This is a genomic window from Streptomyces sp. SL06 (genome assembly GCF_058244745.1).
Window position 1 is genome coordinate 56,759 of record NZ_JBSYOT010000002.1, and the last position, 114,448, is coordinate 171,206.

93 protein-coding genes and 7 pseudogenes (2 of these 100 cut by a window edge) are annotated in these 114,448 nt (G+C 72.2%); 58 read left to right on the top strand and 42 right to left on the bottom strand.

Annotated elements, in window-relative coordinates:
- The 5 genes from AC4IHM_RS00625 to rhaS all read left to right on the top strand — a co-directional run.
- Window positions 1–960, top strand: the 3' portion of a protein-coding gene (locus AC4IHM_RS00625; protein WP_490865105.1) for a CaiB/BaiF CoA transferase family protein. The gene continues 222 nt to the left of window position 1, outside the view; the window shows 960 of its 1,182 coding nt (coding positions 223–1,182); the start codon falls outside the window, past its left edge; the stop codon is at window positions 958–960.
- A gap of 160 nt (window positions 961–1,120) precedes the next feature.
- On the top strand, window positions 1,121–1,942 hold the full coding sequence (locus tag AC4IHM_RS00630) for a citryl-CoA lyase (protein WP_490865106.1): 822 nt from the start codon (window positions 1,121–1,123) through the stop codon (window positions 1,940–1,942).
- Window positions 1,943–2,005: 63 nt separating this feature from the next.
- A complete protein-coding gene (locus tag AC4IHM_RS00635) occupies window positions 2,006–2,869 on the top strand; it encodes a DODA-type extradiol aromatic ring-opening family dioxygenase (RefSeq protein WP_490865107.1) in 864 nt (287 codons plus the stop codon).
- On the top strand, window positions 2,866–3,225 hold the full coding sequence (locus AC4IHM_RS00640) for a hypothetical protein (RefSeq protein WP_490865108.1): 360 nt from the start codon (window positions 2,866–2,868) through the stop codon (window positions 3,223–3,225). Before AC4IHM_RS00635 ends, AC4IHM_RS00640 begins: the two co-directional genes overlap by 4 nt.
- Before the next feature lie 271 nt (window positions 3,226–3,496).
- Window positions 3,497–4,576 carry a rhamnose ABC transporter substrate-binding protein gene (rhaS, locus tag AC4IHM_RS00645; protein WP_490865109.1) on the top strand — a complete coding sequence of 360 codons (1,080 nt, stop codon included), beginning with the start codon at window positions 3,497–3,499 and terminating at the stop codon, window positions 4,574–4,576.
- On the opposite strand, the gene AC4IHM_RS00650 is transcribed toward rhaS, so the two are convergent.
- Both AC4IHM_RS00650 and AC4IHM_RS00655 read right to left on the bottom strand, forming a co-directional pair.
- Complete coding sequence (locus AC4IHM_RS00650; RefSeq protein ID WP_490865110.1) at window positions 4,564–5,625, bottom strand: MASE1 domain-containing protein; 1,062 nt, start codon at window positions 5,623–5,625, stop codon at window positions 4,564–4,566. The two genes, rhaS and AC4IHM_RS00650, sit on opposite strands and share 13 nt — an antisense overlap.
- A 50-nt stretch (window positions 5,626–5,675) precedes the next feature.
- On the bottom strand, window positions 5,676–6,506 hold the full coding sequence (locus AC4IHM_RS00655; protein WP_490865111.1) for a PP2C family protein-serine/threonine phosphatase: 831 nt from the start codon (window positions 6,504–6,506) through the stop codon (window positions 5,676–5,678).
- 204 nt (window positions 6,507–6,710) lie between these two features.
- Here AC4IHM_RS00655 and AC4IHM_RS00660 point away from each other — a divergent pair, with 204 nt between their 5' ends.
- From AC4IHM_RS00660 to AC4IHM_RS00695, 8 genes and pseudogenes are all read left to right on the top strand, one after another.
- Window positions 6,711–7,712, top strand: a complete 1,002-nt coding sequence (locus AC4IHM_RS00660; RefSeq protein WP_490865112.1) for an NAD-dependent protein deacetylase — start codon at window positions 6,711–6,713, stop codon at window positions 7,710–7,712.
- A 23-nt stretch (window positions 7,713–7,735) separates the two neighbouring features.
- Window positions 7,736–9,026, top strand: a pseudogene (locus AC4IHM_RS00665) (ABC transporter substrate-binding protein).
- A 49-nt stretch (window positions 9,027–9,075) separates the two neighbouring features.
- On the top strand, window positions 9,076–10,017 hold the full coding sequence (locus tag AC4IHM_RS00670) for a carbohydrate ABC transporter permease (protein WP_490865113.1): 942 nt from the start codon (window positions 9,076–9,078) through the stop codon (window positions 10,015–10,017).
- A gap of 14 nt (window positions 10,018–10,031) precedes the next feature.
- Window positions 10,032–10,859: a carbohydrate ABC transporter permease gene (locus AC4IHM_RS00675; RefSeq protein ID WP_490865114.1), complete on the top strand. Its 828-nt coding sequence runs from the start codon at window positions 10,032–10,034 to the stop codon at window positions 10,857–10,859.
- Window positions 10,856–11,908: a LacI family DNA-binding transcriptional regulator gene (locus AC4IHM_RS00680; protein ID WP_490865115.1), complete on the top strand. Its 1,053-nt coding sequence runs from the start codon at window positions 10,856–10,858 to the stop codon at window positions 11,906–11,908. The genes AC4IHM_RS00675 and AC4IHM_RS00680 overlap by 4 nt, the downstream gene beginning before the upstream one ends.
- Window positions 11,909–11,975: 67 nt before the next feature.
- Complete coding sequence (locus AC4IHM_RS00685) at window positions 11,976–13,910, top strand: cellulase family glycosylhydrolase (protein ID WP_490865116.1); 1,935 nt, start codon at window positions 11,976–11,978, stop codon at window positions 13,908–13,910.
- Window positions 13,907–16,195 (top strand): glycoside hydrolase family 3 N-terminal domain-containing protein, encoded by a 2,289-nt coding sequence (locus tag AC4IHM_RS00690; protein WP_490865117.1) that lies wholly within the window; start codon window positions 13,907–13,909, stop codon window positions 16,193–16,195. The genes AC4IHM_RS00685 and AC4IHM_RS00690 overlap by 4 nt, the downstream gene beginning before the upstream one ends.
- Window positions 16,196–16,210: 15 nt before the next feature.
- Complete coding sequence (locus tag AC4IHM_RS00695) at window positions 16,211–17,032, top strand: siderophore-interacting protein (RefSeq protein WP_490865118.1); 822 nt, start codon at window positions 16,211–16,213, stop codon at window positions 17,030–17,032.
- A gap of 80 nt (window positions 17,033–17,112) precedes the next feature.
- Here AC4IHM_RS00695 and AC4IHM_RS00700 read toward each other — a convergent pair whose 3' ends face one another.
- From AC4IHM_RS00700 to AC4IHM_RS00720, 5 genes are all read right to left on the bottom strand, one after another.
- Complete coding sequence (locus AC4IHM_RS00700) at window positions 17,113–17,352, bottom strand: helix-turn-helix domain-containing protein (RefSeq protein ID WP_490870727.1); 240 nt, start codon at window positions 17,350–17,352, stop codon at window positions 17,113–17,115.
- A gap of 9 nt (window positions 17,353–17,361) precedes the next feature.
- Window positions 17,362–17,565: a hypothetical protein gene (locus AC4IHM_RS00705; protein WP_490865119.1), complete on the bottom strand. Its 204-nt coding sequence runs from the start codon at window positions 17,563–17,565 to the stop codon at window positions 17,362–17,364.
- A 491-nt stretch (window positions 17,566–18,056) separates the two neighbouring features.
- On the bottom strand, window positions 18,057–19,256 hold the full coding sequence (gene tgmC, locus AC4IHM_RS00710; RefSeq protein ID WP_490865120.1) for an ATP-grasp peptide maturase system methyltransferase: 1,200 nt from the start codon (window positions 19,254–19,256) through the stop codon (window positions 18,057–18,059).
- A complete protein-coding gene (tgmB, locus tag AC4IHM_RS00715) occupies window positions 19,253–20,233 on the bottom strand; it encodes an ATP-grasp ribosomal peptide maturase (protein WP_490865121.1) in 981 nt (326 codons plus the stop codon). Before tgmB ends, tgmC begins: the two co-directional genes overlap by 4 nt.
- Window positions 20,234–20,236: 3 nt before the next feature.
- Window positions 20,237–20,509 carry a putative ATP-grasp-modified RiPP gene (locus tag AC4IHM_RS00720; RefSeq protein WP_490865122.1) on the bottom strand — a complete coding sequence of 91 codons (273 nt, stop codon included), beginning with the start codon at window positions 20,507–20,509 and terminating at the stop codon, window positions 20,237–20,239.
- Between the two features lie 157 nt (window positions 20,510–20,666).
- On the opposite strand from AC4IHM_RS00720, the gene AC4IHM_RS00725 reads away from it, so the two are divergent.
- Window positions 20,667–22,037 carry an NsdA family TPR-like regulatory protein gene (locus AC4IHM_RS00725; RefSeq protein WP_490865123.1) on the top strand — a complete coding sequence of 457 codons (1,371 nt, stop codon included), beginning with the start codon at window positions 20,667–20,669 and terminating at the stop codon, window positions 22,035–22,037.
- 12 nt (window positions 22,038–22,049) lie between these two features.
- Complete coding sequence (locus tag AC4IHM_RS00730) at window positions 22,050–22,334, top strand: DUF6087 family protein (protein WP_490865124.1); 285 nt, start codon at window positions 22,050–22,052, stop codon at window positions 22,332–22,334.
- A gap of 45 nt (window positions 22,335–22,379) precedes the next feature.
- Here the strand turns inward: AC4IHM_RS00730 and AC4IHM_RS00735 are convergent, their stop codons facing one another.
- Entirely contained in the window at window positions 22,380–22,796 is a 417-nt protein-coding gene (locus AC4IHM_RS00735) for a hypothetical protein (protein WP_490865125.1), read from the bottom strand.
- Window positions 22,793–25,054: an integrase gene (locus AC4IHM_RS00740; RefSeq protein WP_490865126.1), complete on the bottom strand. Its 2,262-nt coding sequence runs from the start codon at window positions 25,052–25,054 to the stop codon at window positions 22,793–22,795. The genes AC4IHM_RS00735 and AC4IHM_RS00740 overlap by 4 nt, the downstream gene beginning before the upstream one ends.
- A 555-nt stretch (window positions 25,055–25,609) precedes the next feature.
- Between AC4IHM_RS00740 and AC4IHM_RS00745 the strand changes: the two genes are divergently transcribed.
- Both AC4IHM_RS00745 and AC4IHM_RS00750 read left to right on the top strand, forming a co-directional pair.
- Entirely contained in the window at window positions 25,610–26,455 is an 846-nt protein-coding gene (locus AC4IHM_RS00745) for a helix-turn-helix domain-containing protein (RefSeq protein WP_490865127.1), read from the top strand.
- Entirely contained in the window at window positions 26,452–26,697 is a 246-nt protein-coding gene (locus AC4IHM_RS00750) for a DUF397 domain-containing protein (protein ID WP_490865128.1), read from the top strand. The genes AC4IHM_RS00745 and AC4IHM_RS00750 overlap by 4 nt, the downstream gene beginning before the upstream one ends.
- Before the next feature lie 233 nt (window positions 26,698–26,930).
- Here the strand turns inward: AC4IHM_RS00750 and AC4IHM_RS00755 are convergent, their stop codons facing one another.
- Window positions 26,931–28,175 (bottom strand): sulfite oxidase, encoded by a 1,245-nt coding sequence (locus tag AC4IHM_RS00755; RefSeq protein ID WP_490865129.1) that lies wholly within the window; start codon window positions 28,173–28,175, stop codon window positions 26,931–26,933.
- 419 nt (window positions 28,176–28,594) lie between these two features.
- Between AC4IHM_RS00755 and AC4IHM_RS00760 the strand changes: the two genes are divergently transcribed.
- The 5 genes from AC4IHM_RS00760 (at window position 28,595) to AC4IHM_RS00780 (ending at window position 34,269) form a co-directional block, all read left to right on the top strand.
- A complete protein-coding gene (locus tag AC4IHM_RS00760) occupies window positions 28,595–28,687 on the top strand; it encodes an Ms4533A family Cys-rich leader peptide (RefSeq protein WP_490865130.1) in 93 nt (30 codons plus the stop codon).
- 231 nt (window positions 28,688–28,918) lie between these two features.
- Window positions 28,919–30,646, top strand: a complete 1,728-nt coding sequence (locus AC4IHM_RS00765; protein WP_490865131.1) for an ABC transporter substrate-binding protein — start codon at window positions 28,919–28,921, stop codon at window positions 30,644–30,646.
- A 4-nt stretch (window positions 30,647–30,650) separates the two neighbouring features.
- Window positions 30,651–31,649: an ABC transporter permease gene (locus tag AC4IHM_RS00770; protein WP_490865132.1), complete on the top strand. Its 999-nt coding sequence runs from the start codon at window positions 30,651–30,653 to the stop codon at window positions 31,647–31,649.
- A gap of 5 nt (window positions 31,650–31,654) precedes the next feature.
- Window positions 31,655–32,653: an ABC transporter permease gene (locus AC4IHM_RS00775; protein WP_490870728.1), complete on the top strand. Its 999-nt coding sequence runs from the start codon at window positions 31,655–31,657 to the stop codon at window positions 32,651–32,653.
- Window positions 32,650–34,269 (top strand): dipeptide ABC transporter ATP-binding protein, encoded by a 1,620-nt coding sequence (locus AC4IHM_RS00780; RefSeq protein ID WP_490865133.1) that lies wholly within the window; start codon window positions 32,650–32,652, stop codon window positions 34,267–34,269. The genes AC4IHM_RS00775 and AC4IHM_RS00780 overlap by 4 nt, the downstream gene beginning before the upstream one ends.
- Here the strand turns inward: AC4IHM_RS00780 and AC4IHM_RS00785 are convergent.
- From AC4IHM_RS00785 to AC4IHM_RS00795, 3 genes are all read right to left on the bottom strand, one after another.
- On the bottom strand, window positions 34,155–34,766 hold the full coding sequence (locus AC4IHM_RS00785) for a helix-turn-helix domain-containing protein (protein WP_490865134.1): 612 nt from the start codon (window positions 34,764–34,766) through the stop codon (window positions 34,155–34,157). The two genes, AC4IHM_RS00780 and AC4IHM_RS00785, sit on opposite strands and share 115 nt — an antisense overlap.
- Window positions 34,767–34,800: 34 nt before the next feature.
- Complete coding sequence (locus tag AC4IHM_RS00790; protein WP_490865135.1) at window positions 34,801–35,880, bottom strand: MDR family NADP-dependent oxidoreductase; 1,080 nt, start codon at window positions 35,878–35,880, stop codon at window positions 34,801–34,803.
- A gap of 124 nt (window positions 35,881–36,004) precedes the next feature.
- Window positions 36,005–36,394, bottom strand: a complete 390-nt coding sequence (locus tag AC4IHM_RS00795; protein WP_490865136.1) for a MerR family transcriptional regulator — start codon at window positions 36,392–36,394, stop codon at window positions 36,005–36,007.
- A 117-nt stretch (window positions 36,395–36,511) separates the two neighbouring features.
- On the opposite strand from AC4IHM_RS00795, the gene AC4IHM_RS00800 reads away from it, so the two are divergent.
- The 3 genes from AC4IHM_RS00800 (at window position 36,512) to AC4IHM_RS00810 (ending at window position 39,623) form a co-directional block, all read left to right on the top strand.
- Complete coding sequence (locus AC4IHM_RS00800) at window positions 36,512–37,492, top strand: alpha/beta hydrolase family protein (protein ID WP_490865137.1); 981 nt, start codon at window positions 36,512–36,514, stop codon at window positions 37,490–37,492.
- 88 nt (window positions 37,493–37,580) lie between these two features.
- A complete protein-coding gene (locus AC4IHM_RS00805) occupies window positions 37,581–38,507 on the top strand; it encodes an ion transporter (RefSeq protein ID WP_490865138.1) in 927 nt (308 codons plus the stop codon).
- A gap of 39 nt (window positions 38,508–38,546) precedes the next feature.
- Window positions 38,547–39,623, top strand: coding sequence for a P1 family peptidase (locus AC4IHM_RS00810; RefSeq protein ID WP_490865139.1), 1,077 nt, complete (start codon window positions 38,547–38,549; stop codon window positions 39,621–39,623).
- Here the strand turns inward: AC4IHM_RS00810 and AC4IHM_RS00815 are convergent.
- Window positions 39,595–40,614, bottom strand: a complete 1,020-nt coding sequence (locus AC4IHM_RS00815; RefSeq protein ID WP_490865140.1) for a ferritin-like domain-containing protein — start codon at window positions 40,612–40,614, stop codon at window positions 39,595–39,597. The genes AC4IHM_RS00810 and AC4IHM_RS00815 overlap by 29 nt on opposite strands.
- A gap of 562 nt (window positions 40,615–41,176) precedes the next feature.
- Here AC4IHM_RS00815 and AC4IHM_RS00820 point away from each other — a divergent pair.
- Window positions 41,177–41,695 carry a lytic polysaccharide monooxygenase auxiliary activity family 9 protein gene (locus AC4IHM_RS00820; protein ID WP_490865141.1) on the top strand — a complete coding sequence of 173 codons (519 nt, stop codon included), beginning with the start codon at window positions 41,177–41,179 and terminating at the stop codon, window positions 41,693–41,695.
- Between the two features lie 113 nt (window positions 41,696–41,808).
- Entirely contained in the window at window positions 41,809–42,543 is a 735-nt protein-coding gene (locus AC4IHM_RS00825; protein ID WP_490865142.1) for a chitinase, read from the top strand.
- A 115-nt stretch (window positions 42,544–42,658) separates the two neighbouring features.
- Here AC4IHM_RS00825 and AC4IHM_RS00830 read toward each other — a convergent pair whose 3' ends face one another.
- Window positions 42,659–43,807, bottom strand: coding sequence for an FAD-dependent oxidoreductase (locus tag AC4IHM_RS00830; protein WP_490865143.1), 1,149 nt, complete (start codon window positions 43,805–43,807; stop codon window positions 42,659–42,661).
- A 101-nt stretch (window positions 43,808–43,908) separates the two neighbouring features.
- Between AC4IHM_RS00830 and AC4IHM_RS00835 the strand changes: the two are divergent.
- A pseudogene (locus AC4IHM_RS00835) lies at window positions 43,909–44,527 on the top strand (TetR/AcrR family transcriptional regulator).
- A 78-nt stretch (window positions 44,528–44,605) separates the two neighbouring features.
- On the opposite strand, the pseudogene AC4IHM_RS00840 reads toward AC4IHM_RS00835, so the two are convergent.
- Window positions 44,606–45,830 (bottom strand): annotated as a pseudogene (locus AC4IHM_RS00840) (FAD-dependent monooxygenase).
- A gap of 171 nt (window positions 45,831–46,001) precedes the next feature.
- On the opposite strand from AC4IHM_RS00840, the gene AC4IHM_RS00845 reads away from it, so the two are divergent.
- The 3 genes from AC4IHM_RS00845 (at window position 46,002) to AC4IHM_RS00855 (ending at window position 53,289) form a co-directional block, all read left to right on the top strand.
- Window positions 46,002–46,520, top strand: a complete 519-nt coding sequence (locus AC4IHM_RS00845; protein WP_490865144.1) for a MarR family winged helix-turn-helix transcriptional regulator — start codon at window positions 46,002–46,004, stop codon at window positions 46,518–46,520.
- A 175-nt stretch (window positions 46,521–46,695) separates the two neighbouring features.
- Window positions 46,696–49,995, top strand: a complete 3,300-nt coding sequence (locus tag AC4IHM_RS00850; RefSeq protein WP_490865145.1) for a family 78 glycoside hydrolase catalytic domain — start codon at window positions 46,696–46,698, stop codon at window positions 49,993–49,995.
- A gap of 81 nt (window positions 49,996–50,076) precedes the next feature.
- The gene (locus AC4IHM_RS00855; protein ID WP_490865146.1) at window positions 50,077–53,289 is read left to right on the top strand and encodes an alpha-L-rhamnosidase; all 3,213 of its coding nucleotides are present in this window, start codon (window positions 50,077–50,079) and stop codon (window positions 53,287–53,289) included.
- A 79-nt stretch (window positions 53,290–53,368) separates the two neighbouring features.
- Here AC4IHM_RS00855 and AC4IHM_RS00860 read toward each other — a convergent pair whose 3' ends face one another.
- Window positions 53,369–54,733: a lysine N(6)-hydroxylase/L-ornithine N(5)-oxygenase family protein gene (locus AC4IHM_RS00860; protein ID WP_490865147.1), complete on the bottom strand. Its 1,365-nt coding sequence runs from the start codon at window positions 54,731–54,733 to the stop codon at window positions 53,369–53,371.
- Window positions 54,734–54,970: 237 nt separating this feature from the next.
- Between AC4IHM_RS00860 and AC4IHM_RS00865 the strand changes: the two genes are divergently transcribed.
- A complete protein-coding gene (locus tag AC4IHM_RS00865; protein WP_490865148.1) occupies window positions 54,971–55,918 on the top strand; it encodes a methionyl-tRNA formyltransferase in 948 nt (315 codons plus the stop codon).
- 92 nt (window positions 55,919–56,010) lie between these two features.
- Here AC4IHM_RS00865 and AC4IHM_RS00870 read toward each other — a convergent pair whose 3' ends face one another.
- Window positions 56,011–56,253 carry a DUF5302 domain-containing protein gene (locus AC4IHM_RS00870; protein ID WP_490865149.1) on the bottom strand — a complete coding sequence of 81 codons (243 nt, stop codon included), beginning with the start codon at window positions 56,251–56,253 and terminating at the stop codon, window positions 56,011–56,013.
- Between the two features lie 82 nt (window positions 56,254–56,335).
- Entirely contained in the window at window positions 56,336–58,201 is a 1,866-nt protein-coding gene (locus AC4IHM_RS00875) for a CocE/NonD family hydrolase (protein ID WP_490865150.1), read from the bottom strand.
- Window positions 58,202–58,605: 404 nt separating this feature from the next.
- On the opposite strand from AC4IHM_RS00875, the gene AC4IHM_RS00880 reads away from it, so the two are divergent.
- The 8 genes from AC4IHM_RS00880 (at window position 58,606) to AC4IHM_RS00915 (ending at window position 69,323) form a co-directional block, all read left to right on the top strand.
- The gene (locus AC4IHM_RS00880; RefSeq protein ID WP_490865151.1) at window positions 58,606–59,043 is read left to right on the top strand and encodes a PGPGW domain-containing protein; all 438 of its coding nucleotides are present in this window, start codon (window positions 58,606–58,608) and stop codon (window positions 59,041–59,043) included.
- 179 nt (window positions 59,044–59,222) lie between these two features.
- The gene (locus tag AC4IHM_RS00885) at window positions 59,223–60,587 is read left to right on the top strand and encodes a DEAD/DEAH box helicase (protein ID WP_490865152.1); all 1,365 of its coding nucleotides are present in this window, start codon (window positions 59,223–59,225) and stop codon (window positions 60,585–60,587) included.
- Window positions 60,588–60,762: 175 nt separating this feature from the next.
- The gene (locus AC4IHM_RS00890; protein WP_490865153.1) at window positions 60,763–63,774 is read left to right on the top strand and encodes a 3-keto-alpha-glucoside-1,2-lyase-like domain-containing protein; all 3,012 of its coding nucleotides are present in this window, start codon (window positions 60,763–60,765) and stop codon (window positions 63,772–63,774) included.
- A 158-nt stretch (window positions 63,775–63,932) separates the two neighbouring features.
- Complete coding sequence (locus AC4IHM_RS00895) at window positions 63,933–64,778, top strand: MIP/aquaporin family protein (protein WP_490865154.1); 846 nt, start codon at window positions 63,933–63,935, stop codon at window positions 64,776–64,778.
- Window positions 64,779–64,803: 25 nt separating this feature from the next.
- Entirely contained in the window at window positions 64,804–66,327 is a 1,524-nt protein-coding gene (gene glpK / locus AC4IHM_RS00900; RefSeq protein WP_490865155.1) for a glycerol kinase GlpK, read from the top strand.
- 336 nt (window positions 66,328–66,663) lie between these two features.
- Window positions 66,664–67,122: a Crp/Fnr family transcriptional regulator gene (locus AC4IHM_RS00905; protein ID WP_490865156.1), complete on the top strand. Its 459-nt coding sequence runs from the start codon at window positions 66,664–66,666 to the stop codon at window positions 67,120–67,122.
- A gap of 258 nt (window positions 67,123–67,380) precedes the next feature.
- Window positions 67,381–67,848 (top strand): pyridoxamine 5'-phosphate oxidase family protein, encoded by a 468-nt coding sequence (locus tag AC4IHM_RS00910; RefSeq protein WP_490865157.1) that lies wholly within the window; start codon window positions 67,381–67,383, stop codon window positions 67,846–67,848.
- A 263-nt stretch (window positions 67,849–68,111) separates the two neighbouring features.
- On the top strand, window positions 68,112–69,323 hold the full coding sequence (locus AC4IHM_RS00915; protein WP_490865158.1) for a globin domain-containing protein: 1,212 nt from the start codon (window positions 68,112–68,114) through the stop codon (window positions 69,321–69,323).
- 38 nt (window positions 69,324–69,361) lie between these two features.
- Here AC4IHM_RS00915 and AC4IHM_RS00920 read toward each other — a convergent pair whose 3' ends face one another.
- A complete protein-coding gene (locus tag AC4IHM_RS00920) occupies window positions 69,362–70,339 on the bottom strand; it encodes an Acg family FMN-binding oxidoreductase (protein WP_490865159.1) in 978 nt (325 codons plus the stop codon).
- A 1,041-nt stretch (window positions 70,340–71,380) separates the two neighbouring features.
- Here AC4IHM_RS00920 and AC4IHM_RS00925 point away from each other — a divergent pair.
- Window positions 71,381–72,222, top strand: a pseudogene (locus AC4IHM_RS00925) (alpha/beta fold hydrolase).
- Between the two features lie 108 nt (window positions 72,223–72,330).
- Here the strand turns inward: AC4IHM_RS00925 and AC4IHM_RS00930 are convergent.
- Window positions 72,331–72,534 carry a cold-shock protein gene (locus AC4IHM_RS00930; RefSeq protein ID WP_019330262.1) on the bottom strand — a complete coding sequence of 68 codons (204 nt, stop codon included), beginning with the start codon at window positions 72,532–72,534 and terminating at the stop codon, window positions 72,331–72,333.
- 423 nt (window positions 72,535–72,957) lie between these two features.
- Here AC4IHM_RS00930 and AC4IHM_RS00935 point away from each other — a divergent pair, with 423 nt between their 5' ends.
- Window positions 72,958–73,722, top strand: coding sequence for a hypothetical protein (locus AC4IHM_RS00935; RefSeq protein WP_490865160.1), 765 nt, complete (start codon window positions 72,958–72,960; stop codon window positions 73,720–73,722).
- Window positions 73,723–73,868: 146 nt separating this feature from the next.
- Here the strand turns inward: AC4IHM_RS00935 and AC4IHM_RS00940 are convergent, their stop codons facing one another.
- Window positions 73,869–74,090, bottom strand: coding sequence for a hypothetical protein (locus AC4IHM_RS00940; protein ID WP_490865161.1), 222 nt, complete (start codon window positions 74,088–74,090; stop codon window positions 73,869–73,871).
- A 373-nt stretch (window positions 74,091–74,463) separates the two neighbouring features.
- On the opposite strand from AC4IHM_RS00940, the gene AC4IHM_RS00945 reads away from it, so the two are divergent.
- The 8 genes from AC4IHM_RS00945 to AC4IHM_RS00980 all read left to right on the top strand — a co-directional run bounded on the left by AC4IHM_RS00945 (window position 74,464) and on the right by AC4IHM_RS00980 (window position 83,883).
- Window positions 74,464–75,285 (top strand): endo alpha-1,4 polygalactosaminidase, encoded by an 822-nt coding sequence (locus AC4IHM_RS00945; protein ID WP_490865162.1) that lies wholly within the window; start codon window positions 74,464–74,466, stop codon window positions 75,283–75,285.
- A 40-nt stretch (window positions 75,286–75,325) separates the two neighbouring features.
- Window positions 75,326–76,654: an ABC transporter substrate-binding protein gene (locus AC4IHM_RS00950; RefSeq protein WP_490865163.1), complete on the top strand. Its 1,329-nt coding sequence runs from the start codon at window positions 75,326–75,328 to the stop codon at window positions 76,652–76,654.
- A 14-nt stretch (window positions 76,655–76,668) separates the two neighbouring features.
- Window positions 76,669–77,619, top strand: a complete 951-nt coding sequence (locus AC4IHM_RS00955; protein ID WP_490865164.1) for a carbohydrate ABC transporter permease — start codon at window positions 76,669–76,671, stop codon at window positions 77,617–77,619.
- The gene (locus AC4IHM_RS00960) at window positions 77,616–78,506 is read left to right on the top strand and encodes a carbohydrate ABC transporter permease (RefSeq protein ID WP_490865165.1); all 891 of its coding nucleotides are present in this window, start codon (window positions 77,616–77,618) and stop codon (window positions 78,504–78,506) included. The genes AC4IHM_RS00955 and AC4IHM_RS00960 overlap by 4 nt, the downstream gene beginning before the upstream one ends.
- A 42-nt stretch (window positions 78,507–78,548) precedes the next feature.
- Window positions 78,549–79,505 (top strand): carbohydrate kinase family protein, encoded by a 957-nt coding sequence (locus tag AC4IHM_RS00965; protein ID WP_490865166.1) that lies wholly within the window; start codon window positions 78,549–78,551, stop codon window positions 79,503–79,505.
- Window positions 79,502–80,827 (top strand): alpha-glucosidase/alpha-galactosidase, encoded by a 1,326-nt coding sequence (locus AC4IHM_RS00970; protein ID WP_490865167.1) that lies wholly within the window; start codon window positions 79,502–79,504, stop codon window positions 80,825–80,827. The genes AC4IHM_RS00965 and AC4IHM_RS00970 overlap by 4 nt, the downstream gene beginning before the upstream one ends.
- A 298-nt stretch (window positions 80,828–81,125) precedes the next feature.
- Window positions 81,126–82,295, top strand: a complete 1,170-nt coding sequence (locus AC4IHM_RS00975; RefSeq protein ID WP_490865168.1) for a M23 family metallopeptidase — start codon at window positions 81,126–81,128, stop codon at window positions 82,293–82,295.
- Window positions 82,296–82,350: 55 nt separating this feature from the next.
- A complete protein-coding gene (locus tag AC4IHM_RS00980) occupies window positions 82,351–83,883 on the top strand; it encodes a CYTH and CHAD domain-containing protein (RefSeq protein ID WP_490865169.1) in 1,533 nt (510 codons plus the stop codon).
- Window positions 83,884–83,937: 54 nt separating this feature from the next.
- Here AC4IHM_RS00980 and ppk2 read toward each other — a convergent pair whose 3' ends face one another.
- Window positions 83,938–84,963 carry a polyphosphate kinase 2 gene (gene ppk2, locus AC4IHM_RS00985; RefSeq protein ID WP_490865170.1) on the bottom strand — a complete coding sequence of 342 codons (1,026 nt, stop codon included), beginning with the start codon at window positions 84,961–84,963 and terminating at the stop codon, window positions 83,938–83,940.
- Between the two features lie 20 nt (window positions 84,964–84,983).
- Window positions 84,984–85,433 carry a hypothetical protein gene (locus tag AC4IHM_RS00990; protein WP_490865171.1) on the bottom strand — a complete coding sequence of 150 codons (450 nt, stop codon included), beginning with the start codon at window positions 85,431–85,433 and terminating at the stop codon, window positions 84,984–84,986.
- Window positions 85,434–85,787: 354 nt separating this feature from the next.
- Between AC4IHM_RS00990 and AC4IHM_RS00995 the strand changes: the two genes are divergently transcribed.
- Both AC4IHM_RS00995 and AC4IHM_RS01000 read left to right on the top strand, forming a co-directional pair.
- Window positions 85,788–87,968: a pectate lyase-like domain-containing protein gene (locus AC4IHM_RS00995; protein ID WP_490865172.1), complete on the top strand. Its 2,181-nt coding sequence runs from the start codon at window positions 85,788–85,790 to the stop codon at window positions 87,966–87,968.
- A 158-nt stretch (window positions 87,969–88,126) separates the two neighbouring features.
- Entirely contained in the window at window positions 88,127–88,450 is a 324-nt protein-coding gene (locus AC4IHM_RS01000) for an antibiotic biosynthesis monooxygenase family protein (protein WP_490865173.1), read from the top strand.
- A gap of 14 nt (window positions 88,451–88,464) precedes the next feature.
- Here AC4IHM_RS01000 and AC4IHM_RS01005 read toward each other — a convergent pair whose 3' ends face one another.
- Together AC4IHM_RS01005 and AC4IHM_RS01010 are read right to left on the bottom strand one after the other, a co-directional pair.
- Window positions 88,465–91,839 (bottom strand): pyruvate carboxylase, encoded by a 3,375-nt coding sequence (locus tag AC4IHM_RS01005; protein ID WP_490865174.1) that lies wholly within the window; start codon window positions 91,837–91,839, stop codon window positions 88,465–88,467.
- A gap of 105 nt (window positions 91,840–91,944) precedes the next feature.
- Complete coding sequence (locus AC4IHM_RS01010) at window positions 91,945–92,262, bottom strand: hypothetical protein (protein ID WP_490865175.1); 318 nt, start codon at window positions 92,260–92,262, stop codon at window positions 91,945–91,947.
- Between the two features lie 263 nt (window positions 92,263–92,525).
- Here AC4IHM_RS01010 and AC4IHM_RS01015 point away from each other — a divergent pair, with 263 nt between their 5' ends.
- Window positions 92,526–93,413 carry a CAP domain-containing protein gene (locus tag AC4IHM_RS01015; protein WP_490865176.1) on the top strand — a complete coding sequence of 296 codons (888 nt, stop codon included), beginning with the start codon at window positions 92,526–92,528 and terminating at the stop codon, window positions 93,411–93,413.
- Window positions 93,414–93,421: 8 nt separating this feature from the next.
- Here AC4IHM_RS01015 and AC4IHM_RS01020 read toward each other — a convergent pair whose 3' ends face one another.
- From AC4IHM_RS01020 to AC4IHM_RS01030, 3 genes are read right to left on the bottom strand one after another with little or no spacing between them, the layout of a single operon-like run.
- Window positions 93,422–94,744 (bottom strand): sensor histidine kinase, encoded by a 1,323-nt coding sequence (locus tag AC4IHM_RS01020; protein WP_490865177.1) that lies wholly within the window; start codon window positions 94,742–94,744, stop codon window positions 93,422–93,424.
- Window positions 94,741–95,430, bottom strand: coding sequence for a response regulator transcription factor (locus AC4IHM_RS01025; RefSeq protein WP_490865178.1), 690 nt, complete (start codon window positions 95,428–95,430; stop codon window positions 94,741–94,743). Before AC4IHM_RS01025 ends, AC4IHM_RS01020 begins: the two co-directional genes overlap by 4 nt.
- A 53-nt stretch (window positions 95,431–95,483) precedes the next feature.
- Window positions 95,484–95,990, bottom strand: a complete 507-nt coding sequence (locus AC4IHM_RS01030) for a hypothetical protein (RefSeq protein ID WP_490865179.1) — start codon at window positions 95,988–95,990, stop codon at window positions 95,484–95,486.
- 262 nt (window positions 95,991–96,252) lie between these two features.
- Between AC4IHM_RS01030 and AC4IHM_RS01035 the strand changes: the two are divergent.
- Window positions 96,253–96,697, top strand: a pseudogene (locus AC4IHM_RS01035) (MerR family transcriptional regulator); the annotation flags it as partial.
- On the opposite strand, the gene AC4IHM_RS01040 reads toward AC4IHM_RS01035, so the two are convergent.
- The 4 genes and pseudogenes from AC4IHM_RS01040 to AC4IHM_RS01055 form a co-directional block, all read right to left on the bottom strand.
- The gene (locus AC4IHM_RS01040) at window positions 96,616–96,900 is read right to left on the bottom strand and encodes a hypothetical protein (RefSeq protein WP_490865180.1); all 285 of its coding nucleotides are present in this window, start codon (window positions 96,898–96,900) and stop codon (window positions 96,616–96,618) included. The pseudogene AC4IHM_RS01035 and the gene AC4IHM_RS01040 sit on opposite strands and share 82 nt — an antisense overlap.
- 58 nt (window positions 96,901–96,958) lie before the next feature.
- Window positions 96,959–97,966, bottom strand: coding sequence for a phosphotransferase (locus AC4IHM_RS01045; protein ID WP_490865181.1), 1,008 nt, complete (start codon window positions 97,964–97,966; stop codon window positions 96,959–96,961).
- 82 nt (window positions 97,967–98,048) lie between these two features.
- A pseudogene (gene katG, locus AC4IHM_RS01050) lies at window positions 98,049–100,281 on the bottom strand (catalase/peroxidase HPI).
- 25 nt (window positions 100,282–100,306) lie between these two features.
- Window positions 100,307–100,768: a Fur family transcriptional regulator gene (locus AC4IHM_RS01055; RefSeq protein WP_490865182.1), complete on the bottom strand. Its 462-nt coding sequence runs from the start codon at window positions 100,766–100,768 to the stop codon at window positions 100,307–100,309.
- A 229-nt stretch (window positions 100,769–100,997) separates the two neighbouring features.
- On the opposite strand from AC4IHM_RS01055, the gene AC4IHM_RS01060 reads away from it, so the two are divergent.
- Window positions 100,998–102,098 (top strand): DUF475 domain-containing protein, encoded by a 1,101-nt coding sequence (locus AC4IHM_RS01060; RefSeq protein ID WP_490865183.1) that lies wholly within the window; start codon window positions 100,998–101,000, stop codon window positions 102,096–102,098.
- 12 nt (window positions 102,099–102,110) lie between these two features.
- On the opposite strand, the gene AC4IHM_RS01065 is transcribed toward AC4IHM_RS01060, so the two are convergent.
- Window positions 102,111–103,544, bottom strand: a complete 1,434-nt coding sequence (locus AC4IHM_RS01065; protein ID WP_490865184.1) for a WGR domain-containing protein — start codon at window positions 103,542–103,544, stop codon at window positions 102,111–102,113.
- A 294-nt stretch (window positions 103,545–103,838) separates the two neighbouring features.
- Here AC4IHM_RS01065 and AC4IHM_RS01070 point away from each other — a divergent pair, with 294 nt between their 5' ends.
- Window positions 103,839–105,044: a S8 family peptidase gene (locus AC4IHM_RS01070; RefSeq protein ID WP_490865185.1), complete on the top strand. Its 1,206-nt coding sequence runs from the start codon at window positions 103,839–103,841 to the stop codon at window positions 105,042–105,044.
- Window positions 105,045–105,125: 81 nt separating this feature from the next.
- Here the strand turns inward: AC4IHM_RS01070 and AC4IHM_RS01075 are convergent, their stop codons facing one another.
- The 3 genes from AC4IHM_RS01075 to AC4IHM_RS01085 form a co-directional block, all read right to left on the bottom strand.
- Complete coding sequence (locus AC4IHM_RS01075) at window positions 105,126–106,199, bottom strand: polyprenyl synthetase family protein (RefSeq protein ID WP_490865186.1); 1,074 nt, start codon at window positions 106,197–106,199, stop codon at window positions 105,126–105,128.
- A gap of 110 nt (window positions 106,200–106,309) precedes the next feature.
- Window positions 106,310–106,474 carry a 50S ribosomal protein L33 gene (gene rpmG, locus AC4IHM_RS01080; RefSeq protein ID WP_490865187.1) on the bottom strand — a complete coding sequence of 55 codons (165 nt, stop codon included), beginning with the start codon at window positions 106,472–106,474 and terminating at the stop codon, window positions 106,310–106,312.
- A 188-nt stretch (window positions 106,475–106,662) separates the two neighbouring features.
- Window positions 106,663–108,075 (bottom strand): FAD-dependent monooxygenase, encoded by a 1,413-nt coding sequence (locus tag AC4IHM_RS01085; RefSeq protein ID WP_490870729.1) that lies wholly within the window; start codon window positions 108,073–108,075, stop codon window positions 106,663–106,665.
- 65 nt (window positions 108,076–108,140) lie between these two features.
- Between AC4IHM_RS01085 and AC4IHM_RS01090 the strand changes: the two genes are divergently transcribed.
- Both AC4IHM_RS01090 and AC4IHM_RS01095 read left to right on the top strand, forming a co-directional pair.
- Window positions 108,141–108,773, top strand: a complete 633-nt coding sequence (locus AC4IHM_RS01090) for a TetR/AcrR family transcriptional regulator C-terminal domain-containing protein (RefSeq protein WP_490865188.1) — start codon at window positions 108,141–108,143, stop codon at window positions 108,771–108,773.
- 76 nt (window positions 108,774–108,849) lie between these two features.
- A complete protein-coding gene (locus tag AC4IHM_RS01095; protein ID WP_490865189.1) occupies window positions 108,850–110,076 on the top strand; it encodes a cytochrome P450 in 1,227 nt (408 codons plus the stop codon).
- 16 nt (window positions 110,077–110,092) lie between these two features.
- On the opposite strand, the gene AC4IHM_RS01100 is transcribed toward AC4IHM_RS01095, so the two are convergent.
- From AC4IHM_RS01100 to AC4IHM_RS01120, 5 genes and pseudogenes are all read right to left on the bottom strand, one after another.
- Entirely contained in the window at window positions 110,093–111,355 is a 1,263-nt protein-coding gene (locus tag AC4IHM_RS01100; protein ID WP_490865190.1) for a cytochrome P450, read from the bottom strand.
- The gene (locus AC4IHM_RS01105) at window positions 111,352–112,020 is read right to left on the bottom strand and encodes a GTP-binding protein (protein WP_490865191.1); all 669 of its coding nucleotides are present in this window, start codon (window positions 112,018–112,020) and stop codon (window positions 111,352–111,354) included. Before AC4IHM_RS01105 ends, AC4IHM_RS01100 begins: the two co-directional genes overlap by 4 nt.
- Window positions 112,001–112,357 (bottom strand): DUF742 domain-containing protein, encoded by a 357-nt coding sequence (locus AC4IHM_RS01110; RefSeq protein WP_490865192.1) that lies wholly within the window; start codon window positions 112,355–112,357, stop codon window positions 112,001–112,003. The genes AC4IHM_RS01105 and AC4IHM_RS01110 overlap by 20 nt, the downstream gene beginning before the upstream one ends.
- Window positions 112,354–112,773, bottom strand: a complete 420-nt coding sequence (locus AC4IHM_RS01115; protein WP_385955326.1) for a roadblock/LC7 domain-containing protein — start codon at window positions 112,771–112,773, stop codon at window positions 112,354–112,356. Before AC4IHM_RS01115 ends, AC4IHM_RS01110 begins: the two co-directional genes overlap by 4 nt.
- Window positions 112,774–112,888: 115 nt before the next feature.
- Window positions 112,889–114,448: pseudogene (locus AC4IHM_RS01120) on the bottom strand (sensor histidine kinase) (it continues 172 nt past the right edge of the window).

A 114,448-nucleotide genomic window follows, 5' to 3' on the forward strand; every position in this document is an offset into this window, starting at 1 on the left:
AACCGCAACAAGCGCTCGCTGGCCCTGGACCTCGATGACGACGCCGACGCCGCGCTGGCACGCGAACTGGCCGCACGCGCCGATGTCGTGATCGAGAACTTCAAGCCGGGCGGACTGGCCCGGTTCGGCCTGGACCACACCGCCGTCCAGGAAGCCAACCCGGGCGTCGTCTACGCCTCGATCAGCGGGTTCGGTTCCCAGGCCGACCCCTCGCTGCCGGGCTACGACCTGATGGTCCAGGCGATCTCCGGTCTGATGAGCCTGACCGGGGACCCGGACGGACCGCCCTACCGGGCCGGCATCTCGGTCTTCGACGTGATGACCGGGATGCACGCCGCGATCGGCATCCTGGCGGCGCTGCACCACCGCGACCTGACCGGCGCCGGCCAGCACCTGGAGGTCAATCTGCTCTCGTCGGCCCTGTCCGGCCTGGTCAACCACTCCAGCGCCCAGGTGGCCGGCGGCGAGGTCCCGCACCGGATGGGCAACGCACACCCGAGCCTGTTCCCCTACGAGCCCCTGCCCGTCGCCGACGGCGAACTCGTCGTCATCGCCGGCAACGACGGCCAGTTCGCGAAACTGTGCGAGGTGCTCGGGCTCCCCCACCTTCCGGCCGACCCGCGCTTCGCCCGCAACCAGGACCGCACCGCCCACCGCGACCAGCTCCGCCCGCTGCTCGTGGAGCGGCTGGCGACCCGCACCAAGAAGGACCTCTTCCACGAACTGCTCGCCTCGGGCGTCCCCTGCGCGCCCATCAACACCGTCGCCGAGGGCGTCGCGTTCGCCGAGGAGGTGGGGCTCGCCCCGGTGGCCATGACCGGCGAGGGCGACGCGGCGGTGCCTACCGTGCGCCATCCGATCGCGTTCTCGGCCACTCCGCCGCGCCACGAACTGCCGCCGCCCGGCCTGGACGCCGACGGCGCCGCTCTGCGCGCCTGGCTCACCGGCCCACGCGGCTGAACCGCACCACTGAACCGCATCGCTGAACCGCACGGCTGAACCGCACGGCACAAGCACGGCCGAACCACGCGACCCGATCGCGCGGCCGGACGGCGGCCCGATCGCGCGACCTGCGCTCCGGGCTCCGGCGAGCCGCCGCCACCGACGAGGAGCAGCACCCATGCAGCAACCGGCGAACGACCCGACGCCGCGCTACCCCACGTCGCTCGGCACCTCCGACGCCGACACGATCAGCCTGCTCGGGCACGACCTGGCCGGCGAACTCATGGGCCGGGTCGGCTTCGGTGAACTCGCCCTGTGGCTGGTCACCCAGCGGCGTCCGGACCCGGGCGAGGTCCGGGTCTTCGAGGCCGTGCTCGTCGCGCTGGCCGATCACGGCTTCACCCCGACCGCGATCACCGCCCGGCTCACCTATCTGTCCGCCCCCGACTCGGTGCAGGGGGCGCTCGCGGCCGGGCTCCTCGGTGGCGGCTCCCGCTTCCTCGGCGTGACCGAGGACTGCGGCGGCTTCCTGCACGAGGCCGTGGCCGCGGACCCCGAGCGCCTGCCCGACGACGCCGACGAGGCGGGCTGGGACCGGCTGGCCCTGGAGACGGTGCGGGCGGCCCGTGCGCGAGGGCGGCTGGTCCCGGGACTCGGGCACCCCGTCCACAAGGTCTCGGACCCGCGCACCCCCGTACTGCTCCAAATCGCCGAGGAGAACGGCCACAAGGGCCCTCACCTGCGGCTCTTCGAAGCGATCGGCCGGGTGCATCCGCAGGTGCTCGGCCGCGCCCTTCCGCTCAACGGCGCCGGCGTGTGCGGCGCGGCCCTGGCCGACCTCGGTCTTCCCGTCGGCCTGCTGCGCGGCTTCGCGCTGCTGGCCCGGACGGCCGGCCTCCTCGGGCACCTCGCCGAGGAACAGCGTTCGCCCGTGGGCATGGACGTCTACCTCTCCGTCGACCGCAACGCCCGGTACGTCGCCCCGCCCGGGAGCGACTGACAGGGCCGGGCCCGGCAGCGGCGGAGCACCACCCCGACCCGTGCATCCGACGAGGGAATCACCATGGCAGAGCTGGTGGCGGTCATCGCCTCGACCCATCACCCCTTCTACTACCGGGCCAGCACGGCCGTCGGCGAGGACCGGCCGCCGTTCGCCGACGCCTGGGTGGCCAAGATCGAGCGGTTCCGCCAGACCCTGACCCGGGCCCGCCCCGACGTGCTGGTGATGGTCGGGTCCGACCACTTCCACCAGCTCTGGCTGGACAACATGCCGCAGTTCCTGGTCGGCAAGGCGCCCTTCTACGACGCCAACTTCTACAACGAGGAGCGCGAGTTCGGCCTGCCGCGCATGCTCCTCGAAGGGCACGAGGAACTCTCCGCCCATGTGCTGCGCCAGGGCCTGGACGCGGGATTCGACCTGGCCTTCAGCAACGAGCTGCGGATCGACCACTCGATCACCTGCCCGATCATCACGCTGCGGCCCGAGGCCGACCTGCCGATCGTGCCCGTCTACACCAATATCTTCGCTCCCCCGCTGCCGCGGCCGAAGCGGTTCGTCCAACTGGGCCGCGCCATCCGCGAGATCATCGAGGGCTGGCCCTGCGACCAGCGCGTCGCGGTCATCGGCACCGGTCACCTCTCCCTCGAACTGGGCGGTCCGCGTCAGTTCGGGGACCACGGTCCCGACCCCGAGTTCGACCGCAGGGCCGTCGAGTGGATCGCGAGCGGCGACATCGAGGGCTGCCTGTCCGAGGTCACTCTCGACAGCCTCCACGGTCCCGGCAACGCCACCCACGGGTTCATGGACTTCATGCTGATGATGGGCGTCGCGGGCGAGGGGGCCGAGGCCGACCACGTGGACACCCTCGACCTGTTCCACACCATGGAGGCCTACTTCACCTGGTATCCGAAGGGAGCCGACGCATGAGCAAGTACCTGGTGAACAAGTTCCTGTACACCGTCGACCGCGACCCCGAACTGGTGGAGCGCTACCGGGAGAACCCGCGCTCCACCGTCGCCTGGTGGGAGGCGACCAGGGCCAACGCCCTGCTCAACTGCGTCGGCGGGGAGGCCTCGACCTGGCTGGTGTTCGAGGACGCCGAACGCGAGGCACTCGCGACCCACGACCACCCCGCCCTCTTCGCGCTGGGTGCCCATCCCTTCCTCACGCTCACCTTGTTCATCGCCATGTTCGAGCGCGACCACCCGGGTCTCGGCTACCAGAAGCGGTACGCCGAGGGGCTGGCGCACTTCGGCCTCCCCTACCCGGACATCGCGACTTGAGCACCGTCCCGGTACCCCGGAGCGGGCCCCGGGACACCGGGATGACCAGGCCTGATCTGCCCCAGGGTCAACAACTCTTGCCCGGAAGCCCATTGACCACGGGGCGGTTCTTGCCTAACGTCCGGGACAAGCCTGACTGAACCCTTTCACAGCCCAGCCTTGACGCCCAGGCGGCCCACGCGACCGCTACGCATCCGCAAGACCGTCAGGGCTGACCGCGCACGGTGGACGGTTCTTCGGTTGCCGCACGTCGACTCACCGAAAGAAGCACATGCACAGAACCTCCTCACGCCGCGCCACCGCGCTCCTCGCCGCCGTCTCCTCCCTCAGTCTGCTCACGGCGGCGTGCGGCGACACGGACACCTCTGCGGACGGCGACGCCGTGACGAACGCCAAGAACGCCGAAGCCTCCCCCAACGCGCCCACCAGACAGGGGATGACCGTCGGTTTCCTGCCCAAGCAGGTCAACACCCCCTACTTCTCGGTGGCGGACAAGGGCGGCGAGCAGGCCGTCAAGCAGCTCGGCTCGACCTTCAAGGAAGTGGGCACGGAGCAGGGCAGCGACGCGGCCGGCCAGATCTCCCACATCAACGCGCTCACCCAGGAGAAGGTCGACGCGATCGCCGTCTCCGCGCTGGACCCCGACGCGCTGTGCGACGCCCTCCAGGAGGCCATGGATCAGGGCATCAAGGTCGTCACCTTCGACTCGGACACCAAGCCGGACTGCCGCTACGCCTTCGTCTCCCCGGCGAGTTCCGAGGACATCGCCGTACGGCAGCTCGAACTGCTCGGCGACCAGATCGACTACAAGGGCGACATCGCGATCCTGTCCGCCGCGAAGACGGCCACGAACCAGAACGCCTGGATCAGCAGCATCAAGAAGGAACTCGGAGACCCGCGGTACAAGAAGATGCGGCTCGTCGAGATCGCCTACGGCGACGACGAGGAGCAGAAGTCGTACGACGAGGCCGCCAGGCTCCTCAGTGAGCACCCGGGCCTGAAGGGGATCATCTCCCCCACCACCAACGGGATCAAGGCGGCCGCGAAGTACCTCTCGCAGTCGAAGTACAAGGGCGAGGTGAAACTGACCGGCCTCGGCGCCCCCAACGACATGCGCCCGTACATCAAGGACGGCACGGTGGACGCGTTCCTGCTGTGGGACCCGGCCAAGCTCGGCGAGCTGGCCGCCCACGCCGCGGTGGCCCTGGCCTCCGGGCAGATCACCGGCAGGGAGGGGCAGATGTTCCTGGCCGGGGACATGGGCTGGTACCAGCTCAGCGAGGACGGTGTCATCACCCTGGGCGAGCCGACGGTCTTCGACGCCGACAACATCGACGACTACGACTTCTGACCCTCCGGACCGGGAGACGTCCGGCGGGGTGCCGACGGCGACGGCACCCCGTCGCCCGGCTCCCCGGACGTCTCCGCCGGATGATCGCGGGGCAGCGGACCCCCGGCGTTGAGGTGCTCCAGGGCCTCGACCAGCTCGTTGCACACCCGTTGAACCGACCGTTTGGTGTTGATCTGTTCGCCGATCACCGCGGACAGCAGGAGCGCGGTCAGTCCCAGGGTTCCGTTGAACGCCTGGAGTTTCATCATCGTCTCGAGGTCGGTCAGGTGCTCGAAGGAGCCGGCCCCCTGCCGGGCCGCGACGGTGGCCGTCACCGAGGCGAACAGGGCGCACAGCACGCCGCCCGCCAACTGGAAGCGCAGCGCGGCCCAGATCAGCAGCGGATACACCAGGAACAGCAGGCTGAACGGGCTGTAGGTGATCAGCGGTACCAGGACGCACACGACGAGGGCGATGCCCACGGCCTCGGCCCAGCGCCAGGACGGGGGCGCTCGGCGGGCGCGGTACAGCAGGAGCAGCAGGGGAGCCACGAGGACGACGCCCATCGCGTCGCCGACCCACCACGCCAGCCAGACGAGCCAGAGGTCGTCGACGGCGAGCGGGTCGGTCAGGAAGAGGATGCCGACGCCCGTTCCGGAACTGATCAGCATGGCGGCAAGCGCCCCCAGGAACACGAGGGCCATGCCGTCGCGCAGCCGGCTCAGGTTCACCCGGAACCCCACCGCGCGCAGCATCAGGAAGGCGCAGACGGGGGCCAGGGTGTTGCCGGCCACGATGCCGAGGGTCGACAGCCGGGGCGACGAGAGGGAGCCGACGACCAGCAGGGCGCCGACCGCGATGCCGGGCACGCACCGCAGGCCGAACAGCAGCAGACAGGCCACCGCGACGCCGGTGGGGGGCCAGATGGGAGTGACCACCACCCCGACGGCGGTCAGCTGCTCCGCCAGCCCCAGTCGTCCCGCCACGTAGTAGCCGACGGCGACGAGCAGCGTCTCGCAGGCAAGGGCGACCGGTCGCGGCCATGCACGGATACGCACCACAGCAGCCATCAGACACCGGCACCGCCGCGGCGGCGAGGTGAGAGGCGCCCCGTCCCGCCCTACGGCGTAACGAGACATCCGTCATGGCCCACGACGAGCACGGCGGCGTCGTCCTCGTGGCCGATCGTCTCGGCGTTCTCGAGCACGGCCGCCGCGAGCGTCTGCGCGTCGGTGCCCGCGGCGGCGGCGAGGCCGGCCAGCCGGACGACCCTTCCGAGCCCGTCGTCGACGCTCAGGGAGGGGCCCTCCACCACTCCGTCGGTGACCAGGACCAGCACCGCGCCGGCGGCGAGCCGGTAACGGGTCACCGGATACTCGGCTCCCCCCAGGATGCCCAGCGGCGGTCCGCCCTCGTCCTCGCAGACCTCCGCGCTGCCGTCCGCCTTGGCCCGGACGCTGGGCACGTGGCCGGCCCGCGCGCTCTCCAGGACGCCGGTGGCCGGGTCGAGGCGCAGGAACGTGCAGGTGGCGAAGAGGTTCTTGTTCAGGGAGACGAGGAGTTCGTTCGTGCGGGCGAGCAGGTCGCCGGGCTCGCTCGTCACGGAGGCCAGTGCCCGCAGACCGACGCGGACCTGCCCCATGAAGGCCGCCGCGTCGACGGCGTGGCCCTGGACGTCTCCGACGGAGAGGCCGACGCGGCCGTCGGGGAGCCGGAACGCGTCGTACCAGTCGCCGCCCACATTGAGCCCGGCGTACGCGGGCGAGTAGCAGGCGGCGAGGTGGAAGCCGGGGATCGCGGGCAGGTCGGCGGGGAGCATGTCGCGTTGCAGGGCGATCGCCAGCTCCACCTGGGAGCGTCGCAGCTCGGCCAGCTCACGCGTCTGCGTGGTCAGCGACTCCAGCCGGGCCACCAGCTCCTCGCCGTCAGGTGCGGCACGCTTGCGGAACATCGACCACTCCCGGGCCGGGCCGCCTCCTTACGGGCGTACCGTGCGGTTCGGTGTGTCTCTCGCAGGTGGAGCCTCTCGGCGTCCCGGACAGTGCAAGTCTGTCACCCGGCCCCGAGAAGGGCATGTCGGAGCCGTCCGCGGTGCCCGGGGCGGGCGGCGGCCCCGGCGCTCGGCGGACGGCCGCCCGTTCCGTACCCTGGCGGCATGCGCATGCGGCCCACTCTGAGCTGGACTCCCGCCGAGGACCTGCCACCGGGCACCACGGATCCGGGGCCTGTCGTCGACGCGCTCGGGGCGGGCGGGGTCCTGGTGCTCAGCGGGGCGGGCATCTCCACGGAGTCCGGCATTCCCGACTACCGGGGCGAGGGCGGCAGCCTGAGCCGGCACACCCCGATGACCTACCAGGAGTTCACCGCCGACGCCGGGGCCCGGCGGCGGTACTGGGCCCGCAGCCACCTGGGCTGGCGCACCTTCGGCCGGGCGCGTCCCAACGCCGGGCACCGGTCGGTGGCCGCGTTCGGGCGGCACGGGCTGCTCACGGGGGTGATCACGCAGAACGTCGACGGGCTGCACCAGGCGGCCGGCAGCGCGGGCGTCGTGGAACTGCACGGAAGCCTGGCCCGGGTCGTCTGCCTGTCCTGCGGCGCGCTCGGTCCGCGCCGTGAACTGGCCCGGCGGCTGGCGGAGGCCAACCCGGGATTCGCGCCGGTGGCCACCGGAATCAACCCGGACGGTGACGCCGACCTCACCGACGAACAGGTCGGGGACTTCCGCGTGGTGCCCTGCGCGGTCTGCGGCGGCGTCCTCAAACCGGACGTGGTGTTCTTCGGCGAGGCCGTTCCGCCGGGGCGTGTCGAGCACTGCCGCGGGCTGGTCCGCGAGGCGTCGTCGCTGCTGGTCCTCGGGTCCTCGCTGACGGTGATGTCCGGGCTGCGGTTCGTCCGTCAGGCGGCGGAGGCCGGAAAGCCGGTGCTGATCGTCAATCAGGACCCGACCCGCGGCGACCGGCAGGCCCTCACCCGGGTCGCGCTCCCGCTGGGAGGGGCCCTCACCACCGTGGCCGGGCTGCTCGGGCATCCCCGTCGACGACGGCGTCACGGCCTGAGCGAGGTCGCGGAATTCCTCCGCGTCACCCCCTTGACCGCGCTCGCCGCACTCCATATGGTCCTCGCACCTCACGAGGTACATCGATTAACCAATCGTTAACCGCTTGGTTGGAGACCACCCCTGTGCGCTCATCGCTGACTCGGCGCGGGCTTCTCGCCGCCGGTTCCGGCCTGGCTGCGGCCACCGCCCTGCCCGCTCTGTCCGGCTGTTCGTCGTTGGCGTCGGCGGACTCCGATCCGGACACCCTCGTCGTCCACACCCAGCTCGGCACGACCGCGCCGGGCTCCCCCACCTATCTCGCGGCCGTCGACCGCTTCCACCGGGAGCATCCCGGGATCAAGGTCAAGAACCTCGTCAACGGCGACGACCTCGGCCAGGTCTACGAGACCTCCCGGCTGGCCCGCAAGGAGGCCGACGTCGTGATGGTCAACCTCTACGACAAGACGCTGGCCTGGACGGATGTCGGCGCGACCGTCGAACGTCGGGCCCTACCTCGACGACTGGGGGCTGCGCGGGCGCGTGCTGCCCGCCGCGCTGTCCGCGTGGACCGACGACGAGGGCCGGGTCCGGGCCTTTCCCTACTTCGCCACGAACTGGCCGGTCGCCTACAACCGCGCCCTGCTCGACCGGGCCGGCGTCGACGAGATCCCCACCACGGGGGACCAGCTCACGGCCGCGGCACGCAAGCTCCGCGCCAGGGGAATCGCCCCCGTGACGGTGGGCGGCAACGACTGGACCGGCCAGAAGCTGCTGGCGCAGATCATCCAGACGTTCCTGACCCAGGAGGAGGCCCGGCACGTCTACTCCACAGGGGACTTCTCCGGGCGCGGCGCACGCCTGGGCATCGAGTACTTCACCCACCTGCGGGACTCCGGAGTCTTCGCGGACAAGGCCCAGGGGCTCACGTCGGACTCGATGACCACGCAGTTCAACACCCAGGACGCGGCGATCCAGTCGGCGATGTCCTCGGCCCTGGCCAAGGTGCCGGAGAAGGTGGCCCGGCACACCGAGGTCGGCGGCTGGCCGCTGGCCGACGGGGCGGTGCACGACGCCCCCACCGTCATCCGCGCCTACACCCTCATCGGCTTCTGGATCAGCCCCAACGGCGTCCGCAAGATCGAGCACGTCGAGAAGTTCCTGCGCTTCATGTACCGGCCCGAGACGGTGGCCCGGTTCGTGACGGAGAGCGGCCGGGACATGGCCCTGCGCACGGACGCCGTCAGCACCGACTTCCCGCTGGTCGGCGCGGCGCAGCGGCTCGGCTCCGAGGTGAGCCAGGTCCTGCTGCCCGACGTGTACGTTCCGCCGGCCGCCGCGCAGGCGCTGATCACCGCGACCAGCACGTCGTTCACCCGGGGCACGAGCGCGGCCCGCGTGCGCGCCGCCCTCGAATCCGCGTACCGGTCCGCATGAGCCGCCCGGTCCCCTTCGTTTCCGCCACCCGTACTCCGGGAGTCACCGCATGACGACGCTCACGACGACGCCGGACGGCAGCGCGGCCCGTCCCTCCGCCCCGCTCCCCTCCCCCGCTTCCACCCGGCGCGGACCCCGGCAGGGCGGTACCGTCCTCGCGGTGCCTGCCCTGGTGTGGTACCTGGTCTTCATGGTCGGGCCGCTGCTCGCCATCTTCGTGATCGCGGCCCTGCACTGGCCGGGCATGCTCCAGCCGGTGTCCTTCGCGGGCCTCGACAACATCCGGACCGTGCTGGACGACCCGGTGTTCTGGGACGCGACCCGCAACACCGCCGTCCAACTGGCCGTCGCGCTGCCCGTGATGATCGCGTGCGCCTACATGCTCGGGTACTACGTGGCCCAGCAGCCACCCGGGCACCGGGTCGTCCGGTACCTGCTCTTCATCCCGGGGCTGATCTCGACGCCCGCGAAGGCGATGGTCTTCTACGCGGCGCTGTCCCCGGACGGCCTGGTCAACGGCGGCCTGGAGGGCATCGGCCTGGGCTCCCTCACCGACGCCTGGCTGGCCTCGCCGTCGACGGCCCTGGCCTGTCTGATCGCCCTGGACATCTGGAGCGGCATCGGCTTCACCGCCGTACTGTTCGCCGCCCGGCTGGGCAGTGTGCCGGACGAACTCGGTGAGGCCGCCCAGCTGGACGGGGCGGGGCACTGGCGGACCATGTGGTCGGTCCACTTCCCGGTGATCCGCGACTACGTCGGCGTGGTGACGATGCTCCAGTTCCTGTGGACGCTGTTCGGCTCCGCCCAGAACGTGCTGCTGCTCACGCAGGGCGGTCCCGGCACGTCGTCCACCACGCTGTCGTTCCTGGTCTACCAGAAGGCGTTCATCGCCGCCGACCTCGGCTACAGCCAGAGCGTCGGGGTCCTCCTCTTCCTCGCCGGGCTCGTCGGCCTCCTGACGATCCGCCGCGTCTTTCGCCAGAACTACTGATCGGAGCAGCACTCATGAAGCTCGGCAAGCGCTGGCTCCCGGCCCACATCCTGGTGTGGACGTACGCGGTGCTGCTCGTCGTCCCGCTCTACTACTTCCTCGCCTCGGCGTTCAAGACCAACGACGAGATCTTCGCGCATCCCTTCGCCCCGCCGACCTCGCTCGGCCTGCACAACTTCCGCACCGCCTTCGACAGCGCCGACCTCGGGCTCGCGGTGGTCAACTCCACGCTGGTGACGGTGTTCTCGCTGACGCTCACCCTGCTGCTGGCCATTCCGGCGGCGTTCGCCCTGGCGCGCTCGACCGGACGCCTGGCGGGGATCGTCGAGAAGGTCTTCTCCCTGGGCTTCCTGATCCCGACGTTCGCCGCGCTGTTCCCCACCTTCCTGCTGGCGGCGGCCACCGGGCTGTTCCACACCCGGACGTTCATGGTGCTGTTCCTGCCGGCGACGGCGCTGCCGCTGTCGGTCGTGATCCTGGTGCAGTTCATGCGGACCATCCCGCCGGAGATGGAGGAGGCCGCCCGGCTGGACGGGGCGTCCACCTTCGCGGTGCTGCGGCACGTCTACACGCCCATGTGCCTGCCGGGCATCGCCACCGTGCTGCTGCTGAACTTCCTGACCTTCTGGAACGAGTACCTGTACTCGCTGGTCATCATCGGCCCGGACCCGGCGCAGCGCACGGTCCAGGTGGCGCTGCCCACACTCAAGTCGATCACCGGCACGGACTACGGCGTGCTGACGGCGGGCACGGTCCTGACCCTGGTACCGGTGTGGATCGTCTACACGGTGCTCCAGAAGCGCATGCAGCAGGCCCTGGTCAGCGGGGCGGTGAAGATGTGAGCGTCCCCACCGGGCGCGCGGGCCGGCGGCCCACGATCAAGGCGGTCGCGGCGGCGGCCGGCGTGTCGACGGCCGCCGTCTCGCAGGCCTTCAACAACAAGGGCCGGCTCTCCGAGGAGACCCGCCGCCGGATCCTGGACGCCGCGCTGGAACTGGGCTGGTCCCCCAGCGCCCCGGCGGCGGCCCTGCGCAACGCCCGTACCCGCAGCCTGGCCCTCGTGGTGCGGCGCCCCACGGACGTGCTGGGCTCCGACCCGCACTTCAGCGAACTGATCACGGGCATAGAGGGCGAACTGGCGCCCCGCGGCTACGGTCTGCTGCTGCACCTGGTCAGCGCGCACCGCGAGGAGAACGCGCTGTACGAACGGCTCGCGGCCGAGGGGCGGGTGGACGGCGCCGTGCTCACCGACGCCCGCGACGACGACGCGAGGCCCGCCCTGCTGGCACGCCTCGGGCTGCCGGCCGTACTGCTCGGCTCGCCCGACGACACGGCCGTCGTGCCGCGCATCGGGCTGCGCGACCAGGGAGCGGGGATCGCCGAGGCCGTCGCGCATCTGCTGAGCCTCGGCCACCGGCGCGTCGCCTACGTCAGCGGACCGCCCGAACTCCAGCACACCCGGGTGCGCCGGGCGGCCTTCGAGGAGGCCCTGCGCGCGGCCGGGCTGCGCCCGTTCGCGGTCCTGCCCACCGACTTCAGCGAGCGGCGTGCCGTCGGCGCCACCGAGGCGCTCCTCGGCGCCGCCGACCGGCCCACCGCGATCGTGTACGCCAACGACTCGATGGCGGTCTGCGGTATCGGCACCGCGCAGCGCGCCGCGCTGTCCGTGCCCCGGGACCTGTCCGTCGTCGGCTACGACAACCTGCCGCTGGGCAGTTGGCTGCATCCCCGGCTGACCACGGTCGACCAGCAGGTGCAGCGGGTCGGCGCGGCCGCGGCGCGCATGCTGCTGGCCCTGTGCGGCGAGGAGGTCGAGGAGAGCGCCCTCACCGGACGGCCGCGCCTGGTCGTCCGCGAGTCCACCGGGCCCGTACCGACCGCCCCCGGCTGACCCCGCACGGCCGCGGTGCGCCGCGGCCGCGTACCACCCGCAACCCCCACACCACCCGAGAAGGACCATGCGACGCCACAGCGCCCAGCTCACCCACCAGCCCGACGTCCTGCCCTGGCTCGGCGCCAACTTCTGGTCCCGCACCGGCGGTCCGCTGATGTGGCGGGACTACGATCCCAAGACCGTCCGCGCCGAACTGCGCGTGCTCGGCGACCACGGCCTCAACATGACCCGGTCGTTCTTCTACTGGCCCGACTTCCACCCGGAGCCCGACCGTATCGACGAGGAACTGTGCGCGCGCTTCGAGGACTTCCTCGACGCACATGTGGAGAACGGCATGGGGACCGTGCCCACGTTCATCGTCGGCCACATGTCCGGCGAGAACTGGGACCCGGCCTGGCGCGGCGGCCGCGACCTGTACGAGGACGTGTGGATGGTCGGCCGCCAGGCGTGGTTCGTCTCCCGCATGGCGCGCCGTTTCAAGGACCACCCGGCCGTCACGGGCTGGCTGATCACCAACGAGATGCCCGGGTACGGGCGGATCTACCAGGTGGACCCGCCGTCCTGCGACGTGGTGACCGCGTGGGCCCAGGCCATGTGCAACGCGGTGCGCGCGACGGGCGCGACGCAGCCGGTGTCGCTCGGCGACGGGGCGTGGGGCATCGAGGTGACGGGCCGCGACAACGGGTTCTCGCTGCGGGAGACGGCCGAGTACGTCGACTTCGTGGGCCCGCACGTGTACCGCTCCGACACGGACCGGCCGCGGCAGCACTACCGCGCGGCCTTCGAGTGCGAACTGGCCGCGGTGACCGGGCAGCCGGTGGTCCTGGAGGAGTTCGGGCTGTCCACCGACACCGTCTCGGCGGCCAACGCGGGCGTCTTCTACCGCCAGACCCTGCACAACTCGCTGCTGGGCGGGGCCACCGGCTGGATCGCCTGGAACAACACCGACTACGACGACCTGTGGGACCGGTCCCCCTACGACCACCACCCCTTCGAGATGCACTTCGGCATCACCGACTCCACCGGCGCGCCCAAGGAGCCGCTGCGTGAACTGGCCGCCTTCGCCGAGGTGCTGAAGGCGGTGGACTTCCCGCGCTGCTCCCGTGCGGACGCCGACGCGGCCCTGGTGGTGCCCGCGTTCCTCGAACGCGGCTACCCCTACAGCCGGCCCGCCGACCGGCCGCTCATCTTCACCTCCCTGCACCAGGGTTACGTCACCGCGCGCGCCGCCGACCTGCCGGTGGCGCTCACCCGCGAGGCCGACGGGCTGCCGGGCGAGGCGGCGCTGTACCTGTTGCCCGCCACCCGGCAGCTGACCACCCGCACCCGCAGGGAGCTGGCCCGCCGGGCCGCCGAGGGCGCCACCGTGTACCTGTCGTTCTGCTCCGGCGAGCACCCGGCCACCCGCGGCCCCTGGTTCGACGACCTCGACGGACTGTTCGGGGTCGAGCTGCAGTTGTCGTACGGCGTGGCCGAGCCGATCGAGGACGACGTGCTGGAGATGACGTTCACCGAGGACTTCGGCGATCTGCGCGCCGGTGAGGTGCTGCGCGTTCCGGTCGCCGGGAACGAGGACAGCCGGGCCTACCTGCCCGTCGTTGCCCGCGCGGGCCGTGTCGTGGCGGTCGACGCCCACGGCCGGCCGGCCCTGGTGGTGCACGAGAGCGGGGCGGGGCGCACGGTGCTGGCGACCTATCCGCTGGAGCACATGGCGGCCCGGACGGCGCGCGTCAATCCGGACGTCACGCACCGCCTGTACGCGGCGCTGGCCCGGGTGGCGGGCGTACGGCGGCCGGTCACGGTCGCCGATCCGCATGTGTCGGCGGATGTCGTCGTCCACGCCGACGGCCGCCGCTTCGTGTGGCTGGTCAGCCAGAGCCCCGAGCCGCTCGTGGTCCGTCCCCTCGCCGAGGGGCAACTGCACGACCTGGCCGGCGGCGGGCCGGTGACGGACGTGCCGCTCGACGCGTACGGCGTCGCCGTGCTGGAGCTGCGATGACCCTCCCCCGCTACCGCGATCCGGCGGCGCCGGTGCCGGAACGCGTCCGTGATCTGCTGGGCCGCATGACCCTCCCGGAGAAGGTCGGCCAGCTCAACCAGCGCATGTACGGCTGGGACGCCTACGAGCGCACCGCGGACGGGCATCGCCCGACGCGGGCGTTCCGGCGGGAGGTCGCCGCCTTCGACGGCATGGGCGCGCTGTACGGACTGCAACGGGCCGACGCCTGGTCGGGCGTCGGATTCGGGGACGGCCTGGGCGCGCGGGACGGGGCGCGCACGGCCGCGGCCGTCCAGCGGTACGTCATGGACAACACCCGGCTCGGCATCCCCGTGCTGCTGGTGGAGGAGATGCCGCACGGCCATCAGGCGCTGGACGGCACGGTGCTCCCGGTCAATCTGGCGGTGGGCGCCACGTGGGATCCGGAGCTGTACGCCGAGGCGGCGGCCGGCGCGGGCGCCGAACTGCGGGCCCGGGGCGGGCATGTCGCCCTGGTGTCCGCGCTGGACCTGGTGCGTGATCCGCGCTGGGGGCGCGCCGAGGAGTGCTTCGCGGAGGACCCGTACCTCGCCGCGCGGATGACCGAGGCCCTGGTCGAGGGGGCGCGGCGGGCCGGGGTGGCCGTGGTGCTCAAGCACTTCGCCGGCCAGGGCGGCACGGTCGGGGGCCGCAACAGCGCGGCGACCGAGCTGGGGGTGCGTGAGCTGCACGAGGTCCATCTCGCGGCGGCCCGCGCGGGGGTGGCGGCGGGCGCGGCCGGGGTGATGGCCGCCTACAACGAGTTCGACGGCCTGCCGTGTGTGGCGAACCGGTATCTGCTGACCGAACTGCTGCGCGAGGAGTGGGGGTTCGAGGGCATCGTGATGGCGGACGGCACGGCGGTGGACCGTCTGGTGCGGCTGACCGGCGATCCGGTCGCCGCGGGGGCACTGGCCCTCGGTGCGGGCTGCGATCTGAGTCTGTGGGACGACTGCTTCACCCGGCTGGGCGAGGCGGTGGAGCGCGGCCTGGTGACCGAGGGGGCGCTGGACGCCGCGGTGGCGCGGGTGCTCACGCTGAAGTTCCGCCTCGGCCTGTTCGAACGGCCCCTGCCGTCGGCCGGGGCGGCTGCTCCCGGCCGGCCGGACACCGCCGAGCTGGGCGAGCGCGTGGCCCGCGCGTCGGTGACGCTGCTCGCCCACGAGGGCGGCGTCCTGCCCCTGTCCCGCGGGCTGCGGCGGATCGCGGTCCTCGGCCCGAACGCCGACTCGGTGGCCCAGCAGATCGGCGACTACACGGCGCCGCAGCGGCCCGGCGACGGCGTCACCGTCCTTCAGGGCGTGCGCGCGGCGGCCGGGCCCGGCACCGAGGTGGAGTACGCCCCGGGGTGCGCGCTGGTGGGGGACGACGTGTCCGAGGTCCCGGCGGCCGTCGCGCTGGCCGCCCGCTGCGACGTGGCCGTGCTGGTGCTGGGCGGCTCCAGTGCCCGCTCCTCGGACACGGTGTTCGACGCGAACGGGGCGGCCGTCACCGGGTCAGGAGCGCCGTCCGGCATGACCTGCGGAGAGGGCGTCGACCTGGCGGACCTGGCGCTGCCGAAGGCGCAGCGGGCTCTGCTGGCGGCGGTGTCGGCGACCGGAACTCCGGTTGTGGTGGTGCTGGTTCAGGGCCGTCCCCACGCCCTGCCCGGTCTGGACGCTGACGCCTCGGCCGTGCTGAGCGCCTGGTATCCGGGGCCGCGGGGCGGACGTGCCGTGGCCGAGGTGCTGTTCGGCGACGCCGAGCCCCGCGGGCGTCTGCCGGTCTCCGTGCCCCGCTCGGCCGCCCAGCTGCCCGTCTTCTACAACGGGAAGGACCACCGCTATCGCGGCTACGTCGACCAGAGCGCGCTGCCCCGCCACGCGTTCGGGCACGGCCTGTCGTACACGAGCGTCGCCTACGGGGCCCCGCGCCTGTCGCACACCCGGGTCGACGCGGGCGCGCCCCGGCTGACCTGCCGGGTCACCGTCCGCAACACCGGGGCGCGGCCGGCCCACGAGACGGTCCAGCTCTATGTGCGCCGGCTGTCCGGCGGCACGTCCTGGCCGCGGGTGCGCGAGCTGCGCGGGTTCGTGCGCCTGTGTGTCGAGCCCGGCGACGAGGCGGACGCGGTCTTCGAGGTGGGCGCGGACACGCTGGCCTCGGTGGGGCGCGACCTGCGTCTCACCGTGGAGCCGGGAGTGGTCGAACTGGAGACGGGCCCGGCGTCGGACCGCACCCGGGGCGCACGTCTGGAGATCACCGACTCGGAATCCAGTGAGGCTTAGGGTAGCCTTACCTGCATGGCGAAGGTTCGTCGGCTCACGCCCCAGCACCCACAGATGTTCCGCGCCCGTGTCGTGCGGAGCGAGCGTGTCTCCCCGTCCATGCAGCGCGTCACGGTCACCGGACCGGGACTCAACGGCTTTCCGTGGCTGGGGTACGACCACTGGTTCCGGCTGTTCCTCCCACTCCCCCATCAACACAGCCTGCGTCTCCCGGAGTTCACAGGCACCCAGTGGTGGAAGCCGTACCTCGCCATTCCCGAGGAGGAACGGCCGCACTGCGCCAACTACTCCGTGGCCGACTTCCGCAGGCAGACGGCCGAGTTGGACATCGACTTCGTCGTGCACCGCGGTCCCACGGGCGAGATCGAGGGCAGGGCCGCGATCTGGGCCTGCCGCGCCACGCCCGGGGACGCGCTCGCACTGCTCGACCAGGGCATCCTCTTCGACTGCCCGCAGGACGCCTCCGAGGTCACCGTCGTGGCCGACGAGACCGGGCTGCCCGCCACCGCGGGCATCCTGCGTTCCCTGCCCGAGGGGACCGTGGGGCGGCTCATCCAGGAGGTCCCCACCGCGGACGACAGGCGGGTGCTGAAGGCCCCGGCCGGGGTGACCCTCTCCTGGGTCGTGCGCCAGGACAGCACGGCCGTCCCGGGCGTCGCCGCGCTGCGCGAGCTTCGTCGGCTCACCCGCGCCGACGCGGCGGGATACGCCTTCGTCGTCGGTGAGTCGGCCCTGGCCACCGAGGGCCGCAGGCACCTGCACGGGCTGGGGCTGCCCAAGGAGCGGATCACGTTCTCGGGCTTCTGGAGGCACGAGAAGACACCCGCGGTGGCCTGACCCGCTCCGCCGCGTTCGGCCAGTCCTCCCTGGCCCGGACGATGTCCTCGCGGGTGCGGCCGACGAAGTTGCGAAGAACATCACTCGTCAGCGCGGGCCTCCGTTCCTCCGGCACACGGCCGGCCGGAGGAACTTGCGTTGCCGCCGCGCGGTCGGAGCGTCACGCCGGAAACGGACAAGCGGCGGTGGATGTAGCCGTACGACCGTCCCGTTTCCTTTTCGAGCGCGCGGATCGAGGAGCCGCCGTCCCACCGCTTCCGTAACTCCTCGGTGACGTGGGCCTGCTGTTCGGGGCGGAGTCTCTTACCGGGTTCGGCCAGTCGAAAGTGTCAGACACCTGCTTCCATCTCCTCGGCGAGGTCGACGACGGTGACGCCTCGCAGCTCGCGGACGAGCTGGGACGCCAAGATCCAGGGGGTGCACTGCCGGTCCCGATACGACACCTCGTGGACGTCGTCCTCTCCCGTATCGATGGGCTCGGGCGGCTGGAGGAGGCCCCTGCTCAGGTAGTACGTGCCGATCACGCCGTACAAGCGGGGCACCCGAGCGCGAAGAGCGACGACACCCTTTCTCAAGATGTGGCCGCACCGTTTGGTCGCGAGGTCCGCATGCTTCAGGCAGAGCGGGGGCTGCGCGGTCCGGTGCCCCTCGACCCAGTCGTTCGACGGTGCGTCGGGCGGCGGTACGGCAAGGAAGAGGTAGCCCAGGGATGTCCTGCTGGACTGCTGGACGCATCCCTGGCAGCAGCAGCTCCATGCACTTCCCTGGCAAGTCAGCATGTTGAGCACTCGGTACGGCTGGCACTGGTCCCCTCGCGGTCGGACGCTGGCCGCAACTCGCGGCGGGGGCGACCTCGCCTCGTCTGTAACGGCATGAGGGTTGTTGTACGTAGGAATCGACGGATCACGAGCCGTGCACTACGGATTGTGGGGTTTCCCCGCCGCGGCATATTGCTCGGAGCCGATTCAGTTCAGCTGTCAATGTCTCAGTTACAAAATCCGGTATTGCAGAGGGAGTTTCGAGGTCAGGGTTGTGGCAGGGGCAGGACGGGCATTTGCGGATGCCGCAGGTGTTGTCCGTCCTCGTAGACGTGCAGGGTGAACGTCTCCGGCCCCGGTCGGCCCGCCTCGTCGTACGCGCTCAGGACACGCTCGATCTGCTCCCACAGCTTCACCGGGCCGCCCTCGTGGACCTCCCATCGGCTCTCGCGCGGGGTGAGGGTGGCGGCGGAACCGGTGACCACGTCGACCAGGTGCACCACCTCGCCGACCGTCGTCATCTGCGTGTCCGGCACCGCGCACTGTGCGAGGAAACGCAGGTGGAACGCCTCTTCGGTTGCGGCCGTGATCCGCTCCGGGGTGTGCCGGGCCGCCCGTCCGGTGTCGGGCAGGCTCGCGGCCCAGTGGGCGGGGTTGCCGAACGCCGGCGCCGCGTGCATACGCGCGGACATGAAGGAGACGGTGCCGCCCAGCAGTTGGCCGTCGGCGGTGCCGTCGCCCTTCACGGTCAGCAGGACGCGGGCGTACCCGTAGAGCCACCCCGAGAGGGTGAGCAGGATCTTCCCGCCCGGCCGGGCCTGCGCCAGCAGCGCGGGCGGCACGGCCCGGAAGGAACACGCGGCCACGATCCGGTCGAACTTGGCCTCGGGCCAGTACCCGTACAGCCCGTCCGCCACCGCCAGCGTCGGCGTGTACCCGCACCCGTACAGCGCGCTGGCCGCCTGCTCCAGCCGGTGCGGATCGACCTCGATCGAGGTGACGTTGGCGGAGCCGAGACGTTCGCAGGCGAGCGCGGTGGAGTAGCCGGTGCCGGTGCCGATCTCCATCACCGTGTGCCCTTCCTGCACGTCCGCGTCCGCCCACATCCGTACGACCAGCGACGGCAGCGTGGACGACGAGGTGGGGGCCCCGCCGTGCCGTACGGCGGGCTGCTTCCAGTCCGGTTCGTCGCCGTCGAACTGGGTGATCAGCGTGGTGTCGGAGTACGCGGCGGCCAGCCAGCGGCCATAGTCGGTCTCGGCGGTGACCGGCTCCCACACCGTCAGGCCCTGCCCGTCGCGCTCGTCGGCGGGCAGGTAGAAGCCCGGCACGAACCGGTGCCGGAGCACCCGCTCGACCGCCGCCCGCCAGCCGGGATCGGCGAGCACGCCGTCCTCGGCGAGGGCCTTCGCCATCGCCTCGCGCAGCCGCGCGGCGTCGGTCTCCAGATCGGCGGGCATCGTCATCGCGCCCCGCCTCCTTCCGTGCTCAGGATGTCGACGAACGCCGTCGTGATGTCGTCGGCGTCGGGCAGCCAGCCCCACTGGCCGTTCGGGTTGCACTCGATGAACACCCAGTGCTCCGCCGCATCGCCGTCGCCGGTGAGGGCGAAGTCGAAGCAGCCGAAGACCAAGCCGAACGCCGTGAGGTAGCTGTGCAGAGCTGCTTCGATGGCGGCCGGGACACCGATGGGTGCGTGGAGCAGGGCGTCCCAGTCGCCGCGGCGCCAGTCCAGCGCGCCGTCCGGCGCGGCGATCTGCTGGGCGAACACCTTCTTCCCGACCACAGTGACGCGCACGTCGCCGGTCTTGGGGATCTCCGCCTGGAACAGGTGCGCGGTCACCGCGAGGGAGTCGTCGAAGCTGTCGGGGTTGACGCGCTGGGCCCAGATCACGCCGGTGTGCCCGTCCTCGTCCCGGGGCAGGCCGCGGAACGTCTTGTAGATCACGGGCCCGTGGTCGGCGGCGAACTTCCGCGCCTGCTCAACGTCGTTGGTGACCAGCGTCGGCGGGACGGTGAGGCCGAGCTGGGCGGCGAGCTGGAGCTGGGCGGGCTTGAAGTCCGCGGCCGTGACCGCGCCAGGGTGGTTCACGTAGAAGGCGCCGTGCAGGTGGTTGAGGACTCCGCCGAGCCCGTGCCGGGCCTCGGCGGCGGCGAAGTCGCGCTGCTGGGCAGGCAGGTGCTCGAACCGGGCGGCATAGGGGGTGGGGCGGCGGTAGTACACCGCCGCCACCTCCCCCAGCTCCACCTCCCGGCTGCCGGTGACCAGCCGCCCGGACCAGGCCGGTGCCCCGGCGCCGATACGGGCGCCGAAGGTCAGGCCGGGGCCGATGTCGGCCGGGTCGACCCGTGCGACGGGCACCTCGCGCTCGTTCAGCGCGGCGATGACCCAGTCCGCGGTGACGTCTTCCAGCGCGGTGACGACCAGGACGGTGGAGGCCATGGATCAGTCCGACTCGTAGTCGGTGGTGTGGTCGTCCTGGGTCTGCGGCTGCGGCTTCTGGCCGTCGCCACCCCCGGACATCGACGCGGTGCCCGTGGTCTTGCTCGTGCCGTGCCCGCCCATCTCGATCGGCTGGTCGGCAGCGTCGGTGTAGACGGCGGTCTGCGTCGACGGGTCGAGCGTCACAGCGGTGTACGACGGCGGGCCGACCGGCAGCCGGTCGGTGACCAGCCGCATCGCCCACGGAACCTGAGCTGGGGGTGCAAGCGTCGCCATGTGAGTTCCCTTCCCCTTGTCTCATGCGGATAGCCGAGCGGCTACCGCAGATGCAGAATCGACCTCCCGCACCAGCCCTGACCAGTACCGTAGGTGCCGCGAACCGTGGCGAAGTTGCCACGCTCCGTGATGTCCCGTCGGGAAGGGTGAGGCGAAGGTGCCCAGCAGATCCAGCAACCCGCACCTCGCGCTGTGGGTGGCCGCGAGCGGTTTGTCGCACGGCGAGATCGCCCGCCGGGTGGCCGCTGAAGCGGTTCGCCAAGGTCACCGGCAGATCGCCCCGGACGCCACCCGCATCCGCCGGTGGATCGATGGCGAACGCCCCCGCCCACCGGTCCCCGCCCTCCTGGCGGCCGTCCTCTCCGATGCGGTCGGCCAGCCGCTCACACCGGGTGATCTCGGGCTGACGGCTGCCGGGCCCACCCTGGATAGCATCCAGCTCCCGCTGCTGACCGAGGCAGCCGCCCAGACCCTGGCCGGATGGACCCAGATGGATCTCTTCCTCGACCGCCGCGACACCCTCAAGCTCGCCCTTGGCGCTCCGCTCCTCCTGGCCGCCGAGCGGATGCTGGGCGGCACCGCCCGCCGTCTGGGCCGCGATGCCAAGGGGTTCGACGCCGACACCACCGCCGCGCTGGAGGAGGTGACCGCGTTCTTCACGAAGGCCGACGCGTCCAAGGGCGGAGGGCTGTACCGCTCGGCGATCGTCGCCCAGCTCGCCGAAGTCGCCCGCCGGATCCAGGTCGGCGTCCCCGCCTCCCTGAAGTCCCGCGTGTTCGCGGCGACCGCCGACCTGGCTGCTTTGGCCGGGTGGGTGAGCCACGACTGCGGCCGGTACGCCACCGCCCAGCGGTACTGGTCCTACGGCATCTACGCGGCCGGTGAGGCCGGGCAGCCGGATCGCGGCGTCGAGATCGTCACCCGCATGTCCCACCAGATGATCTACCTTGGGCACCCGGTCGATGCCCTCGGTCTGCTCGGCATCGCCGCGAAGAAGGCGACCATGCCCGCGGTCAAGGCCCTGGTCGCCTCTCAGACCGGGCGGGTACACGCAGCCCTCGGCGACGAGCGCGAAGCCGAGCGGTACCTCGGTAGCGCTGACGAACTGGTGGCCGAGGGACTCGGTCAGGACGTGCCGGAATGGGTGGCGTACTTCGACGCCGCCGAGCACGCCGGCGCCCGCGCGGTATCCGCCCGCGATCTCGCCGGGATCGGCCGCCCCCGCAGTCCCGCGAGCGTCCACTTCACCGACGCTCTCGCGCTGCGCAGGCCCGGCTTCGAGCGGGTGAAGGTCATGGACCGCGTCGGCCTGGCCGCCGCGCTGTTCGCCGAAGGGGAGGCCGAGCAGGGCGCCGCGTCGGCCCAGGAGGCACTGGACGAGGCAGCCCGCGTCGACTCGGCCCTGGTCGTCTCACGCCTCAACACGCTGTTGGGTGCCGCCCGCCCGTACAAGACCGCCGCGGTGGACGAGGTACGTGCCCGCGCGGCGGATCTCACCGCGGCCCGGCCGACCGCCGTCGCGGCCTGAGACCATCGAGCCATGGGCAAGCACTCCCGACCCGGGCCACCGAACCAACCGTCGCGCGCCGTCCCGAGCGTCGGCACCGACGACCCGCTGGCCGCGTACAACAAGCGGCGCCGGCCTCCGATGGACATCTACCGGCGGCACCGGCCGGTACATGGTGGCGCTGGCCACCTTCGGCCGGATGAGCCGCGCGTACTGGAGGAGTGGGACGGCTTCACCTACGCCCCCGCCGGGACGGCATCCGATCTCGCGGCGGCGGTGGCATGGGTGGCCCAGGCCGAGTCGGAACCCCGGCAGTAACCGGCACGGCTTGGGGCCGGCGCCAACGCTGCGGGCCGCGAAGCGTCAGCGGTCAGGGTTTGGGGTGGGACGTAGCGGGGTCACGATGGCTTTGTTGCCGCTGAGAACGTCGCGCAGCTCCTGGTTCTCCAGTGTGAGTCTGGTGTTCTCGGCGAGGAACCCCTGGAGGTCCGCCCTGAGTTGGGTGATCTCGTCGTTCTTGTTCGCGATGGTCTTCTTGAGCTCGACGATTCTTTTGCGGAGCCGTGCTTCAACGTCCGGGGTGCCGCCGCGTGCCTTGACGCGTTCGTAGAAGTCGTTCTTGAGGTCGAGGTGGCGCTGGGTCAAGGCGTTTCTGGGGACGTCGGCTTCGACGGCCAAGGCGACGATAGTCAAGGCTCCGTTGGAGCGTTCCGGGGTGCCGTCGAGGATGCGGGCCATGGCCGCGCGGATGCGGTCGCGTTCGTCGAGTGCGGGGCTCACGCGGTGGTCTCCTGACGGGTGAATCGGGTGCGGTCGTGCTCGTCGGCCCAGTTGCGGAGCTTTCCCGCATTGCGGCGAAGCCGGTCCCCGATGGGGCCGGGCAGTCGTGCGGCCTTGCGCTCCAGGTGGGACGCGCGCTCGCGCAGCAGGGCGGCGTGCTGGTCGGTGCGGACGGTGTTGCCGCAGCCGGCGACACACCGGTCGAGGCTCGGGGCGTCCTGCTGTCCGTCCTGCTCGCACAAGGCTCGGTCGCGCTTGTAGAGGCAGAGCAGCAGCGCGTGCGGGTTGTCGTAGAGGACGCCGCCGTCACGGGCCAGGTGACGGCGGGCGAGAGCGTGCTTGCGGGCGAAGTCGGCCTTGACCAACGCGCCGCGAAACAGCGGACCGGTCGATGCTTCCAGCAGAGCCCGGCGGGCGGCCGGACCGGAGATCCCCTCGCCGTCCTGGAAGCGCTCGTGCAGATCTGCTGCGGCGTCGGCGGTGGCCAGGGCCGTCTCAACGTCGACCAGATCATGGATGCCCCGGCGGCTGCGGCTGCCGTAGCGACCGGACTCCTCCCGGTCCCAGGCGGTTCGCAGATGCCCGTACTGGATCGCCAGGGCTACCAGGCCGCCGGGGCGGCGGGCGATGTGCCAGGCGAGCGTTCGGCGGAAGCGCGCGAGCCCGAAACTGCCGTAGGGGTCGGGCGGGATCACCTCGCCGGGCAGCCCCTGGGCCGTGGCCTCGCCGTTCGCCCATGCCACGAACTCATCGATCCGCTCACGGACGGCCAACTGCCCCAGTGCCCCGGTGCGAAGGTGCGCGTACGAGGGATTGTGAATAGCCGAGTCGAATAGCAATTCGCCCTCTGGGACGATGCGTTCCAGGACACGGATGGCGTTGACCACTGGGCTGATAGCGACCCAGGGAACCGAACGTTCGGCTGGGCGGTAGTTTCCACTGTCGGGGTCGGTGGCGGTCTTGAAGTGGTGGCTGCGAATCAGAAGGTGTGGCTCGGTGGCGTCCTCAGTCTCGTCACCATCGTTGCCGTCTTCTCCCGGGTCATCGGCAACGTCTTCCGGGTGGATGCGGATCAGATGGCGGACCGGGTTCCCATCCTGGCTGGGCTCCGGGCAGCAGCCCGACCGCATGCCGAGCACCTCCTGGGGGCGGGTGCCGGTCAAGTACGCGCAGACGATGAACGCCGCTGCGACGAGATGTTTGCGCAGGGCGATGGCCTCGTTGTAGTCGATGGCCTTGCGCCACGGATGGCCGGAGATCCGGCCGGTGATATGTGTGCTCAGCGGGCAAGGACCGGGGTGGGCAGCGACCATCGGGGCCAGACCATGATCTTTGTAGAAACTCTGGACCTGGTTGAGCGAGGCACCGGTCACTCCGGCGATGTAGGTGCGGGCGAACGCCGTCTTCCCGCACTTGCGGGTGGCGGGAATCGGGCCTCTGGCGGCTGCCATGGGCCCGAGGAAGTGCTTCAGCGCCGTACGACCCGCTGGGGTACCTGGCTGAGTCGGCGCAACCTCGGTCAGCCGGCGGAACTCGTCGTAGGCGGCGAGGATGTCGTCGGCGAGGTCTTCGACCACGCGGATCGCCCAGATCAGCAGCGGGCCCATGGTCTCCTCGGCCAGGGCCTCTCGCTTGTTCTCCCCGCCGCCCCCGCCGGCTGCTGGCAAGTAGTCGTCGAAGCCGTCCTCGTCCCACGGAGGGCGGGCGATCCCGACCGACTGGGCACTGAGCTGGTCGAATGCCCACAACCGGGTCAACGCGGTGAGCTGGTGATGCACGTAGACCCGGTCGTTGCCCGCCTCGCGCAGCATGATCGCGTACTCGTGCAGCACCGCTCGATCGCAGGCGGCCAGCGTGTGGACGTTTCGCTCGCTCAGCCAGTGGGAGAGCCTGAACCAGGTCGAGATCGTCTGCCTTGCGGTCGCACGGGAAACGCGGGTTCGCATTCTGGTGCCGCGTTGTCGCACGAAGGTGTGCTTCAGCTCGCCGTTGAGGAACGTCCAGACGATCAGCCGCAGCTCCTCCCGCAGGCCGTCGGGACACGAAGCCCACGCGATCCTGATGCGCTCCTGACTGGGGCCGCTCGTCAGCGGGGCAACCCACCAGACCTCATCGCCGTAGCGGCTGTCGCCACTGTTCGCGAAGTGCGTGTTGAGCAGGTACTCCGGGACGACTGGCGTCGTGGCGGTGGGACGGGGCAGGACGTACGGGTTTGCTTCGAGGTTCGTCTCCGCTGAGCAGGTCGTCGACGATTTCACGGTCGGTCTCAGTGATCCGGGCGTGCGCGTGGTTCCAGCCGCCGTCGCCGATCTTCCTGCGCAGGTGTTCCAGCCGGGCATGCGTCTCACTCCAGTCCTGGTCCCACCGCGCTGGGTGCAGGACCGACCGGGACTGGGTGAGGGCTTGGTGCAGCAGAACTAGGCGTGGGTGATGGTCGACGTGGACCAGGGCGTTCTCGCAGCCTAGGCAGAGCACGAACGAGGCGCCGCAACCGCCGTCCGGTAGCGGGGCCGGACTCCCCTCGGTGCCGGAGCAGTCGGCGGTGGCGGTCTCCTGAGCGACGACTGGCGCAGCGGCGTGGTCGGCCGGCGGCAGGGCCGCAGACCGTCCCCGCGGGCTCGCGACCCGGCCCGAACCACGGCGGATGCAACTGTGCGTCACAGATGATCATGACTTGATGGACAGTCACGTCCGCCACGCCCCTAGCTTGCTCCTTTTTCTGTTTGGTGCGCAACATTTTCTCCGAGAATCCAAAAAGGCGGGACCACGTGTGCGCATGGCCAAGGCCGACGCGGGCGTGCCAGACTGCGCCTATGACGCAGAAGAGAGCGACGCCGTCAATCAAGAGGCGACGTGTGGGTGCCCAACTGCGCCAGTGGCGCGAAGCGGCAGACATGCCATCAGGCGAAGTCGCGCGAGCCATGGGGTGGAGCGCGGCCCGCTTCTCTCGCGTCGAGCGCGGCTACTACCGCATCGGCCGGGACGAGGTCATTGACCTGTGCGCGAAGATCGGTGTTGACGACTCGAAGGCCGTGGAGGAGGTCGCCCGAGTCGCTGAGGAGCCGACCGGCAAGGGATGGTGGGCGTCGTACGCCGACAAGGTCAGCGAGGCGTACATGGACTTCGTGGAGCTGGAGGCGGAGGCCGAAAGCATCCGCATCGTTCACCCGAAGGTGATCCCTGGACTGGTTCAGTCACCCCGCTACGTCCGGGAGATGCATTCGAGTGCACGGTCGAACGACCCGGAGTCGCTGATCGCTCTCCGCCTGGCCCGGCAGGAAGTCCTGAGTCGCGCTCAGTTTCACGGCCTGATCCCCGAATCCGCCTTCCACGCCGAGTTCGAGTCCAGCCCCGGCCTCATGAAGGACCAGCTCCGGAAGCTGATCGACGCCACCGAGATGGACACCGTCACCCTCCAGATCCTCCCGCTCAAAGCGCACCCCTCCATTGGGTCGAACGGGGCGATGACGATCCTCACGTTCCGGCACCCGTGGACACCTGTCGCCAGCATCGACAACCCGATGGGCGGCTCTCACACCTATGACCCGGCCCAGGTCGCCTACCTGGAAGCCGAGTTCGAGAACATCGCTGCTTCTGCTCTTCCCGTGGACCAGTCACGGGACCTACTCGACGAGTACCTGGAAGGACTGCACCAGTGACCACCAACAACGGGCGTGCCCTTACTGCACCACAGCTTGAGGGGGCTGTCTGGAAGAAGTCCTCCTATAGCGGAGACTCCCAGGGACAGTGCGTCGAGGTCGCCGACCTCACAGTCACGCCGTTCGCCGGTAAGCGGGGCATCAGGGACTCGAAGAACCCGGAGGGCCCCGCGCTGCTCATTCCCAAGGGTTCGTTCGCAAGCTTTGTGATGGCCGTGAAGGCGGGAGAGTTCGACATCTGACAGGTGCCCGGACATTCGCCAAGGCCCGTCTCCCTGATCCCAACTGGGGGAGACGGGCCTCGCCGTACCTGTGCGTCCCATGGGGTCGGGGCAGCGTACCCCCGGGAGATCGTCGGTGACCTTCGGTCCCGTTACCCGCGAGTGACGGGCGTGCGAGAGCTGGTAGCGGCGGCTGTGGGCTCGGCAACCTGATAGGTCCTCGACCACGCCTCAGCCGAGCCGCCGCGGGCGGCTCACACCGCGTTCACCGGATGGCGCACGACCGCGTCGAACAGGTAGCCCTGGGTGTTGTGGACGGCGGTGTCCGGCTGGGTGCGGCCCGTGCTGTCCGTCGCCCGCGCCAGCAGCGTGTACGGTCCCGGGGCCGCCGGCCGCCAGCGGGTGGACCAGCGGACCCAGCCGTCGCGCCGGGGCGTGTCGTGGAGCCTGGCCGCGCTCCAGGTGGAGCCTCCGTCGGTGCTCACGTCGACCCGGACGACCGGGCCCCCGCCCGACCAGGAGCGGCCGGTGAGGCGGTGGGTGCTCCCCGCCGGGAGGTCGGCCCGCCCGTCCAGCTCCCAGGCGCTCTTGATCGTCTGCCGGGTCAGCGGAGCGCTCCCGCCGTCCGGGTGGGCGTCCCCGAAAAGCCGGTAGAAGTCGGTGTTCCACGGCGAGTACAGCGGCTCGGCGGACACCTGGATGTCGCCGACCCACTTGATGGAGGAGATGCCGATCCAGGACGGGACGAGGACGCGTACCGGGTGCCCGTGGTCGGGCGGGAGCGGCCGGCCGTTCATCTCGTAGGCGAGCAGCACGTCGTCGAGCGCCTTGGACAGCGGAAGCGGGCGTCGCACCCGGCCGAGGTCGACGCCGTCGGTGACGTAGGGGGCGTCGAGGCCGCGGGGCATGACGTCCACGGCCCGGCGTCCGAGCCCGGCCCGCTTCAGCACGTCGGCGAGACGGACGCCGCGCCAGCGGGCGACGCCGATCGCGCCGAGGGTCCAGTCGGTGCCGCTGACGGTCTGGCCCTGCTGAGTGGTGTAGAAGCTGCGGCCGTTGCCGGCGCACTCGACGAACGCGCTGTGGGAGAGGGCCGGCAGCTTCTTCAGGTCGGCCAGGGAGAAGTCGACGGAGCGGTCCCGGGTCAGTCCGTCGCCCCAGACCGTGAGCGTCCAGTCGGCCGCCGACAGGACCGGGGTCGCGGTGTGGTTGCGGACGAAGAACCGGTCGACGGGAGTGTGGTAGCCGGTGCCGGCCAAAGAGGCGAACCGTGTCTCGGCGTTCGTGCCGCGGACCGTGAACAGGTCCTCGGGCAGGGGCTTGACGATGCCGGGCGCGGCGGCGGCCGGTGTGCCCAGGGCCGCGGGTGCGGCGCCGGCGAGTCCGGCCGCGGCGAGGAGCCGCAGCATGTCACGGCGGGAGACGCCGTCGGCCCTGGCCCGGCCGGCCAGCCACTGGGTCAGTCTGCGGCGGTCGTAGGCGGATTCGGAGGTACGCATGACGGCCTGCCTCTCACAGGAGGACGCACGGGCGGTCCCGCGCGGGTGGGGGGGGTGCCGACCGGGGCGGAGGGACGGCGACAGCGGCCGGCGGGCGCAGCGGTGAACGCGGTGCGCCCCGGAAGGGCTACGCGGTGCGGATCAACAACAGCCGTACGGCACGGGCACGCGGAACCGCGGGGCGGCGAAGCGGCGTCGGCTGCGGATCATGCCGTCATGGTACGGAAGGAGCACGCCGCGCGGGCCGGATACCGCCAAGTCGCCCGCGGGCGGGGGCTGGTGGGCCCGGCCGAGGGGGGACCGGCCGGCCGGCCCGGTGTCGCGCCGGGACGGACGCGGCGGCAGTGACCGGAGTGTCGCGGCTGCGGTGTCCCGCGCACCGCTTTGACATCCTTCGCCAACTCGTTCATATTCCTTTCATGTCGTCTTCCCGCGCCTCCGCACGCGCCGCCATCGAGCTGGCGCTGATCGGCGTGACCCCGCTCTGCGTGGCCGACATTCTCTGTCGCTGACAACCGCCTTCGGCGCGTACGTCGCGTTCCTCGACTTCACGACCCTCCTTCCCGCTGCCTCGTGCCCCGTCGAGGGGTGTCCCCGTGACCCGGGCGACCCCCGGCCGGGCCGACGGCAGCCGGTTTCACAGGTCGCTGTATCCGCGCCGGGGGCGAACCCCTCCGACAGCCCGTCCCTGTGTCACCGTCGTCCCGAGACCCGGGACGGCTCATCCGAGAGGCCTTCTTCCGATGCGTCATTCGTCCCGCAGAACGCGCCGCGCCACCGCCGCGTTGACCGTCAGCCTGATCGTGACGGCCGGTGCGGCCGCCTGCGGGCCCGAGGACAACGATGCCAAGGGCGGCGGCGACACCGACGCCAAGCCCCGCAAGGGCGGCACGCTCACGGTCCTGAACTCCAATCCGCAGCAGGACTTCGACCCCGCGCGCCTCTACACCTCCGGCGGCGGCAATGTGCCCTCCCTCGTCTTCCGCACCCTGACGACCCGCAACCGGGAGGACGGTGCCAAGGGCGCCGAGGTCGTCCCCGACCTCGCCACCGACACCGGCCGTCCGAACAAGGACGCCACCGTGTGGACGTACACCCTCAAGGAGGGGCTCAAGTACGAGGACGGCACGGAGATCACCTCGGCCGACATCAAGTACGGCATCGAGCGGTCCTTCGCCGCCGAGCTGTCCGGCGGCGCCCCGTACCTGCGGGACTGGCTGGTCGGCGGCGCCGGCTACCAGGGGCCGTACAAGGACAAGGGCAAGGGGCTCGACTCGATCGAGACGCCGGACGAACGCACGATCGTCTTCCATCTGAACAAGCCCGAGGGCGAGTTCCCCTACCTGGCGACCCAGACCCAGTTCGCCCCGGTGCCCAAGTCCGCCGACAAGGGCACCAAGTACGAGGAGCACCCGGTCTCCTCCGGTCCATACAAGGTCGTCGAGAACCAGAACGACGGTGAGCGGCTCGTCCTGGAGCGCAACGAGCACTGGTCGGCGAAGACCGACGCGGAGCGCAAGGCGTACCCGGACCGCATCGACGTGCGCTCCGGTCTCGACTCCTCGGTCATCAACCAGCGGCTGTCCGCCTCCCAGGGCGCCGACGCGGCGGCCGTCACCACCGACACCAACCTCGGACCGGCCGAACTCGCCAAGGTCTCCGGCGACAAGGAACTCGCGAGCCGGGTCGGCACCGGCCACTTCGGGTACACCAACTACATCGCCTTCAACCCGAAGGTGAAGCCCTTCGACAACCCCAAGGTGCGGCAGGCGATCGCGTACGCCGTCGACCGCACCTCGGTGATCAACGCGGCGGGCGGCTCCTCGCTGGCGGAGCCCGCGACGACGTATCTGCCCAACCAGAAGTCCTTCGGTTACACGGCCTACGACCACTTCCCGGCCGGCGAGTCCGGCAACGCGGCGAAGGCCAAGGAGCTGCTGAAGGAGGCCGGTTACGCGGGCGGCCTGACCGTCACGCTCACCCACTCCAACGCCAAGGACTTCGAGACCAGCCCGGAGATCGCCACCGCCCTCCAGGACGCCCTGAAGAAGGCGGGGATCACGGTGAAGCTGGAGGGTCTCGAGGACAACGACTACCGGGACACGATCCACGACGTGAAGACCGAGCCGGGGTTCTTCCTGGCCCACTGGGGTGCCGACTGGCCCTCCGGCGGCCCGTTCCTGGCACCGATCTTCGACGGCCGGCAGATCGTGAAGGACGGCGCCAACTTCAACACCGGCTTCCTGGACGACAAGGCGGTCAACGACGAGATCGACGCCATCAACAAGCTCACCGACCTCGACGAGGCGGCCGAGCGCTGGGGCGCCCTCGACCGGAAGATCGGCGAACGGGCGCTGACGGTCCCGCTGTTCCACCCCGTCTACAAGCGGCTGTACGGCAAGGACGTCAAGAACATCGTGATCAGCGACTGGACCGGTGTGCTGGACGTCTCCCAGGTCGCGGTGAAGTAAGTCCATGAGTGAGGCCCAAGTGGCCTCCGAGGGCGCGAGGGCGAGCACCGGCATGGTGCTCGCCCCCGCCTCGGGGGCCCGCCAGTTCTGGCGGCGGCTGCGCGTGCAGCGGGCCGCCCTCGTCGCGGCGTTCGTCGTCGCACTGCTCGTCCTGGTGGCGCTCGCCGCTCCCCTGCTCACCGCGATCGAGGGGCAGAACGCGACCGCGTACCACCCCGAACTCGTCGACTCGGCACGCGGTGGTGTGCCGGTCGGCGCCCTGGGCGGCATGAGCGCCGACCACTGGCTCGGCGTCGAACCCCAGACGGGGCGCGACCTGTTCGCCCGTCTCGTGTACGGCGCCCGGGTCTCGCTCGGCGTGGCCCTGGCGGCGACGGTGGTGGAGGTCGCCATCGGACTCGTGGTGGGGATCGCCGCCGGGCTCGGCAACCGGTGGGTCGACCAGGCCCTGAGCCGGTTCACCGACGTGGTGGTGGCGCTGCCGATGATGGTGATGTCCCTGGCGCTGCTCGCGATCGTGCCCGGCGGGTTTCCGCGTCCGGTGCTGGTCGCGAGCGTGATCGGGCTGATCGGCTGGGGGTCCATCGCCAAGATCGTCCGGGCCCAGACGATGACGCTCAAGCAGCTCGACCACGTGGCCGCGGCCCGGCTCAGCGGGTGGGGTTCCTGGCAGATCGCCCGCCGCGAGCTGCTGCCGGCGCTCGCCGCGCCGGTCATCACGTTCTCCGCGCTGCTCTTCCCGGTGAACATCACCGCGGAGGCCGCGCTCAGCTTCCTCGGTGCCGGGGTGAAGCCCCCGACGCCGTCCTGGGGGCAGATGCTCACGTCGGCGAACGTCTGGTACCAGGCCGCGCCGCAGTACCTGCTGCTGCCCGCCGGGATGCTGTTCGTCACGGTGCTCGCCCTGACCGTTCTCGGCGACGGGGTGCGCCGGGCTCTCGATCCGCGCGCGGCCTCGCGGCTGTCGGTGGGCACCGGCCGCCGGAAGGAGGCGCGGGCATGAACGCCCTGCACGGCTTCCTCGGCTTCGCCCTGCGCCGCACGCTCGGCGCGATCGTCACGCTGCTCGCGATCTCGGTGATCGTGTACGTCGTCTTCTACGCCGCTCCCGGTGACGTCGCCCAGATCACCTGCGGGCCGCGCTGCTCCCCGGCCCAGGTCCAGCAGGTGACCGAGCAGTTGCACCTCGACGACCCGCTGTACGTCCGCTATCTGCACTTCCTCCAGGGCGTGTTCGTCGGCCACGACTACTCCACCGGCACCTCGGTGGAGCACTGCTCCGCGCCGTGCCTCGGGCTGTCGTACCAGAGCGACCAGCAGGTCACGCAGCTCATCCTGGCCAAGCTGCCGGTCACCGGTTCGCTCGCGCTCGGCGCCATGGTGCTGTGGCTGCTGCTCGGCGTCGGCACCGGTGTGCTGGCCGCCTGGCGGCGCGGCCGGCTCGACGAGCGCGTCCTGACGGGCATCACGCTGGCCGGCTGGGCGACCCCCGTGTTCGTCATCGGGCTGCTGCTGATGATCGTCGTCTGCGGCCAGTTGCAGTTGCTGCCCTTCCCGCAGTACGTGCCCTTCACCGACGATCCGGAGCAGTGGGCGTGGAACCTGCTGCTGCCCTGGTTGTCGCTGGCCCTCATCGAGGCCGCCAAGTACGCCCGCCTGACCCGGTCCGCCATGCTGGAGACCCTGGCCGAGGACCATGTGCGCACCTTCCGCGCCTACGGCGTCGGGGAGCGCGCCGTCGTCGGACGGCACGCCCTGCGGGGCGCGGTCGGGCCGCTGATCGCGCTGAACGCCAACGACCTGGGGTCGCTGTTCGGCGGGGCGGTGCTCACCGAGTCGCTGTTCGGGCTGCCCGGGATCGGGCGCGAGCTGGTGCACTCCGTGAACGTCGTCGATCTGCCGGTCGTCGTCGGCATGGTCATGTTGACCGGCTTCTTCGTGGTGCTCGCCAACGCCGTCGCGGACGTGCTGTACGCGCTGGCCGACCGGAGGACGGTGCTGTCGTGAGTGGGACCGGGAGTCTGGTCGAAGTCACCGATCTGTCGGTCGGGTTCGGCTCCGTGCGCGCGGTGGAGGCGCTGTCGCTGCGGCTGGAGAAGGGGGCGGCGCTCGGCCTGGTCGGCGAGTCCGGGTCCGGCAAGTCCACTGTGGCGTCCGCCCTGTTGGGGCTGCACCGGGGCACGGGCGCCGTCGTGGCGGGCACGGTCCGGGTCGCCGGGACCGACGTGGGCTCGGCGTCCGAGGCGGAACTGCGGCGGCTGCGCGGCGGGAAGGCCGCGATGGTCTTCCAGGATCCGCTGTCCTCCCTCGACCCGTACTACGCCGTCGGCGACCAGATAGCCGAGGTGTACCGCGTCCACCACAGGGCGTCGCGAGGGGCGGCACGCACGCGTGCCGTAGAGGTGCTTGACCGGGTCGGCATCCCCGACGCGCGGCGGCGGGCGCGGTCCCGCCCGCACGAGTTCAGCGGCGGGATGCGGCAACGCGCCCTGATCGCCATGGCGTTGGCCTGCGAGCCCGAGCTGCTCATCGCGGACGAGCCCACCACCGCCCTCGACGTGACCGTGCAGGCCCAGATCCTCGACCTGCTGCACACCCTGCGCGAGGAGACCGGCATGGGACTGCTGCTCGTCACGCATGACGTGGGGGTGGCCGCGGAGAGCGTGGACAACGTCCTCGTCATGCGGCACGGCCGCGCGGTCGAGCACGGCCCGGTGGCCTCCGTCCTGGGTTCCCCGACGCAGACGTACACCCGGCGGCTGCTCAAGTCGGTGCCCCGGGTGGACGTACCGCGCCCGAGGCCCCCGGCGGACGCGGCCGGCGAGCCGTCCGGGGCGGTGGTGCTTGAGGCCGTGGGGCTGCGCCGGGTCTACGGGCGCGGGTCGCGGGCCTTCGCCGCGGTCGACGACGTGTCGCTCCAGGTGCGGCGCGGGGAGGCGCTGGGCATCGTCGGCGAGAGCGGCAGCGGCAAGACCACGCTCGGCCGGATGCTGGTGGGGCTCCTCGAACCGACGGCCGGACAGGTCCGCCGCGAGGGTGTCGCCGTCAGCGGGGTGCGGCCGGACGTCCAGATGGTCTTCCAGGATCCCGTCTCCTCCCTCAACCCCCGCCGGAGCGTGGGAGAGTCGGTCGCCGACCCGTTGCGGGCCCGGGGCGAACGGGATCCGGCCGTCCGGGACCGGGTGGCACAACTGCTGGAGCGGGTCGGTCTCGAACCCGCCCACTACGACCGCTATCCGCACGAGTTCAGCGGAGGGCAGCGGCAGCGGGTCGGCATCGCGCGGGCGCTGGCGGCCGAACCGCGCGTCCTGGTCTGCGACGAGCCGGTCTCCGCGCTCGACGTGACCACGCAGGCGCAGGTCGTCGAGCTGCTCGACGAACTGCGCCGCGAACTGGGCCTCGCACTGGTGTTCATCGCCCATGACCTGGCCGTCGTACGCCAGGTCAGCGACCGTCTGGCGGTGATGCGGGCCGGCCGGGTGGTGGAGTACGGACCCGCGGACGAGGTCTACGAGTCGCCGGTGGACCCGTACACCCGGCAGTTGCTCGCCGCCGTGCCCGCGCTGGACCCGGGTCTCGCGGCACTGCGCCGCGCGGAGCGCCGGGAGTTGGCCGCGGGCTGACCGGTCCCGGCGCCGTCCGTCCGCCGGTCCGGCCGCTCCCGATCGGCGCCGGTGGCCGGCGGACGCTGTCCGGCGTTCCGCACGTCACCGCTCGCGCGTTCGCCGACGGCCGCGCCCCGGGGCGCCGTATCCAGCCCGGCCCGCAGCGCGTCCCTCAGCCGGGTGAGGCGCTCGATCTCCGCGTCGAGCACCGCGATGCGCCGCCGCACCACCACCGTGCCGACGACGCCCGGCTCGCCGGGCGCCTCGGGGTCGCAGGGCCTGGGCGGGTGGACGGCGAGCAGCGGAAGCCGGTCGGCGATGCCCGCCAGGTCCTCGACGGTGAGCCCCAGTCCGAGCAGGTACCTGACCACACGGAGCACGGCCAGGTCGTCGGGGGTGTAGTCGCGCTGGCCCGCCCTGCTGCGGCGCGGTGGCGGGAGCAGTCCCCGCTGCTCGTAGAAGCGCAGTGCCCTGGGTGTCGCGCCGACGGCTGCCGCGGCGTCGCCGATCCGCATGGTGGGTGCCTCCCGCCCCTTGTGGCCGCGGTCGTCAGCCGTGTTGCGGAAGGTCGACGACGACCGTGCCGAAAGTCTGTCCCCTGGTCAGTTCCCACAACGCCCGGGGAGCCCGTTCGATGCCCTCGAACCGGGTCAGTGGCAGGCGGATCCCGCCGGACCGCAGCCAGGCGCCGAACCGCCCGGTCCACTCCGTCTCCACATCGGGGTGGTCGACGCCGGTGTATCCGCGTACGGACACGCCCTTGACCACGAGGCGGAAGGCGTCGACGGAGGTCGGTGCGGTGGCGCCGGCGCCCTTCGCGGCGAGTTGCCCGGAGAGGGCTCCGACCAGTGCGAACCGGGCGCCGTGGCGCGCCGCGTCCACGGCCGCGGTGAGCTGGTCGCCACCGACGTTGTCCAGGAGCACGTCGATGCCGTCCGGCGCGGCCCGGCCGAGCTGCTCGGAGAACGCGCGGTATGCGGTTCGGCCTTCCGTCCCCTCCGGCCCCTCGCGCCACGAACCGGCGGTCAGTACAGTGTCGTAGCCGAGTTCGGACGTGAGGCGCTCGGCCTTGCCCGGTGAGCCCGTGCTGCCGATGACCCGGGCGGCCCCGAGCAACCGGGCGATCTGCCCCGCGAGCGAGCCCACCCCGCCCGCGGCGCCGGTGACCAGGACCACGTCTCCCTCGCGGACGGCGGCGAGCCTGGTCAGCGCCCCGTAGGCGGCGGAGCCGGAGGAGAGCCGGGCGACCGGCTCGGGGAGCGCGGGGTCGACCGGCTGGCACTGGTCCACGGGTACGTGGGCGTACTCCCGCCAGCCCAGCAGGTGCGTCACCGGGTCGCCGGGGCTCAGCGGGCTGCCCGAAGGGGCGAGGACGACTTCGCCGACGGCGGGCCCGTACAGGGTGTCCCCGGCGCGCAGGGCCGGCACCGGAGTGCCCTCGACCGCGCCGCCGAGGAGGGTGCGCAGGCCCGCGAAGACCTGGAAGTGCCGGTTGCGGACCAGGACGTGGCCCGGTTCCGGGGCCGGGGGTGCCGTCTCGACGACGGTGAAATCGCTCGGTTCGGGAAGTCCGTCGGGTACGGCGGCGAGCCGTACCTCGCGGCTGGTCCGGGGCAGAGCCGTGGTCATCGGGTGGTCCTCCTGGAGGGTGCGGGCCGAACGGCGCGGGGCGGTCGTGGCGCCGCCCCGCGCGACAGTCCGCAGACGCTAAACCCTGACGCGCGGGTCAGGGGCAAGCCCGCCGTGCCCCGGATCAGCCGGACTCGGGCGGCGTCCCCGTTCCGCAGGGGCGGCCCGTGCGCAGGTGGCCGGCGGCGCCGGCGATGACCGCGTCGAGTCGGTCCCGGGTCCCGGCCAGTTCGGTGATCCGGCGCTCGATCCGGTCCCGTTCCGCCGCCAGCCGGGCGAGCAGTTCCGGTGTGGCGTTGCCGTCCACGACGCACGGCAGAAGCTCGGCGATCGCCCTGCTGGACAGACCGGCGGCGTAGAGCCGCTGGATCAGTTGGACGCGGTCGACCGCGCTGTCGGGGTAGTGCCGCTGGCCGGCGGGGCTGCGCTCCGCGTCGAGCAGGCCCTGTTCCTCGTAGTAGCGCAGCGCCCGCACGCTGACGCCCGTCCCGGCGGCCAGCTCACCGATGCGCATCTCGTGCCTCCTCCGTGAACCGTGTCTCACGACTTGCCTCTGACGTCAGTGTCAGCTCTTAGCCTGGCGCCGATGTTCCGCAGCCGGAGATCTCGCAGATCAGAGGGAAGTGTTTTCATGACCGCATCGGACAGGGCGACGACCGGCGCCCCCGGACCCGCCGCCGCACCCGTCGTCTCGGTGAAGCCGCTCGTGCTGCGCGCACCGGGCCGCGGCGAGGATCTGCGGGTGCGGGTGTCCGCGCCCGTGACCGGACGCGACCTGCCCGTAGTCCTCTTCGCGCACGGCTTCGGCTCCTCGCTCGACGGCTACGGCCCGCTGGTGGACCACTGGGCGGCCCACGGCTTCGTGGTGATCCAGCCCACCCATCTCGACTCGAACCGGATCGGCCTTCCCCCGGACGATCCGCGCAGGCCCCGCCTGTGGCGGCACCGCGTCGAGGACCTGAAGCGCGTCCTGGACGGCCTCGACGCACTGGAGGCGGCCGTCCCCGGGCTCGGCGGGCGCCTGGACCCGGGCCGGGTCGCCGTGGCCGGTCACTCCTTCGGCGGCCAGACGGCGGGCGTTCTGCTGGGCCTGCGCGTCCTCGACCCGGAGACCGGGACGGCGGAGGACCTGTCCGACCCGCGAGTCCGGGCGGGCGTCCTGCTCGCCACGGCCGGCCGGGGCGGCGACGACCTGACGCCGTTGGCCGCCGAGAACCTGCCGTGGCTGAGGGCTCCGGACTTCACGCGCATGACCGCGCCGGCCCTCGTGGTCGCGGGAGACGAGGACGACCTCCCGCTGACCGTCCGAGGGCCGGACTGGACGGCCGACCCGTATGTGCTGAGCCCCGGCGACAAGAGCCTGCTCACCCTTCACGGGGCGAAGCACTTCCTCGGCGGGATCTCCGGCTACGGGGCCGCCGAGACCACCGACGAGAACCCCGCGCGCGTCGCCCTGGTCCAGCGGGTGACCCTCGCCTATCTGCGTCACGCCCTCGGCGTCGGCGGTTCCGGCTGGGCGGCGGCGCGCAGGGCCCTGTCGGGGGACGCCCACCCGCTGGGCCGGCTCGATAGCAAGGGTCCCGCCTGCGCACCGGACGCCGCGGTGCGGTAGAAAATGCCTCCTGTACCAAGATCGTCGACACCCGGTCCGGCCGCGGCCGGACCGGGTGTCGCGCACGTGAGGGAGACGAGGCAGCACGATGCCGGAGCAGCAAGTCAACGTCCGCCGCCGGGCCCTGGCCCGACGGTGCGGTGCCGTGGTCGAGGCCCGCTGGTTCGCCGTCGCCGTCTTCGCCCTGATCCTCGCCAACGCCGCGCTGCTGGGCGTGGAGACGTACTCCGGCCTGGTCGCCGACTGGCAGGACTGGTTACGCCTGGCCGAGCACGTCTGCCTGGCCGCCTTCACCGTCGAGATCCTGCTGCGGCTGGCCGCGCACGCCGACCGGCCCGGGGACTTCTTCAGGGATCCGTGGAACGTGTTCGACCTGGCCGTGGTCCTGTGCGCGTTCCTGCCGGTCGTCCGCGAGAACACCACCGTGCTGCGGCTCCTGCGACTGGCCCGTGTACTGCGCACCGCACGCTTCCTGCCGCACCTGCGCATCGTGCTCGTCGCGGTGGTCCGCAGTCTGCCCGGAACCCTGAGCTTCCTGCTCGTGGGCGCGCTGCTGCTGTACGTGTACGCGATGGTCGGCTGGGTCTTCTTCGGCGAGCCGGACCCCGAGCACTACGGTTCCATCGGCCGTGCCGTGCTCACCCTGTTCCTGCTGATGACCCTGGACGGCGTCGGCGACGCCGTCCACGCGGGCCTGGACATCTCCCGCTGGAGTCTTCTCTATTACGCCTCCTATGTCCTCCTCGCCTCCTTCGTCCTCGTCAACGTCCTCATCGGCGTCGTCATCAACTCCCTCGACGAGGCCCGGGAGATGGACCGGGAGCTGGACCGGGCGGGAGCGGGGGCGGGGGCTGGGCGTCCGCAGCCACTCGCGGAGGAGGAAGCGTCGCCGCTCCGGCGGATCGAGGCGGTCCGCCGGGCCCTCGACGAACTCGAACACGACCTCGTCCGGTCCGCGGCGCACCGGACCGGCGAGACCGATGCCCCGGTCGTGATCACGCAGCGGCGGACGTAGCCGGGCCGGCGGGCCACCGGGCGCGTAACGTCCGGCCGTATGGAACCACTGCCTCCTCCGGAGCCGACTCCCCACACCGCCCGGCGCCGGGCGCGTGACCTCGGTGTCGTGATCGGGTCCGGCGCCACCGGCCCCCTCGACGCGATCACCGACGTGCCGGGGGTCCGCGTCGGGCACACCACCGTCCGCCGGGAGCCCGATGTGCACAGCGGAGTCACCGCCGTCGTGCCCGACCTCGTCGGCCCCCGTGCTCCCCTGCCCGCCGGGGTGTTCACGGGCAACGGCTACGGAAAGCTGATCGGGACCACCCAGCTCGCCGAACTCGGCACGCTGGAGACCCCGGTGCTGCTCACCTCCACGCTGTCGGCCTTCCGCGTCGCGGACGCCCTCGTCGGCTGGATGCTCCAGCGGCCCGGCTGCGAAGAGGTGCGCAGCCTCAATCCCGTGGTGGGCGAGTGCAACGACGGCTTCCTGTCCGACATCCGCGCACGGCCCGTCCACGAGGGGCACGTGCGGGCCGCCCTCGACGGGGCCGCCGGCGGGCCGGTGGCCGAGGGGTGCGTCGGCGCGGGGACCGGCACCGTCGCCCTGGGCTTCAAGGCCGGCATCGGCACCGCCTCACGCGTCCCGGAGCTGGCCGGCCGGCGCCGCACGGCGGGCGTCCTGGTGCAGGCCAACTTCGGGGGCACGCTGCGGGTCCTCGGCCGCGTCCTCACCCCGCGCTCCGTGGGCCTCGCGGCGGGCGGGACGGGGCCGGCGGCGGAGACCGGCTCCTGCATGATCGTGGTGGCCACGGACGCCCCTCTCGACGCCCGGCAGCTCACCCGTGTGGCACGACGCGCGGTGTTCGCGCTGGCCCGGACGGGCGCGGCGTACGGCCACGGCAGTGGTGACTACGCCGTCGCCTTCAGTACCCGTACGGACGCCGGTGCCGCGGTGGCGGACGCCGAACTCGGCCCGCTGTTCGAAGCCGTCCTCGACGCCGTCGAGGAGGCGGTGCTCAACTCCCTGCTCGCGGCCACCACGACCACCGGCCACGGCGGCCGTACGGCACCCGCGCTCTCGGCGGATCTCCTGTGCGCCGCCCTCAGCGGCGCTCCTGCCGACGGCCACTGACCGATCCGGCGCCCCCCTGGGGCGCCGGCGGGCGGAACTCGGGGCCGTAGTTGCCCGGGGCGTCCGGGATCCTGGTCTCCATCAGCTCCACCGCGGGTGCCTCCAGCGCGCGCATCGCACGGACGGCCGAGCCGAGGGTCCGCGCGTCGCCGTCGGCCCACGCCGTCTCCAGGGTGCTCAGCACGTCGGCGTAGGCGGTGTCGAACCGGTCGAGGAGGCCCCGCACCCGCGTCGGCGGGTCGGGCCGGCCGCCGGCCGGGACGCGGGCCATGGGGCGTGTCTCGGGGAAGGGCACGGGGGCGCCGGTGAAGTCCCAGCCGCCGTCCTCCTCGCGCAGTTGCCTGCCGTGGTAGATCTCGCCGAAGGCGTAGTAGTGGGCGGGGTGGTCGTCCCCGAAGGCGTCCTCCGGGGAACTGCTGGTGCCCTCGCCCTGCTCCTTGATGATCTGGATCGAGCGTTCGACACCGGCGAGGTCGGTGACGGGTTCGAGGACATCGGAGCCGATGCGTTCGGACAACTGCCCCCGGGCCGACAGTTCGGGGGCCGTGGCCCTGAAGGCGTCGAGCAGGCCGTCGTAGAAGCGGCCGATGCCGGGTGAGTCGTCCGGGCCGCGGGTGAGGGGTTCCTCCGGGGCCTCGATCGCCATCATCACGTCGTGCACGAAGGGCCGGGTGAGGCCCGAGAGATAGACGTTCACCCCGCTCCGGACCCCGCCGGGCAGCGGTCCCGGGTACGCGGGGGCCGCGTCCGTGATCCTCGGCCGGTCGCCCACGGCCACCAGCAGATTGCAGACCACGCCCATGTGGTACATCTCGTCGCCGATGATGCGCCGGATCAGCCGCGCGGCCTGGCCACCGCGGTCCGTGATGGACCACCATCCGCACAAGTACGGTGGAATGGTGGCGAGTTCGAGGGCCACCGCGATGTGCAGGGCCTCTCTGAGCCAGTCGACGCCACGGCCCGCCACGGGGACGGCGAGCAGACGGGCCACGGACCGGCGATCGGATGGAGCCGGTGAGCCGCCCACCGGCCGCCCGGCCGCCCGAGCGGGACCGGCGGCCGGGACGGCGGCGGTCGCGGTCACGACCGCCGACGCCATGAAGGTCCGCCGTCCGAACGGGGTGTCCGCCCCCGACGAGTCTTCCCGCACACCGCTCACCGCTGCTCCCTCCGCGAGCGGACCCGCCTCGGACCGAGGCGTCCGCGTTCCCTCGACGGCTGGCGAAACTAGCAGCGGCGGCGGTGTTTTCCCGCCGCGCGACGCCGAGCGGGGCATCCTCAACCCGGTCGGCCCTACGCCCGCGTCACGCTCCCGGAAGCCGCTGTGCACACCCTTGACACGGTCACGTCGACCGCTTGTATGGTCTAGTCCAACAGAACTCGCCGCTCCGCTCTCGGAGTTGGTTGCTGCCCGGGTCCGCACCCGGCGGGAACGGCGAGTGCGCGCACCTTCGCGCCTCTTGGCCCCACACGAGAGGCCGTGTCCGACGCGCGCGGTCACCCCCACACCGACCGCGCGTGCGTCGGGGCGGCCTGATGTGAAGGAGTTCCGTATGCACGCAAACCGGAAGACCGCCGCGCTCATCGGCGCGGCCATCGCCCCCGTGATCGCCGTCAGCCTCCCCGCCGCCTCGGCGAGCGCGCACGGCTACATCTCCGACCCGCCCAGCCGCCAGGCCCAGTGTGCCGCCGGCACGGTGTCCTGCGGTGACATCACCTACGAGCCCCAGAGCGTCGAGGGTCCCAAGGGCCTGACCAGTTGCAGCGGCGGCAACAGCCGCTTCTCCGAGCTGGACGACGACAGCCTGGGCTGGACCGTCACGCCGGTGTCGAAGAACACCACGTTCTCGTGGAAGCTCACCGCGCAGCACTCCACCAGCACCTGGGAGTACTACGCCGGCGGTCAGCAGATCGCGGTGTTCGACGACGGTGGCGCCAAGCCGGGCGAAGTGGTGAACCACGACATCGACTTCGGTGGGCTCACCGGCCAGCAGAAGATTCTCGCCGTGTGGAACGTCGCCGACACCGACAACGCGTTCTACGCCTGCATCGACGTCAACGTCGGCGGCTGACGGACCGGCCGGAGCAGTCCGGGAGCGACCGCCCCTCCCCCCACGGGTGTCCGCGGTCGCTCCCGCCTCCCACCGTCCGCACGCCGTCCCCCCACCAAGCAGGAGTCGATATCGTGCTGCACCGCAAACTCGCACTGCTGGCCGCCACCGGCGCGGCCGCCGCCCTGTGCACCCTGACGCTGGCGCCGTCGGCCGTCGCCGAGAAGGCCGACGCGGGCACCACTGCCGCCGAATTCGTGGTCAGTGAGGGCCAGTTCAACGAGATGTTCCCGAACAGGAACTCCTTCTACACCTACAGCGGTCTGACCGCCGCGCTCGACGCCTACCCCGGTTTCGCGAACACCGGCGGCGACACGGTGCAGAAGCAGGAGGCCGCCGCCTTCCTCGCCAACGTCAGCCATGAGACCGGCGGACTCGTGCACGTCGTCGAGGAGAACACCGCCAACTACCCGCACTACTGCGACGACACCCAGCCCTACGGCTGCCCGGCCGGCACCGACAAGTACTACGGTCGCGGCCCCGTCCAGCTCAGCTGGAACTTCAACTACAAGGCCGCGGGCGACGCCCTCGGCATCGACCTGCTCAACAACCCCGACCTGGTCCAGAACGACGCGTCCGTGGCCTGGAAGACGGGTCTGTGGTACTGGAACACCCAGTCCGGGCCCGGCAGCATGACGCCGCACGACGCCATCGTCAACGGCGCCGGATTCGGCGAGACCATCCGCGCCATCAACGGCAGCCTGGAGTGCGACGGGGGCAACCCCGGGCAGGTCCAGAGCCGGATCGACAACTACCAGCGCTTCACCCAGCTCCTCGGCGTGGAGGCCGGCGACAACCTCAGCTGCTAGAGCGGCTGACAGAACGCCCCGACGAGACGATCCGGGGGCGCCGGGGCCGGCTCGGCGGCAGGCGGGTGGCGGGCCGGTCCCGTCGCCCGCGCCGTCGGGCCGACGCGCGTCGGGGTCAGGGCTCGGACCGGCCGAAGCGCGCGAGTTCGGCGGCGTCGGGCTCGGACAGCAGGGACTCGGCGCCGCCGTCGAGCAGCCGGGCCATGTCGGCCGAGCGCGGGAGCATCGTCTGCTCGTAGCGGCGCACGGCGTCCTCGACACCGGCGGAGCCGGCGAGGGCGAGGGCGAGTTCGGCGGCGTCGAGCATGGCGAGGTTGACGCCGACGCCGAGCGGCGGCATCAGGTGCGCGGCGTCCCCCAGCAGGGTCAGCCCTGCGGCGTGCTGCCAGGTGTGCGGCACCGGCAGGGCGAAGAGCGGACGGTCGACGTAGGCGCCGTCGTTGTCGGTGATCATCCGGAGGAGCCGCGGGGACCAGCCGGCGTACTCGCCGAGGAGACGCGCGCGGATGCCCTCGGTGTCCTGCGGGCGCAGCCCGTTCGCCGCCATCCAGTCCACGGGGACCCGACGCATGAGGTAGACACGCATGTGTCCACCGCTGTTGCGCTGCGCGAAGAGGCCGCGCTCGCCGTCGGCGACGTGCGCGCTGCCCTTCCCGACCAGTTCGGACAGCTCGGGGTGGGCGGTCTCCATGTCGTCGAACCACGCTTCGAGGAAACCCACCCCGGTGTAGCGCGGTACGGCGGTCGACACGGCGGCACGGACGCGGGAGAAGGCGCCGTCCGCGCCGATCACGAGGTCCGTCTCGACGGTGCTTCCGTCGGTGAAGGTCAGTGTCCGCACCCCGTCGGCCGGCCGTCCGACCGATCCGAGGGCGCGCCCCCACCGGACCGTCCCCGGGGCGAGTGAACGCAGCAGGAGATCGCGCAGTTGGCCGCGGTCGATCTCGGGGGCGGCCGTCTCCCCCTCGTCCGGCAGCCGGTGGCCGAGGACCCGCCCGGCGGGGTCCAGCCGGCGCATCTCCTGGCTCTCGTTCCTGGCCAGGGCGAAGAAGTCGTCCAGCAGGCCCGCCTCGCGCAGTGCGAGCTGGCCGTCCTCCTCGTGCAGGTCGAGCGAGCCTCCCTGGTCGCGGGAGGCCGCGTCCGGGTCACGATCGTACACCGTCACCGCGATGCCGTGCTGTTGCAGGACGCGTGCGCAGGTGAGGCCGCCGGGACCGGCCCCGATGATGCCGATCCGCGCTGTCGCGGGCGTCGGAGAGTTCACGGTGGTTCCTTTCGTCGATGACACCACCAAAGCAGAACCGAGTACGAAAGTGCAACCAGTCAACTTTCTGCTTCGTTCCATTCATGCGCTAGGGTGGTGTCATGTCCGACTCACCGATCACCGGCCGTCGCGAGCGCAAGAAGGCGGCGACCAGGCAGGCCATCGCCGACGCCGCCCTGGAGCTGTTCCTCGAACGTGGTTTCGACCGGGTCAGCGTCCGGGAAGTCGCCGAGAGAGCCGACGTGTCGACCACGACCCTCTTCGCGCACTTCCCGAGCAAGGAGGCACTGGTCTTCGACCGGGACGAGGACGTTCGAGGCGGAACTGGCCGCCGCGGTCCGCGAACGCCCCGAGGGCCAGGACGTGGTCGAGGCACTCCGTGCCCACGCGGTGGGATCCTGGGTGCGGATGGCGTCCGATCCCCGCCGGGACCGGTTCACCGCGCTGGTCGCCGGGACGCCCGCGCTCCGCGAGTACGGGGAGCGCATGTGGATGCGCCACGCGGGCACCCTGAGCACCGTGATCGCGCAGGCGCTCGGCCGGGAGGCGGACGACCTCGCCTGCGCGGCGCTCGCGCGGTTCGTCCTGGAGGTCCCGGCCCTGGCCGCGGGCCGGCCCGACCCGCGCGCGACCGTGGAGACGGTGTTCGACCTGCTCGTCCACGGCTGGCGGGCGCAGCACGACCCCGCGGCCACGGGCACGGACGCCCCCGGGCGCTGACCGGCCCGGGGGCGGGCCGCCCGCCGTTCGGGGGCGGCCCGCCCCACCTCCGCGGCCCTGCCCGGACGGACGCCCGCCTCAGCCGGCCCGCGGGTAGTCGGGCAGCGCGAGCGCCGAGTGCGCCGCGCGTCCCTCCTCGGCGTTCGCCGTCGCCATCACCTTCGTCGCGGCCTCCGGGTCGCGCACCAGGGCGTTGCGGGCCTCGATCTCCTCCCGGGTCGTGGGCGCGACCACCGAGCCGCCTCCGGTGGCCAGCGCCTGGTTGCGCTGCGCGAAGGGCCGCACGAGCCGCTCGTAGGCCGCGAAGGCCTCGGCGTGGTCCGCGTGCGTGGCCAGTTCGCCGGCCAGGACGTACGCGCCGACGAGCGCGACGCTCGAACCCTGGCCGGAGAGGAACGAGGTGGCGTGCGCGGCATCGCCCGCCAGCACCACGCGCCCGTGGGACCAGGCGGGCATGTGGATCTGGCTCACGACGTTCGAAGAACAGGTCGTCGGCCTGGCCCATGGCCTCCACCAGGCGCGGCACGTGCCAGACCTGCTCGGGGAAGCGCGTCGCCACCAGGTCGCGCTGCGCCTTCGGGTCGCGGAACGCGTCGAAGGGCGGGGTGTCGCTGGTGAAGGTGAGGAAGCCGTGCACCCGGTCGGACGGCGCGTGGGCGTAGAGGACCGCGCTGCGGCCCGGGTCGTTCCAGACGACGGCCTCGTGGGCGAGGCCGAACTCGTTCGGCAGGGTGAAGCCCGCGAAGACCCGCCCGAGGTAGTGGTGGAAGGCCTCCTCGGGGCCGAAGACCAGCCGGCGCGTGTTCGAATGCAGTCCGTCCGCGCCGATCACGAGGTCGAAGGTGCGGCGCGTGCCGCTGTCGAGGACGACGTGCACGGCGTCGCCCGCGTCGTCCAGCGTCGCGATCGAGTCGTCGAAGAGGAACTCGACCCGGTCCCGCAGCGGGGCGTAGAGCGCGTCGGCCAGATCACCGCGGCGGACTTCGAGGTCGAGGCCCGCCTCTCCCCCGGTCAGCTGCTCGGGCTGCAACGAGCCGACCGTCTCGCCCGCCGCGTCCACGAACGTGATCCGCTGGCTGTCCACGTGCGCCTTGGTCAGGCGCGGCAGCAGCCCCATCCGGTCCACGACCTCGCGGGCCGTGCCGCGAATGTCGATCGCGTACCCGCCGCCGCGCACGGCCGCGGCCTTCTCGACGACGGTCACCTCGAAGCCGTACCGGTCGAGCCAGTACGCCAGCGCGGGGCCCGCGATACTTGCTCCGGAGATCAGTACACGGCGAGTGGAACGGGACGAGTGGTTCATGGCTTCTCACCTTTCCGCCGGGGCGCGCCCCGGGACGAGGGCGGTACGTGCCGCAGACAGGGCACAGATGCGTAACTTAGGTATCCTTATAGGGGTCATACGACGCCCTTCCGGACACCGGCCGCTCCCCACGATATAGATACCTGACTCAGGTATGCAAATGGAGATGTCATGACCCCCGAGCCCTCCGAGCCGTCCGCGCCGGACGACAGCCACCCCGACCTGCTCGCCGTACTGCCCCGGATCACCCAGCTGAGCGCCGCCCTCACCAAGGGCCGGCTCACCGAACGCGCCACCGAGGCGGCGGGGCTCGCCCTGGACCGTCCCGCCATGGGCGTACTGCTGTCCCTGCGCACGGCCGACAGGGCGCTGCGGATCGGTGAGATCGCCGACCGGATGCAGGTCGTGGGCCCGCACGTCACCCGCCAGGTCCAGGCCCTGGAGAAGCGCGCTCTCGTACGGCGGATCGCCGACCCGCACGACCGCCGGGCGAGCCTCATCGAGCCGACCGAGGCGGGCACGGAGGCCGCCAACCGGTACGTGACCTCGCTGCTTGGCTGGTTCGCCGACGCACTCACCGACTGGCCCCGGCAGGACCGCGACGACCTCGCCCGCCTGCTCACCCGCCTCGCCGACGACGTGACGGCGCGACTGGCCCGGTTCGACACGGAGGAGGCGGGAGGGGGCTGAACGCCCCCGCACGTCTACTCAACGGCACCCACGGCTCCTGTCACATCTCTTGATGGCCCGCACAGAGGGTGCATAGGATCGTGAAGGCGGGAATTGAATCGTTTCAACCCGTTCATGCACTTCGTTCGGAGTGACCGTTCCACGCACCGTCGACGGCGAGCAAAGGCGGATACACATGACCGAGCGCACGACCGAGGGCTGGAACCGGAGAGTCTTCCTCCGAGGCACCGTGGCGACCGCGGGCGCCGGCATCACCGCACTGTCCACCCAAGGGGGCGCCGCCGCGGCGGGCGCCGGGACCACCGCGGGCCGGCCGGAGACGGACCCCGGTCTCCGCGTCGTCGCGACCGGCGTCGAGTACGCCGGGAACCTGCTCGGCACGGATGTCGAACGCCCCCGCCTGTCCTGGGAACTGGCCGCCCCCGGCCACGGCGCCCGGCAGACGGCGTACCACGTACGGGTCACCCGGGATGCCGGCGGCCCCGGCCGAGGCACCCGCACGGTGTGGGACTCGGGCCGGGTCGCCTCCGACCGCAGTGTCGGCGTCCCCTACGGCGGGCCCGCGCTGCTCCCCCGTACCCGCTACCACTGGCAGGTCCGGGTCTGGGACGCCGCCGAGCGCCGCTCGCCCTGGAGCGAGAGCCGCTGGTGGGAGACGGCGCTGCCCGCCGACGGATGGCGGGCGCAGTGGATCGGCGCCGAGGAGCCGCCCGCGCCGCCCACCCTCGACGGCGCCTCCTGGATCTGGTCCCCCGGCGCGACGTCGTCGAACGCCCCGGAAGGCACCCGCAGGTTCCGCGCCGTGCTCGCCCTCCCCGAGGGATCCGTGGTGAGGCGGGCCGTGGTGACCGCCACGGCCGACGACGACTTCACCCTCTACGCCGAGGGGGAGCAGGTGCTTCACGCGCCCCAGCAGACCGACGGCTGGCGCACCGGCCGCACCGCGGACGTCACGGAGCTGACGCGCTCCGCCGGTGACAAGGTGCTCATCGCCGCCCTCGCCACCAACCGGCCCGGGGCCGGCGTGAATCCCGGCGGGCTCCTCGTCCGTTTCGTCGTGGAGACCGAGGACGGACGCACCCACGAACTGCGCACCGGAGGCGACTGGCGCACCGCCGAGGACGCCCAGGAGGGCTGGGAGCGCCCCGGGTTCGACGACGGCGACTGGCAACCCGCCGCCGTCCTGGCCCCCTACGGACAGGGACCGTGGGGCAGTGGGGTCACCGTCGCCGCCCCCGAACCGCCCGCCCCGCTGCTGCGCCGCGCCTTCACCGTCCGCAAACGCGTCGCGCGCGCACGCCTCCACATCAGCGGACTCGCCTACTACGAGGCGCGGATCAACGGCCGCCGGGTCGGCACCCAGGTCCTGGATCCCGGGTTCACCGACTACGACGAGAGCGTGCTGTACGCCGTCCACGACGTGACGGAACTCGTGGGCCGCGGCGAGAACGCCATCGGCGTCACCCTCGGACGCGGCTTCTACGGCATGACGACACCCAACGTCTGGAACTGGCACCGCGCTCCCTGGCACGGGGAGCCCCGGCTGCTCGCCCAGTTGGAGATCGACCACCCCGACGGAACCCGCACCACCGTCGCCTCCGACGGCGAGTGGCGCATCACCGAGGGCCCGACCCTGACCAACTCCCTGTACGCCGGGGAGACCTACGACGCCCGTCGGGCGCCCGACGGCTGGACGCGGCCCGGGTTCGACGACTCGGGGTGGCGGCGGGCCGGCGCCCGCGAGGCGCCCGGCGGCAGGCTGCGCGCCCAGCCGCACGACCCGATCGAGATCATCGACACGGTCCGTCCGGCCGCGATCGGCGAACCGCGCCCCGGTGTGTACGTCGTGGACATGGGCCGCACCCTGGCGGGCTGGACCCGGCTGACCGTGCGCGGGGCCGCCGAGGGCACGGTGGTCCGGCTCGTGCACGGCGAGAAGCTCAAGGACGACGGCAGCGTGCACGCCGAGACCGGACACGTCCCGGGCCGCTTCCAGACCGACGAGTACGTCAGCGCGGGCCGCGACAAGGAGGTCTGGGAACCCGCCTTCTCCTACAAGGGCTTCCGGTACGTCGAGGTGCACGGACTGCCGGCGCGCCCGGACCCCGGGGACGTGCTGGGCCGCCTCGTGCACTCCCGCGTGGCCGAGGTCGGCTCCTTCTCGTGCTCGGAGCCGTTCTACGAGTGGCTGGACCGGGCTATGCGGCGCACCGTCCTGAACAACCTGCACGGCATCCCCACCGACACCCCGATGTACGAGAAGAACGGCTGGACCGGAGACGCCCAGCTCGGCACGCCCGTCATGACGTACGCCTTCGGGATGCAGCGCTTCTTGTCCAAGTGGCTCGGCGACCTCCGCGACAGCGAGACCGACGAGGGACAGCTCCCGGTGATCGTGCCCAGCGGCGGCTGGGGCTACGGCGACCTCGGCCCCTCCCCCGAGTGGACGACCGTCTACCCCTTCGTCGTCCGCGAGATGTACCGCGTGTACGGCGACGAACGGGCGGCCCGCGAGCACTGGGAGACCCTGACCCGTTACCTGGACTGGGAGTTGAGCCGCCTGCGGGACGGTCTGGCCGTCACCGCGCTCGGCGACTATCTCGCGCCCGGCTACGGCGGCAACCCGCCCGAGGACACCCGGCTGACCGCCACCGCCTACCTGTACCGGGCGCTGCTGCACACGGCGGAACTCGGCGAGACGCTCTCGGGTCTGCCCGGTGACAACGATGTCCCCGGCCGGTACAGGGCCGCCGCCGAAGGGCTGCGGAGCGCGTTCAACGAGGCCTTCCTCGGCCCGGACGGGCACTACCGCACGGCCAAGGACCCGGACTACCGGCAGACGTCCAACGCGATACCGCTGGCGTTCGGCCTGGTGCCGCCGGGTGCCAGGGCCACGGTCCTGGACAGCCTGGTGGCGGACATCGAGGAGCGCGGCAACCACCTCAACACGGGTGCCCTGGGCACGAGCGTGCTGCTGCGGGTGCTGTGCGCGCACGGCCGCCCGGACGTCGCCCACGCCGTCGCCACCCGGCGCACCTACCCGAGCTGGGGCTACTGGCACGACAACGGCGCCGACACCATGTGGGAGATGTGGCCGCTGGACTCGCGCTCCCGCGACCACTACTTCCAGGGCACCGTCGCCCAGTGGCTGTACGAGAACGTGGCCGGGCTGCGGCCGGGCGACGCGGGCTACCGCACCTTCAGTGTCCGCCCCGACGCGCGTACGGGGGTGGACTGGGCGCGCACCTCCATCCGCACCGTGCGCGGGGAGGCGGCCGTGGCGTGGTCCCGCGTCGGCCGCGAACTGCGGCTGACGGTCCGGGTGCCCGTGGGAGCGCGGGCGGAGGTCCATGTCCCGGTGGCCGAGGGGGAGCGCGCGGGCGCGCCCGACGGTGCGCGGTTCCTGCGGTCGGTGCCCGGCTTCGACATCCACCGGGTCGGCCACGGCACCTGGGAGTTCACCGGCACCGCGTGATCCGCGCCGGTCGCCCGGCGTGCCGGGACCGTTCGGGTCCCGCCTTGTTCGGCTCGGTTCATTCCCCAGTGAGGAGTCGTCATGATCAGCAGGAGGAACATCCTGGCGGGCGCGGCCGCGACGGTCGCGGCGGCGGGCGCCGACGTGGTACCAGCCGCGGCGGCGCAGGTCTCCGGGCACGTCCAGGCGCAGGTGCGGCGCGGTGACCTGCGGGTCACCACGCCGACCGTGGAGTACGTCCGGCGCCCCCTGGGGCTGGACGTGCCACGCCCCCGGCTCAGCTGGCCGTTGGCCTCCGCCAGACCGGACATGCGCCAGAGCGCCTATCAGATCCGCGTCGCCACCACCGCCTCGGGCCTGACCCGCCCCGACGTGTGGGACAGCGGCAAGGTCGGGTCCGGCGAGTCCACCCTGGTGCCGTACGGGGGCCCCACGCTGCGGCCCCGGACCCGCTACCACTGGTCCGTCCGCGTGTGGGACGGCGACGACCGGGTCTCCGGCTGGAGCGCGCCCTCGTGGTGGGAGACCGGTCTGATGGACTCCGGGCAGTGGAGCGCCGACTGGATCTCGGCGCCGGAGAGCCTCACGGACGCGCCGTCCTTCGAGGGGAGCTTCTGGATCTGGTATCCGGAGGGCGACCCGGCCACCAGCGCACCGGCGGCCACCCGCTGGTTCCGCGGCACCGCGGACCTCCCCGACGGGATCACGGCGGCCACCCTGGCGATCAGCGCCGACAACGTCTACGCCGTCTCGGTCAACGGGGTCGAGGTGGCCCGCACCGATCTGGAGACGGACAACGACGGCTGGCGCCGGCCGGCCGTGCTCGACGTACGGGAGTGGGTGCGCGGCGGGGAGAACGTACTCGCCGTGCGCGCGACGAACGCGACCGAGGGTCCGGCGGGGCTCGTCGCCGTCCTGTCGGTCCACACCGCTTCCGGCGAGCACAAGGTGGCCACCGGCGCCTCCTGGAGGGCCACCGACCGGGAGCCTCCCGCCGACTGGCGCGAGCCCGGCTTCGACGACGGCGCCTGGCCGGCGGCCAGGGAGGCGGCCCCGTGGGGCGGCGGGCCGTGGGGAAGGGTCGTTGCCTCGTCCTTCGCCGTCGGCCAGGTGCGGCACGAGTTCAGGCTCGCGCGCAAGAAGGTGTCGCGCGCGCGTCTGTACGCCACGGCGCTCGGACTGTACGAGGCCCACCTCAACGGACACCGCGTGGGCCGCGACCTGCTGGCTCCCGGCTGGACCGACTACCGCACGCGCGTCCAGTACCAGACGTACGACGTCACCAAGCTGCTGCGGCCCGGCACCAACGCCGTCGGGGCCCTGCTCGCCCCCGGCTGGTACGCCGGCAACGTCGGGATGTTCGGGCCGCACCAGTACGGCGAACGCCCGGCGCTGCTTGCCCAGTTGGAGGTGGACTACGCGGACGGCACGAGCGAGCGCGTCACGTCGGGCACCGACTGGCGGGCCGCGTCCGGGCCGGTCCTGAGCGCCGACCTCCTCGACGGCGAGAGGTACGACGCGCGCAGGGAGCGGCCCGGCTGGACCTCGCCCGGCTTCGACGACCGGGACTGGCTCGGGGTGCGCGGCGCCGGCGACGCCGCTCCCGGACTGATCGTCGCCCAGGTGGACGGGCCGGTGCGCGTGGTGGAGGAACTGACGCCCAGGAAGGTGACCGAACCCGAGCCGGGCGTCTTCGTCTTCGACCTGGGGCAGAACATGGTCGGCTCGGTGCGTCTGCGCGTGTCGGGCGAGGCGGGAACGACGGTCCGGATCAGGCATGCCGAGGTGCTCGACGCCGACGGCACCCTGTACACCGCGAACCTGCGGACCGCGGCGGCGACCGACACGTACACCCTCAAGGGCCGCGGGGAGGAGATCTACGAGCCGCGTTTCACGTTCCACGGCTTTCGCTATGTCGAGGTGACCGGATTTCCCGGCACCCCCTCGGCGAAGGCGGTCACCGGCCGTGTGATGCACACCTCCGCGCCCTTCACCATGAAGTTCGAGACCGATGTCCCGATGCTCAACCAACTGCACCACAACATCGGTTGGGGACAGCGCGGCAACTTCCTGTCCATACCCACCGACACACCCGCGCGTGACGAGCGCCTGGGCTGGACGGGAGACATCAACGTCTTCGCGCCCACGGCCGCCTACACCATGGAGTCGGCCCGCTTTCTGGCCAAGTGGCTCACGGACCTGCGCGACTCCCAGACCCCGCGGGGTGCGTTCACGGACGTGGCGCCCATGGTGGGCACGGTCGGCAACGGCGCCGCGGGCTGGGGCGACGCGGGCGTCACGGTCCCCTGGTCCCTCTACCAGGCGTACGGGGACCGCCGGGTCCTGGAGGACGCCTGGCCGTCCGTCCAGGCATGGCTGAGGTACCTGGAGGAGAACAGCGACGGACTGCTGCGCCCGGCCCAGGGGTACGGCGACTGGCTGAACATCGACGACGAGACTCCCAAGGATGTCGTCGCCACCGCGTACTTCGCGCACAGCGCCGACCTCGCGGCCCGCACGGCGCGGGTGCTGGGCGAGGACCCCGCCCCCTTCCTCGATCTGTTCGGCCGGGTGCGGGACGCGTTCGAGAAGGCGTACGTCGGCTCCGACGGCAGGATCAAGGGGGACACGCAGACCGCCTATGTCCTCGCCCTGTCGATGAACCTGCTGCCGGACACGTCCAGAACGGCCGCGGCGGACCGGCTCGTCGAGCTGATCAGGGCCAGGGACTGGCATCTGTCGACGGGCTTCCTCGGCACGCCCCGCCTGCTGCCGGTCCTCACCGACACGGGACACACCGATGTCGCCCATCGCCTGCTGCGGCAGCGCACCTTCCCCAGCTGGGGGTACCAGATCGACCGGGGCGCCACCACGATGTGGGAGCGCTGGGACTCCATACGGCCCGACGGGAGTTTCCAGACCCCGGACATGAACTCCTTCAACCACTACGCCTACGGCTCGGTGGGCGAGTGGATGTACACGAACATCGCGGGCATCGCGGCGGGCCGCCCCGGCTACCGGGAGACCGTCATCCGCCCCCGGCCGGGCGGGGGCGTCACCTCCGTCGACGCCACTTTCGCCTCCGTCCACGGCCCGGTCTCCACCCGGTGGCGGCAGCGGGCCGGCCGCTTCACCCTGACCTGCACGGTGCCGCCCAACACGAGCGCCGAGGTGTGGATCCCGTCGCCCGGTCCGCAGGCGGTCACCCGCGCGGGCGGCGCGTTCCTGCGCCAGGACGACGGCTGCGCGGTCTACCGGGTCGGCTCCGGCACCCACCACTTCACCAGCGAGTGAGGCGCCTTCGGACCGAGGCCCCGGAGTCCGTCCCCGGCGGGCCCGCCCACCGGCGCGGGGCGCTGCGCCGCGGCCGTGGTCAGGGCGACGTGGACCAGCGCGCCGTGCCGCCGGTGCCGTCGGCGACCGTGCGGGCCGCGTCGGAGGCGGACTTCAGGCCCCGGTCGAGGAGCGACTCCAGGATCTCGCCGACTCTGATGGCGGTGTTGGACAGCAGCGACGACGTGATGCCGTGGGTGTGCTCCGTGCCGCCCTGGAGATAGATGCCGCAGCGCAGGCCTGGGTCCGTCGCGACGCGGTAGTCGCGCTCGACGCGGACCCGGCCGTCGTCGTCCCGCAGGCAGCGGTCCGCGACCTCGCCGAGCAGTCCGAGGGGGTCGACCGGGCTGTAGCCGGTGGCGAAGACCACGACATCCGCGTCGAGAAGGGTCTCCTCGCCGGTGACGAGGGATGTGACGGTGGCGCGGACCTTGTCGGGCGTCTCCTTGACGTCGGTGAGCCGGGACACGTTGAGGAAGCGCAGCCGCTCGGTGCCGAGGACCTTCTCCTGGTACATCTGCCGGTACAGGTCGTCGATCAGGTCGATGTCCACCACGGAGTAGTTGGTGTTGGCGTGGTAGTCCATCAGCCGGCGTTTGAAGCCCTCGGGCGCGGCGAAGTAGTCGTCGACCGCGGACGGGTCGAAGATCCGGTTGGCGAACCCGCTGTCGTCGGCGGGGCTGTAGCCGTAGCGGGCGAAGACCGCGCAGACCTCGGCCTCGGGGAAGCGCCGGTGCAGGTAGGCGACGTTCTCGGCGGCGCTCTGCCCGGCGCCGACGACGACGAAGCGCGAGGGTGAGGTGCCCTCCAGAGCGTCGATGCGGGCCAGGAGTTCGGAGTTGTGCCAGATGCGGTCGCCGCGTTCCACGCCTTCCGGCAGGAGGGGCCGCAGTCCGGTGCCGATGACGAGGTTGCGGGCCCGGTGGACCTCAAGCCCCTCGCCCGAACGCACCGTCACTTCCAGGTGTTCCACGCTCCCGTCGCGCAGGACGGGTACGACGCCGACGACCTCGTGGCCGTAGGAGACCATGTCGTCGACCTTGGCCGCGGCCCACTCGAAGTAGTCGTGGAACTCGACCCGCAGCGGGAAGAGGCTTTTGTGGTTGATGAAGTCGACCAGCCGTCCCTTGCTCTGCAGGTAGCAGAGAAAGCTGAACTCGCTTGCCGGGTTGCGGAGTGTCACCAGGTCCTTGAGGAAGGACACCTGCATGGTCGCGTCGTCGATCAGCATGCCGCGGTGCCAGCCGAAGCGCGGCTGCTGCTCGAAGAAGCGGGCGGTGATCGCGTGCCCGTCCTGGGCGTTGTGTTCGTCGAGCGCGATCGCCATGGCGACATTGGACGGTCCGAAGCCGATACCAATGAGGTCGTGGACCGGTGTTGCGTCACCAGGAAGAACCTGTGACATGTCACTCCCATCGTGCGGGGCGGTCGCCTGTCAGGCGTGGGGGGTTGCCGAAACGGGACATGCCGACGGAGGGGCCCCCGTCGGAACTTAGGTGAGCCTAAGCTAATGCCGTGAAGCTGTCGATAGGGCGGGTGGCGAGCCATCCCAGCCAACTGAGGTGTCGCACAAGCGCGTTGCGAACTAAGGTAAGCCTTGCTTCACTTACCCTGGTCAGTCCCTGCTCTGAGGAGGAACCCTATGCGGGTCGTCATGTTCGGATACCAGACCTGGGGCCATCGCACCCTGCAAGCCCTCCTGGACTCCGAACACGACGTGGTGCTGGTGGTGACGCACCCCAGAAGCGAGCACGCCTACGAGAAGATCTGGAGCGACTCGGTCGCCGACCTCGCCGAGCAGCACGGTGTCCCGGTGCTGATCCGCAACCGGCCCGACGACGACGAGCTGTTCGAGCGCCTCAAGGACGCCGCTGCGGACATCATCGTGGCCAACAACTGGCGGACGTGGATCCCGCCGCGCATCTTCGCCCTCCCGCGCCACGGCACGCTCAACGTGCACGACTCGCTGCTGCCGAAGTACGCCGGTTTCTCCCCGCTGATCTGGGCGCTCATCAACGGCGAGTCCGAAGTGGGCGTCACCGCACACATGATGAACGACGAACTCGACGCCGGGGACATCGTCCGGCAGGAGGCGGTGCCGGTCGGGCCGACGGACACCGCCACCGACCTCTTCCACAAGACCGTCGAACTCATCGCCCCGGTCACCATCGGCGCCCTCGACCTCATCGCCGCCGGCCAGACGGAGTTCACCAAGCAGGACCGGTCCCGGGCGAGCTTCTTCCACAAGCGGTCCGTGGAGGACATCCGCATCGACTGGAACTGGCCGGCCGAGGATCTGGAGCGCCTGGTGCGCGCCCAGTCCGAGCCCTACCCCAGCGCCTTCACCTACCACCGGGGCAAAAGGCTCGAAATCCTCGGCGCCACCGTCTCCCGGGGCCGCTACGGCGGTACGCCCGGCCGGATCTTCTACCGCGAGGGCGAAGGCGTGGTGATCGTCGCCGGGGCGGACGCCCGCACCGGCCGCAACCACGGGCTGGCCGTCACGCGGGTACGGACGCAGGACGGACGGGAGCTGTCCGCGAGCGAGTACTTCACCTCCATGGGCGGCTATCTGACCGGCCGGCCCTGAGCCGGGGCCCCGGCCCGTCCGGACACCGGTGTGGGCCCGGCCGTCGTGCGACGGCCGGGCCCACACTCATGCCGGGCGAAGGAGCCTTCGGGTCAGCCGCCGCTCTTGCGCCGGAACGACCGCTGGCTGGCGGCCGGACCGTGGGCGCCGCGGATCTTCGCCACGTCGGTGTTCGCGGCGAGGGCCGCGGCCTCCGCCTGCTTGCCGCGCTTGCGGGCCAGGGCCTCCCGGAACTTGCCCTTCAGGTCGTACTGGCCGTTCTCGTCGGGCGCCAGGCCAGGGCTGTCGACCTCGGCCGATTCCGAACCCGCTTGCGATGAAGACTCTGCAGTCATGGTGACCTCCTGGTTCGGACAACAGGAGCACAGCTTGTCATGCCGACCCCCGACGGGGGTACCGGCCCGCCCGGCCGGGAGATCAGCGACGGCCGCCCGGGACCACCGTGAACGTGCCGGGACCGGCCGGCAGCGCCACCGTGTACTGACGCAGGTAGGTGTCCAGGTACGGCGAGCGGTCGCCGGGGGTGGCGATGTCGTCGGCCGGGTCGTCCAGTGCCAGTCGGAGCTGGGCCCCCTTGACCGCGATCGTCTCGCCGGAGGGGGTGTCGCGCCATGAACCGGTCTGTATCGAGCCGATCTCCACGGCGAGGGCGTGCCCCGCCGCGAGGGTCCAGTCGGTCGCCTTGAGATCGACGGTCAGCCGGCCCGGGTCCACGAGGGAGACCTGTTCGTCGAACATGACGGCGGTGCCGTCCGGGGCGACGTCGTACAGCTTGAGCATGACGTTGCCCTCGCCCTTGGCCGTCAGGGAGACCCGGGGGGTGCCGGTGACCCGCACGGCCTTCTTCAGCGGCTTCGACCACACGAAGAAGCTGGAGGCCACCTCGCCGCTGCGCGCGCGTTCCGCGGCCTCGGCGGCCAGTCCCTCGGGGGCCGGCTGCTCGGTCGCGGGCGCGTTCTCCAGGTCCCAGGTGCCGGTCGGCCGCTCCGACGCCCGCGGTGCCGGGCGGCCCGACGCGGTCAGCGCCGCGCGGGCGGACGCTCCGCCGTCGTCCACGTAGGAGCCGTCGCCGAGCGGAAGGCTGACCGACCGCTCCGTGACCGGCCACGTGTGCTGCGCCCGCCAGGCGCCGGTGGAGTCCTCGACGGCGTAGGCCGGGTACCGCACGGACGGCTTGACGCCCTTGAGGTACTGGTCGTAGAAGGACAGGGTCTCGGCGTACCAGCCCTCGCGCCCCATGGCCAGGCGTCCGTCGCCGGTGCGGTCCCCTCCGCGTACGTGGTCCCACTGGCCGAGCCATCCGCGCTCGGGGCCCTTGTGGTTGTCGAGGTACTCCTGCATCTCCTCGGGCTTGGTGTTGTTCTCGACGAAGCCCTGCGTGACGAACAGCGGGGTGTCGCTGCCCTTGGCCATCCGCGCCAGGTCACGGGAGGTCCAGTGCTCGTCCCGCTGGTCGGAGATCCGGTACCCGGCCGAGTTCTCCGTCAGGCACTCCGGGTGGGTCTCCTCGTACCGGGCGTTGGCCTGATAGCGCGGATCGTCGTCCGCCAACGGGGGCATCGTGGCGATGGAGTTGTACGCGTCGGCGGTTCCGGTCACATTCGGGCGGGGCACGCCGTTGGAGTAGATGTACTGGTACATGTCCCACACGGGCTCCTGGGCGACGACGGCCTTGAGCGCGCGCTGGTCCAGGTTGTTGCCGATGAGGCCGGTGATGGCGTCGTAGGACTTGCCGTACATGCCCACCGCGCCGGTGGACCACGGCTGCTTCGCGGCCCAGTCGACCGCCGCCTTGACGTCGGCCTGTTCGCCGGGGCCGCCCCAGTCGAGGCAGCCGGTGGAGCCGCCGAAGCCGCGCAGGTCCACCATGACGAAGGCGTAGCCCTGGTCGAACAGGTCGGCGCCCTCGACGAAGTCCTGGAAGCGGTCGGACGGCCCGGTGTGGGTCCAGCCCTCGGGACCGGTCTGGCCCGAGTGGCCGAAGTAGGGGCCGATGGACAGGATGACCGGGACCTTCTTCTTCCCGGCCAGTGCCTCGGGCAGCAGGACATCGGCGTGCAGCTGGGTGCCGGAGCGGTCGGAGGACGGGAAGTAGTGCTGCGTCCACACCGATCCCGCCGGGACGCGGTCGTTCTCCTCGTGCGTGACGGGGTCGGTCGAGGTGGCGACCGGCGCAGCCGCCGACTCGGGCGCCGCGACGGCGGGGCCGGCCAGGCCGAGGGTCAGCGCGAGGGTGGCGACGAGTGCCGAGGTGGTTCGGACCGCCACGTGACGTGCTCTCACATGCTCCTCCTTGTGGGGGCTGTTGCAGGTGGTGCGGGTGATGCAGGTCTAGCAGCGATGTCCTCGTTCGTCGATGGGGCCTCCTGCGCCCAACCCCGTCCCCCGCGTCGGGTGTTGGGGGCCGGCGGCGGCCGTCCGGAACCGGATTCCGTGTCGGCGGACGGCCGGGACCGGCCCTCCTCCGTCGCCCGTGACGAGGCGCGCACGGGGACGAACAGGGCGGTGCGCCGAACCGACCTGCGGTTTTTCGGCCGGCCGCGGCCTCCAGGACGGGCGAGGCCGCGGACCGCCGCGCCGACGCCGGGGTGATCCGGCGTCAGGGCCATGCGGAATCGCCGGGGACCGGATGCCTGCCTATGGTGGGGCGGGCCGGGTTTCTTGCCGCCGCGGAAAGGTGGGCCTCCATGGCGCGCGGTGTCGAATCCATCCTGCGCGGCGCCCTCGGCGCTCTGGGCGCCGTGCTGGTGCTGGTCGGCGTCGCCCTGCTGGTGCTGCCGGGACCGGGCCTGCTGCTCGTGTTCTCCGGGGTGGTGCTGCTGGCGCGCGCCGTCCCGGCGCTGGAGCGGTTCGTCGCTCCCGTCAGGGGGCGGGCGATGCGGGCGGCCGAGGAGAGCGTCTCCTCACGCCGGCGGGTCGCCGGCTCGGTACTGATGGGTCTCTCCCTGCTCGCCGCCGGCCTGGTGTGGGGCCTCGTTCCCCACGTGCCGTACTCCGGATGGGCCACCGGGGCGAGTCTGATCGTCTCCGGCCTCGTCCTGTTCGCCCTGCTGGTCTGGAGCCACCGCCGCGTCCGGGCGACGCGCGGCAGCGCACCGCCGCGGCCTGGGGACGAAGCACGCTGACCGGACGGGACCCCGTCGCGCGTCCGCGCGCACGGGTCGGGTCCAGGCCGGCCCGGAGGGCGGCGGGACGGTGCGTGCGCCACTGGTAAAATGGGCTCACGCTTCGAGTCGCCCGGGTCCGTACCGAGGGGTACGGACCCGGTGGCGTTCCGGGCGCCTGATCAGGAAGGTCGTCCCCCATGAACGCGAAGCCGCCGTCGGATTCCGCAGCCTCCCGCGGCGGTGGGTCCCGGCCGCCGGCCGCTTCCTTCGACACGCTCGGCCTGCCGCCGGCGCTGGTGGAGACCATGACCGGTCTCGGGGTGACGGAGCCCTTCCCCATCCAGGCGGCCACCCTGCCCGACGCGCTGGCCGGCCGCGATGTCCTCGGCCGCGCGCGGACCGGCTCGGGCAAGACGCTGGCCTTCGGGCTGGCCCTGCTCACCAGGACGGCCGGCCGGCGCGCCGAGCCCAAGCGGCCGCTCGCCCTCGTCCTGGTGTCGACCCGGGAACTCGCACAGCAGGTGGGCGACGCGCTGGAGCCGTACGCGCGAACGCTGAACGTGCGACTGGCGACGGTCGTCGGCGGGCTGTCGATCAACCGGCAGGCGGAGCTGCTGCGCAACGGCGCCGAGGTCGTCGTCGCCACGCCGGGACGGCTGGCCGACCTGGTCTCGCGCCGGTACTGCCACCTGAACCACGTACGGATCACGGTGCTGGACGAGGCGGACCAGATGTGCGACCTGGGGTTCCTGCCGCAGGTCTCCGGCATCCTGGACCAGGTGCCCTCCGACGGCCAGCGGCTGCTGTTCTCGGCCACGCTCGACCGCGACGTCGACCAGCTGGTGCAGAGCCATCTGCACGACCCGGTCCTCGCGTCGGTCGACCCCGCATCGGCCTCGGTCACCACGATGGAGCACCATGTGCTGACCATCCACCCCGCCGACAAGTACGCGACCGCGACGGAGATCGCCGCCCGGGACGGCCGGGTGCTGATGTTCCTGGACACCAAGGCCGGGGTCGACCGCTTCACCCGGCATCTGCGGGCCTGCGGGGTGCGGGCCGCCGCCCTGCACAGCGGGAAGTCGCAGCCGCAGCGCAGCCACACCCTCGCCCGGTTCGTCGACGGCGAGGTCACCGTGCTGGTGGCCACCAACGTCGCGGCGCGGGGCATCCATGTCGACGCGCTCGACCTCGTCGTCAATGTCGATCCGCCGGCCGACGCCAAGGACTACCTGCACCGCGGCGGGCGTACGGCGCGCGCCGGACAGTCCGGCAGCGTGGTCACGCTGGTCACGCCCGACCAGCGGCGCGAGGTAAACCGGATGATGTCCGAGGCCGGGATCCGGCCGACGGTCACCCCCGTGCGCTCCGGCGAGCAGAAGCTCACCGCCCTCACCGGTGCGCGGCGCCCGCCGACCGGGACGAAGGCCGACGGCGGCAACGCCCCCTTCCGCGGCATGGGCACCCGTCCCGGCCGCCCCGCCAAGGAGTCCCGCAAGACCGCCGAGGCGCGCAAGGCCGCGGAGGCACGGGCGGCGGCCCGGGTGCGCAGGGGCCGCTGACTCCGGGCCGCGTGCCGCCCCAGGGGCTCGCGGGCGCGAGAACTTTGAACACACCGATGACAAAGTATGGACATGTCAAACGGAAGTCTCCTACCTTGGCGGCGGAACTTCCGTCATGCCGCACAAGACCGGAGCGATTTCCGGCACGGTCCGGTCCCCACACCCCGGAGGACCAATGCACCAACGGCTGTTCTCGCATGCCCGAAGACACCTCATCCTCCTGCTGACCTCGGCCGTGGCGATCGGCGGCGCCTGGGCCGCCCCGGCGTCCTCCGCCGCCGCCCCCGCGGACATACCCCCGCAGGAACCCGGCGTCACACTGCGCGTGTTCGACATGCAAACGTCACTGAGCAAGCTGTGCACCCTCAAACCGGGCCAGACCCCCAACCACGACCGGCTGATGCCGACGGTCGACTGGTCCACCACCGCCGACTTCGGCGGCATCGCCGACAACTTCGTCTCCCAGGTGTCCGGTTACCTCCTCGCGCCGCGCGCCGGCACCTACGCGTTCCGGCTCACCAGCGACGACGGCTCACGACTGACCCTCGACGACACCACGGTGATCGACCACGACGGACTGCACGGCGCGGAGCCGAAGGACGGCGCGCTCGAACTCACCGAGGGACCGCACCCGTTGCTCATCGAGCACTTCGACCGCGACGGTGAGCAGCAGCTGCGACTGGCCTGGAAGCCGCCGGGCGAGAGCGAGTTCACCGTCGTACCCCGTGAGGCGCTGAGCACCGACGCCGACGTGGTCCGGGTGACGGCGCCGGGCCGCAAGGAGTGCGAGGCCGGCGGCGACACCCCGGGCGACGGTCTGCCGCTGACCTCCGTACGCCCCGACCTCACTCTCACCGACCTGCGCCCCGACGGCTTCGAACCGCAGGTCAGCGGCATGGACTGGCTGCCCGACGGACGCCTCGCGATCAGCACGTGGGGCGGCACCGACAATGTCGCCGGGGAGGTGTACGTCCTCGACAACGTCACCGGCGCGACCAGCCGCGACAAGGTCACCGTCAAGAAGGTCGCGAGCGGGCTGCGCGAACCGATGGGCATCAAGTACGTCGACGGCTCGCTCTACGTCTCGCAGAAGCACGAGCTGACCCGGCTGGTCGACCAGGACGGCGACGGCGTGACCGACGAGTACCGCACGGTCGCCACCTGGCCGTACGGAGGCAACTTCCACGAGTTCGCGTTCGGCCTGCTCTACCGCGACGGCTACTTCTACGTGAACCTCTCCGTCGCCATCGACCTGGGCGGCGCGACCACCACTCCGCAGCCCGCGCCCGGCCGCGGGACGACGTACCGGGTCAGCCGGGACACCGGCGAGATCAGTCCGGTCGCGGGCGGGCTGCGCACGCCCAACGGCATCGGCTGGGGCCCGGACGGCGACCTGTTCACCACCGACAACCAGGGCGGCTGGCTGCCCTCCTCGAAGCTCGTCCACATCAAGCAGGACCGCTTCTTCAACCACTACACCGAGCCCGCCGGTCCTTTCGAGGGCTCCCCCGTCACCGAGCCGGTGCTCTGGCTGCCGCAGAACGAGATCGGCAACTCGCCCTCCACGCCCCTGTATCTGGAGGAGGGCCGGTTCGCCGGCCAGCTGCTCATCGGTGACGTCACCTACGGCGGACTGCAACGCGCCTACCTGGAGAAGGTGCGGGGCCAGTACCAGGGCGCCGTCTTCCGCTACACCCAGGGCCTGGAGGCGGGCGTCAACCGCATCACCGCCGGCCCCGACGGGGCGATCTACGCCGGTGGCCTGGGCGCCGACGGCAACTGGGGACAGGAGGGCAAGCTCAAGTTCGGTCTGCAGAAGCTGACTCCCAACGGCGGCAACACCTTCGACGTGCACTCGATGCGGGCCGTGCCCGGCGGCTTCGACCTGACGTACACCCAGCCGGTGTCCGACGAGACGGCCGGGGAACTCGCCGACCGCTACCGGGTCGACCAGTGGCGTTACACGCCGACCGGCGACTACGGCGGCCCGAAGATCGCCGAGGAACAGCTCGCCGTGCGCTCGGCGACGCTCTCGGACGACGGCCGGACCGTCCGGCTGCGGCTGGACGGCCTCAAGCCGGACCGCGTCGTGCACGTGCGCTCGCCGCGCCCCTTCACCTCGGCGTCCGGCGAGAGCCTGTGGAGCACCGAGGCCTGGTACACGCTCAACGCGATGCCCGGCGAGCAGCCGCCGCCGGCCACCCTGTACGAGGCCGAGGAGGCGCGTCTCACCGGCACGGCCGGTGTCCACACCGACCACGTCGGCTACTCGGGCAGCGGGTTCGTCGACCGCTACGGCACCGAGGGCAGGGCCGCCACGACCTTCGACGTGAGCGTCCCGGAGTCGGGCACCTACGACGTGGGCCTGCGCTACTCCAACGGCCCCAACCCGTTCGAGGGCACCAAGTCGCTCTCCCTGTACGCCAACGGGGAGAAGGTGCGCCGGACGGAACTCGCCTCCACCGGCGACTGGGACACCTGGTCCACCCGGACCGAGTCGCTGGAGCTGCGCGCCGGCCGCAACGCGCTCTCCTACCGGTACGACCCCGGCGACACCGGTCACGTCAACCTGGACCTGATCACCGTGCACCCGCACGGCGCCCCGGTCGCCCTGTTCGACGGCACCGCCGCCTCCCAGGAGCAGTGGCAGCACCCGGACGGGCGCAAGGTGGCCTGGCCGCTGACCGAGGAGGGGTCGATGGAGGTGTGCTGCGGTGACATCCGCACCAAGGACGCCTACCAGGACTTCAGGGCGCACGTGGAGTTCCGGGTGCCGCTGCTGCCGCCCGACGTGACCGGTCAGGACCGCGGCAACAGCGGTGTCTACCTCCAGGACCGCTACGAACTGCAGATCCTCGACTCCTACGGCGACACCGCGTTGGGCGACGACGAGGCCGGCGCGATCTATCTGAAGAAGGCGCCGGACACCAACGCGGCGACCGCGCCGGAGACCTGGCAGACGTACGACATCGTCTTCCGCGCGGCCCGCTACGACGACAGCGGCCGCAAGACCGCCGACGCCCGGGTGACGGTCGTGTGGAACGGCACGAAGGTCCACGACGACGTGGTCCTGGACGGGCCCACCGCGGGCGGCGGGGCCGAGACGCCCGCCGCGGGCCCATTCCGGTTGCAGGACCACGGGAACAAGGTCCGGTTCCGCAACATCCGGGTGGAGCCGCTGAGCTGACCCACAACCGTGCGGGGCGGCCCCTGCCGGCCGTCCCGCACCCGGACCTCGACACCGCCTGTCCAATTGGTGCGGTTTGTGGTGTGTCACCTTAGTCTGTCCCGAGGACAGACTCGGACAGTCGACGGCCGGTTGCAGCCGGCGGAAAGTGAGCCCCCATGGCTGAGCGGCTCAAGAGATCCGGTTTGATCGGTGAACTGTCGGCCGAATTCGCCGGAACGATGATCCTCATCCTGTTCGGCTGCGGGGTGGTGGCTCAGGTGGTGGCGGGCGGGGCCCTCACGGACCCGGCCGGCGGCCTCGGCGACCACGACAGCATCGCCTGGGCGTGGGGCTTCGGTGTCACGCTGGGCGTCTACGTGGCGGCGCGGCTGAGCGGCGCCCACCTCAACCCCGCGGTGACCCTCGGCCTCGCCGCGTTCAGGGGATTCCCCTGGCGCAAGGTGGTCCCCTACGCGCTCGCCCAGACGGCGGGCGCCTTCGTGGCCGCTCTTCTGGTGCGCTGGAACTACACCGAGGCGCTCGCGAAGGCCGACCCCGGCCACACCATCCTGACGCAGTCCGTGTTCTCCACGCTCCCCGCCAACGGGAACACCGCGCTCCCGGTCCACGAGTGGGGCGCCTTCCGCGACCAGATCATCGGCACCGCCATCCTGCTGATGCTGATCATGGCCCTCACGGACATGATGAACACACCCCCGGGCGCGAACCTGGGCGCCTTCATCATCGGACTGATCGTGGTCGCGATCGGCATGGCCTTCGGCACCAACGCGGGCTACGCCATCAACCCGGCCCGCGACTTCGGCCCCCGGCTGGCCAGCTTCCTCACCGGATACGGCGGAGCATGGCGAGATCAGTACGGAAATCTCTACTTCTGGGTCCCGATCCTCGGCCCGCTGATCGGCGGCGTGCTCGGAGCGGGTCTGTACAAGGCGTTCGTCGGCCGGTATCTGCCCACGGCAGAGCCCGAGCCCCCGGGACGCGTCCCGCCGTCAGAGGACTGACACCGGCCGAAGAGGAGGCAACACCATGGCGGACTTCATCGGTGCGGTGGACCAGGGGACCACCAGCACCCGATTCATGATCTTCGACCACGGCGGCAACGAGGTGGCGAAGCACCAGCTCGAACACGAACAGATCCTGCCCCGCTCCGGATGGGTGGAGCACGACCCGGTGGAGATCTGGGAGCGCACCAACTCGGTGATGCAGAACGCCCTGCGCTACAGCGGTCTGTCGGGCAGCGACCTTCAGGCCATCGGCATCACCAACCAGCGGGAGACCACGGTGGTCTGGGACCCGCGCAACGGGCGTCCCTACTACAACGCCATCGTGTGGCAGGACACCCGTACGGACGCCATCGCGGCCGGCCTCGAACGTTCCGGCCGGGGCGATGTCATCCGCCGCAAGGCGGGACTGCCCCCGGCGACCTACTTCTCGGCCGGCAAGATCCAGTGGATCCTCGAGAACGTCGACGGCGTCCGCGAGGCGGCGCAAGCGGGCCACGCCCTGTTCGGCAACACGGACGCCTGGATCCTGTGGAACCTGACCGGTGGTCCCCAGGGCGGCATCCACGCCACCGACGTGACCAACGCCAGCCGCACCATGCTGATGGACCTGGAGACGCTCGACTGGGACGACGAGCTGCTGAGCTTCTTCGGCATCCCGCGGTCCATGCTGCCGACCATCAACCCGTCCTCGCACCGGGAGGCGTACGGCACGGCACGGACCTCCCGGCCGCTGCGCGCCGCCGTTCCCGTCTGCGGGGTGCTCGGCGACCAGCACGCGGCCACCGTCGGACAGGTCTGCTTCGCGCCCGGCGAGGCCAAGAACACCTACGGCACCGGCAACTTCCTGGTCCTCAACACGGGCACGGAGCTGGTCCGCTCCCAGCACGGCCTCCTGACCACCGTGGCCTACCAGTTCGGCGACAGCCCGGTGGTCTACGCGCTGGAGGGCTCCATCGCGGTGACGGGGTCCGCCGTGCAGTGGCTGCGCGACCAGATGAAGATCATCAAGACCGCGGCCGACAGCGAGGAACTCGCCCGCACCGTCCAGGACAACGGCGGCGTGTACTTCGTCCCCGCCTTCTCCGGCCTGTTCGCCCCCTACTGGCGCTCCGACGCCCGGGGAGCAATCGTCGGTCTCGCCCGGTACAACGACAACGCGCACCTGGCGCGGGCGACCCTGGAGTCCATCTGCTACCAGAGCCGCGATGTCGTCGAGGCCATGGAGCAGGACTCCTCGGTCCATCTGGACGTGCTCAGGGTGGACGGCGGTGTGACCGCCAACGACCTGTGCATGCAGATCCAGGCCGATGTCCTCGGTGTCCCGGTCAGCCGCCCGGTCGTCACGGAGACCACCGCCCTCGGCGCGGCCTACGCGGCGGGCCTGGCCACCGGCTTCTGGCGGGACACCGACGAGCTGCGCACCCACTGGCAGGAGTCCAAGCGCTGGGAGCCGCAGTGGTCCGAGGAGCGGCGCGAGCAGGGCTACGCCGGATGGAAGATGGCGGTGGAGCGCACCCTCGACTGGGCCAAGGTCCCCGAGGAGTGAGGCCCGGAGTGCGCCACCGGCCGACGGTCCCGGTGGCGCACTCCCGCAGCCGGCCGGCTCCCCTCCGCGCCGGTGGGGCCGAACGGCCCGGGGCCGGGACCGAGGGGCCCCTGGTGTCCCGCAGCGACCGGCGGGATCCTCGTAGAGACAACCCCATCGTGCACCGAGGGGAACGACGAGGGGTGGTCTCGCGACCGGGCAGGCGGCGTTCTCGCACCGTCTCCGCGCAGTCCCCCGTACACCCCTTCCGCTCCCCTCGGGACACCGATCCGGCCGCGGCGCCGGGCGGCCTCCGTGCCGTCCGTCTGCGGTGAGAGAACGAAAGGAGCCGGAGTGATGACCTCTTCCACCACTCTGACCGCGGCCCTCCCCGGCGAACACCGCGAACGGCTGATGCGGATCGCCCGTGAGGTCTCCATCGCGGAAGGCACCCGTCTCTTCGAGGAAGGCCGGCGCGCGGACCGGTTCTGGATCGTGCGGACCGGGACGGTCAGCCTCGACGTGCGCGTCCCCGGCCGCCGGTCAGCCGTCATCGAGACCCTGGGCCACGGCGAACTGGTCGGCTGGTCCTGGCACTTCCCGCCCTACCTGTGGCAACTGGGCGCCGAGGCCACGACCCCGGTACGGGCCTGGGAGTTCGACGCCGACGTCATGCGGGAGATGTGCGACCGCGACCCCGAGTTCGGCCGGGCGATCGCCGTCTGGGTCGGCCGGGTGGTCGCCCACCGCCTGCACGCCGCCCGGGTCCGCCTGCTCGACCTCTACGCCCCGTACGGCAGCGGCAGCCTGCTCTGACGGGGCGGCCGCCGCCACGGGTGAGCGGCCGGGGAAGCACTGCGACGAGGGGTGAGCCGACCGCGGTTCACCCCTCGTCCGGCACGGGCGCCCACCGGGCCCGAACAGGCAGGGCCGAACGGCCCTAGCACACGGCAGGCCGACGAAGCTGCAATGGCCTCACCCACCCTGCGACCGCGCGGCCGCCCCGAAGCCCCGGGCCACGGGCAGCCGAGCGGAGACAAGACCATGAGTGATGATCCCGCACAAAGGCATGCCATGACCCCCCATCCCGTTCCCGCGGCCACGGTGCGTCCCCGCCGCAGCATCGCGCTCGGCAGCGAGGAGGCCCTCGCGCTGCTGGGCAGCGTCTCCCTGGGACGGATCGTCTTCACCCGGCAGGCACTGCCGACGATCCGCCCGGTCAACCATGTCCTGGACGGCGGCGACATCATCATCCGCACCCATGAGGGCGGGGCCCTGACCTCCCGTACGCAGCGGGTCGGTGATCCCGGTGTCGTGGTCGCCTACGAGGCCGACACGATCGACCCGGACACGCATCTCGGATGGAGCGTCGTGGTGACCGGCTACGCCCGACCGGTCACCGACCCGGAGGAGCTGAGCCGCTATCAGGCCGTCCTGCGCCCCTGGATCGAGCGGACGATGGACTACGCGATCCGCATAGTCCCCGATCTGATCACCGGCATCCGGCTCACCGAGGCCCAGCAGCCCCCCGCGAGGCTGTGAACCCCGGCGCGGCACACCGCCCGGGGCCGGGGCGCGCCCTCCCCGGCGTCGACAGGGCCGGGGGAGACGTCCGGGAGGGACCTTGAGCCCCGGCACGACGCGCTCCAATGGGGACCAACGGCCCTGTTCACCGGTCCGTTGGTCCCCGGTGCGCCGTCGGCGGCGAAACCCGCCCGAGGCGCGGACCACCGGCTGGTACACAAAGAGGCGCCGCCGCATCCCGTGCCGCGGTCCCTCTCCTCCGTTCTCTTCCGGGAGGCTCCATGCTGTCCGCAGAGTCGGCGTCCGTCGTCCGGGCCACACTGCCCGCCGTGACGGAAGCGCTCGACGAGATCGCCTCGCGCTTCTACGGCACGATGCTCCACGACCGGCCGGAACTGCTCGACGGGCTGTTCAACCGGGGCAGCCAGGCCAACGGTGCCCAGCGAAGGGCACTGGCCGGCTCGATCGCCGCGTTCGCCACCGCCCTGCTCGACAACCCGGACACGCGTCCGGACGCCCTGCTGGAGCACATCGCTCACAAGCACGTCTCCGTCGGGGTCACCGACGACCAGTACACGATCGTGCACAAGTACCTGTTCGCCGCGATAGCCGATGTCCTGGGCGACGCGGTCACCCCCGCGGTGGCGGCCGCCTGGGACGAGGTGTACTGGCTGATGGCGGGCGCCCTGATCGGCCAGGAGGCGCGGCTCTACCACGAGGCGGGTTCGCGGCCCGGCCGGATCTGGCGGCAGTGGAAGGTCGTCGGGCGCCGCTCCGAGACGCACGACGTGGTGTCCTTCGTGATCCGCCCGGCCGACGGCGAACCGGCGCCGCGCGCACGGGCGGGGCAGTACGTGAGCGTGCGGATGCTGATGGCCGACGGCGTGCACCAGGTCCGCCAGTACAGCCTGTCCTCGGCCCCCGGTGGAGAGCTGCGCCGGATCACCGTGAAACGGGGCGCGGGCGCGGGCGAAGCGCCGGGCGGCGAGGTCTCCAACCTGCTGTACGACGACGTGTGCCGGGGTGACGAGCTGACCGTGTCGGCGCCGGCCGGCGACTTCGTCCTCGACGGTGCCGACGACGACGCGCCGGTCGTGCTGGTCTCGGAGGGCATCGGCTGCGCTCCCCTGACCGGGATGCTGGCCCACCTCGCGGCCCTGGAGTCCTTGCGCCCGGTGCTGGTCCTGCACGCCGACCGGTACCCCGCCGACCACGCCCTGCGCGCCGAGACGCGGGAGCTGGTCGAGCGGCTGCCGGACGCCCGAGCCGTGTTCTGGTACGAGCGCCTGGCCCCGCGGGAGCCGGAGGTCCGCAGCGGTCCGATGGACCTCTCCGGCGTCGAACTGCCCGAAGGCGCCGTCGTGTTCCTGTGCGGGTCGCTGCCGTTCATGCGGGATGTGCGGGCGCGGTTGCTCGCCGCAGGCGTTCCGGCACGGCGCATCCGGTACGAGGTCTTCGGCCCCGACCCGTGGCTCGCGGACACCGAGGGCTGACGGCGGGCGCCGCCCTTTCACCCCGGCCCCTCAGCCGCTCATGATGCCGACGGGTGAGGTGTCGCGCGCGGTGTGCGGCCGCCCTCCGGGCCGTATCCGAACCGGATCAGCAGTTGGGAGTGGTGGCTCCGCCGGGTGCCGCTCATCGCCGCCCGCAGGTCGGGCCACTCCATCGCCTGGTGCAGCATCGAGGTGCGCACCCCGTGCGTGGTCGCGGTGAGCAGCACGCGCTGGAGGGCCTGCCCGGCGCGCAGCCAGTCCTCCCGCGTGTCGCGCGGGGTCCACAACAGGCCCACCTGGACGTGGCGTTCGAACCGTGTGCCGCGCCGGCCGAGCGCGGGCAGCGGGGCGATGAAGTCCCGCATCGGCACGTGACCGGAGCTGTCGCGGGGCCCCAGGGCGGTCGCGGGGATCCCGTAGGGGACGTCGGCTCCCGGTGTGGTGACCCAGGCGCGGCTCTCGGCGGTGCGCTTGGGGCTGGCGGTGTTGCGGGACTCGGCGGCCTCGGTCAGGCACAGCAGCCGGCGGGTCGCGATGATGTCGGGGACGTCCAGGCCCGCGCCCTCGGCCCGCGCGGCGCCGATCATGTCCGCCACGACGAGGTCGGGGACCGTGCGGCCCGTGAAGGGCATCCGGCTGGTGTGGCGGCGCTCGACGGCTTCGTACAGGTCGCCCAGCCGGCTCTCCTCGCCGTACGGCGGTCGCTCGGACAGTCGTACGGTGGCCAGCAGACCGGGGTCGCCCCCCGGCGGGAGCAGCTCGACGACCGGGGTCCAGCCCAGATGGACGGCGGCCACGCGGAGGTTGAGGACGGCGGCGCCCACCGACAGGTACTGCGCGCGCCGTTCGGGGTCGGCGACCGCCAGCCACCGCGCGTTGTCGGCGCGTACCTGGACGGACCGGCTGTCCGTCTCCAGGCCGAACCGCCAGGGCTGGGTGTTGTGCACGGAGGGCGCCGCCACCGCCGCGGCGAGCAGGGTCTGGACCGCTGCGGCGTTGACTTCCCGGGTCTGCATGGCGGCTCCTTCGCTGGGGCTCTGTCCGTCGCCCCAACCCTGCGTCGCCGTGCCGTCCGGGGGGAGGGTTGAACGGCCCTTCGGCCGCGGGCCGGGTGGCCCCAGGTCCCGGGCCCGACGGCCGTGCCCGTGACCAGGGCGGTTCCGCCGCCGGGCCGGTGCGCGCGTGCGGCGGACCGGCGTGGTCGCGAAGGTCCGTCGGGTCGAGGTGCTGCAACGGGTGTACGCCGGTGTCCGCGGCGGCGGATCGCACGGGCGGTGTCTCACCGCCGCGTCCTTCCGGGGGCCGGGTCGTCGCGACGGGCGCCCCGGTGAAGTGATCGCGTCCGGCCGCGGTGGACGGCCGGACGCGTGACCGGACCGGGCGTACGCCCCGACGCGTCCCGGTCACCGCGGCCGGGGACGGGGGATGTGGTGGCCGGCGGCCACGGGTCGCGTCGGGCCGGTGGGCGTCGCCGGTTCGATCACCGTCAGCATGCTCCCCGGGCGGCGTCCGGGGCCCCGCCGACCGGCCCCGTTCACAGGGCCGTTGGTCCCTGTGCGGGCCGCGGGAACGGGGCCGAACGCCCCTCGGGCGGGGCCCTGCGGACCCCGGGTGCGGGTGGCTCGCCCGCAATAGCGTTCCGGGCCATGGAGGACCGTCGTGAGGGCGAGGCGGGTGGTCCGGCACCGCGGCCGGCCGCCGGCGGCCCGCAGCGGCCACGGGCGCGCCCCGGTCGGCTTCCGCACCCTCGGCCCCGGTGACGAGGAGGGGCACGCGGGGTTGAGGACGGCGCCTCCTGACGGGGCCACCGGCGAGGCGGTGGCCCACGGCGGCTCGCCCGGCTTCCGGTGGGGGGAAGCCGGGCGGGGCCGCCGGAACCGCCCCGCCGACCTCGCCGAACGGCGCCTCACCAGGCATCGATCGGGAGTTCGAGCAGGCTCGGGGTTCCTACGGGGCGGCGCCGCGCCGTACGCCCCGCGCACGGCCGACCGGATCTCGGCGTCGTTCCGGTCCCCCTGTGGCGTCCGTGGTCCCCCGAGGCGGAGAGGATCCGAACCATGTCCGCATGGCCCCTGCCCGAGTCGTTCCCCAGCAGCTCCGGTGCGGTCCGCTGGAACCGGCTGGGCGCTGCCGGGCTGCCGGGCGGCCTCCGCTGGTCCTTCTGCACGGCACGCCGTTCTCCTCGTACGTCTGGCGTGCGGTGGCCCGCTCGCCGGCGCGTGACCATCAGGTGTTCGTCTGGGACATGCCCGGCTACGGGCTGTCGGAGAAGTACGCGGGCCAGGACGTGTCCCTGGCCGCTCAGGGCCGGGTCTTCACCGAGTTGCCGGCCCACTGGGCACTGGCGGAGCCCTTGGTGGCCGCCCACGACTTCGGCGGTGCCGTCGCGCTGCGCGCCCATCTGCTGCACGGCGCCGGTTACCGGGCCCTCGCCCTGGTCGATCCGGTCGCGCCGGCGCCCTGGGGGTCGCCGTTCTTCCGCCTGGTGCGCGAGCACGCCGAGGTCTTCGAGCGGCTGCCGCCGGCGCTCCACCGGGCTCTGGTGCACGAGTACGTCGGCTCCGCGAGCAGCGCGGGACCGCGTCCCGGGATTCTGGACCGGCTCGTCCGGCCCTGGCTCGGCGAGGCGGGGCAGCCGGCCTTCTACCGGCAGATCGCCCAGGCCGACCAGCGGTACACCGACGAGATCCAGGACCGGTACGCCGGGATCGACGTGCCGACGCTGGTCTGCTGGGGCGAGGACGACACCTGGATCCCCGTGGCGAAGGGACGCGAACTCGCCGCCCGCGTCCCCGGCGCCCGGTGGGAGCCGATCGCCCACGCGGGTCATCTCGTCCAGGAGGACGCGCCCGCCGAGCCGACGGCCGCGCTGCTCGCGTTCCTCCGGAGCCTGCCCTGACGGCCGTTCGGCGCACGGCGGGTCTGCGGGGCGGCGGCACGCCACGGGGCAGGGTGCCCGGGAACGAGCGTTTCCCGGGCACCCTGCCCCGTTCGAGGTCTCCCCCGGTCAGGCGGGGGTGATGTTCTCCGCCTGCGGGCCCTTCTGGCCCTGGGTGATGTCGAAGGTGACGGCCTGGCCTTCCTGCAGCTCGCGGTAGCCGGTGGCGTTGATGTTGGAGTAGTGCGCGAAGACGTCGGGGCCGCCGCCGTCCTGCGCGATGAAGCCGAAGCCCTTTTCAGAGTTGAACCACTTGACGGTTCCGCTGGCCATGCCTTTGCCTTTCAGCCGATATCGGATCCGCACCGCGCGAACCCGGAGGTGGTCGTCCTGGTCCTCCGGCGTTGCACAGCAAACCGCCCGCACTCTGGCGCGGGCGGTCTGGGCGAACCACGACATCTGCTGCTGACGCTACACGGCATGTCCGAGCCTCACCAGTGAGTAAGGGGGGTGAGCGGGAACGATGTTGCGGCCCGCCGCCCCTCCCGGCGTACCGCGGGCCGCGGTACGAGGGGGTTTCGGCAGGTACCCGGTCGGGGTCGGACACCGCGTCACCGCGCCCTTCGTCACCCGATCCGCGGCCGGGCGGCGACACACCACCCTGCGCCATACGGGGGAGACGGCGATGCGGCCGCACACCCCGGTTCCGTATGTGGTCTAGCTATGAAGAGTCCACACACGGAGTCGGAGATCGATATGACCGTCAGGAAAGCGCTGGCCCTGGTGATCGGCGCTGTCATGTGCGCCGGCGTGCTGGGAACCGGCTGCGCCCGGCAGCCCGCGGGCAGCTCCCAGGACTCGCAGGCGCCGGGCGGGTCCGCCGCGGCGCGGCCGGCGTCCCCCCTCCCCGCTCCCCCGCGCTCCTTCCCCCGCCCGCTTCCCGGGCTCGGACCCGCCACCCGGGCCCGGATCCCGGCGGCCTCCCGGCAGGTCCTGGTGGTCACGGGCGAGAGCGACAGCTCGTCGCAGGCGCGGGTGGTGCTCTACGAGCAGTCCCCCGCCCAGGGCTGGCGCCCGGTCGCCGGTCCCTGGCCCGCCCACAACGGCCTGCGCGGCTGGACGGAGGACCACGAGGCGGGCGACCTGCACTCGCCCGTCGGGGTCTTCCGTCTCAGTGACGCCGGAGGCCGGCTGCCCGACCCGGGCACGCTGCTCCCGTACGACGAGGACCCGGAGTTCTCGGTGTCGGGCACCGGGCACCTCGGGGAGCCGCTGGAGGGGTCGTTCGACTATGTGATCGCCATCGACTACAACCGGGTCCCCGGCAACACCCCGCTGGACAAGGAGCGCCCCGAGGGCGAGGACAAGGGCGGCGGGGTCTGGATCCACGTGGACCACGGCGGGCCGACCAACGCCTGCGTCTCCCTGAGCGAGGAGCACATGCGCACCTTGCTGACCGCCCTGGACCCGGACAAGGATCCGGTCGTCGTCATGGGCCCGGAACCGCTCCTGGAGCGGTAGCGCCCCACGGGCGTCCACCCGCCGCGGCGGACACCCGGTGCGGCACGGCGGTGACGCCGGGTCAGGTCGCCGTGAGGCCCGCCGGATACCGGGCCGCCGGTATGGACTTCGTGGCAAGGTTCCGCGTCCCGCTGCCCGGCGGACGGTCAGAAGAGCCGCTCCTGGGCGGGTGCGGGCCGTCCCCGCCGGTTGCCGCGCGGGGTGCTCCGCGCGGGTGCCGCCTCCCCGAACAGCGGGGCCGTGCCGTACTCGTCGGGCTCGGCCGGGACGGTGGCGGGCCCGGTGCCCACGTTGAGGACCAGCGGGGCGTCCCGGTCGAAATCGCCCGGCGTCATCGCCACCCACTCACGGTCCTGCCGCTCACCCACGCACCGACACCTCTCTCGCGCCGCCCGCCGCGACCACGCGACGCTACCAGCCGTGTGATCACGGCTCCTGCCAGGCTCGCTCCCGTCGTTCCCTCATCGTTCCCACGTGTCCGACAAGCAACGCATCATGATTGATTATGCGTCGAACACGGCTACTCCGAGCAGGTTCAATCACGGGTTGCATCGTTTCGGGCCCTTGACAGGGGCCGGACCAGGTCGATTTACTCCCGGTCAACGCCGACGCCCCGTGCTCGGCGGCAGAGGTACGCCCAGCCGGTAGCTGGCTTCACGCCAGGAGCCCGGACTAAGTCGCCAGGACCGCCACCGGCGTCCGAGGCGGGGACGTGCCCACCACCCCTCGGAGCTCGAATCCATGGGTCGTCATCAGCTCTACTCCCCGAAGAAGCTCGCCGTGGCCGGCGCGTGTGCCGTGGCCCTCGCCGGCGCGGCGATCATCCCCGGCGGCGGTCCGGCGGACGCCGCGGAAGTGGCACTGCCGCCCACCCACGCCGACTTCGACTACCAGATCGGCGGCGCCTACACCCCGCCGGCCGGAGTCCGGGTGGTCACCCGCGACCACACCGACTCCCCCGCGCCGGGCCTGTACAACATCTGCTACGTCAACGCCTTCCAGGCCCAGCCCGACGCCGAGGGCGACTGGGACCCCGACCTGCTGCTGCGCGACGCCAACGGCAAGGTCGTCTACGACACCGACTGGGGCGAGGCCTTCCTGGACATCCGCACCGCCGAGAAGCGGGAGCGCATCGCCGAGCGGGTCGGCACGTGGATCGACGACTGCGCCAAGAAGGGCTTCGACGCGATCGAGCCGGACAACTACGACAGCTACACCCGGTCGGGCAGGCTGCTGAGTTCGTCCGACGCCCAGGCCTTCGTCAAGCTGCTCGCGGCCCGCGCGCACGCCGACGGGCTGGCCGCCGGCCAGAAGAACACCGTCGAACTCGCCGCCCACCACGAGGAGAACGGCCTGGACTTCGCCGTCGCCGAGGAGTGCGGCGAGTGGGACGAATGCGGTGACTACACGGACGAGTTCGGCGACCACGTGATCGTCGTCGAGTACACCGCCAAGGGCCTGTCGAAGGCGTGCTCCGAGTTCGGCGACAGGCTGAGCATCGTCCGGCGCGACCTCGACGTGTCGCCGCTGGGCAGCCGCGGCTACGTCCGTGAGACCTGCTGACCCCACCCGACGGCCGGTCCTCGCTCTTTCGGAGGTACACATGGATGCGGTCCGACGTGCCGCCCGTCCCTCACGCCGCGGCGTGCTGCGGGCCGGCGGGGGCGCCGTGCTCGCGGCGGCCGCGGGCGGCGCGGTGACCGGTTGCGGGACCGGCACGGACGACGGCGTCGGGCCCGACGGCACGGTCACCATCGAGATGTGGCACGGCCAGGCCGACACCGCGAAGAAGGTCCTCCAGGGGCTCGTGACCGACTTCGAGCGCGCCCATCCGCGGATCAGGGTGAAGCTGGGCGGCGGGGTGCTGTCGGACGTGATGCTGCAGAAGGTCACGGCCGCCCTCGCCGCCGGCTCCTACCCGGACATCGCCTACATCTTCGGATCGGACCTGGCGCGGGTCGCCCGCAGCCCGCAGGTCGTCGATCTCACCGACATGGTCGACTCCGGTCCCGTCCCGTGGAAGAACTACTGGGCCGCGGCCAGGGACGCCGTGACCCTCAACGACCGGATCCGGGCCGCGCCCGCGCTGCTCGACTCGCTCGCCGTCGTCTGCAACAGGAAGCTGTTCCGCGAGGCGGGCCTGCCCCTGCCGAAGGCCGGCTGGAGCTGGCAGGACTTCGTCACCTGCGCCCGGCGGCTCACCGACGCGGGCCGGGGCCGGTTCGGCACCGGCTGGCCGGGCACGGGCGACGAGGACACCGTGTGGCGCCTGTGGCCGATGATCTGGGACCTGGGCGGCGATGTCGTCGACGGCGACGGCAAGAACATCGGCTTCACCGACAGCGGCGCCCGCGCCCTGCGGGTGGTGGCCGACCTGGCACGGGACAAGAGCGTCTACGTCGACCCCAAGCCCGGCAGCGAGCAGATGTACCAGGTGTTCCTGTCCGGCCGCATGGGCATGGTGGTCACCGGTCCGTGGCAACTGCCCGACATCGAGGACGCCGGGATCGACTACCACGTCACTCCCCTGCCCACGTTCAGCGGGCGCCCGGTGACCATCTCGGGGCCCGACACCTGGACCGTGTTCGACAACGGCGCGGCGCGCTCCCGGGCCGCCCGTACTCTCCTGGCCTGGCTGTCCCGCCCCGAGCAGGACGTGCGCTGGGACATCGAGGCCGGCAGCCTCCCGCTCAGCCGCCGCACCGAGGCGCTGCCGGCCTGGCGGGACAAGGTCGCCCGCACCGAGGGCCTGGACGTGTTCACCACGGCCCTGGAGACGGCGCGCGTGCGGCCCGTCCACCCGGCGTATCCGGAGGTCTCGCAAGCACTCGGGCAGGCGATCGTCGCCGTGCTCCTGGGGCGCGGCACTCCCGAGAAGGCGCTGCGTGCCTGCGCCGACGATGCCAACGCCGCTCTGCTCATACCGCGTTGAGGAGTCACACCGCCATGCCGCGCCTTCCCCGGCCCGTCACCGTCACGGGCCCGCCGCCGGACCCACGGGCCCTGCGCCGCAAGCGCCGGAGCGAGACCACCACCGCGTGGGCCTTCGTCTCGCCGGCGATCCTGATCGTGCTCGGTCTGAGCATCGTCCCGGTGATCTGGTCGCTGCTGCTCTCCTTCCAGGCGAACGACCTGGTGACCCCGAGCCGCTGGGTCGGCCTCGACAACTACCGCGCCCTCGCCCAGGACCCGGGCTTCCACCGGGCGGTCCGCAACACCCTGCTGTACACGGTCCTCTACGTGCCGCTGAGCATGCTGTTCGGCCTGGCCCTCGCCCTGGTCCTGAACCGGCGCATCCGTCTGGTGGGCCTCTACCGCACCCTGATCTTCGTGCCGTTCGTGCTGTCGGCGACCGCGCAGGGCGTGCTGTTCTCCTTCATCCTGGACCCGGAGTTCGGCGCGGCCAACTCGGTGCTGCACCACCTCGGCGTCTCCTCCCAGGGCTTCCTCTCCGATCCCTCCCAGGCGCTGCTGGTCCTGGTGGCGATCACTCTGTGGAGCGGCACCGGGTTCTGCGTCGTCGTCTACCTCGCCGCCCTCCAGGACGTGCCGCAGTCCTTGATCGAGGCGGCCCGTCTCGACGGCGCCGGCCGCCGGCATCTGCTGCGCCATGTCACACTGCCCACGCTCACCCCGGTCACCGTCTTCCTCGTGCTGTGGCAGGCCATCAACTCCCTTCAGGTCTTCGACCTGGTGTACGTCACCACCAAGGGCGGTCCGCTCGGCTCCACCACGGTGATCGTGTACTTCATCTGGGAGCAGGCGTTCAAGAACGCCACCGCCGGCTACGGGGCCGCTGCCGCCTATGTCCTCGCCGTCGCCCTCGCCCTCACCGCCGGGATCGTCCGCGTCGCCCGGCGCCGGGGAGGCAACCGTCCCGAAGGGGCCCGATCATGACGGCGACCACCACCCGTCCCGCTGCCGCCCACGTCCTCGCGCCGGGGCCCGGCACCGCCCAACGGCGCCGCGTACGGCTCCCGTTCAGTCCATGGCATCTGCTGCTCGCGCCGCTCGCCCTCACCTTCGCCGTGCCGCTGGTCTGGCTGCTGCTCAGCTCGGTGATGAGCAACGCGGAGATCAACCGCTTCCCGCCGGCCCTGTGGCCCTCCGGCATCGACCTCGGCGGCTACCGCTATGTGCTGGGCAACGCGATGTTCCCCCGCTGGTTCGCCAACTCGCTGATCGTGTCGGCCGTCACCGTCGCCGCGAACCTGGTGTTCGGCTCGCTCGCCGGGTACGCCTTCGCCCGGATGCGGTTCGCCGGCTCCCGGGTGCTGCTGGGGCTGATGCTGGCCACCATGGCCGTGCCGTTCCAACTGACCATGATCCCGACGTTCCTGGTGATGAAGAGGCTCGGGCTGATCGACACCCTGGGCGCGCTGATCGTGCCGTCGCTGGTCACCCCGTTCGCGGTCTTCCTGCTGCGGCAGTTCTTCCTCTCCCTGCCCAGGGAACTGGAGGAGGCCGCCTGGATCGACGGCTGCTCGCGGCTGCGGGTGCTGGTCCGCATCGTGCTTCCGCTGTCGCGTCCGGCGCTGAGCACGGTGGCCGTCCTCACCTTCCTGAGCACGTGGAACGATCTGACCTGGCCGCTGATCGCCATCAACCACGACACGCAGTACACACTGCAACTGGGTCTGACCACCTTCCAGGGGCAGCACCACACCCAGTGGGCCGCGGTGATGGCCGGCAATGTCATCACCGTGCTTCCGGTGCTGCTCGCCTTTCTCGGCGCGCAGAAGACCTTCATCCAGTCGATCACCTCCAGCGGCCTCAAGGGCTGACAGCTCTCCGCCTCGTCCTCGCCGTCACTTCAGGAAAGACCCATGCCGCACACCCTTGACCTGCTCGTCGTCGGCGACGCCAATCCCGATGTCGTCCTCGGACCGCTCGACGCCCCCCTCGCCTTCGGACAGCGCGAACAGCTCGTCGCCGACGGCGCCCTGACCCTCGGCGGCTCCGCCGCGATCATGGCGTGCGGCGCGGCCCGCCTCGGGCTGCGGGTGGCCCTCGCCGCGCGCGTCGGCGACGACGACGCGGGCCGCTATGTGCGCGACGCCCTGGCCTCCCGGGGCGTGGACACAGGTGCCCTGCGCGTCGATCCACGCCTGTCCACCCCACTCACCGTCGTACTGACCCGGGCCGACGACCGCGCCATCGTCACCGCCCCGGGCACGCTGCCGGCCACGACCGCGGCGGATGTCCCGGCCGAGCTGCTGAGCACCGCCCGGCACGTGCACGCCGCGTCGTACTTCCTGCTGCCCGAACTCGCCGCCGGGCTGCCCGGCCTGCTGCGCAGCGCACGCTCCCACGGGGCGACGACGTCCCTCGACACCAACGACGACCCCTCCGGCCGCTGGGATCCACCCGGCCTCGACGCCGTACTCGCCCACACCGACTACCTGTTGCCCAACGCGGCCGAGGCCCGCCGGCTGGCCGGACCCGGCACCACCGACCTGGGCGAGTCCGCCGCCGCGCTCGCCGGCCGCGGACCCACGGTCGTCGTCAAGAACGGGGCCGAGGGCGCCCTGTGCCACGACGGACACGCCCTGATCACCACCCCCGGCATCCCCGCGCGGCCGGTGGACACGGTGGGCGCGGGCGACAGCTTCGACGCCGGTTTCGTGGCGGCGGTCCTGGCCGGACTGCCCCTCCCGCAGGCCCTCGAACTCGCCGCCGTCTGCGGCGCGTTGTCCACCCGCGCCGCCGGCGGCACCCCCGCCCAGCCCACCTGGGACGAGGCCTTCGCCCAGGTCACCCGCAACGGAAAGAACCCCGCATGAGCACCGCCCACCCGACCGCGCCCAAGATCACCTTCATCGGGGCCGGCAGCGTCGTCTTCACCCAGGGCCTGCTCGCCGACCTCTTCGCGTTCGACGAGCTGAAGTCCGCCCACATCGCGCTGCACGACATCGACGCGGAGCGCCTGGCCACCGCGCGCGCCGCGGCCGAGTACATCGCCGCCGAACGCGGCGCGCGCCCACGCGTCACCGCGCACGCCGACCGCCGCGAGGCCCTCGTCGGCGCCGACTTCGTCATCAACATCGTGCAGGTCGGCATGGGGGAGGCGACCCGCACCGACTTCGAGGTGCCGGCCCGCCACGGTCTGCGCCAGACCATCGGCGACACCCTGGGCGTCGGCGGCATCTTCCGCGCGCTGCGCACCTTCCCGCTGCTCAAGGCGCTCGGTGAGGACATCGCCGAGGTCTGCCCGGACGCCTGGCTGCTCAACTACACCAATCCGATGGCGATGAACGTCCAGTACCTCGCCGAGGCGACCGGCCTGACCCGGGTGGTGGGCCTGTGCCACTCGGTCTACTGGACGGTCCAGGGCCTGTGCGACCTCCTCGGCGTCCCCTTCGACGAGGTCACCTACCGTGCCGCGGGCGTCAACCACCAGGCGTGGGTGCTGCGTCTGGAGCACCGGGGCAGCGATCTGCATCCCCGGCTGGACGCCCTGATCGCCGAGGACGAGCAGTTGCGCCGCCGGGTGCGCATCGACATGTACCGGCGGCTGGGCCACTACCCGACCGAGACCAGCGAGCACTCCTGCGAGTACGTCCCCTGGTATCTGCACCACGACAGCGAGATCGACCGGCTGCGGCTGCCCATCGGCGCCTATCTGGGCATCGTGGACGAGAACGTGGCCGAGTACGAGCGGACCCGCGACGCGCTGGCCTGCGGCGACCCGCTCACCGTCGAGGGCACCATGGAGTACGCCCCCCAGATCATCCACAGCATCGTGACCGGCACGCCCCGCACGGTCTACGGCAATGTGCCCAACCGCGGTCTGATCGAGAACCTCCCCGCCCGCGGCGCCGTCGAAGTGCCCTGCCTGGTCGACTCCTCGGGCATCCAGCCGACCCGGATCGGCGCGCTGCCACCGCAGTTGGCGGCCCTCAACCGCGCCTATCTGAGCACCACCGACCTGGTCGTGCGGGCGGCGACGGAGGACGACCCGCGGCACATCAGGCACGCCGCGATGGCCGACCCGGCGACGGCGGCGACCCTGCGGGTCGAGCAGATCTGGCAGCTGTGCGACGACATGGTCCGTGCCCACGGGGACCTGCTCCAGCCCGGGTTGCGGGCGGTACTCCACCTGTGAGCCGGGGCGCGTGGAGGCAGGAGCCGGAGGTGTGCACGGCACGCCTGCTGGTGCGGCCCCGCGTACGGGGGAGAACGCGGGGCCGCACCAGCAAGCTATCGGAGTAATCCGCCGCCTGCCAGCCCCGGTCGCCCCCGACCCGCCGCGGGGGCCGGGGCCGTCGGGTGCCCGAGGTACTGCCCGTTCGGGCATCTCCCACTGCCTCGGGGTCTCTGACGTGCGCGGAACGGCGGCGCTACCGTCTCCTCGTGAGCATCACGTCCCGGCGAGCGCCCGGGTGAACGAAGAAGGGCTGACCGTGGCAGAGGCGGCCCGGGACACGGACGACCGGCGGCCGGATCCACCGGAACCCCGGGACCAGTCCGAGCAGACCCAGCAGTCCGAGCAGACCGAAGAGGCCGAGCAGACGGAGCCGGCCGGCGGACGCAAGCGCAGGCGCCGCGGTCCGGGGCCGTTCACGCTGCTGCTGTTGCCGGGGCTGCTGACCGTCACCGGCGTGGCCACCTTCCTCGCGCTGACCGGCGACCTGTCGTCCCCCTGGCCCGACGACTCCGGCACGAAGCGGTCCTCGGCCGTCGACCTCGACCCCTCCTACGTCCCCTGGCTGCGCAAGGCGGCCTCGGGCTGCACCGTCCTCCAGCCGTCCGTGCTCGCCGCCCAGATCGACCAGCTGTCCGGCTGGAGCGACGACACGGACGAACTCTCCGGCCAGCAGGGCATCGCCGCCTTCACCGCCGCCGAGTGGCGGACCTGGGGCCGGGACGACGACGGCAGCGGGCGCTCCTCGCCCCGGGACCCGGCGGACGCCATCATGGCGCTCGGCCGGCGTGACTGCTCCCTGGCCGAGAAGGTGACCGAGCTGCGCACCGCGGGCAGGATCAACGGGGACCTCGTGGACCTGACCCTCGCCGCGTACGCGGCCGGAACGGACGCCGTGACGAAGGCGGGGCGCGTACCGACGCAGGCCACGACCTATCTCGCCGAGGTCGAGGCCCTGCTGCCGCGCTACGAGGCACTCGACCGCGAGGACCCCGGCGGCGCCGCGGGCGGGGCGGCCGGCGCCCTGCTGACCGCCCCGGTGAGTCCGCTCACCGTCACCTCGCCCTACGGGTCGCGCCAGCACCCGCTGACCGGTGTGACCAAGCTGCACACCGGCGTGGACTTCGCCGCGCCGCAGGGCACGCAGGTCGTCGCAGCCCGGCGGGGCCGCGTCGTGTTCGCCGCGGCGACCAGCGCGTACGGCAACCGCGTCGTGATCGACCACGGGACCGTCCAGGGCAAGCGGCTGGAGACGACCTACAGTCACCTGTCGTCCCTTGAGGCCGCCGTGGGCACGACCGTGGAGGCCGGGACCCTGATCGGACGGGTCGGCTCCACGGGCCTGTCCACCGGCCCCCACCTGCACTTCGAGGTCGTCCTCGACGGGTACTACACCGATCCCCTCCCGTGGCTCGTCACCGGCGGCTGAGGGCTCCGCGCCCCGAATGAGGTTTGATCCGGCATATCGGGTCGAGGGACACAACATGACCCAGTCGAAGCGCGAGACAGAGCGAAAGTACGAGCCGTCCTCCCGCGGCGCCGACGGGCTGCCCGACCTCAGCGGTGTCGGGCCCGTCGCGTCGGTCACTGCGGCCGGGCCCGAGGAACTCGACGCGGTGTATCACGACACCGCGGATCTGCGGCTGGCCGACGCGTCGGTCACCCTGCGGCGCAGGACCGGTGGCGCGGACGCCGGCTGGCACCTGAAGCTGCCGCTCGCCGGGGACACCCGCGAGGAGGTGCGGGCACCGCTGTCGGACGAGGTGCCGCGGGCGCTGCGCGAGCTGGCCCTGTCCCGTACGCGGGGCGCCGAGCTGCGGCCGGTCGTACGGATCCGTACCACCCGTGTCGTGCGGCACCTGCGCGACGCCAAGGGCGGGGTGCTCGCCGAGCTGAGCCTCGACGAGGTGCGCGCCGACGCGACGGCGGCCGGCGGCGGCCGTGCCCGGTGGAGCGAGCTGGAGGTCGAACTCGCCGACGGGGCGCCCGCCGGACTGCTGGACCGGGTGGAGAAGAAGCTCCGCAAGAAGGGGATCGTCCGGGCCGACAGCCCCTCCAAGGCCGCGCGGGCGCTGCGGGACACCGGCGTACCGGCCGCGCCCGTGCGAGGGCCGTCCTCCGGGGAGGTCCCGGGGTCTCCCGGCGCGTACGTGCTCGGGTATCTGCGCGAGCAGGTCGCCACCCTGGTGGCGTGGGACCCGGCGGTCCGCCGTGACCTGCCCGACGGTGTGCACCGGATGCGGGTCGCGTGCCGTCGGCTGCGCAGTTGCCTGCGCTCGTACCGGTCGGTGCTCGACCGGCGGGTCACCGATCCGGTACGCGCCGAACTCCGGTGGCTGGCGGGTGAACTGGGCGTGGCCCGTGACCAGGAGGTGCTGCGCGAGCGCCTCGGCGCCGCGCTGGACGAGCTGCCCGGCGACCTGGTGCTCGGCCCCGTGGCCGCCCGGTTGCGGGTGTGGGACGTGTCCTGCGGTGACGAGGCGCGGACCCGGGCGCTGAAGGCCCTGGCCTCCCCCCGCTACCTGCGCCTCCTCGACTCGCTCGACGCCCTGGTCCGGCAGCCGCCGCTGCGTCCCGCGGCCGCCGGGAAGCCTGCCCGGAGAATGGCCGGGGCGGTTCTCAAGGAGTACGGCCGGCTGGACCGGCGGATGGAGCACGCGCTCGGACAGCCGCCGGGCCAGTCGCGGGAGATCGCGCTGCACCAGGCGCGCAAGGCGGCCAAGAAGGTCCGCTACGCGGCCGAGGTGGCACGTCCGGTGCTGGGCAGGCCCGTCCACCGGCTGGGCGGGCGTGCCAAGGCGGTGCAGAAACTGCTGGGCGAGCACCAGGACGCCGTCGTCGCCCAGGACACCCTGCGGGCGTTGGCGGTGGCGGCGCACGGGTCCGGGGAGTCCGCGTTCACCTGGGGGCTGCTGCACGGCGGGGAACGGGCGGGGGCCGAGGCCCGGCGGAGCGAACTGCCCGCACTGTGGGACGCGGCGTCGGATCCCGCGCTGCGTGCGCCGCTGAAGCGCTGAGCCGCCGCACGGACCCCGGCGGCGCGCGCCTCGGGGTCGCCCGGTCGGCCGGTGTCAGTGCGCCGGGCCGGGGTGCGTTCCCGGGCCGTCGCCGTGCCGGTCCTGCGGTGTCGGCGAGAGGTCGGCGGGGGCCTCGTCGGCCTCCAGCAGGGCGTCGGCGGCGCCCACGATCAACGGGTCGGGGCGGCCCGCGGCCTCGTGGTCCTTGGCCGGGTAGTCGCAGCGGTCCAGCAGGCTGTGCATGGCCTCAAGGCGCCCGCGGCGCTTGTCGTTGCTCTTGACCACCGTCCAGGGCGCGTGCGCGGTGTCGGTGGCACGGAACATGTCGACCTTGGCCGCGGTGTAGTCGTCCCAGCGGTCCAGCGAGGCGAGGTCCGTCGGGGAGAGCTTCCAGCGGCGCACCGGGTCGACCCGGCGGATGGCGAAGCGGGTCCGCTGCTCGGCCCGGGACACGGAGAACCAGAACTTCACCAGCAGGATGCCGTCCTCGGTGAGCAGGCGCTCGAACAGCGGCGCCTGGTGGAGGAACTGGCGGTACTCGGGCTCGGTGCAAAAGCCCATCACGCGCTCGACGCCGGCCCGGTTGTACCAGGAGCGGTCGAAGAAGACGATCTCGCCGCGGGAGGGCAGGTGGGCCACATAGCGCTGGAAGTACCACTGCCCCGCCTCCTTCTCGGTCGGCTTGTCCAGCGCGACCACGCGGGCGCCGCGGGGGTTGAGGCGTTCGGTGAAGCGCTGGATGGTGCCGCCCTTGCCGGCCGCGTCGCGGCCCTCGCACACGACGACGATCCGCTGTCCGGTCTCCTTGACCCAGCGCTGCATCTTGAGCAGCTCGATCTGCAGGACCCGCTTCTGCCGCTCGTAGTCGGATCGGCGCACCTTGCGGTCGTAGGGGTAGTTCTCCCGCCAGGTGTCGATGGGGCTCCCCGCCGCGTTGAGCAGGACGGGCTTCTCCGGTCTGCGCTCGTCGACCCGCAGACCGTCGAGGAGGCCGCCCCCGGCCGGCCCGGCCTTCGCGTCGCCGGTCGGGGCGTCCGGGGCGTCGTGCGCCTTCGCCGCGTCCTCGCGCTCGGGTTCCACTGGAGTCTCCGTCCTTCCGCTCACGCCGCGCGCGAGCGCACCGGCAGGGTGCGTACGGGCGCGAGCGGGGCGCGGGAGGCGCGGACCCGGTAGGTCGTGCGGGCCGGGTCGGCGACGGGGTCGCCGAGCGTGATCCGGCCCGCCGCGTGCAGCGAGTCGCACTCCGCGGTCGGCAGCGCGACATAGCAGCCGCCTCTGCCGGTGGCCGAGTCCAGCGGCCGCCAGTAGCTGAATCTGCGCCGTCCGCCGCCGCGCACGGTGACGAAGACGGGCGTACGCGCGTCGGCGACGATCCGCAGGACCTCGGCCTCGACGGGGCTGAGCGGGGCACCGGGACCGGCCGACCGGTGGCCGGATGCGGGCGCGGGCGCGGGTCCGGCACCGGTGGGGACGACGGAACCGAGCTGTGCGCGGCGCCCGGTCGCACGGGAGTCGGCGGTCATCGGGAGGGCTGCGGCAGTGGGCGGCATCGGCGTGGCCTTTCCAGGTCGGTGTCTCGAGACCGCCTACCCGGTCCGGCCGGTGTTGATCTCGCTTGACCTCATTCTCCAGCACGGCACCGACATTTGCCGAGCCGACCGGCCGTACACATGTCCACCAGCACCGAACACCTGCCGGGACGGGGCCGGTGGCCACCGGCCCGGACGGTCCGGCGGCCCTCTCTTGTCCAAACTCTTGCCCCCGCGATGCCTCACCACTTAAATCACACCTTGAACTAAGCCGCCACGCGGAGCTGTTCGCCCTGTGCGCGCGTGTCCGGCACCGGCACCGGCCCGGCAGGTCCCGGTGCTCACCCCTGTCCACACCCGCAGAAAGCCCACCGCATGAGACTCAGATCCTTGGGTGTCGCGCTCGTCGCCACGGCGGCGCTCGTCACCCTGCCCCCTCAGACGACGGCCACCCCGGCCGACGCTCCCCTCTCCCAGGCCCGGAGCGCTACGCCCGACGCCGCCTGCGACAGCGACAACGCCGCGCGCGGCAGGCCCGCCACCACCTCCTCCGTCGAGAACGCCGGCACACCCGCCGCCGCGGCCTTCGACGGCGACCCCGGCACCCGCTGGTCCAGCCAGGCCTCCGACCCGCAGTGGCTGCGGGTGGACCTCGGGGCCGTGCGGGACCTGTGCGAGGTGGACCTCAGCTGGGAGGCCGCGTACGCCGAGGAGTTCCGGATCGAGGCATCCTCGGACGGAGAGAACTGGCAGACGCTGAGGAGCGTCACGGGCGGCACCGGCGGCAACACCTCCTACGAGGTGAGCGGTTCGGGCCGCTATGTCCGCGTCCTCGGCACGGCCCGCGCGACGGCCTACGGCTACTCGCTGTGGGAGGTCGCCGTCCACACCGGCACGAGCGGCACTCCCCCGGTCGAGGGCGGCGGTGACCTGGGGCCGAACGTCGTCGTCGTGGACCCCTCGACGCCGGGCCTCCAGCAGAAGTTCGACCAGGTCTTCGCGCAGCAGGAGTCGAACCAGTTCGGCAGCGGGCGCCACCAGTTCCTCCTGAAGCCGGGCACCTACAACGGGATCAACGCCCAACTCGGCTTCTACACCTCGATCTCCGGGCTCGGACTGAACCCGGACGACACGCAGATCAACGGTGACATCACCGTGGACGCGGGCTGGTTCAACGGCAACGCGACCCAGAACTTCTGGCGTTCGGCCGAGAATCTCGCGATCAGACCCGTCAACGGCACCGACCGCTGGGCCGTGGCGCAGGCGGCGCCGTTCCGCCGGATCCACGTCCAGGGCGGTCTCAACCTCGCGCCCGACGGCTACGGCTGGGCCTCCGGCGGCTACATCGCCGACTCGAAGATAGACGGCACCGTCGGCCCCTACTCCCAGCAGCAGTGGTACACCCGGGACAGCTCGGTCGGCGGCTGGACCAACGGCGTCTGGAACATGACGTTCACCGGCGTCGAGGGCGCGCCCGCGACCGACTTCGCGACCGGCTCGTACACCACGCTCGACACCACGCCGGTCTCCCGCGAGAAGCCCTTCCTCTACCTGGACGGCGACGAGTACAAGGTGCGCGTGCCCGCCAAGCGCACCAACGCCCGCGGTGTCTCCTGGCCCGCGAACGCCGGTGGCACCTCTCTGCCGCTCAGCCGGTTCTACGTCGTCAAGCCCGGTGCGACGGCCGCCACCATCAACGCCGCGCTGGCCCAGGGGCTCAACCTGCTGTTCACGCCGGGGGTTTACCACATCGACCGGACCATCGAGGTCGACCGTGCCGACACCGTCGTGCTGGGGCTCGGCCTGGCCACGATCATCCCGGACGGCGGGGTCGACGCCATGCACGTGGCCGATGTCGACGGCGTACGGCTCGCGGGCTTCCTGATCGACGCCGGTCCGGTGAACTCCGACACGCTGCTGCGGATCGGGACGCCCGGCGCCGGCGCCGACCACTCCGCCAACCCCACCACGATGCAGGACGTGTTCGTCCGCGTCGGCGGCGCGGGCCCCGGAAAGGCCACCGACTCCGTCGTGATCGAGAGCGACGACGTGGTCGTCGACCACACCTGGATCTGGCGGGCCGACCACGGCGAAGGCGTCGGCTGGGAGACCAACCGCGCCGACTACGGTCTGCGGGTCAACGGCGACGACGTGCTCGCCACGGGTCTGTTCGTCGAGCACTTCAACAAGTACGACGTGTACTGGAGCGGGGAGCGCGGCCGGACGATCTTCTATCAGAACGAGAAGGCCTACGACGCCCCGAACGAGGCCGCCATCACCCATGACGGCATCGTCGGCTACGCGGCCTACCGGGTCGCCGACTCGGTGAACGAGCACGAGGCGGTGGCGCTGGGAAGCTACTGCAACTTCACGTCCGACCCGACCATCGTCCAGCACCACGGGTTCCAGGTGCCGGTCAAGCCGGGCGTCAGGATGCGCCATCTCCAGGTGATCTCGCTCGGCGGCATGGGGCAGTACCGCCATGTCGTCAACGACACCGGCGCACCCACGTCGGGGACGGACACCGTGCCGTCCAAGGTCGTCCAGTTCCCGTGAGCGGCGGGTAGCCACGGGCCCGCACGTCCGGGGCCGGCCGTCCCCGGACGTGCGGGCCGGTGGCGGGGTACGCCGGCTCGGGCCGTCCTCGATGCCGAAGGAACCGGAGCCGGGGTCCGGTGCGGTCCCGGTCGACCGGCATACGGCAGGATGGGGTCATGAGCGTAGTCAAGATCAACGTACTGACCGTGCCGGCCGAGCAGCGCGAGACGCTGGAGCAGCGCTTCGCCTCGCGCGCGCACGCCGTGGAGAACTCCGACGGGTTCGAGTGGTTCGAGCTGCTGCGACCGGTCGAGGGCACCGACACCTACCTCGTGTACACGCGGTGGCGCGACGAGGAGTCCTTCCAGGCGTGGCTGGAGGGCCCCAGCAAGGCGGCCCACCAGGGCACGGAGGGCGGGGAGCGTCCCAAGCCCGCGGCCAGCGGCTCCACCCTGTGGTCCTTCGAGGTGGTGCAGCAGGCCGCTCCCAAGGAGGCCTGAGCCTCGACGCCGGGTCAGGCGAGCTGGACCAGGAGGTCGCCGCCCTCGACCTGCTGGATGCGGTTGATGGCGAGCCTGGTCACCGTGCCGGCCTTCGGGGCGGTGATGGCGGCCTCCATCTTCATCGCCTCGATGGTGGCCACGGTGGCTCCGGCCGCCACCTCGTCGCCCTCGGCGACGGCGAGGGTGACTACGCCCGCGAACGGCGCCGCCACATGGCCGGGGTCTGACCGGTCGGCCTTCTCGGTGACGGGGACGTCGGAGGCCGCCGACCGGTCGCGCACCTGGATGGGCCGCAGCTGGCCGTTGAGGGAGGACATCACGGTGCGCATCCCGCGCTCGTCGGCGTCGCCGACCGCCTGCAACTCGATGAGCAGACGGACACCGGGGTCGAGGTCGACCGTGTACTCCTTGCCGGGGCGCAGCCCGTAGAAGAAGTCCTTGCTGTCCAGCACGCTGGTGTCGCCGAAGGTGCCGCGGTGGGTGTCGAACTCGCGGGCAGGGCCCGGGAACAGCAGCCGGTTGAGGGTCGCCCGGCGCTCCTTGGCCAGCCCGGTGCGGTCGTCCTCGGTCAGCTCCGGCAGCGGCCTGGCCTCGGCGCGGCCCCGAAGTGCCTTGCTGCGGAACGGCTCGGGCCAGCCGCCCGGCGGGGTGCCCAGCTCGCCGCGCAGGAAGCCGACGACGGAGTCGGGGATGTCGAAGCGGTCCGGTTCCGCCTCGAAGTCCGCCGGGGAGACACCGGCGCCCACCAGGTGGAGGGCCAGGTCGCCGACCACCTTGGAGGAGGGCGTGACCTTCACCAGGCGGCCCAGCATGCGGTCGGCGGCCGCGTACATCGCCTCGATGTCCTCGAAGCGGTCGCCGAGGCCGAGCGCGATCGCCTGGGTGCGCAGGTTGGAGAGCTGTCCGCCGGGGATCTCGTGGTGGTAGACGCGGCCGGTCGGGGAGGCGAGGCCCGCCTCGAAGGGCGCGTAGACCTTGCGGACGCTCTCCCAGTACGGTTCGAGATCGCCGACGGCCTGGAGGTCGAGGCCGGTGGGCCGCTCGGTGTGGTCGGTGGCGGCCACGATCGCCGACAGGGACGGCTGCGAGGTGGTGCCCGCCATGGAGGCCACCGCTCCGTCGACGGCGTCCGCGCCGGCCTGGATCGCGGCGAGGTAGGTGGCGAGCTGGCCGCCGGTCGTGTCGTGGGTGTGCAGGTGGACCGGCAGGTCGAACTCCCGGCGCAGCGCCGACACCAGCGTCGCGGCGGCCGGGGCCCGCAGCAGGCCTGCCATGTCCTTGACGGCCAGCACGTGCGCGCCGGCGTTTACGATCCGCTCGGCGAGCCGCAGGTAGTAGTCGAGCGTGTAGAGCCGCTCGGACGGGTCGGACAGGTCGGCGGTGTAGCACAGCGCCACCTCGGCGAGGGACGTGCCGGTCTCCCGTACGGCGTCGATGGCGGGCCGCATCTGGTCGACGTCGTTGAGGGCGTCGAAGATGCGGAAGATGTCGATGCCGGTGGCCGCCGCCTCCTGCACGAAGGCGTCGGTCACCTCCGTCGGGTACGGGGTGTAGCCCACGGTGTTGCGGCCGCGCAGCAGCATCTGGAGGCAGATGTTGGGCACCGCCTCCCGCAGGGCGGCCAGCCGCTCCCACGGGTCCTCGGCGAGGAAGCGCAGGGCGACGTCGTAGGTGGCGCCGCCCCAGCACTCCAGGGACAGCAGTCGGGGCAGGGTGCGGGCGACCACCGGGGCGACGGCGAGCATGTCCTTGGTGCGCACCCGGGTGGCGAGCAGCGACTGGTGGGCGTCGCGGAAGGTGGTGTCGGTGACGCCGATGGTGGGTGACTCGCGCAGCCTGCGGGCGAAGCCCTCGGGGCCCAGTTCGGCGAGCGACTGCCGGGAGCCGGCCGGGGGTTCACCTGCGGGCAGTGCCGGCAGCTTGGTCAGCGGGTCGACGAGTTCGGGGCGCTCGCCGTGCGGCTTGTTCACCGTGACATCGGCGAGATAGGTGAGCAGCTTCGTGCCGCGGTCGGCGGAGTGGCGGGCGGTGAGCAGGTGCGGGCGCTGCTCGATGAAGGACGTGGTGACCCGGCCGGCCCGGAAGTCGGGGTCGTCCAGCACCGCCTGGAGGAAGGGGATGTTGGTGGCGACGCCGCGGATGCGGAACTCGGCCAGGGCGCGCCGGGCGCGGTTGACGGCGGTGGTGAAGTCCCGGCCCCGGCAGGAGAGTTTGACCAGCATCGAGTCGAAGTGGGCGCTGATCTCCGTACCGGCGTGGGTGGTGCCGCCGTCGAGGCGGATGCCCGAGCCGCCGGGCGAGCGGTAGGCGCTGATCTGCCCGGTGTCGGGGCGGAAGCCGTTGGCCGGGTCCTCGGTGGTGATGCGGCACTGGAGCGCGGCGCCCCGCAGGGTGATGTTCTCCTGCGCGAGGCCGAGGTCGGCCAGCGTCTCACCGGCGGCGATGCGCAACTGGGCCTGGACCAGGTCGACATCGGTGACCTCCTCGGTCACCGTGTGCTCGACCTGGATGCGCGGGTTCATCTCGATGAAGACGTGGTTGCCGTTCCGGTCGACGAGGAACTCCACGGTGCCGGCGTTGCGGTAGCCGATCTGCCGGGCGAAGTTCACGGCGTCGGCGCAGATCCGCTCGCGCAGTCCCGGGTCGAGGTTGGGCGCGGGCGCCAGCTCGATCACCTTCTGGTGGCGGCGCTGTACCGAGCAGTCCCGCTCGAAGAGGTGGACGACGTCGCCCTGCCCGTCGGCGAGGATCTGCACCTCGATGTGGCGGGGTTCGACGACGGCCTTCTCCAGGAAGACCGTGGAGTCGCCGAAGGCCGAGGCTGCCTCCCGGGACGCCGCCTCGATGGCCTCGCGCAGTTGGCCGGGTTCCTCGACGCGGCGCATGCCGCGACCGCCGCCGCCCGCGACCGCCTTGACGAACACGGGGAAGCCGATGCCGTCGGCGGCGCGGACGAGTTCGTCCACGTCGGTGGAGGGCTCGCAGGAGCCGAGGACCGGCACCCCGGCCTCGCGGGCGGCGGCCACGGCGCGCGCCTTGTTGCCGGTCAGCTCCAGGATGCGGGCGCTCGGTCCGACGAAGGTGATCCCGGCCTCCTCGCAGGCACGGGCCAGTTCGGGATTCTCGGAGAGGAATCCGTAACCCGGGTACACCGCGTCGGCTCCCGCGCTGCGTGCCGCGCGGACGATCTCCTCCACGGAGAGGTAGGCGCGGACCGGGTGTCCCGGCTCACCGATCTCGTAGGCCTCGTCGGCCTTCAGCCGGTGCAGCGAGTTGCGGTCCTCGTGCGGGAAGACGGCGACGGTGCGCGCGCCGAGTTCGTAGCCCGCGCGAAACGCCCGGATCGCGATCTCACCGCGGTTGGCGACCAGCACCTTGCGGAACATTCTTGATCCCTTCAGCCTGCCGGGTGACGAGACCATCGTGTCGGCGCCGTCCCCGGTGCGCCATGTGAGCCGAGCCACTCCCGCCCCGGTGCCGTCGCGGCAGGCTCACAGGTCGGAGTCGATGCCGGTGACCACCGAGGGTCCCAGGGCCGTGCTGTCGCGGTCCAGTCCCGCGGCGCGCAGGGCGGAGTCCGCGACCTCCTGGGCGCGGTTCTCGGCGTGGGCCGTGGTGTCCGCCTCCACGGTGAGCCGGATGGTGAAGGTGCCGTCCTCGTTGACCGAGAGGACATCGAGGTCCTCCTCGTCCCCGAGGTGGGTGCGGTGCGGATCCGCGGGGCGCAGTGCCCGAGCCAGTTCCTTCTTCGTGCCGTCGGCGACGGCACCGGTGAACGTCCCCGGCACCGAGATGACGTACGTCGTCATGGCACCCTCCTTTCCTTCGGGTGTCCCTTCCCCCTACCCCGCCACCGCCTCCTCACCTCCTCCCGCCCCACTTCGGGGCTCGGGGGACCTCAGCGGACTTTGGGCGCTCTTTTAAGGCTTTCTGAAGATGACCTTCGAACAGCCGTTTACACCCCGGCCGCGTCCTAGGCTCACGAATCACCCCCCACAGTCCCGGTGGGCGCGGTCGCGTCCACCGGGTACGGGGCTCCGTCAGCCGACAGACAAGCCGAGGTGTCCTGCGTATGGGTTCCCGCCGAGCCGCTCGCCCGTCCCGCTCCCACGCCCGCCCGCGCGGAGGGCTCAGGACCCGCGGTACCGCGCTGGTGCTCGGTGCCGTCACGGTGACGGCGGGCGTCGGGATCACCCTGGCCGTCTCCGGCGGCGACGGCGGCGGTGCCTCGGACCGGGTCGCCACCAACGCGGCCGGGCAGGCACCGGGCGCCGAGGACGCGGCGGGCGACGCCACGCCGCTCGCGTCCGACCCGGCGAGCCCGAGCGCCTCGGCGAGCAGCTCACCGAGCGAGAGCGCGGAGCCGAAGAAGCAGCCGAAGAAGACGGAGAGTCCGGCGGCCGAGGCGTCCACGGCGGCCCCGCCCGCGCCGAAGGCCCCCGTGCGGACCACGGCGGACAGCGGCGGCGACCGGTCGGCGGGCGGTGGGGGCGGCGGCACGGGTTCGGGTACCGGGTCCGGCTCGGAGCCGGGATCGGGCTCCGGCACGGGAACGGGATCGGGTTCCGGCGTGACCGGTGGCCCCGAGGCGCAGGTCCTCGCGCTGGTGAACCAGGAGCGGTCCGCGGCGGGGTGCGCGCCGGTCACCGCGAACGACAGGCTGACCCGGGCCGCCGCCGACTACAGCGACGTCATGGCGAGCAGCGGCGTGATGTCCCACACGGGCCCCGACGGCTCCACCATGGCGAGCCGCGTCGAGGCGGCCGGCTACCAGTGGTCCACGCTCGGCGAGAACATAGCCCGCGGTCAGGCCGACGCCGCCTCGGTGATGGACTCCTGGATGAACAGCTCCGGCCACCGCGCGAACATACTCAACTGCTCCTTCAAGGAGCTGGGCGTCGGCGTCCACTTCGGCGACGGCGGCCCCTGGTGGACCCAGGACTTCGGCACCGCCCGCTGACGCCCCTCTCACCGCTCCGCGTCGTCACGCGCGCCGGCCAGCGCGAACGACACCCGCACCCGCGCACCCCCCAGCGGCGCGCGGCCGATCGTCAGCTCACCGTCCGCCGCGCGGGCTGCCCTGGCCACGATGTCCAGGCCGAGCCCGGTGGAACCGCCGACGCTGACCCCCCGGGTGAGCGCGGCCTCGGGATCCGCGACGCCCGGTCCGGCGTCGTCGACGGTGAGGAACACACAGCGGTCCTGCCGTTCCACGCGGACGGCGAAGGCGATGCCCTGCGGGGTGTGCCGGAAGACGTTGCCGATCAGGGCGTCGACGACGGCCGCGAGGTCGTCCTCGGGGAAGGCGACGGGAGTCGGCCGCGGTGTGAAGGAGCGCTCGTAGGAACGCCCCTGCTGGGTGGCGAGGACCGACCAGAACTCCAGTCGCATGGCGACGACCTCGGCGACATCGCAGGGTTTCGCCGTACCGGCCCCCGCCCCGCCCGGCTGTGCCGAGGCCAGCGGGGTGCGCGCCGCCGCGATGATCGAGTCCAGCTCGCTCTCCAGCTGTCCGGCCGCCTCCGTGACCCGGCGGGCGCTCGGCGTCGCGCCCATCCGGTCGGCCTCCAGATAGAGCGCGGTCAGCGGGGTGCGCAGCCGGTGGGAGAGGTCGGCGACCAGTTCGCGTTCGACGGCGAGCAGGTCGACGACGCGGTCGGCCATGGTGTTGAACGCCACTCCGGCCTCCTGCAACTCCGGCGGTCCGTCGGGTTCCACCCGTACGTCGAGGTCGCCGGAGCCGAGGGCGAGCGAGGCGCGCTTGAGGCCGCGGGAGGAGCGGACGACGCGGGCGCCGAGCCGGTCGGCGACCAGTACCGAGCCGCCGACCAGGCCCAGGGCGAGCAGTGCCATCACGCCCCACGAGGCGGCCACGCCCCGGGTGAGGTCGGCGGCGGGCACATAGGCCTCGACGACCGCGACCCGGTCGCCCCGCAGCACGACGGGCTGGAGGTAGACCCAGCCGTCCGAGGTGTCGACGGCGAGCGTCTCGCGCCCGCGCACGGCCCGGTCGAGGGCGTCTTCGGGGGCGTGCGGGGTCCCGACGAAGCCGCCGTCGGGCAGCCGTACGACGAGCTGCTCGGAGGAGCCCAGCTCGGCGACGGCCTGCTGCACGTCGGCGCGCCGGGTGGTGAGGGCCAGCACCGGCGACAGCGCCGAGGCGCGCTGCTCGGCGGCGGTGGTGACCCGGTCGCGGGCCTGTTCCCGGACCAGGAGGGCGAGCGGGATGAGGAAGGACAGCGCCACCATGGAGGTGACGGCCAGGGCGATCCCGGCGAGGGCGCGTCTCACGGCGAGCCGACCAGCTTGATGCCGATGCCGCGCACGGTGTGGAGATAGCGGGGCTTGCGCGCCTTCTCGCCCATTTTGCGGCGCAGTGCGGAGAGGTGGACATCCACCGTCTGGTCCTCCAGATACGGCTGCTGCCACACCTCGGCGAGTATGCGCTGCCTGGATATGACCTGGTCGGCGTTGGCGGCCAGATAGGCGAGCAGGTCGAACTCGCGGCGGGTGAGGGCCAGTTCGCGACCGTCCAGGTGCACGGTGCGCGCGGTGGGGTCGATGCGCAGGCCGGCGACCCGGAGGACGGGCCGCCGCGCGGCTTGGACATCGGCGGGCACCGACCGGCGCAGCACGGCGGCGAGCCGGGCCGCGAGCTGGCCGCCGGAGAACGGTTTGACCATGTAGTCGTCGGCCCCGGCGTTGAGCAGCCGGATGATCTCGTTCTCGTCGTCGCGGGCGGTGGCCACCAGCACCGGGACGCGGGAGATGCCCCGGATCATCCGCAGCACGTCCAGTCCGTCGAGGTCGGGCAGCCCGAGGTCGAGCACCACGATGTCCGGTGGGCTCTGGGTGATGTCGCGCAGCGCCTCGAACCCCTGGTGGGCGGTCTTCACCGCGTAGCCGTGTCCGGTCAGGACCTCGATCAGCGCGGCCCGGATCACGGGGTCGTCCTCGACGACAAGTACGGAGGCCATGAGCAGGCACGTTAGCCGGTCCGTCACTATGGTGTCGTGTCCCGCCTGCTGCGCTACCTGTTCATCTGGATGTCGTGCACGGCCGCCAGCGTCACGGCCGTCATCATCACGATCCACTTCGTGGTGGGCTCGACCCGGCCGACCGCGCCGGTCGCGCAGTCGGCGCCCAAGGAGCTTCCCGCGACCCCCCGGCCCACTCCCTCCCCCACCGCGAAGCCCTCCCCCAGCGCGTCGGCGACCAGCCGGCCGCCGAGCCCGACGCCGTCCCGCACCAGCGAGCAGCCGCCCGAGCCGACTGCGACGCCTCCGCCGACGCCGAGCGCGCCCGCCACGTCCCCGCGGCCCCCGGCGGGCGAGGGCGACCCGGGCTGCGAGGAGGACGGCTCGGGCGTGTACACGGTGCCGTCCGAGGGCGGCAAGGCGACCGTGCGGTTCGGCGGCAGCGGGGTGTGCCTGGTCTCCGCGGTGCCGAACCAGGGCTTCACGGTGAGTACGGAGCAGGGCGAGCCGCAGACGTTGACGGTGACCTTCTCGGCGAGCCGCCACCGCTCGGAGATCACCGCGACGACGCAGCCGCAGAGCCAGGCCGGGGTGCGCGAGGTGTCGTGGTGACACCCGCCGGCACCCGCCCGGACCCCGGACACCCGCCGCCGGCCCGGCCGGGCCGGGCCGGGCGACGAGGCTCAGCACCGACCGCATCGCGCGGCGCACGGCCTCGCGGGACTCCTCGGTCGGGTCGCGGGTCTCGAAGGCGTGGTGGCCGTGCGGTACGTCGACCACCTCGACGTGCGCGCCGCGGTCCTCGGCGACCGGCCCCGGTCCCAGCCCGAGGCGCACCGGGCCGCCGGACCCCGGGGCGCGGCCGTGCTGCACGCGGGGCCGGCGGAGGCGTACGAGCCGGCCGGCGCCCACCTGCGCGGGGGCCGGGCACCGCACCCGGGTGAGGCGCTGGACGGTTTCGTCGCGGCCTGCACCGACGCGTACGGCGTACGGCGTACGGGACACTCCGGGCTTCCGGCGTCTGCCGGCCGGGCAGCTCGCGGCCGACCCGCGGCTCGACGGCCACTGGGAGCTGGTGGCCGAGGTGGTCACCGCACCGGCCGGCCGGCCGGAGCCGACCCCCGGGAGCGCGCACGACTGGCTGCTCGCGGCGCTGGCCGCGCAGACGGGGGCGCCGGTGCGGGATCAGGGCACGTCGTCCCGCCAGTCGAAGCGGCGGGGGTCGCCCGCTCTCGGCGCGTACACGGAGCGGCCCCCCGGGCCGTAGCGGCCCACCTCCGTCGCCAGGGACACTCCCCGGCCGCGCCCTCCGTCGGCGAGGTCCGTCTCCGTGAGGTCCGTGACGTCCAGCAGCAGCCCGTCCAGGGGGCCGCCCACCAGATGCGCGTAGACGCGTCCGGCCCGCGGCCCGGGGTCGTCGTGGTCGGCGCCGTAGACCCTGCCCCGCATGAACTCCACCTCATCATCCATGACGCGCAGTCTCACATCCGCCACTGACAACGGCGCGGCCCTTGGGGACCGGGGGCCGCTAGAGGGGCGGCGGCGGGTCGTCGAGCAGTTCCAGCAGGCAGCGTGCGGCCTGGTCGGCCGTCGGGGCGCCGGTGGGGCCCGAGGCGGTGGGGAAGAGCCTGCCGTAGGCGGCGGCGCGGGTCAGGGCGCTCAGCCGCCAGGCGAGGCGCACCGCGCGCCGCAGTTCCGCCGCGGTGCGTCCGGCGCCCGTCCACGGCTCCAGGTAGGCGTCGCGCAGCCGCGGCAGTACGTGCGGTCCGTAGCGTTCGCGGGCCCGGCGGGCGGGAACCGACAGGCTGCAGAAGGGGTGGGAGACGACGGCGTCGCCCCAGTCGAAGAAGGTGAACCTGCCAGGACCGGGGTGGAAGAGCTGACCGTCGTGCAGGTCGGCGTGGTCGAGGGAGTCGGGGACGCCCAGGGCCGCGAGTTCCGCGCACCAGTCCACGAGGCGGGGGCGCAGTCCCCGCGGTTCCGCCCGCTCCTGAGCCCGCGGCGAGGGGCCGGCGAGCCGGTCGAAGACGCCGGGCAGCGCGGTGGCGGGCGTGCCGGGGACGCCGAGCCGTACGATCTCCGGTGCGCGCGGTGCCAGGGCGTACTGCATGGCCGCGTACTGGCGCAGGAGTTCCTCCCACGTGCCGGGGCCGACGGGCTCCCGGGCGAGTACGTCCCGGAAGAGCGGTCCCCCGTCGGGCAGCAGCGACCAGCCGCGGCCTGCTTCCACGGCCAGCGGCTCCAGGACGTGCCGGGGCGTCCAGCGGGCCAGTGCCGCGGTCAGCGGGCCCTCGAAGGCGCCGGCCGGCGGGTTCGCCTTGAACCAGACGGCGTCGCGCCCCGCGACGGGCAGCCGGACCAGGACGGACCACGGCCGCAGCCGCACCCGGCGCTCCCCCGTCGGCCGCAGGCCCCGTGCGGCCAGCTCGCCCTCGGCCCAGCCGAGGGCGGCGGTCCGCCAGGCCGGGTCGTCCCACGGGGTCACCGGGTCCGGGTAGCGCCCCCGGTCCACGTGCACGGGCAGGTCGCCGGTCATCACGCCATCCCAGCAGACCGTGCCCGCCGCGGCCACCGCGTTTCCGGGCCGGCCGGTGCGGGCCGGCCCGGACGCGGGTGGATCAGACCAGGTCGAAGCGGTCCAGGTTCATGACCTTGACCCAGGCGGCGACGAAGTCGTGCACGAACTTCTCCTTGGCGTCGTCGGCGGCGTAGACCTCCGCCACGGCGCGCAGTTCGGAGTTGGATCCGAAGACGAGGTCCGCGCGGCTGCCGGCCCACTTGGTCTCACCGGTGACGGAGTCGCGGCCCTCGAAGGTGTTCTGGTCCTCGGAGGTCGCCTTCCAGGTCGTGCCCAGGTCGAGCAGGTTGACGAAGAAGTCGTTGGTCAGCGACCCGGGGGTCCTGGTGAGGACGCCGAGCTGCGACTGCTGGTGGTTCGCGCCCAGGACGCGCAGACCGCCGACGAGGACGGTCAGCTCGGGCGCGCTCAGGGTCAGCAGGTTGGCCCGGTCGATCAGCAGGTACTCGGCCGGCAGCCGGTTGCCCTTGCCGAGGTAGTTGCGGAACCCGTCGGCGGTCGGCTCCAGCGCGGCGAAGGACTCCACGTCGGTCTGCTCCTGCGACGCGTCCGCCCGTCCCGGTGTGAAGGGGACCTCGATCTCGAAGCCGGCCTCCTTGGCGGCCCGCTCGACGCCCGCGCCGCCGGCGAGCACGATCAGGTCGGCGAGGGAGACCCGCTTGCCGCCGCTCTGCGCGGCGTTGAAGGCCTCCTGGACGCCCTCCAGCGTGCGCAGCACCGAGGCCAGCCGGTCGGGGTCGTTGACCTCCCATCCGTTCTGCGGCTCAAGGCGGATGCGCGCGCCGTTGGCGCCGCCGCGCTTGTCGCTGCCGCGGAACGACGAGGCCGACGCCCACGCGGTGGAGACCAGGTCGGAGACCGTCAGGTCGGAGGCGAGCACCTGGGCCTTGAGGGCTGCGACGTCCGCGGCGTCGACGAGTTCGTGCGTGACCTCGGGCAGCGGGTCCTGCCACAGCAGGGTCTCGGCCGGGACCTCCGGGCCGAGGTAGCGCACGGCCGGGCCCATGTCGCGGTGGGTCAGCTTGAACCACGCCCGTGCGAAGGCGTCCGCGAACGCGTCGAAGTCGTCCTTGAAGCGGCGCGAGATCTGCTCGTAGGCGGGGTCGAAGCGCAGCGAGAGGTCGGTGGTCAGCATCGTCGGCTGGTGGCTCTTGGACGGGTCGTGGGCGTCGGGGACCGTGCCCGCGCCGGCGCCGTCCTTGGGCCGCCACTGGTGGGCGCCCGCGGGGCTCTTGAACAGCTCCCACTCGTATCCGAAGAGGATCTGGAAGAAGCTGTTGTCCCAGGTGGTCGGGGTGTCCGTCCAGATGCCCTCAAGGCCGCTGGTGATCGCGTCGCCGCCCTTGCCGGTGCCGAAGGTGCTGCGCCAGCCGAGGCCCTGCTCCTCGATGGGGGCGGCCTCGGGGTCGTCGCCGACGTGGTCGGCGGGGCCCGCGCCGTGGGTCTTGCCGAAGGTGTGGCCGCCGGCGATCAGGGCGACGGTCTCCTCGTCGTTCATCGCCATCCGGCGGAAGGTCTCGCGGATGTCGCGGGCCGCCGCGACCGGGTCCGGGTTGCCGTTCGGGCCCTCCGGGTTGACGTAGATGAGGCCCATCTGGACGGCGCCGAGCGGGTTCTCCAGCTCGCGGTCGCCGGTGTAGCGCTGGTCGTCGAGCCAGGTGGTCTCGGGACCCCAGTACACGTCGTCCTCGGGCTCCCAGAACGTCCGCGCGGCCGCCGGCGTAGCCGAAGGTCTTCAGTCCCATCGACTCCAGGGCGACATTGCCCGCGAGGATCATCAGGTCGGCCCACGACAGGCTCTGGCCGTACTTCTTCTTGACCGGCCACAGCAGGCGGCGTGCCTTGTCCAGGTTGCCGTTGTCCGGCCAGCTGTTGAGCGGTGCGAAGCGCTGCTGGCCGGCTCCGGCGCCACCGCGGCCGTCGCTGATCCGGTAGGTGCCGGCGCTGTGCCAGGCCATACGGATGATGAACGGGCCGTAGTGCCCGAAGTCGGCGGGCCACCAGTCCTGCGAGGTGGTCAGCACCTCGGCGATGTCCCGTTTCACGGCCGGCAGGTCGAGCGACTTGAACGCCGCGGCGTAGTCGAACTCCTCGCCCAGCGGGTTGGACACGGCGGGGTTCTTGGCGAGGATCTTCAGATTGAGCCGCTCCGGCCACCACTGACGGTTTCCGCCACCCTGCGTGGGGTGCGGGGCGCGGGTGTGGGCGACCGGGCAGCCGCCCGCCTCCTCTGTCTTCGCGTCGGTGACGATGGCGTCGTGGTTCTCGGACATGGAAATCCTTCCAGAACGGGGCGGATCAAGGTGCCGGGGTACTGCCCGGGGTGGAGCAGTCGGGGGTGGAGCAGTCGGGGCACAGACCCCGGTAGACGACCTCGGCGGCGTCCACCGAGAAACCGTGGTCGCCGGACGCGGTCAGGCAGGGGGCCTCTCCGACGGCGCAGTCGACGTCGGCGATCGCACCGCAGGACCGGCACAGGACGTGGTGGTGGTTGTCCCCCACCCGTCCTTCGAACCGCGCCGGGCTGCCCGGCGGTTGGATGCGGCGCACGAGTCCCGCCGCGGTGAGCGCGTGCAGCGCCTCGTACACGGCCTGGAGGGAGACGTGGCCGACACGCCGGCGCACTCCGGCCGCGATCGCCCCGGCCTCGAGGTGATCGCCCTGCCGGACGGTCTCGAGCAGGGCGACACGGGCGGCGGTCACGCGCAGCCCGGCGCCCCGCAGTTCCTCGGCGACGGCCGGATCCCGGGGTGCGGTCATGGCGGTGAACCTACTCCCGTAAACACGATTCATTCAAGGAAACGAACATTTCCGTTCTGATGGCCGGGCGGGATCCGGGGCGCGGCCGTCCGGGGCACGACTCCGGGCCGCCGCTTCCGGGCCTGCCCCGGGGAGGGCGAACGGTCGTGGTAGACAACGTCGGTGAGGGGCACCTGGGCGGAATATCCCGTTCCGGCGCAGCGTGACAACAGGAGTGAGTGAGCAGCCCGTGCTACTGAAGACGTTCCGCTGGGCCTTCGCCGCCACCGCCCTGGGGCTTGCCGCGGGAGTGCTGTACGGCGGGTGGACCGCCTTCGGCCTCGTGGCGATCCTCGCCGTGCTGGAGGTCTCGCTGTCCTTCGACAACGCGGTCGTCAACGCCGGGATCCTGAAGAAGATGAACGCCTTCTGGCAGCGGATCTTCCTCACCGTCGGCATCCTCATCGCCGTCTTCGGCATGCGGCTGGTCTTCCCGGTCGTGATCGTGTCGGTGAGCGCCCGGCTCAACCCGTGGGCCGCGGTGCGTCTGGCGCTCACCGACAAGGACCGCTATCAGGAGCTGGTGACGGACGCCCATCCGTCGATCGCGGCCTTCGGCGGCATGTTCCTGCTGATGATCTTCCTCGACTTCGTCCTCGAGGACCGGGAGATCAAGTGGCTGGGCCGGCTGGAGCGCCCGCTGGCCAGGCTCGGCAAGGTCGACATGCTGTCGGTCTGCGTCGCGCTGATCGTGCTGCTCGTCTCCTCCGTCGCCTTCGGCGCCCATGCCCACCAGCACGGCGGCACCCATGCCGACAAGGCGGAGACGGTGCTGCTCGCGGGCATCGCCGGTCTGATCACCTACATGATCGTCGGCGGCCTCTCCGGCTACTTCGAGGACAGACTCGAAGAGGAGGAGGAGCGCGAACAGGCCGCCGAGGAGGAGGCCGAACGAGCCGGCCGGTCCCGCTCGGGCGTGGCTCTCACCGGCAGGGCCGCGTTCTTCATGTTCCTGTACCTGGAGGTGCTGGACGCGTCCTTCTCCTTCGACGGGGTCATCGGCGCCTTCGCCATCACCAACGACATCGTCCTGATGGCCCTCGGCCTCGGCATCGGCGCCATGTACGTCCGGTCGCTGACCGTCTACCTGGTCCGCCAGGGCACCCTCGACGACTACGTCTTCCTGGAGCACGGCGCGCACTACGCCATCGGCGCCCTCGCCGCCATCCTCCTGGTGACCATCCAGTTCCAGATCAACGAGATCATCACCGGCCTGGTCGGCGTGGTCCTGATCGGCTCCTCCTTCTGGTCCTCGGTGCGCCGCAACCGCGCGCTCACGTCGGCCTCCTGACCCCGCCCCCGGTCACCGCAGGCGCCTGATGTCCCCGCGCACCCGGTAGAAGCCGCCCGAGGCGGCGTGCAGCGCGTCGACCACGTACCGGGTGCCGGGCTCCCGTATGGCCCTCGGGAACTGGACGTTCCACGAGGGGTCGTACCCCTGCGACACCACGTGGATCCGGGTCCGTCCGTTCTCCTGGACGCACTCGACGACGACCGAGCCGGCGGGCGCCGCGGAGACGGTCGTCACGGCGGCGGCCGCGGTGGCGGGCTCGTACGTCGGCAGGGTGGCGGCGAGCTTGACGTCGCGGACGACGGGCACCGATCCGCGCTGCGCGTCCGTGACCGCCGCCTCGCTCGCGTCCACGCACACCAGGGAGCCGTCCGTGGTGACCAGGAAGAGCCGCTCGTCGCGGTACTGCATCGACAGCGCGGAGCCGCCGCCGGTGCCCAGCTTCCACAGGCGGGTGCCGTCCCGGTCGAAGCAGTACACCGAGGAGGCGGAGTCCCCGGCGAAGACGAACCGGCCGCCGGGCGAGGTGGCGCACGAGTACACCGGGCTGTCGCACTGGTAAGTGGCCTCGACGGCGCCGGTCGCCTTCGACAGCCGCTGGACCGTGTGCCGCGCGGTCCCCGCGTACACCGCGTCGTCCTCCTGCCAGCCGAAGAGGACCGCGCCCCGCGTGGGCGTGTGCCACAACTCGGCGCCGCCGTCCGGGGCGTGGGCCGTCACACCGCGCGTGTGTCCGTGGTAGACGGCCCGGTCGTCGGCGCGCACCATCCAGGCGTGCTCGCCGCGCCCGCCGCGCGCCCACTGGTGCTCGTCCTCGTGATCGATGACGGTGAGCCGGCCGGCGCGGTCCGCGACGTTCAGCACGCCCTCGTGGATGTCGAGCCAGAAGATGTCCACGTCCGCCGCGATGTCGTAGGCCGCGAAGGGCAGTTTGGACGACAGGTCGTACACCCGGCCGTCGTCGCAGCCGGCGTAGATCCAGAAGTCGTCGGCGACCAGGCACTTGACGCCGTCCGGCAACTGGTAGCGGGCGAGGACCTCGCCGCCGTGCGCGAGGGTGTAGACGTTGCCCGCCTGGTTCCCCACCCAGCAGCGCTCTTCGTCGATGTGGATGCCGAAGGCCGCCGAGCCCGTGCGGAAGCGCCACAGCACGGGGGCGACCGCGCGGGCCGTGGACGGCGCCGAGGCGACCTGCCGGCGGCTGACCGCGCGGGGTGCGCGCCGGCCCCGCACGGCGGGGGTGTACCCCTTGCGCACCTTCTCGCCGATCTTCTTGGCGGCGGCCGCCTCCGCCTTCTGGGCGGTGGGGAAGGTCGACGTTCGGGTCTGTCCGTGGGCGCCGATCCGGCCGTACCGCACGGAGACGACCTGCCCCTGGACGGCGACCTCGTAGAACTTGTGCGCACCGCCACCGTCCTGCGACAGCTCCAGATACGTCTTCGACATGACAGACCTCTCCCCGGGCCGGACCCGCGGCGTGTTCCGCGGGTCCCACTGCTCGAACAGTAGGGGGACCCACTGACAACGGGCGCCGGGCCGACCCGCACCCTTGATTTCGCGTACATGACAGGTTTGTTGACAGCCCGTCAATCCCCTTGTCCCACAACGGCGGACGCCCGAGGCTGATCCACGACCGAGAACGGAACGCAACGTTCCCGGTCGTGTGCGCGATCCCGTGCACACCCCCACAGTCGCGCGCCAGACCCCGGTGCGCGCCGCCTGGAGGAGGACTCCCTCGTCATGGCACGACTGCGTAGCAAGAGAATCCGGCTCGCCGCACTGACCGGTGCGGCGGCCCTCGCCCTCACCGGTGGGCTCACCGCCCTGCCCGCCCACGCCGCTCCGGCCGAGGGCACCGTCCTCGCCGCCGGTTCACCCACGGCGGTCAAGGACAGCTACATCGTCACGCTCGGGAAGAACGCCGGCCTCAAGGCGTCCTCCACCGCGGGCAAGGACCTCGTCGAGGAGTACGGCGGCAAGGTGCGCAAGACCTTCGGCAGCGCGCTGAACGGCTACAGCGCCACCCTGTCCGCCACCGAGGCCAGGCGACTGGCCGCCGACCCGGCCGTGGCCTCGGTCGAGCAGGACCAGCGCGTGCAGATCACCGAGACCCAGTCCAACGCCCCCTGGGGCCTGGACCGCATCGACCAGACCTCCCTGCCGCTCTCCGGCACCTACACCTACCCGGACAGCGCGGGCACCGGCGTCACGGCGTACGTCATCGACACCGGCGTGCGCATCACCCACCAGCAGATCAGCGGTCGTGCCTCCTACGGGTACGACGCCGTCGACGGCGACAACATCGCCTCGGACGGCAACGGCCACGGCACCCATGTGGCCACCACGATCGCGGGCACGACCTACGGCGTCGCCAAGAAGGCGAAGGTCGTGGCCGTGCGGGTGCTGGACAACAACGGGTCGGGCACCACGGCCGGAGTCATCGCCGGCATCGACTGGGTGACCGCGAACCACTCGGGCCCCTCGGTCGCCAACCTCTCGCTCGGCGGCGGTGCCTCCGCCACCCTGGACACGGCGGTGCGCAACTCCATAGCCAGCGGCGTCACCTACGCCGTGGCGGCGGGCAACAGCAACGCCAACGCCTCCTCCTACTCCCCCGCCCGGGTCACGGAGGCCATCACCGTCGGCGCCACCACCAACACGGACGCCAGGGCGAGCTACTCCAACTACGGGGCGGTGCTGGACGTCTTCGCGCCCGGTTCCTCCATCACGGCGGGCTGGAACACCAGCGACACCGCGATCAGCACCATCTCCGGTACGTCGATGGCGACTCCGCACGTGGCCGGTGCCGCGGCGGTCTATCTGGCGGGCCACACCTCGGCCACGCCGGCCCAGGTGGCCACCGCCCTGGTGAACGGCGCGACCAACGGCGTGGTGGGCGGCGCGGGCACGGGTTCGCCGAACCGCCTGCTGAAGCTCGTGCCGTGATCCGATGACGACACGATGACCGAGTGACGCCGTGCCCCGGGGCCCTTGCGCCCCGGGGCACGGCCGGCGTCGCGGTCCGGGTCAGCCCGACCGCTCGACGCTCCACATGGGCACGGCCTCGAAGAACCCGACGGCCTCCGCACGCCACCGCGGACGCCAGCTCTCGGCCACCAGGCGGGCCTGCCGCGCGTACCGCCGCATGTCCGCCTCCAACAGCGCGGCCACGCCCCGGCGTTCGCCGATGTCACGGATGGCGGCGATCGTCGCGGATGTGCAGTCCGGGTTGCCGAGGGCGTCCTCCACCAGGGCGCGTTCCGAGCCGGTCACGCTGGACAGCAGTCGTGCCACCGCGTAGCTGCGCCTGCCCTCGCGGATGTCGGTGCCGGTCGGCTTGCCCATCGCCGCCGCGTCGCCGAACAGGTCCAGGTGGTCGTCGCGCATCTGTCCGCAGATGCCGACCAGCCGCGCGTAGTGACGCAACTCCTCGTCGTACGCGTCCGGTTGCTCGCCCGCGGCCAGGAGCCCTAGGCGCAGCGGCGCGAGGACCGAGTAGCGGGCCGACTTGTGGTCGGCGACGTCGTGCAGGACCTCGTCGTCCGGGACCTCGGGCGTGAAGTCCCGCTCCAGGTCGACGATCTGGCCCACGAAGGTGTCGGCCGCGGCCCGGGTCTGGACCTCCACCATGGCCTGCCGCGTCTCGACCGGAAGCGCGGCGTCCAGGAGCACCCGCAGGGAGAGCGCGAGGGCCAGGTCGCCGGCGAGCACGGTGAGGCCGAGGGCCGCCCGCGGGTGCCCGGGGAACCTGTCCCGGTAGGCGTAGTAGGTGGTGGGGCCGCCCCGGCGGGTGGCGCTGTCGTCGATGAGGTCGTCGTGCACCAGGCCGTGGGTCTGCAGCAGCTCGATGCTCAGCGCGGCGGCGTCCAGTGCCCCGACCGGCTCGGTGGTCACCAGACGGGCGGCCTCGTGCAGCAGGACGACCCGCATCCGCTTGCCGCCCCGCAGCGACAGGTCGCGCAGCAGGTCGAGGCAGTCCGGGGTGAAGCGGCTGAAGGACGGGGTGTCCAGGGTCTTGCCCAGCGTGTCGAAGTACTCCGCGAAGAGCGTGTTGAACCGGCGCTCGTACCGGGCGACCCGGTCCAGCGGTTGCTCGGTCATGACGAAGTCCTCCTGAAAGACGCGGCGGATGGCCCGCCCCGCAGTCTGTCAGGAGGTGCGCGCGGGGCCCGACCCCGCCGGTCGCGGGAGCGGGCCCCGTCTTGCCCGGTTCAGCGCTCCTCGCGGAACAGGACGTGTTCCGCCGCCACCGGGTCGTACTTGCGCAGGACGAGCCGGTCGGGGTCGTTGAGCCGGTTCTTGCGCGTCACATAGGTGACGCCGGTCCCGGCCGTCGACTTCAGCCGGACGACCGGGCGTGCGGTGCTGCGTGCCATGGGAACTCCTTCCGACCGCACACGCGGCGACGGTTCTGACCCGCGCATGTCAGCCATGTGACTCAACACCGTCCTCCGGCGTCGCATTCCCGCAGGTCCCGACCGGCGGCCGGCGGACCCCGCCGTCCACCCCGCACGACCGGGCACCCGGCCGTGGCCGCGGGGCGCCCGTGCTCCGCCGCGGCGTGTCAGACGACGTGGCCGTCGGGGCGTACCAGCACCCTGCGTACGGCGCTCCACCGCGGGTCGGCGTCCACCGGGCGGACGGTGTGGCGCCGGGTGCCGTGCGGCAGCGGACGGCCGGCCGGCACCGCGTCGAGTCCCGTGTGACCGTCGAGTTCGAGCAGCAGGTGCCTGCCGTCCCGCAGCAGCGAGAAGAGGCCGCCGCCGTCCGCGAAGGCCAGGTCCGGGGCCCGGCTGCCGGCCAGCGGGTGGGCGTCGGCGGGGTCGGCCGGGGGGTAGCGGACCGCCAGGGCGCTGAGGCGTTCGGCGAGCGCGCGGGAGAAGTCCGGGACGGTGCCGATCAGATCGGACAGGACGCTGCGCAGCGCCTGCCCCTCGGGCGAGTAGCCGGTCATGAGCGCGGTCTGCGCGCGGGTGGAGGTGAGCAGGTCCGCGCCGACGGGATGGCGTTCGGCGTGGTAGGTGTCGAGCAGCCCCTCGGGGGCGGTGCCGAGCACGGTCGCGGCGAGCTTCCAGCCGAGGTTGGTGGCGTCCTGGAAGCCGACGTTGAGTCCCACGCCCCCGGCGGGGAAGTGCATGTGCGCCGCGTCGCCCGCGAGCAGCACGCGGCCCTCGCGGTAGGCGGCGGCCTGGCGGGTGGCGTTGCCGAAGCGGGACAGCCAACGGGGCTCGCGCATGCCGAAGTCGTCGCCCAGGACGTGCCGTACCCGTTCGCGCGCCTCCTGTGGCGTCAGCTCCCCCGGGTGGCCCGCGCGCCGGTCCTGCGGGACGTGGCCCACGAAGCGGGTGATCCCGCCCGGCATGGGCACGGCCATGAGACCGCCGTCCGGCCCGGAGGCGCTGAGGGGCAGGTCCGGGGTCCGGTCGAGGACGACGTCGCCGAGCCAACCCCAGACGGTCGCGTCGGTGCCGGGAAAGTCGATGCCGGCGGCCCGGCGGACCAGGCTGCGGGTGCCGTCGCAGCCCACGACGTAACGCGCCCGCAGGACGTGGTGCCCCTCGGGCCCCTCGGCCTCGATCCGTACGGCTCGCGGCCCCTGCTCCAGCCCCGTCACCCGGTGTCCGCGCAGGACGCGGGCGCCCCGGGAGCGGGCGTGCTCCTCAAGGAGGGCCTCGGTGCGCTCCTGCGGCAGGAACAGGGTGAAGGGGTAGGGGGTGTCGAGCACCCGGAAGTCCAGGCGGTTGTCCAGGGAGCCGAAGTGGCCCGTGGGCACCGGCATGCCCTCGCCGACGAAGTCGTCCGCGAGGCCGCGCATGCCGAGGATCTCCAGCGTCCGGGGATGGAGGGTGAGCGCCTTGGAGTGCGGATCGCGTTCCGTACGCGCCTCCAGCACGGTCACCGGCACGCCCTGCAGCCTCAGCTCCGCCGCCAGCCACAGCCCGGTGGGACCGCCTCCGACCACGACGACCTCTTCGATGTTCTCCACGGCGGACACCCTTCTTGGTCACTGACCAACACGACTCCCCGTACTAAACTAGGTCAGTGACCAAAAAGCAAACGGACCCTTCCCCCCGCACCCGTCTGACCCCGGCCGCCGTCGTGGACGAGGCCCTGCGCCTGCTCGACGAGGAGGGGCTGGAGGCCGTCACCACGCGTGCCGTCGCCGACCGGATGGGCGTCCGGATGAACACGGTGCTGTGGCACGTCAAGACGAAGACGCGGCTGCTGGAGCTGATGGCGGACGCCGTCGCCGGCACGATCACCTACGAGGCGCTGCCCGAGGGGCCGGGCGAGCGGGCGCGCGAGCTGATGCGCCGCTACCGCCGCTCCCTGCTCGCCCACCGCGACGGCGCCGCGCTGGTGGCCGGCACCTACGCCCCCGACCCGCACACCCTGCGCTTCGCAGACACCCTCGTCGCCGCCCTCGCGCGGCACGCGCGCACCGGGGACACCGCGGCCTGGACCCTCTACGCCCTCGTCTACTTCACCCTGGGCCTCGCCCAGGAGGAACAGGCCGCAGGCAGCGCGGACGAGCACCGGCTGCGCGAGGCGGTCGCGGCCGGCCCGTATCCCGCCCTCGCCGCGTCCCTGTCCACCCTGACCAGCCACAGCTTCGACGCCCGCTTCGAGGACGGCGTCGAGCGCATCCTCGGCGGCGGTGCCGGCCGGGACTGACCTCCACGCGGTCTGTCGGGGTGAGCGCGTCCTCAATAGCCTGGTGAGGCAAGGCCGTTGTCGACCGAGGAGCCTCATGTCCACCGCGCAGCAGGTACCCGACATCCTCTCCCCCGAGTTCGCGGCGAACCCCTATCCGGCCTACCGGGTGATGCGGGACAGCGCCCCGCTCATCTGGCACGAGCCCACGCGGAGCTGGATCGTCTCGCGCTACGAGGACGTGGAACGCGTCTTCAAGGACCGCGACGGGCAGTTCACGACGGAGAACTACGACTGGCAGATCGAGCCGGTGCACGGCAGGACGATCCTCCAGCTGAGCGGCCGAGAGCACGCGGTCAGGCGCGCGCTGGTCGCCCCGGCCTTCCGCGGCACCGACCTGCGGGAGAAGTTCCTGCCGGTGATCGAGCGCAACTCCCGCGCGCTCATAGACACCTTCCGGCACACCGGCCGCGCCGATCTGGTGACGGACTACGCGACCCGCTTCCCCGTCAACGTCATCGCGGACATGCTGGGCCTGGACAAGGCCGACCACGACCGGTTCCACGGCTGGTACACGACGGTCATCGCCTTCCTGGGCAACCTCGCGGGCGACCCGGAGGTCGCGGCGGCCGGTGCGCGCACCCGGGTGGAGTTCGCCGAGTACATGTTCCCGATCATCCGGGAGCGCCGGGAGAATCCGGGCGACGACCTGCTGTCCACCCTGTGTGCCGCGGAGGTCGACGGGGTCCGGATGAGCGACGAGGACATCAAGGCGTTCTGCAGTCTGCTGCTCGCGGCGGGCGGCGAGACCACCGACAAGGCGATCGCGAGCATCTTCGCCAACCTGCTGTCCCACCCGGAGCAGTTGGCGGCCGTGCGGGCGGACCGCAGCCTCGTCCCCCGGGCCTTCGCCGAGACGCTCCGCCACACCCCGCCGGTCCACATGATCATGCGTCAGACGGCCACCGAGGTCGCCCTCAGCGGCGGCACCATACCGGCCGGTGCCACCGTCACCTGTCTGATAGGCGCGGCCAACCGGGACGAGAGCCGCTACCGCGACCCGGACCGGTTCGACATCCTGCGCGACGACCTGACCGCGACGACCGCCTTCTCGGCCGCCGCCGACCATCTCGCCTTCGCGCTCGGCCGGCACTTCTGTGTCGGGGCGCTGCTGGCGAAGGCCGAGGTCGAGACCGGGGTGAACCAACTCCTCGACGCCATGCCCGACCTGCGGCCCGCCGACGGCTTCGACGTGGTGGAGCGCGGGGTGTTCACCCGGGGCCCGCAGTCGCTGCCGGTGCGGTTCACGCCCCGCGCGGCCTGACGGACGGCGCGGGCGCTCAGGCCACGACGGGGGTGAAGAGGGCGGGCAGGGCGGTCAGACCGCGCATCCAGATGGACGGGCGCCAGGTCAACTCCTCGGGCTCCACGGCGAGTACGAGGTCGGGAAGGCGTTCCAGCAGGGTCTCGACCGCGGTGCGGGCGATGACGTCGGCGAGCAGCGGGGCCGGGTAGGGGCACCGGTGCTCGCCGTTGCTGAAGGACAGGTGCGCGGAGTTCTCGGCGCCGACGTGCGCCTCCGGCCAGAGCTGCGGGTCGGTGTTGGCCGCTGCCAGGCCGAGGACGAGGCAGTCGCCGGCGCGGATCTGCCGGCCGCCCAGCTGGGTGTCGTTGACGGCCCAGCGGCCGATGAAGTTCTGGGTGGGGGTGTCCAGCCACAGCACCTCGTTGAGTGCCTCGCCCACGCTGAGCCGCCCGCCCGAGACGTTCAGGGCGAAGCGTTCGTCGGTGAGCAGAAGTCTGAGGGTGTTGCCGATCCAGTTGGCGGTGGGCTGCTGGGCGGCGGCGATCACGGAGATCAGGTCCTGCACCGTCTCCTCGTCGGTCAGTCCCGCCGGGTGGGTCAGCATCCGCGAGGTGACGTCGGGGCCGGGCCGCTCGCGCTTGTGCCTCACCAGCCGGTGGATGCGCTCCCCCACCCGCGCGTACGCGGCGACCGGGTCGTCGCCCTCCGCCGCGTCGAGGGAGACGCGCAGGTCCTCGACGAGCTGGAGGGTGTCGGCGCCGCTGTGCGGCATCCCGCACATGCGCACCGCGGCGCGCATCGGCAGGGCGTGCGCGTAGTCGCTCATCAGCTCGGCCCGGCCGCTGCCGGCGAAGGCGGCGATGAGCAGGTCGGCGAGCTGACGGCAGTCCCGGGCCAGCTCGAACTGGTCGATGCCGGCCAGCGCCTGGGTGATCACGCCGGCCCGCCGCCGGTGCTCCTCGCCCTCGGTGAACAGGACGGAGGGCTGGTGGCCGACGTAGGGCATGAGCGGCCAGTCGGGCGGGATGGCGTCCCACTGGTTCCAGCGGCGCGAGTCCCGGGCGAACAGCTCGTCGTGGCTGGTCACGTAGCTGACCTCGGGATAGCCGAGGACCAGCCAGGCGGGGATGGAGCCGTCGAGGAGCACGGGCGCGACGGAGCCGTGCTCGCCCCGCAGCCCGCGGTACAGCTCCGACGGCGACTGCTGGTACTCCAGCCCGGCCAGCGGTACGGCGTCCGGGTGCGCGGGGCAGCCGGGTGCGGCGGTGCGGTGGAAAGCGGGGTCGATGTCGGTCACGATGTGCTCTCCTGGGCCAGGGCCAGTTGGTAGAGGTGGTCCACGAGGGTGACCAGCACGTGCTTGCCCGAGGTCCGCACCCGCGCGTCGCAGTCGATCAGCGGCACGTCCTCGGGCAGCGCGAGTGCCAGTCGGATCTCGTCCAGGGAGTGCCGGGCGCGGTCGTCGTCGAAGCGGTTGACGGCCACCACGAACGGGGTCCTGTGGTGTTCCAGCCGGTCTATCGCGTACCAGGAGTCGTCCATCCGGCGGGTGTCGACGAGGACGACCGCGCCCAGGGTGCCGGAGAACAGCCGGTCCCACAGGAACCAGAAGCGTTCCTGGCCCGGGGCGCCGAAGAGGTAGAGCACCATGCGGTCGTTGAGGCTGATCCGGCCGAAGTCGAAGGCCACGGTCGTGGTGGTCTTCGCGGTGACCTCGCCTGTCTCGTCGACGCCGACGCCGGCCTGGGTCATCACCTCCTCGGTGTTGAGCGGCCGGATCTCGCTGACGGAGCGGACGAGGGTGGTCTTGCCGACTCCGAAGCCGCCCACGACGACGATCTTCAGCCCGGTCTCCGCGGCGTCGGCCAGCGGTTTGCGGCCGGCGGCGGGGATGTCGGCGGTCTCTCCGCAGGACGTGTCGGAGGTCGTGCCGGGGGACGTGTCAGAGGTTGCGGAGCCCATGGAGCACCTCCTGGAGAAGGGCGGTATCGGGGTGCGACGCGGCGGACTGCCCCAGGCGCGGATGGCGGGCGGTGATCCTTCCGGTGACGAGCAGGTCGCCGAGCAGGATGCGGACCACCGTGATCGGCAGTCCCAGCTCGGCGGCGACCTCGACCACCGCCGTGGGGTGCCGGCACAGGTCGAGGATGCGGACGTGTTCCGACTGCTGGCCGGCCGACGGTTCGCATTCGCTGACCACCAGGGTGACGAGGTCGAACGAGTCGTCGGCGCGGCTGCGTCCGCCCGTGACCGTGTAGAGCCGGTCGGGTGCGCCGGTGTCCACGGGCCTGCGTGTCACGACGAGCTGCTCCCGGGGACGGCGTGGCGCGGCTCGGCCCGCAGGTGCTCGCCGATCTGCTCGACCATCTCGGTCATCTGGTGGCCGACCACGCCGGGATCGGCGTCCTCCACCGCCACGACGGCCAGGTGTGCGCCCTCGCCGGCCTCCACGATGAACAGCAGTCCGCCGTGGAACTCGGTCATGGAGTGCCGGACGCCGCCGGTTCCGTTGCCGAACTCGACGGAGGCGCCCTGGGCGAGGGCCTGAATGCCCGAGCAGATGGCGGCGAGTTGGTCGGCGCGGTCCAGGGTGAGGTGTTCGGTCCAGCAGAGCTTGAGTCCGTCGCGGGAGAGGACGAGGGCGTGTCGGGTGCCGGGGGTGCGGTCCAGGAGGTTCTGCAGAAGCCAGGTGAGGCTGTTGTCGGTGGTCTGCATGATGGGTGAGGGGACGGTGGTTGCTGGTTCTCCGGTCACCGGCCCGTTCCTCCAATCTCGTCAGCTCTAGGGGCGGGGGGGCGCCGATACGCGCCGTGCGGTGGGGGCGCGCGGTCTACCCGGAGGCGGGCGGTTCGGATGCGGGCGCCCCGCCGGCCGCCCCTGACCGGCGCCCGCGGTGGAAGGCGCCGAAACTGGACCCGGCGTCGCGCGAGACGGTCGTCGTCGGGTGGGCGGGCTCCCGGTGCTGGTCGCCGCGTTCACGCTCGGCCTCGGCCATCGTGCGGCCCGGGGAGCGCATGGGCAGGCCGCCCGGTGTGGCGGGCACGGCGCGCAGCGGTGGCGGCTGTTCGGGGAGTCCGGTCCGCTCGGGGTCCCGGACGTTCCGCACGTCCGGGACGCGCCGCGTGAACGCCGGGACCTCCGCGGCGGGGGCGGGGCCGGGAACGGTGGAGGCGCCGCCGAAGGTGCGGCCGGCGGGCATGGCGGGTCCCGGGTCCCGCTGCTGGGCGAGCAGTTGCGGCGGCACCAGGACGACGACTCCCGTACCGCCGCGCGAGGAGGGCCGGTAGCTCACGCCGACGCCGTACTTGGCGGCGAGCCGTCCGACCACGGCGAGGCCCAGCCGGGTGCCCTGGAGGGAGGCCAGGTCGTTCATCCGTCCCGACACCGCCTGTTCGGCGTGGCGCATGGCCGCGTCGGCCATCTTCAGTCCGCTGTCCTCGATGGTGATGACGATTCCGGCGGTACGTTCCTCCACGTAGACGTGGACCTCGTCGATGGGGGGCGAGAAGTTGGCGGCGTTGTCCATGAGTTCGGCGAGGAGGTGCATGACGCCCTCCGCCGCGTATCCGGAGATGGCGGCGGTGGTGGAGCAGTGCATCCGGACCCGCTGGTAGGCGGCGATCCGGCCGACGGCGCCGCGCAGGATGCTCTCCATCACGATCGGCCTGTTCCAGGCCCGGCTGGAGCGTCCGCCCATCAGCAGGGCCAGGCGGTCGGTGATGAGGCCGAGTTGGGAGGTGCTGTGGTCCAGGCGCAGCAGATCGCCGAGGACCTCCTCGCCGTGACGATCCTGCATGTCCCTCAGATCGGCGAGCATGCCGACGGCCTTGGCCTGGACGCGGCTGAGGGACTTGGCGGAGGCGGCCTGCGCCGCGGCGGTGCGCCGTTCGCTGTGCGCCAGTTCCCGCACGAAGAGTTCGGCGCAGGCGCGCAGTTGCGGGCTGTGCGGCCATTCCAGTTCGGCGAGGACGATGTCCGCCGAGGTGCCGTCGCGCAGTTTCGCCACGGCGGCGGGCAGGGTGGCGCCGGTCAGGTGTTCCAGCTCCGCGGTGTTGCGGCGGGTCTCCCGCAGGGCCTGTTGGTGCCGGGACTCGGCGTCCGCGGCGTGCCGTACGGCGTCCTGCGCCAGCACGGCGAAGCTCTGCGCGACCTGGCGCAGGTGCGGACCGGGGACCGGTGCGGTGTTCGCGACGGCCTCGTCCGCGCCCGTACCGTCGCGCACCTGCTGGGCGATGCCCGGCAGGGCGACGTTGACCAGGTGCACGAGGCCCGCGTTCTCGTGCGCGAGCCTGGCCTTGAGGGCGCTGATCTCCGTTCTGCGGTCCGCCGCGGTCCGGCGCGCCCGTTGCACCAGGTGGGAGCCGAGGACGACGGCCACGGCGACGCACAG

Bases quoted from the DNA above. Each gene is read 5' to 3' on its own strand.
- AC4IHM_RS00630 (WP_490865106.1), top strand. From the start codon at position 1,121: ATGCAGCAACCGGCGAACGACCCGACGCCGCGCTACCCCACGTCGCTC.
- AC4IHM_RS00635 (WP_490865107.1), top strand. From the start codon at position 2,006: ATGGCAGAGCTGGTGGCGGTCATCGCCTCGACCCATCACCCCTTCTAC.
- AC4IHM_RS00640 (WP_490865108.1), top strand. From the start codon at position 2,866: ATGAGCAAGTACCTGGTGAACAAGTTCCTGTACACCGTCGACCGCGAC.
- rhaS (WP_490865109.1), top strand. From the start codon at position 3,497: ATGCACAGAACCTCCTCACGCCGCGCCACCGCGCTCCTCGCCGCCGTC.
- AC4IHM_RS00650 (WP_490865110.1), bottom strand. From the start codon at position 5,625: ATGGCTGCTGTGGTGCGTATCCGTGCATGGCCGCGACCGGTCGCCCTT.
- AC4IHM_RS00655 (WP_490865111.1), bottom strand. From the start codon at position 6,506: ATGTTCCGCAAGCGTGCCGCACCTGACGGCGAGGAGCTGGTGGCCCGG.
- AC4IHM_RS00660 (WP_490865112.1), top strand. From the start codon at position 6,711: ATGCGCATGCGGCCCACTCTGAGCTGGACTCCCGCCGAGGACCTGCCA.
- AC4IHM_RS00670 (WP_490865113.1), top strand. From the start codon at position 9,076: ATGACGACGCTCACGACGACGCCGGACGGCAGCGCGGCCCGTCCCTCC.
- AC4IHM_RS00675 (WP_490865114.1), top strand. From the start codon at position 10,032: ATGAAGCTCGGCAAGCGCTGGCTCCCGGCCCACATCCTGGTGTGGACG.
- AC4IHM_RS00685 (WP_490865116.1), top strand. From the start codon at position 11,976: ATGCGACGCCACAGCGCCCAGCTCACCCACCAGCCCGACGTCCTGCCC.
- AC4IHM_RS00690 (WP_490865117.1), top strand. From the start codon at position 13,907: ATGACCCTCCCCCGCTACCGCGATCCGGCGGCGCCGGTGCCGGAACGC.
- AC4IHM_RS00695 (WP_490865118.1), top strand. From the start codon at position 16,211: ATGGCGAAGGTTCGTCGGCTCACGCCCCAGCACCCACAGATGTTCCGC.
- tgmC (WP_490865120.1), bottom strand. From the start codon at position 19,256: ATGACGATGCCCGCCGATCTGGAGACCGACGCCGCGCGGCTGCGCGAG.
- tgmB (WP_490865121.1), bottom strand. From the start codon at position 20,233: ATGGCCTCCACCGTCCTGGTCGTCACCGCGCTGGAAGACGTCACCGCG.
- AC4IHM_RS00720 (WP_490865122.1), bottom strand. From the start codon at position 20,509: ATGGCGACGCTTGCACCCCCAGCTCAGGTTCCGTGGGCGATGCGGCTG.
- AC4IHM_RS00730 (WP_490865124.1), top strand. From the start codon at position 22,050: ATGGGCAAGCACTCCCGACCCGGGCCACCGAACCAACCGTCGCGCGCC.
- AC4IHM_RS00745 (WP_490865127.1), top strand. From the start codon at position 25,610: ATGACGCAGAAGAGAGCGACGCCGTCAATCAAGAGGCGACGTGTGGGT.
- AC4IHM_RS00755 (WP_490865129.1), bottom strand. From the start codon at position 28,175: ATGCGTACCTCCGAATCCGCCTACGACCGCCGCAGACTGACCCAGTGG.
- AC4IHM_RS00760 (WP_490865130.1), top strand. From the start codon at position 28,595: ATGTCGTCTTCCCGCGCCTCCGCACGCGCCGCCATCGAGCTGGCGCTG.
- AC4IHM_RS00765 (WP_490865131.1), top strand. From the start codon at position 28,919: ATGCGTCATTCGTCCCGCAGAACGCGCCGCGCCACCGCCGCGTTGACC.
- AC4IHM_RS00770 (WP_490865132.1), top strand. From the start codon at position 30,651: ATGAGTGAGGCCCAAGTGGCCTCCGAGGGCGCGAGGGCGAGCACCGGC.
- AC4IHM_RS00785 (WP_490865134.1), bottom strand. From the start codon at position 34,766: ATGCGGATCGGCGACGCCGCGGCAGCCGTCGGCGCGACACCCAGGGCA.
- AC4IHM_RS00790 (WP_490865135.1), bottom strand. From the start codon at position 35,880: ATGACCACGGCTCTGCCCCGGACCAGCCGCGAGGTACGGCTCGCCGCC.
- AC4IHM_RS00795 (WP_490865136.1), bottom strand. From the start codon at position 36,394: ATGCGCATCGGTGAGCTGGCCGCCGGGACGGGCGTCAGCGTGCGGGCG.
- AC4IHM_RS00800 (WP_490865137.1), top strand. From the start codon at position 36,512: ATGACCGCATCGGACAGGGCGACGACCGGCGCCCCCGGACCCGCCGCC.
- AC4IHM_RS00805 (WP_490865138.1), top strand. From the start codon at position 37,581: ATGCCGGAGCAGCAAGTCAACGTCCGCCGCCGGGCCCTGGCCCGACGG.
- AC4IHM_RS00810 (WP_490865139.1), top strand. From the start codon at position 38,547: ATGGAACCACTGCCTCCTCCGGAGCCGACTCCCCACACCGCCCGGCGC.
- AC4IHM_RS00820 (WP_490865141.1), top strand. From the start codon at position 41,177: ATGCACGCAAACCGGAAGACCGCCGCGCTCATCGGCGCGGCCATCGCC.
- AC4IHM_RS00845 (WP_490865144.1), top strand. From the start codon at position 46,002: ATGACCCCCGAGCCCTCCGAGCCGTCCGCGCCGGACGACAGCCACCCC.
- AC4IHM_RS00850 (WP_490865145.1), top strand. From the start codon at position 46,696: ATGACCGAGCGCACGACCGAGGGCTGGAACCGGAGAGTCTTCCTCCGA.
- AC4IHM_RS00855 (WP_490865146.1), top strand. From the start codon at position 50,077: ATGATCAGCAGGAGGAACATCCTGGCGGGCGCGGCCGCGACGGTCGCG.
- AC4IHM_RS00860 (WP_490865147.1), bottom strand. From the start codon at position 54,733: ATGTCACAGGTTCTTCCTGGTGACGCAACACCGGTCCACGACCTCATT.
- AC4IHM_RS00865 (WP_490865148.1), top strand. From the start codon at position 54,971: ATGCGGGTCGTCATGTTCGGATACCAGACCTGGGGCCATCGCACCCTG.
- AC4IHM_RS00870 (WP_490865149.1), bottom strand. From the start codon at position 56,253: ATGACTGCAGAGTCTTCATCGCAAGCGGGTTCGGAATCGGCCGAGGTC.
- AC4IHM_RS00880 (WP_490865151.1), top strand. From the start codon at position 58,606: ATGGCGCGCGGTGTCGAATCCATCCTGCGCGGCGCCCTCGGCGCTCTG.
- AC4IHM_RS00885 (WP_490865152.1), top strand. From the start codon at position 59,223: ATGAACGCGAAGCCGCCGTCGGATTCCGCAGCCTCCCGCGGCGGTGGG.
- AC4IHM_RS00890 (WP_490865153.1), top strand. From the start codon at position 60,763: ATGCACCAACGGCTGTTCTCGCATGCCCGAAGACACCTCATCCTCCTG.
- AC4IHM_RS00895 (WP_490865154.1), top strand. From the start codon at position 63,933: ATGGCTGAGCGGCTCAAGAGATCCGGTTTGATCGGTGAACTGTCGGCC.
- glpK (WP_490865155.1), top strand. From the start codon at position 64,804: ATGGCGGACTTCATCGGTGCGGTGGACCAGGGGACCACCAGCACCCGA.
- AC4IHM_RS00905 (WP_490865156.1), top strand. From the start codon at position 66,664: ATGACCTCTTCCACCACTCTGACCGCGGCCCTCCCCGGCGAACACCGC.
- AC4IHM_RS00910 (WP_490865157.1), top strand. From the start codon at position 67,381: ATGACCCCCCATCCCGTTCCCGCGGCCACGGTGCGTCCCCGCCGCAGC.
- AC4IHM_RS00915 (WP_490865158.1), top strand. From the start codon at position 68,112: ATGCTGTCCGCAGAGTCGGCGTCCGTCGTCCGGGCCACACTGCCCGCC.
- AC4IHM_RS00920 (WP_490865159.1), bottom strand. From the start codon at position 70,339: ATGCAGACCCGGGAAGTCAACGCCGCAGCGGTCCAGACCCTGCTCGCC.
- AC4IHM_RS00930 (WP_019330262.1), bottom strand. From the start codon at position 72,534: ATGGCCAGCGGAACCGTCAAGTGGTTCAACTCTGAAAAGGGCTTCGGC.
- AC4IHM_RS00935 (WP_490865160.1), top strand. From the start codon at position 72,958: ATGACCGTCAGGAAAGCGCTGGCCCTGGTGATCGGCGCTGTCATGTGC.
- AC4IHM_RS00945 (WP_490865162.1), top strand. From the start codon at position 74,464: ATGGGTCGTCATCAGCTCTACTCCCCGAAGAAGCTCGCCGTGGCCGGC.
- AC4IHM_RS00950 (WP_490865163.1), top strand. From the start codon at position 75,326: ATGGATGCGGTCCGACGTGCCGCCCGTCCCTCACGCCGCGGCGTGCTG.
- AC4IHM_RS00955 (WP_490865164.1), top strand. From the start codon at position 76,669: ATGCCGCGCCTTCCCCGGCCCGTCACCGTCACGGGCCCGCCGCCGGAC.
- AC4IHM_RS00960 (WP_490865165.1), top strand. From the start codon at position 77,616: ATGACGGCGACCACCACCCGTCCCGCTGCCGCCCACGTCCTCGCGCCG.
- AC4IHM_RS00965 (WP_490865166.1), top strand. From the start codon at position 78,549: ATGCCGCACACCCTTGACCTGCTCGTCGTCGGCGACGCCAATCCCGAT.
- AC4IHM_RS00970 (WP_490865167.1), top strand. From the start codon at position 79,502: ATGAGCACCGCCCACCCGACCGCGCCCAAGATCACCTTCATCGGGGCC.
- AC4IHM_RS00980 (WP_490865169.1), top strand. From the start codon at position 82,351: ATGACCCAGTCGAAGCGCGAGACAGAGCGAAAGTACGAGCCGTCCTCC.
- AC4IHM_RS00990 (WP_490865171.1), bottom strand. From the start codon at position 85,433: ATGCCGCCCACTGCCGCAGCCCTCCCGATGACCGCCGACTCCCGTGCG.
- AC4IHM_RS00995 (WP_490865172.1), top strand. From the start codon at position 85,788: ATGAGACTCAGATCCTTGGGTGTCGCGCTCGTCGCCACGGCGGCGCTC.
- AC4IHM_RS01000 (WP_490865173.1), top strand. From the start codon at position 88,127: ATGAGCGTAGTCAAGATCAACGTACTGACCGTGCCGGCCGAGCAGCGC.
- AC4IHM_RS01005 (WP_490865174.1), bottom strand. From the start codon at position 91,839: ATGTTCCGCAAGGTGCTGGTCGCCAACCGCGGTGAGATCGCGATCCGG.
- AC4IHM_RS01010 (WP_490865175.1), bottom strand. From the start codon at position 92,262: ATGACGACGTACGTCATCTCGGTGCCGGGGACGTTCACCGGTGCCGTC.
- AC4IHM_RS01015 (WP_490865176.1), top strand. From the start codon at position 92,526: ATGGGTTCCCGCCGAGCCGCTCGCCCGTCCCGCTCCCACGCCCGCCCG.
- AC4IHM_RS01025 (WP_490865178.1), bottom strand. From the start codon at position 95,430: ATGGCCTCCGTACTTGTCGTCGAGGACGACCCCGTGATCCGGGCCGCG.
- AC4IHM_RS01040 (WP_490865180.1), bottom strand. From the start codon at position 96,900: ATGGATGATGAGGTGGAGTTCATGCGGGGCAGGGTCTACGGCGCCGAC.
- AC4IHM_RS01045 (WP_490865181.1), bottom strand. From the start codon at position 97,966: ATGACCGGCGACCTGCCCGTGCACGTGGACCGGGGGCGCTACCCGGAC.
- AC4IHM_RS01055 (WP_490865182.1), bottom strand. From the start codon at position 100,768: ATGACCGCACCCCGGGATCCGGCCGTCGCCGAGGAACTGCGGGGCGCC.
- AC4IHM_RS01065 (WP_490865184.1), bottom strand. From the start codon at position 103,544: ATGTCGAAGACGTATCTGGAGCTGTCGCAGGACGGTGGCGGTGCGCAC.
- AC4IHM_RS01070 (WP_490865185.1), top strand. From the start codon at position 103,839: ATGGCACGACTGCGTAGCAAGAGAATCCGGCTCGCCGCACTGACCGGT.
- AC4IHM_RS01075 (WP_490865186.1), bottom strand. From the start codon at position 106,199: ATGACCGAGCAACCGCTGGACCGGGTCGCCCGGTACGAGCGCCGGTTC.
- rpmG (WP_490865187.1), bottom strand. From the start codon at position 106,474: ATGGCACGCAGCACCGCACGCCCGGTCGTCCGGCTGAAGTCGACGGCC.
- AC4IHM_RS01095 (WP_490865189.1), top strand. From the start codon at position 108,850: ATGTCCACCGCGCAGCAGGTACCCGACATCCTCTCCCCCGAGTTCGCG.
- AC4IHM_RS01105 (WP_490865191.1), bottom strand. From the start codon at position 112,020: ATGGGCTCCGCAACCTCTGACACGTCCCCCGGCACGACCTCCGACACG.
- AC4IHM_RS01115 (WP_385955326.1), bottom strand. From the start codon at position 112,773: ATGCAGACCACCGACAACAGCCTCACCTGGCTTCTGCAGAACCTCCTG.